Below are 115343 nucleotides of genomic sequence, written 5' to 3'. Positions count from 1 at the left end.
CGGCGACGGTCGACGCCTTGCCGACCTCCGTCTGGATCAGGATGTACGCCTGTACCACGGAACCTCCAGAGCGGCCACGAGGATCATGTGGGGAAAAGGAACGCCACGGTATCGCGTCACCGCTCTTCGCGGGGAGACCCGCGGGGCGCGGGCCCCGCGCGCCGGGGTACCGGAATGACACGAGTTGACGATCACGCCGACCGCGGTGACGGTCATTTCGACCGTAACGAGGACAGAGATGACGCGCGACCGGGCACGGACAGGGACAGGGACAGAAGGGGAGCCAAGGCGATGAAGGGCACTGTTGGTGAGCTGGGGGAGTTCGGGCTCATCAGGGAGCTCACCTCCCGTCTCACCACCACCCCGGCGGTCCGGGTCGGCCCCGGCGACGACGCCGCCGTGGTCGCCGCGCCCGACCGCCGGGTGGTGGCCAGCACCGACATCCTCGTGGAGGGGCGGCACTTCCGCCGGGACTGGTCCACCGCGTACGACGTGGGCCGCAAGGCGGCGGCGCAGAACCTGGCCGACATCGCCGCCATGGGCGCCGTACCGACCGCACTGCTGCTCGGCCTGGTCGTACCTGCCGAACTGCCGGTGACCTGGCCGACCGAGCTGATGGACGGGCTGCGCGACGAGTGCCAGGTCGCGGGCGCCTCCGTGGTCGGCGGCGACGTGGTGCGCGGCGACACCATCACCGTCTCCATCACCGCGCTCGGCGACCTGCGCAACCAGGAGCCCGTCACCCGCGGCGGCGCCCAGCCCGGCGACCTCGTCGCGGTGACCGGCTGGCTCGGCTGGTCCGCGGCCGGGTTCGCCGTACTGTCCCGGGGTTTCCGCTCGCCGCGCGCCTTCGTCGAGGCCCACCGCCGCCCGGAACCGCCGTACCACGCGGGGCCGGCCGCCGCGGGTCTCGGTGCCACCGCTATGTGCGACGTGAGCGACGGACTGATCGCCGACCTGGGCCACATCGCGGAGGCCAGCAAGGTCAGGATCGACATCCGCTCCGGCCAGATCGACATCCCGTCCCAGATGAACGACATCGGCCAGGCCGTCGGCGTCGACCCCATGCAGTGGGTGCTCACCGGGGGAGAGGACCACGCGATCGTGGCCACCTTCCCGCCGGACGTGAAGCTGCCCGCCCGCTGGAAGGTCATCGGCGAGGTCCTCAACCCCTCCGCGCTGCCCCAGGTGACCGTCGACGGGGCGCCCTGGACCAGCAAGGGCGGCTGGGACCACTTCGGAGAGGACGTGGAGTCATGACACCGCCCCTGGTTCTCACCGTGGCCGGCTCCGACTCCGGCGGCGGCGCCGGCATCCAGGCCGACCTGAAGACGATGCTCGCCCTCGGCACCCACGGCATGAGCGTGCTCACCGCGGTGACCGCGCAGAACTCACTGGGCGTGCAGGGCGCCTGGGAACTGCCCGTGGACGCCGTGCGGGCCCAGTACCGCAGCGTCGTGGACGACATCGGCGTCCAGGCGGTCAAGACCGGGATGCTGTCCTCGGCGGAACTGGTCGAGGCGGTCGCCGAGTTGATCGGCGGCACGGACGCCCCGGCGGTCGTCGACCCGGTCGGAGTCTCCAAGCACGGGGACGCGCTGCTGGCCGCCTCCGCGCTGGACTCCGTACGCACCAAACTGCTGCCGGTGGCGACCGTCGCCACGCCCAACCTCGACGAGGTCGCCCAACTCACCGGCGTACGGGTCGAGTCGGACACCGATCTGCGCCGGGCCGCGACGGCCGTACTGGAGTACGGGCCGCGCTGGGTGCTGATCAAGGGCGGCCACCTGGCCGGCGACGCCGTCGACCTGCTCACCGACGGCTCCGAGGAGCACTGGCTGCGCGCCCCGCGCCTCGACAACCGGCACACGCACGGCACGGGCTGCACCCTCGCGTCGGCCGTCGCCTGCGGTCTGGCGAAAGGGCGGTCGGTACCCGAGGCGGTCGCGGCGGCCAAGGAGTACGTCACCGGGGCGATCGCGGCCGGATTCGGGCTCGGCTCCGGCATCGGGCCGGTGGACCACGGCTGGGCGCTCGGGCGGGACCACGGCTGAGCCTTCGGGCGGGGTGGGCGCTCCCGCGGCGAGGCGGAGGATCACGGGGGCGCCGTCGGCCGTGTGCGGCCAGGGCTACCGGCCGGTCGAGTCTTCCGGCACGGCAAAAAGCCGGCCCACCCGAGGTGGACCGGCTCCATGCAGCGGACCAGGCAGTGGCCGCGCGCTCAGCTGACGCGTCAGCGCGAGACCTTCCCGGCCTTGATGCACGAGGTGCAAGCGTTCACGCGCTTCGGCGTCCCGCCGACCACGGTACGCACACGCTGGATGTTCGGGTTCCAGCGACGGGACGTACGGCGGTGCGAGTGCGAGATGTTGTTGCCGAAGCTCGGCCCCTTGCCACAGACGTCGCAGTTGGCAGCCACGGGTCACTCCAAAGACTTCAGATGCACTTACGGTTGACCCCGGCATGCCGGGATCAAGGTTCCGGGGCCGCGAGCGGTCCGGGGTCTGAGTGGCGGTGCCAGGGGGAAGAGCCCGATCGGGATCGGGCAACCGGAGCAGCATACAACGGCTGCTCCCGTACAACGAAACTACCATGGCAGCTCAGGGGCCCGCCCCCGGCCCTCTTCCGGTGGGCACCCTCCCAAGGTCTACGCTGCCTGCCACGTCCAGCAGCTCAGGGAGGCGCAGGTGGCGCAGGTGCCGCAGAGGTTCTTCGACGCTCTGGCGGTGCGTACCTGGTGCGGTCTGTCGCTGCGCGCGCTGGGACGGGCACGCGAGGAGATCGACGCGATCAACGTCTATCCGGTCGCGGACGGGGACACCGGCACCAACCTCTATCTGACCGTCGAGTCGGCCGTCGCCGCGGTGGAGGCGGTGTTCGCGGCGCACGCGGTGGACGCGGTGGACGCCGGGGAGCCGGACGCGGGCGGCGGGCCCTCGCTGGCCGATGCCGTGGGTGCCATGGCGCACGGCGCGCTGATCGGCGCGCGCGGCAACTCCGGGACGATCCTCGCGCAGCTGCTGCGCGGCATGGCCCAGGTGCTCACCGCCGGGGGTGAACCCGCTCACACCGACGGTCCGGGCCTGCGGCTGGCCCTGCGGCACGCGGCCGAATCCGCCCGGCAGGCCGTGGCCCACCCGGTCGAGGGCACCGTCCTGACCGTCGCCTCCGCCGCCGCCGACGCGGCGGACGACGCGGCCGAAGGTCCGGCCGACGAGGCGGCCGGAGGTGCGGAGGGCGACTGCGCGGCGGTGGCCCGGGCGGCCTACGAGGGTGCCCGCGCGGCGCTCGCCGCGACCCCGGGCCAGCTGCCCGTCCTGGAGCGCGCCGGCGTCGTCGACGCCGGCGGACGCGGCCTGGTGACGGTCCTCGCGGCCCTGGTGGAGACGTTCACGGGTCGTGCGCCGGGACCGGAACCGGTCGCCGTGCCGCACGCGCGCGCGGCGCACGGCGACGAGGCCGCGGGGGAGTGCGCGACGGAGGAGGGCGACGAGAGCGGTCCGGCCTTCGAGGTGATCTACCTCCTGGAGGCCGAGGACGCGGCCGTGGCGCGGCTGCGGCAGCGGCTCGACGCCCTGGGGGACTCGCTCGTGGTGGTCGGCGGCGACGGACTGTGGAACGTCCACGTACACGTCGACGACGCTGGCGCCGCCGTCGAGGCGGGCGTCGAGGCCGGGCGGCCGTACCGCATCCGCATCACCCACTTCGGGCACGGCGACGCGCACACCGCCGGAACCGGGCGCCCGCCGCGTGAGCGCACCCAGCGCGCCGTGGTGGCGGTCGTGCCGGGGGAGGGCCTGGCCGGGCTCTACACCGAGGCCGGCGCGACCACCGTGCTCGCGCGCCCCGGGGAACCGCCCGCGAGCGGGGAACTCGTCCAGGCCGTGCGGCGGGCACACGCGCGCGAGGTCGTGCTGCTGCCCAACGACGCCGAACTGCGCCACACCGCCGCCGCGGCGGCCGAGCAGGCCCGCACCGAAGGCATCCGCGTCGCCCTCATCCCGACCCGCTCCGCGGTCCAGGGCATCGCCGCGCTCGCCGTGCACGAGCCCGAGCGGCGCTTCGACGAGGACGTGGTCGCGATGACCTCGGCGGCGGGCGCCACCCGCCACGCCGAGGTCGCCGTCGCCGAACGCCAGTCGTGGACCACGGCCGGCATCTGCCAGGCCGGCGACGTGCTCGGCCTCGTCGACGGCGACGTGGCCGTGATCGGCGCGGACGTCACGGAGGTCGCCGCGACCGTCCTGGACCGCATGCTCGCGGCCGGCGGCGAGCTGGTCACCCTGGTCCTCGGCGACGAGGCCCCCGAGAGCGTCACCGCCCACCTTGAGGCCCGCGTCCGCGAGGCGTACCTCGCCGTCGACACGGTGGTCTACCGGGGCGGCAGGCAGGGCGCGCTGCTGCTGATCGGCGTGGAGTAGCGCGGCGGTACCGCCGGTCACCCGGGAGGCGTGCGGCCGATACCGCCGGTTTCCGGGGAGGTGCGGGGCATTGTCAGTGGCGTGGTGTGCAATGGATCCCGTGCCCGCACTGCGAGAACCCCTGAAGAAGGTGCTCGGCCCCGCCACCGCGAAGGTGATGGCCGAGCATCTCGGCCTGCACACCGTCGGCGACCTCCTCCACCACTACCCCCGCAGATACGAGGAGCGCGGCCAGCTCACCCACCTCGCCGACCTGCCGATGGACGAGCACGTCACGGTGGTGGCCCAGGTCGCCGACGCCCGCCTGCACACCTTCGCCTCGTCGAAGGCGCCGCGCGGCAAGGGGCAGCGCCTCGAAGTGACCATCACGGACGGCCACGGCCGCCTCCAGCTGGTCTTCTTCGGCAACGGCGTCCACAAGCCCCACAAGGAGCTCCTGCCGGGCACCCGCGCGATGTTCGCGGGCAAGGTCTCCGTCTTCAACCGCCGACTGCAACTGGCCCATCCGGCGTACGAGTTGCTGCGCGGCAGTGATGACGACGACCCGGCCGAGAGCGTCGAGTCCTGGGCGGGCGCCCTCATCCCCCTCTACCCGGCCACCGCCAAGCTGGAGTCCTGGAAGATCGGCAAGGCGATCCAGACGGTGCTGCCCAGCGCGCAGGAGGCCGTCGACCCCCTCCCCGGCTCCCTGCGCGAGGGACGTGGCCTGGTCTCCCTCCCCGAAGCCCTCCTGAAGATCCACCGCCCGCACACCAAGGCCGACATCGAGGACGCCCGCGCCCGCCTGAAGTGGGACGAGGCCTTCGTCCTCCAGGTCGCCCTCGCCCGCCGCCGTCACGCCGAGACCCAGCTCCCCGCCGTCCCGAGGAAGCCGAGCCCGGACGGCCTGCTCACGGCCTTCGACGACCGTCTCCCCTTCACCCTCACCGACGGCCAGCGGAAGGTCTCCCGGGAGATCTTCGACGACCTCGCCACCGACCACCCGATGCACCGGCTGCTCCAGGGCGAGGTCGGCTCCGGGAAGACGATGGTGGCCCTGCGCGCCATGCTCGCCGTCGTCGACGCGGGCGGGCAGGCCGTGATGCTGGCGCCCACCGAGGTGCTCGCCCAGCAGCACCACCGGTCGGTCGTCGAGATGATGGGGGAGCTGGCCGAGGGAGGGATGCTCGGCGGCGCCGAACACGCCACCAAGGTGGTGCTGCTGACCGGCTCGATGGGCGCCGCCGCCCGCCGTCACGCCCTGCTCGACCTGGCCACCGGCGAGGCCGGCATCGTCATCGGCACGCACGCGCTGATCGAGGACAAAGTGCAGTTCCACGACCTCGGCCTGGTCGTCGTCGACGAACAGCACCGCTTCGGCGTCGAGCAGCGCGACGCCCTGCGCGGCAAGGGCAAGCAGCCGCCGCATCTGCTCGTCATGACCGCCACGCCGATTCCGCGCACCGTCGCCATGACCGTCTTCGGCGACCTGGAGACCTCCGTCCTGGACCAGCTCCCGGCCGGCCGTTCCCCGATCGCCAGCCATGTCGTCCCGGCCGCCGACAAACCGCACTTCCTCGCCCGCGCCTGGGAACGGGTCCGCGAGGAGGTGTCGGGCGGTCACCAGGCGTACGTCGTCTGCCCGCGCATCGGCGACGAGGACGACGCCCCGAAGAAGGGGTCCCAGAAGCCCCCCGAGGGAGACGCGGAGAAGCGGCCCCCGCTGGCCGTCCTCGACGTCGCCGAGCAGCTGGCGAAGGGCCCGCTCCAGGGCCTCAAGGTCGAGGTCCTGCACGGCCGGATGCAGCCCGACGACAAGGACGCCGTCATGCGCCGCTTCGCCGCCGGGGAGACCGACGTCCTCGTCGCCACGACCGTCATCGAGGTCGGCGTCAACGTTCCCAACGCCACCGCGATGGTGATCATGGACGCCGACCGCTTCGGCGTCTCCCAGCTCCACCAGCTGCGCGGCCGCGTCGGCCGGGGCTCCGCCCCCGGCCTGTGCCTGCTGGTCACCGAGATGCCCGAAGCGAGCGCGGCCCGGCAGCGGCTGGGCGCCGTCGCCGGCACCCTCGACGGCTTCGAGCTCTCCCGCATCGACCTCGAACAGCGCCGCGAGGGCGACGTCCTCGGCCAGGCCCAGTCCGGCGCCCGCACCTCCCTGCGCGTCCTCGCCGTCATCGAGGACGAGGAGATCATCGCCGAGGCGCGGGAGGAGGCGGCGGCGGTGGTGGCCGCCGACCCGGAGCTGACGGGTCTGCCAGAACTGCGGACGGCACTGGACGCCCTCTTGGACGAGGAGAGGGAGCAGTACTTGGAAAAGGGCTGACATCGCCCCCCCCAGGGGCGCGGGGAACTGCGCGACCAGCCACACTGAACGTAAGATCGCCCACCATCAAGGACCCAAGATGACCCGCGTGATCGCCGGCAAAGCCGGCGGACGTCGCCTGGCAGTCCCGCAGGGAACCGGCACCCGCCCCACCTCCGACCGCGCGCGCGAGGGACTCTTCTCCACCTGGCAGTCCCTGCTCGGCGGCCCGCTGGACGGCGAGCGGGTCATCGACCTGTACGCCGGTTCCGGCGCCGTCGGCCTGGAGGCGCTGTCCCGGGGTGCCGGGCACGTCCTGCTCGTCGAGGCCGACGCCCGCGCCGCCCGTACGGTCCGGGAGAACGTCAAGGCGCTCGGCCTGCCCGGCGCCGAGGTCCGGGCGGGCAAAGCGGAACAGATCATCCGCACCCCGGCACCGGCCGAGCCGTACGACATCGTCTTCCTGGATCCGCCGTACGCCGTCTCGGACGACGATCTTCGGGAGATCCTGCTCACACTCCGCACGGAGGGGTGGCTCACCGGGGAAGCGCTCGTCACCGTGGAGCGCAGCACCAGGGGCGGCGAATTCCGCTGGCCCCAGGGCTTCGACGCGATCCGGTCCCGTCGCTACGGCGAGGGAACGTTTTGGTACGGTCGCGCCGCCTCTACGTGCGAAGACGCACGATGACCGGACCGGAGAGCGAGGGAACTCAAGTGCGCCGCGCCGTCTGTCCCGGGTCATTCGACCCGATCCACAACGGACATCTCGACATCATCGCCCGTGCCTCCAGCCTCTATGACGAGGTGTACGTCGCGGTGATGATCAACCGGTCCAAGAAGAGCCTGTTCGAGATCGAGGAGCGGATCGACCTCATCCGCCAGGTCACCGCCGAGTACGGGAACGTGCGCGTGGAGTCCTTCCACGGCCTCCTCGTCGACTTCTGCAAGCAGCGCGAGATCCCGGCCATCGTCAAGGGCCTGCGCGCCGTCAGCGACTTCGACTACGAACTCCAGATGGCCCAGATGAACAACGGCCTCTCGGGCGTGGAGACCCTCTTCATCCCCACCAACCCCACCTACAGCTTCATGTCGTCCTCCCTGGTCAAAGAGGTCGCCACCTGGGGCGGCGACATCTCCCACCTGGTGCCGCCGCTGGTCCTCGAAGCCCTCTCCGGACGCCTGAAGAAGGACTGACGCCCCCGTCGTACAGCTGCCGGAGACTGACTGGCCGTCACCCGGTGTCCCCCGGACACCCCAGGGTCGTACAGTCGTCCCGTCCGTCTCCAACACAGCTGTAGAGAGTGGCGAGCACACGGTGGACGTGCAGAAGAAGCTCGACGAGATCAGCGCGATGGTCTCCGGCGCCCGCGCCATGCCCATGTCGGCCTCGTGCGTGGTCAACCGCGCCGAACTGCTCTCGATGCTGGAAGAGCTGCGCGCCGAGCTGCCCGGATCCCTCGCCCAGGCCCAGGAGCTGATCGGCGACCGCGACCAGATGGTCGCGCAGGCCCGCCAGGAGGCCGACCGGATCATCGAGAGCGCGCAGGCCGAGCGCGGTTCCCTGATCTCCGACACCGAGGTCGCCCGCCGCTCCCAGGCCGAGGCCGACCGGATCCTCGCCGAGGCCCGCCAGGAGGCCGAGGAGGTCCGCGCCGAGGCCGACGACTACGTCGACTCCAAGCTCGCCAACTTCGAGGTCGTCCTCACCAAGACCCTGGGCTCCGTCGGCCGGGGCCGCGAGAAGCTCCTCGGCACCGGACCCGGCCTCGACGAGAACGGCTACGAGGACGAGGACGCCCCCGAGCGCAGCCACGACCCGGAGATCCTGCGCCGCGACGCCGACACATACGTCGACACGAAGCTCGGCGCCTTCGAAGCCGTGCTGGCCAAGACCCTGGACGCCGTCGGCCGGGGCCGCCAGAAGCTGCACGGCCGGATCGCCACCGACGACCTCGGCGCCCTCGCGGACGACATGAGCACCGTCCAGCACTCCAGCGACGCGGACTACCTCGCCGGCCTCTCCGACGCCCCCGCCGTGCGGCCCCACCAGCGGGAGTACGGCGAGCAGCAGCAGCCGGCGGCGGCACAGGTACCGGCGCAGGCCGTGCCGGAGATGCCGGCGCAGCAGCCGGCGTACGGCTACGCCCAGCAGCAGCCCGATCCCTACGCCGGCTACCAGCAGGCCTACGGCGACGGGCAGGACCCGTACGGCTACCAGCAGCAGACGGCGGACCCGTACGCCTACCAGTACGACCCCCAGCAGCAGGCCTACGACGGACAGCAGGGCTACGCCCAGCCCCAGCAGCCCCCGCAGCCGCAGCAGCCCCCGCAGGCTCAGCCGCAGGCCCTCGACGAGACCAGCCTCTTCGACACCAGCATGATCAGCGCGGAGCAGCTGAGGGCCTACGAACAGGGCCGCGGACTCTAGCCCCGGGCGTCGTCCCGGGCCGGATTGGGCCGAAAGCGAATGGTCCAGTATCCTGGCTCTTCGGTCGCGCGTACGTCCGCGATCGCCGCTGCCCGGGAACACCGAAGGGCGGCAACCCCCACACTCACGAAGACCGAAAGCAGGAATGGTTCTGAACGCGCGCCTCGACCACCGCAACCCCCTCGTGTTCGACACACACGAGCTGGGACGGCGGCCCGGTGCGCTCCAGCGCCTGACCCGCACGGTCGACGCTCCCAAGGACTTCGGTATCCAGGGAGTCATCGGAGTGCCGGAAGGCGCCCCGGTGGAACTCGATCTCCGGCTCGAGTCGGTCATGGAAGGGGTGCTCGTCACGGGTACCGCCCGTGCCAAGGCCGAGGGGGAGTGCGTAAGGTGTCTGGAGCCGCTCGAGCAGCAGCTTGTGGCGGACTTCCAGGAGATGTTCTCGTACCCTGACGCCGACGACCGGGGCCGCCCTGTGGCGGAGCCGGCCGACGACGCCGAGGAAGACGAGGACAGGCTCTTCGTCGAGGACGGACTGATCGGCCTCGAACCCGTGCTGCGCGACGCGGTGGTGCTCGCACTGCCGATGCAGCCGGTGTGCCAGGAAGACTGCCCGGGTCTGTGCTCCGAGTGCGGAGCACGCCTGGCGGACGACCCGGACCACCACCACGACGCCGTCGACATTCGTTGGGCGGCTTTGCAGGGACTCGCCGGTTCACTCGGAGACGGCGAGAAGGACGAGATGAGCGGCGCCGAACCTGGCGTCGACGAGAAGCAGGAGAAGTAGCCGTGGCTGTTCCGAAGCGGAAGATGTCGCGCAGCAACACGCGCCACCGCCGGTCGCAGTGGAAGGCTGCGGTCCCCACCCTGGTTGCGTGCGAGCGCTGCCACGAGCCCAAGCTGCAGCACATCGCGTGCCCGGCTTGCGGCACTTACAACAAGCGCCAGGTCCTCGAGGTCTGAGCGGCTGGTGAGAGGCACTGTGTCAGTCCCCAAGAAGGCGGAAGACGCCAAGGCGGACCCACCCGCCAAGAAGAAGGCGGACACCCAGGCCTCGTCCCACACGCTTCTGGAAGGGCGGCTCGGCTATCAGCTCGAGTCCGCCCTTCTGGTGCGTGCACTGACCCACCGTTCCTACGCGTACGAGAACGGCGGTCTGCCGACGAACGAGCGGCTGGAGTTCCTCGGTGACTCCGTCCTCGGCCTCGTCGTCACGGACACGCTGTACCGCACCCACCCCGACCTGCCCGAAGGCCAGCTGGCCAAGTTGCGGGCCGCGGTGGTCAACTCGCGTGCGCTGGCGGAGGTGGGCCGTGGGCTCGACCTCGGCTCCTTCATCCGGCTCGGCCGCGGTGAAGAGGGCACGGGCGGCCGGGACAAGGCATCCATCCTCGCCGACACCCTTGAAGCGGTGATCGGCGCGGTCTATCTCGACCAGGGCCTCGACGCGGCCTCCGAACTGGTACACCGCCTGTTCGACCCGCTGATCGAGAAGTCCTCGAACCTCGGCGCCGGCCTGGACTGGAAGACCAGCCTCCAGGAACTCACCGCGACCGAAGGGCTCGGCGTCCCCGAGTACCTGGTCACGGAGACCGGCCCGGACCACGAGAAGACCTTCACTGCTGCCGCCCGCGTCGGAGGCGTCTCGTACGGCACCGGCACCGGCCGCAGCAAGAAGGAGGCGGAGCAGCAGGCCGCGGAATCCGCGTGGCGGTCCATCCGGGCCGCGGCGGACGAGCGCGCCAAGGTGACCGCGGCCGAAGCGGCGGCCCAGCCCGCCGCCGAAGCAGCGGCCCAGCCGAGCGCCGACGCCCCGTCGGCCTCTGCCTGATCCGTCCGATCCATCTGATTCATCTGATTCATCGCACGTTCCGAACGCCCGCCCCACTCCAGGGGCGGGCGTTCGGCTCGACCACCGGACCGTCCGAGGGGATGCCATGCCCGAGTTGCCCGAGGTCGAGGTCGTACGGCGCGGCCTGGAGCGCTGGGTCGCCCACCGCACCGTCGCCGACGCCGAAGTGCTGCACCCGCGCGCGGTACGCCGGCACATCGCCGGCCCCGACGACTTCGCCCACCGCCTCAAGGGCCACCGCATCGGCACGCCCAGCCGCCGGGGCAAGTACCTGTGGCTGCCCCTGGAGGACACCGGCCAGGCGATCCTGGCCCACCTCGGCATGAGCGGCCAGCTGCTGGTCCAGCCGCACGAGGCACCGGCCGAGAAGCACCTGCGCATCCGCGTCCGCTTCACCGACGCCCTGTCCACCGAACTCCGCTTCGTCGATCAGCGGACCTTCGGCGGCCTGTCCCTGCACGACACCACCCCCGACGGGCTGCCCGACGTCATCGCGCACATCGCCCGCGACCCCCTGGACCCGCTCTTCGACGACGAGGCCTTCCACCTCGCGCTGCGCCGCAAGCGCACCACGATCAAACGGGCCCTGCTCGACCAGTCACTGATCAGCGGCGTCGGCAACATCTACGCGGACGAGGCCCTGTGGCGCTCCCGCCTGCACTACGAACGCCCCACCGCGACCTTCACCCGCCCCCGCACCGCCGAACTCCTCGGCCACGTCCGCGACGTGATGAACGCGGCCCTCGCCGTGGGCGGCACCAGCTTCGACAGCCTCTACGTCAATATCAACGGCGAGTCCGGCTACTTCGACCGGTCGCTCGACGCGTACGGCCGCGAGGGCCTGCCCTGCCGCCGCTGTGCCACACCGATGCGCCGCCGGCCGTGGATGAACCGCTCCAGCTACTTCTGCCCGAAGTGCCAGCGGGCGCCCCGCCCGGCCTAGAAGAGCACGCCTAGAGCTGCCGGGCGTCATACCGCTCACGCGACGCGAGCACCTCGTCCATCCGCCCCTCCAGGCACTGGATGAGCGCGATCAGCCGCCCGGCCACCGCGTGTCCCAGCGCGGTGAGTTCGTAGTCCACGCGGGGCGGGTTGGTGGGCTGGGCCTCGCGGTGCACCAGGCCGTCGCGCTCCAGCGCGTGCAGGGTCTGGGCCAGCATCTTCTCGCTGACGCCGTCGACGCGGCGCCGCAGCTCGTTGAACCGGAAGGAGCCCTCGTGCAGCGCGCCGAGCGTCAGCGCGCCCCAGCGCCCCGTGACGTGTTCCAGGGTGCCGCGCGAGGGACAGGCCCTGGAGAACACGTCGTACGGGAGGTCCTGCTCCTCCGTGCGCTCCTGCGTGGTCGACATGCGCCCAGCGTACGTGAGCGCAGCGCTGAGTCGCAGGTCGCGCTGAGCCCCGGACAGCGCACCGGCGCTCCCCGGAGGCTGCTCTAGTAGCCGAAGTTCTGGGTCCACCACGGACCGCCGGAGCCGAAGTGGACTCCGACCCCCAGGGTCTGGAAGTCGCAGTTCAGGATGTTGGCCTTGTGGCCCGGGCTGTCCATCCAGGCGTCCATCACGGCCTGGGCGTCGGCCTGTCCGCGGGCTATGTTCTCGCCGCCGAGGCTGCTTATCCCGGCCGCCTCGGCCCGGTCCCAGGGGGTCGCGCCGCTGGGGTCGGTGTGGTCGAAGAAGCCCTGCTCCGCCATGGCCTGGCTGAAGTCCTCGGCCAGCTCGCGCAGCGCGCTGTTCGCGGCCACCGGGCTGCAGCCCACCTTGGCCCGCTTGTCGTTGACGAGCTTGAGCACCTGGGCCTGGGCGACGGCCTCGTCCGACACGGCGGCTGGCGCGCTGGGCTGCTCGGGCTTCTTGTCGGCCGGACGCGACGGCGTGGGCTTCGGCTTCTTGCTGGGAGTCGTCTCCGGCTTCTTGGTCTTCGACGGTGTCCCGGCCGGGGCGGCGGGCTTCGACGCCGATGCCGAGGGCGAGGACGGCGCGGAGGAGGAGGACTCGGAGGAGGACGAATCGGACGGGGAGGACTCGGCGGACTGGGAGGACTGGGAGGACTCGGCCGCCTCGGAGGGCGACGAGGACCGGTCGGTGCCGCGGCTCGTGGAGGCGTCGCCGCCGCGGCCGGCCTCGGCGCTGCCGGAGGTGCCGCCCTGCTCGGACGGGGTGTTCGTCGGGGCGTCCTGGGACTGCACCCGGTCGCCCCCGCCGCTGCCGCCGCCCATCCGGTAGTTGTCGAGCCCGGGCACCGCGCCCGTGGCCACCGCCACGGTGCCGATGGCGACCGCGGCCGAGACACCGAGCAGACCCGTGCGGACCGGGGTGACGCCCTTCCTCTTGCGGCGGCGGTGCGTGCCCGCGCGCTGCGGACCGTCGTCGGGGGAGAAACCGTCGCTCGGGAAGGGGACCGTGCGGCCGGCCCGCGGGTGGCCCTCGCCCCCGTCGCCGTCCGGGTCGTCCGGCGCGAACAGGTAGGCGTCGCTCTTGGCACGGACCTCGGCGTACGCCTCGGGGTTCAGGTAGGGCGCGATCCCCATCGTGGGGCGGTCGCCCGGGGCCTGCGGGTCACGGCCCCGCTCCGTCGCGCCGTCCGGCTGATGGCCCCCCGCGGCGCGGCCCGTGGCGGCGCGGCCGGCGGCGGAGCGTCGGTGGCGTCCCATGTTCTGGCCTTCCTCGTCCTCGCGCTGGACGTGTCCTCGCGGTCGACGTGTCCTCACGATCAACACGGAACTCACACGATCGAGTGAGTTTCAGGTGAGTTTCATTGGGTGGGGACGGTACCGCATGGCGCCAGGGGGTGAAGTGTCCGGCGAGACATTGACTGGTTAGGTTGCAGTCATGAGCGAGGATGTACGACTGGTCGCGTGGGTGCGCGGACAGGTCCAAGGTGTGGGTTTCCGCTGGTTCACGCGGGCCAGGGCGCTGGAGCTCGGCGGGATGAGTGGCTTTGCTCTCAATTTGGCCGACGGGCGTGTCCAGGTCGTCGCGGAGGGCCCGCGCGAGCGCTGCGAAGGACTGCTCGACTGGCTGCACGGTGACGACACGCCCGGACGAGTGGACGGTGTCACCGAGATCTGGGACACACCCCGCGGGGGCTACGAGGGCTTCGCCATCCGCTGACGCCGGACCGCGCGGAGGTCCCCCGGAGCCCGGCAGGATCGTCCGGGGAGAGGTGTCCGCAGCGGAAACGGGCAGGTGGTTGCCAAGAACGACGGGTCGTGGCAGGCTCCGCACGCAGGATGATCGCCACGCCCCCAGGGGCCCGCAGGAGTCGCCGCGTCGCCGTTTCCAGGCCGTGTGCGCCCGGGTGCCCGCCGATACGGGGCGTGATCGTGTTGACCGTCAAACTTTTTGGTGAGACGCTGAAAGCCCCGCGCACCTTAGCTGTTTGGCATGGTTGAACGGCAGGAAAAACTCCAAAGTGCCAAGCACCGCGGGTGCGATCCCTACACGACCCACACCGCTTCGGTCGGTCACTCATTGTGGAGGACCATCCATCATGGCAAAGGCGCTTCTCGGTTACGTCGGCGGCTCCGACCCTCGACTCCTCGCCGAGATGCGACGGCTCCAGCAGCGCGTCCAGGACCTGGAATCCGAACTCGGACGGATCCAGGCGGAGAACGACGCGTTGGCGGCTGCCGCTTCTCACGACAGGATCATGGAGAGCATGGAGAGCGTTGACGCACACCAGGCGGAGCCTGCGCTCACCTGATCACTGCATCGCTCCAACACGGCACGGCAGTGGTTGGGCCCGTCCGTACAACCGCTCAGGTGTCAGAGTCTGCAAGGGACGCTTCGGCGTCCCTTCTTTCTTTCCTGCCCCCGTCTCCGCCGCCCGGCCCGCCCGGTCCTCCCCCGCGCATCCTTTCACCCTCTTCAACGTCTGATGTGCCCTGCACGTTCACCGGTGAAACCGCGGCGGTTCACCGGTTCATGGAGTGAGACACCCGTGAAAGGTAGAGTCCGACGGCGTGCACCTGAAGGCCCTGACCCTGCGCGGGTTCAAGTCGTTCGCCTCGGCGACCACGCTCCGGTTCGAGCCGGGCATCACCTGCGTCGTCGGGCCGAACGGTTCGGGCAAGTCCAACGTCGTCGACGCGCTCAGCTGGGTCATGGGCGAACAGGGCGCCAAGACGCTGCGCGGCGGCAAGATGGAGGACGTCATCTTCGCCGGCACCACCGGCCGCCCGCCGCTCGGCCGGGCCGAGGTGTCGCTGACGATCGACAACTCCGACGGGGCCCTGCCCATCGAGTACGCCGAGGTCACCATCACGCGGATCATGTTCCGCAACGGCGGCAGCGAGTACCAGATCAACGGCGACACCTGCCGCCTCCTCGACATCCAGGAACTGCTCTCCGACTCCGGCATCGGCCGCGAGATGCACGTCATCGTCGGCCAGGGCCAGCTCGACTCCGTCCTGCACGCAGACCCGATGGGGCGCCGCGCCTTCATCGAGGAGGCCGCCGGCGTCCTCAAGCACCGCAAGCGCAAGGAGAAGGCGCTCCGGAAACTGGACGCGATGCAGGCCAACCTCGCTCGCGTGCAGGACCTCACCGACGAACTGCGGCGCCAGCTGAAGCCGCTGGGCCGGCAGGCGGCGGTGGCGCGCCGGGCCGCCGTCATCCAGGCCGACCTCCGGGACGCGCGGCTGAGGCTCCTCGCCGACGACCTCGTACGGCTGCGTGAGGCGCTCCAGGACGAGATCGCCGACGAGGCCGCGCTCAAGGAACGCAAGGAAGCCGCCGAGCGGGAGCTGGGCCGGGCGCTGCGCCGCGAGGCGGACCTGGAGGACGAGGTGCGCAGGCTCGCCCCGCGTCTCCAGCGCGCCCAGCAGACCTGGTACGAGCTGTCCCAGCTCGCCGAACGGGTGCGCGGCACGATCTCGCTGGCCGACGCGCGCGTGAAGAGCGCCACCTCCACGCCCCCCGAGGAGCGGCGCGGCCGGGACCCGGAGGAGCTGGAGCGCGAGGCCGCCCGCGTCCGCGAACAGGAGGCGGAACTCGAAGCGGCCCTGGAGGCGGCCGAGCACGCCCTGGAGGACACGGTCGCCCACCGCGCCGACCTCGAACGCGAACTGGCCCTGGAGGAGCGCCGCCTCAAGGACGCCGCCCGCGCCATCGCCGACCGCCGTGAGGGACTGGCCCGGCTCAGCGGCCAGGTCGGCACCGCCCGCTCCCGCGCCGCCTCGGCCCAGGCCGAGATCGAGCGCCTCGCCGAAGCGCGGGACGAGTCGCAGGAGCGGGCCGCCGCCGCCCAGGAGGAGTACGAGGCGCTCCAGGCGGAGGTCGACGGGCTGGACGCGGGCGACCAGGAGCTGGGCGAGCGCCACGAGGCCGCCAAGCGGCAGCTGGCCGAGGCGGAGGCCGCCCTCGGTACCGCCCGCGAGGCGGCCACCGCGACGGAGCGCGCCCGAGCCGCCACACAGGCCCGCCACGAGGCCCTCGCGCTCGGAATGCGCCGCAAGGACGGCACCGGTGCGCTGCACGCCGCGAAGGACCGGCTCTCCGGCTTGCTCGGCCCGGCCGCCGGGCTCCTCACCGTGACCCCCGGCCACGAAGTCGCCCTGGCCGCCGCCTTCGGCGCCGCCGCCGACGCCCTCGCGGTGACGTCCCCCGCGGCCGCCGCCGACGCCATCCGCCTGCTGCGCAAGCAGGACGCCGGCCGGGCCGCCCTGCTGCTCGCCGGCGCCCCCGATGACGTAGCGGAGGAGCCGCGGAGCGAAGGGCCGCCGTACGCCGCCGACCTCGTCCGCGGTCCCGCCGACCTGATGCCCGCGGTGCGGCGGCTGCTGCGCGGGATCGTCGTCGTCGCCACCCTGGAGGACGCCGAGGACCTCGTCTACGCCCGGCCCGGGCTGACCGCCGTCACCGCCGAGGGCGACCTGCTGGGCGCGCACTTCGCGCAGGGCGGGTCCGCCGGGGCGCCCAGCCTGCTGGAGGTGCAGGCGTCCGTGGACCAGGCCGCCGCCGAGCTGGAGGAGCTGGGCGTGCGGTGCGAGGAGCTCGCCGAGGCGCAGGACGCGGCCGTCGAGCGGCGCCGGGAGTGTGCCGCGCTGGTGGAGGAGCTGGGGGAGCGGCGCCGGGCGGCCGACCGGGAGAAGTCGGCCGTCGCCCAGCAGCTGGGCCGGCTGGCGGGACAGGCGCGGGGCGCCGCCGGCGAGGCCGAGCGGTCCGCCGCGGCGGCGGCCCGGGCGCAGGAGGCGCTGGACAAGGCGCTGATGGACGTCGAGGAGCTGGCCGAGCGGCTGGCGGTCGCCGAAGAAATGCCGGTCGAGGAGGAGCCCGACACCTCCGTGCGCGACCGGCTCGCCGCCGACGGCGCCAACGCCCGCCAGACCGAGATGGAGGCCCGCCTCCAGGCCCGTACCCACGAGGAACGGGTCAAGGGGCTGGCCGGACGGGCCGACTCCCTGGACCGGGCCGCCCGCGCGGAACGCGAGGCACGCGCGCGTGCCGAACAGCGGCGGGCCCGGCTGCGGCACGAGGCGGCCGTCGCCGAGGCCGTGGCCGCAGGTGCCCGGCAGCTGCTCGCGCACGTCGAGGTCTCCCTGACCCGCGCCGACGAGGAGCGCACCGCCGCCGAGGCCGCCAAGGCCCGGCGCGAGCAGGAGCTGACCGCCGCGCGCACGGCCGGGCGCGACCTCAAGGCGGAGCTGGACAAGTTGACGGATTCAGTCCACCGGGGCGAGGTACTCGGCGCCGAGAAGCGGCTGCGCATCGAGCAGCTGGAGACCAAGGCGCTGGAGGAACTCGGTGTGGAACCGGCGGGGCTCGCGGCCGAGTACGGCCCCCATCAAGAGGTGCCGCCCTCGCCCCCCGCCGAGGGCGAGGAGCTCCCCGCCGACCCCGAGCACCCGCGCAACCGACCCCGGCCCTTCGTCCGCGCCGAGCAGGAGAAGCGTCTGAAGGCCGCCGAGCGGGCCTACCAGCAGCTCGGCAAGGTCAACCCGCTGGCCCTCGAGGAGTTCGCGGCGCTGGAGGAACGGCACCAGTTCCTCAGCGAGCAGCTGGAGGACTTGAGGAAGACCCGCGCCGACCTGCTCCAGGTCGTCAAGGAGGTCGACGAGCGCGTCGAACAGGTCTTCACCGAGGCATTCCGGGACACGGCCCGGGAGTTCGAGGGCGTCTTCAGCAGGCTGTTCCCGGGGGGTGAGGGGCGGCTGATCCTGACCGACCCCGACAACATGCTCACCACGGGGGTGGACGTCGAGGCCCGGCCGCCGGGCAAGAAGGTCAAGCGGCTGTCGCTGCTCTCGGGCGGAGAACGCTCGCTGACCGCCGTGGCGATGCTCGTGTCGATCTTCAAGGCGCGGCCCAGCCCGTTCTACGTCATGGACGAGGTCGAGGCGGCGCTCGACGACACGAACCTGCAGCGGCTGATCCGAATCATGCAGGAGCTGCAGGAGGCCTCGCAGCTGATCGTCATCACGCACCAGAAGCGCACGATGGAGGTCGCCGACGCGCTGTACGGCGTGTCCATGCAGGGCGACGGTGTGTCGAAGGTCATCAGCCAGCGGTTGCGCTAGTAACCCCTCGCATTACTTCAACTCTTGAATGAGTATCCCCACTCCGGGTCCTCAAACTCACACCTCTTGCCCTATTGACTTCGAAACTTGAAGGCATAGTCTCTGCAACGTTGCTTTTACCTTCAGGTTCCTTCAGTGGCACCTCGAAGGCGATCCACCCCGGCAGCGTTGCCGGTAGCCCGAGGAGTACACGTGGCCAGCACATCGCAGGCATCCAGTTCAGGAGCCAGGACGGCTCATCCCGAGCATCTCGGGCACGTCATCTTCATCGCGGCGGCGGCCGCGATGGGTGGTTTCCTGTTCGGCTACGACAGTTCCGTGATCAACGGCGCCGTCGAGGCCATCCGGGACCGCTACGACGTCGGCTCCGCGGTGCTGGCCCAGGTCATCGCCATCGCACTGATCGGCTGCGCCATCGGCGCCGCGACCGCCGGTCGCATCGCCGACCGCATCGGCCGTATCCGCTGCATGCAGATCGCGGCCGTCCTCTTCACCGTCAGCGCCATCGGCTCCGCACTGCCCTTCGCGCTGTGGGACCTCGCCATGTGGCGCGTCATCGGCGGCTTCGCCATCGGCATGGCCTCGGTGATCGGCCCGGCCTACATCGCCGAGGTCTCGCCGCCCGCCTACCGAGGCCGGCTCGGCTCCTTCCAGCAGGCCGCGATCGTCATCGGCATCGCCGTGTCGCAGCTGGTCAACTGGGGTCTGCTCAACGCCGCCGGCGGCGACCAGCGCGGTGAGCTGATGGGCCTGGAGGCCTGGCAGGTCATGCTCGGCGTCATGGTCATCCCGGCCGTCCTCTACGGGCTGCTCTCCTTCGCCATCCCCGAGTCCCCGCGCTTCCTGGTCTCCGTCGGCAAGCACGAGCGCGCCAAGCAGATCCTCGAAGAGGTCGAGGGCAAGGACGTGGACTTCGACGCCCGCGTCGCCGAGATCGAGCACGCGATGCACCGCGAGGAGAAGTCCTCCTTCAAGGACCTGCTCGGCGGCAGCTTCCTCTTCAAGAAGATCGTCTGGATCGGTATCGGCCTGTCGGTCTTCCAGCAGTTCGTCGGCATCAACGTCGCGTTCTACTACTCCGCGACGCTGTGGCAGTCGGTCGGCGTCGACCCGACGCAGTCGTTCTTCTACTCGTTCACGACGTCGATCATCAACATCGTCGGCACGGTGATCGCGATGATCTTCGTGGACCGCGTCGGCCGCAAGCCGCTCGCCCTCATCGGCTCGGTCGGCATGGTGATCGGCCTGGCGCTGGAGGCCTGGGCGTTCTCCTTCGACCTGGTCGACGGCAAGCTCCCGGAGACGCAGGGCTGGGTCGCCCTGATCGCCGCCCACGTGTTCGTGCTCTTCTTCGCCCTGTCCTGGGGCGTGGTCGTCTGGGTCTTCCTCGGCGAGATGTTCCCGAACCGGCTGCGCGCCGCCGCACTGGGTGTGGCCGCCGCCGCGCAGTGGATCGCCAACTGGGCCATCACCGCGAGCTTCCCGTCGCTGGCCGAGTGGAACCTCTCCGGCACCTACGTGATCTACACGATCTTCGCCGCGCTCTCCATCCCCTTCGTCCTGAAGTTCGTGAAGGAGACGAAGGGCAAGGCACTGGAGGAGATGGGCTGACCGCCCGCCCCCGAACCCGGGGAGAAGGGCCAAGTCCCCGCTGCCCCTCTCCTCGTACCGTCCGCCGCCCCCGGCCCGGGTCACCGCCCAGGCCGGGGGCGGCGGTGTCGTACGTCCGGGTCCGGTCCTCCCGGTCCCGGTCCCGGTCCCGGCCCCGGCCCGTCCGGGTCCGGTCCTTCCGGTCCCGGCCCGGGCGGTTCACCGGATGAGGACCCCGCCGCCTGTCTCCAGCGCCTCGGACCGTCCGGTTCCGGGCGAGGACTTCCACCAGCAGATCCGTGGGCGCGGACAGGCACCCCGGGTGGGGGCGGGTGCCGCACGCACGTCGCCCCCTCCCGCCGGCCTCGGTCAGGCTCGGCCCGGGAAGGGGCGACAGGTGGCGCAGGGTCAGACGGTCACGGATGCGGGCTGCTCGGCCCGCTCGGCCGACGCCGGCGCCGGGACGACCACCGGCGGCTTCGGCAGTACGACGTACAGCAGGCCGGAGATGACGACCGTGGCGACCCAGCCGAGGCCGTACTCGCCGATGAAGTTGTTCGCGGCGAGGGGGCCGGTGAACCAGTCGGACGTGGTGAACATCAGACCGGCGATCAGACCCACCGCCCAGGCGGCGACGGCGGCGGGGGAGAAGCCCCCGCGGTACCAGTAGGCACTGGTGCGGCCGGTGTCGGCGAGGGCGTCGCCGTCGTACTCCTTGCGGCGCAGCATGTCCGCGCCGAAGACGCCGACCCAGGCGGAGAAGGCGACCGCGAGCAGCGACAGGAAGGCGATGAAGGAGCCCATGAAGCTGGTCGCCACCAGCATCAGCACGCCGCCGAAGATCAGCGAGATCACCGCGTTGACCGAGACCGCCCAGTGCCGCGGCACCTTGAAGCCCAGGGTCTGCGCGGTGAAACCGGCCGAGTACATCGACATCGAGTTGATCAGCAGCATGCCGATCAGCGCGATCAGCAGGTACGGCACCGCGATCCAGGTCGGCAGGATCTCGCCGAGGAAGGAGACCGGGTCGGAGGCCGAGGCCAGGTCCGGCGTGGAGACGGCCATGACCATGCCCATCAGGACCATGGGCAGGACGACGATGCCGGCGCCGCCGATCGTCACGCCCACGATCCCCTTGGAGGACGCCGTGCGCGGCAGGTACCGGGTGAAGTCCGGGGCGGACGGGATCCAGCTGACGCCGCCGGCCGCGATCAGGCCGATGCCCGTGATCATCGCGGCCACCGAACCGGCGGACCGGTCGAACACCGCGGACCAGTCGGTGTCGACGACCAGGTAGCCGAGGACCAGTACCGAGAAGGCGGCGAAGAGGTAGGCCGCGTACTTGTTGCACTTCTGTACGGCGTTGATGCCCAGCCCGGAGATCGCGAAGGTCGCCACGACGAAGGCGAGCAGCGTGACCATGTCCAGCACGCTGTTGGCCCGGATGCCGAACACGATGTCCAGCACGGTGAGCAGGGCGTACGCGCCGGTCACCGCGTTGATCGTCTCCCAGCCCCAGCGGGCGATCCAGATCAGCGAACCCGGCAGCAGGTTGCCCCGCTGCCCGAATACCGCTCGGGACAGCGCCATTCCGGGCGCGCCACCGCGCTTGCCGGCGATGCCGATCAGCCCGACCAGGCCGTAGGAGAGGACCGGCGCGGCGGCCGCGACGACGAGGGCCTGCCAGAAGTTCAGCTGGTACGCCACGACGAGGCTCGCGCCCATCGTGAGCAGCAGCACGCTGATGTTGGCGCCGACCCAGGTCGGGAAAAGCTCGCGGGTCCGGGCGGTGCGCTCATGGTCGGGCACCTGCTCGATGCCACGTGTTTCCAGGGCGCCTTCGGTCTCGGCGGTCTTGCTCATGTGGGGGGTCCGTGCCTCGATCGTGGGAGAAGAGGGGGTTGACGGGACTCTACGCGCGTTGACGTGGCCTCTTCCATCGTACTTTGATCCGACTCCTGCCAGCCAGGGGCCTTTGTCCTTTAGAGGAAGCCACAAGGGGGTGCCCTCGGAGCCCATGGCTGATACTGGACGAGTTATGGAAATCGTCATCCTTGCTGTAGTCATCGCCGTGGTCGTGATCGGCGCGCTCGGCGGGCTGGTCATCGGCAGTCGCCGTAAGAAGCAGCTGCCTCCGCCGCCCCCCGCCGCCCCCGACATCACCGCCCCTCCGGCCGAGCCGCACGTCGGCGACGAGGCCGAGACGCCGCGCGACGAAACGCGCCGGACGATAGAGGAGGTCGACCTCCCGGACGGCGGCACCGCTCCCGCCACCGTCGAGGAGCCGCCCGTCGTCGAAGAGCTCGAGATCCCGCAGATCGAGGTTCCCGAGCCCACCGCCGGCCGTCTGGTCCGGCTCCGTGCCCGCCTCTCCCGCTCGCAGAACGCCCTCGGCAAGGGCCTGCTCACCCTGCTCTCCCGGGAGCACCTCGACGAGGACACCTGGGAGGAGATCGAGGACACGCTGCTCACCGCCGACGTCGGCGTGCAGCCCACCCAGGAGCTGGTCGAGCGGCTGCGCGAGCGGGTGAAGGTGCTCGGCACCCGCACGCCCGACGAGCTGCGCACCCTGCTGCGCGAGGAGCTGATCACCCTCGTCGGCCCCGAGATGGACCGCGAGGTCAAGACCGAGCCGCCGAACAGCAAGCCCGGCATCGTGATGGTCGTCGGGGTCAACGGCACCGGCAAGACCACCACCACCGGCAAGCTCGCCCGCGTCCTGGTCGCCGACGGCCGCAGTGTCGTCCTCGGTGCCGCCGACACCTTCCGTGCCGCCGCCGCCGACCAGCTCCAGACCTGGGGCGAGCGGGTCGGCGCCCACACCGTGCGCGGCCCGGAGGGCGGCGACCCGGCCTCCGTCGCCTTCGACGCGGTCAAGGAGGGCAAGGAGCTGGGCTCGGACGTCGTGCTCATCGACACCGCCGGCCGCCTGCACACCAAGACCGGCCTCATGGACGAGCTCGGCAAGGTCAAGCGCGTCGTGGAGAAGCACGCGCCGCTGGACGAGGTGCTGCTCGTGCTCGACGCCACGACCGGGCAGAACGGCCTGATCCAGGCCCGGGTCTTCGCCGAGGTCGTCGACATCACCGGCATCGTGCTCACCAAGCTGGACGGCACCGCCAAGGGCGGCATCGTGGTCGCCGTGCAGCGCGAGCTGGGCGTGCCGGTCAAGCTGATCGGGCTCGGCGAGGGCGCGGACGACCTGGCGCCGTTCGAGCCGGCGGCGTTCGTGGATGCCCTTATCGGCGAGTGACGCTGCCGCCTGCCGGACTCCGGCGCGCGTCCCAGGACACGTGCCCGCGCGCGAACAAGCGCCCGCCTCCCTTGACCGGGAAGCGGGCGCTTCGCTGTGTGCGGGAACGCGGGAGGCGCGCGCCGGACGGTGGTGGTGTGGGGTGCCGCGTCCGGTGCGCGCCAAGGGGTGGGGCGGCGGTGGCAGGCGTGGTGCGTGGGGGCGTTGGGTGGGGTGGCGCGCTGGCGTGCGGGGGCGCGCAGCGCCGGTGCGACGGCTGGCAGACGTCTTGCACGGGGCGTTGGGTGGCGGCGCGTTGGCAGGGCGCCTGGGTGGCGAGTGCGTGGGCTGGTGCGCCGGGCGCGTGGCGGGGCGCGCGGGGCGTCGGGTGGTGGGCGTGCAGGCCTGGCGCCGGGTCGCGGGCGCGTAGGCGTGGCGTGCGCCGCGTGATGTGCGAGGCAGGGCAGGTACACGGAGCGCGGCAGGGCAGGTACGCGGGGCGCCGCAGGTGTGCGTTGCGTGCGGCGTGAGGAACCGAGGTGTACCCGGGAAGCCCGCCCGTCTGCGCTCCCCGCCGGAGGCCTACGCCCGGGACCGATGGGCGACGTACGCCAGTGTCCCCAGCAGCAGCCGGGCCGCCGGTGGCTTGGTCGCCGAGTCGAGGGCCGGCGGACGCAGCCAGCGCACCGGGCCGAGGTCGCCGCGGTCGGAGGGCGGGGCGGTGACGTGGGAGCCGGGCCCCAGCCCGCGCAGGTCCAGGGCGGACGGGTCGTCCCAGCCCATGCGGTAGAGCAGCCGGGGCAGCTCGGCGGCGGCGCCCGGGGCGACGAAGAAGTGGACGCGGCCCTGCGGGGTCGCCGTGACCGGGCCGAGCGGGAGGCCCATGCGCTCCAGCCGGGCCAGTGCCCGCAGACCGGCGGGCTCGGCCACCTCGATCACGTCGAAGGTCCGACCGACCGGCAGCATGACCGCGGCGCCCGGGAACTCGGCCCAGGCCTCGCTCGCCTCGTCCAGTGTCGCCCCGGCGGGCACCTCCGGCGCGAAGCCGAGCGGATGCGCACCCGGCGCCGGGCAGTCACGCCTGCCGCACGAGCAGACGCCCGCGGCGGCCCGGGCCCCCGGCACCACGGCCCAGCCCCACAGCCCGGTGAACTCGGCCACCGCGGTGCACTCCGAGGCGCGACCGCGGCGGCGCGCGCCGGACCGGATGTCGCGCATGCCCCGAGTGCTGCCGATGCCGATCGTGAAGCCCATGCCCCCTCCAACGGGTCGACGCAGCGGCGGTTACGCAGCGGACGTGAAACGTGACTCTCTGCTTCCAACTCCCCAGTCCGGCGCGGTTCAGACAGCGTCCGGAAGCACGCCGGGTGGTGTGCTCGCCCGCGCACGCCCCGGTGTGCACCGTTGCACCGACTCCCGGTTGGCCTATGTCAAGTGAATCGCGTGCAGGCCACTGGGAGTTCATCCGAAGGGGTGGCGAATGGTGGCGATTCCGCAATCGCCATGGCTGGACGGGTGATCGTAGGATTACTTTGTGTGCATGGAGCCGTGGGGCACATGCACTTGTGGGTATGCCGGAGGCAACTCGGCTTTCCGTTCGAAGGGTGGCAACCACCGGACGGAGGGCCCCAACCACCGGCATTCTGATAGGGCTTGGCGCACTCGGCGACAGGTGGTCTCAGGGATGGGGGCGTTCCAGTGAGCGGCAACGGCGGAAGCGGTACGAGCGCGGGAAGCGCGTCGCCCGCTGACAAGCGCCCCAACGAGCTGCTCACCTCATGGTTCGCCCGCAGCGGCTGGTCCAAGGGAGAGCTGGCCCGCCAGGTCAACCGCCGAGCACGTCAGTTGGGCGCCAACCACATCTCCACGGACACCTCCCGCGTGCGCCGCTGGCTCGACGGCGAGAACCCGCGCGAGCCGATCCCGCGGATCCTGTCCGAGCTGTTCTCCGAGCGCTTCGGCGTCGTCGTCTCCGTCGAGGACCTGGGCCTGCGCTCCACCCGCCCGACGCCCTCAGCGACCGGCGTCGACCTGCCCTGGACGGGCCCGCAGACCGTGGCCCTGCTCAGCGAGTTCTCGCGCAGCGACCTGATGCTGGCGCGGCGCGGCTTCCTCGGGAGCTCGCTGGCCCTCTCCGCGGGCCCGTCCCTCATCGAGCCCATGCAGCGCTGGCTCGTCCCCTCGCCCTCGGCCTCCCCCTCCGGACGCGAGCCCGCGCCCGCCTCCCGCGCGCGTGGACGCCTGTCCAGGCCCGAGCTGGACCTGCTCGAGTCGACCGCCGTGATGTTCCGCCGCTGGGACGCCCAGTGCGGCGGCGGCCTGCGCCGCAAGGCGGTGGTCGGCCAGCTGCACGAGGTGACCGACCTGCTGCAGGAACCCCAGACGGAGGCCACCCGGTCCAAGCTGTTCAAGGTCGCCGCCGAACTCGCCGAGCTGGCCGGCTGGATGTCGTACGACGTCGGGCTACAGCCCACCGCGCAGAAGTACTTCGTCCTCGCCCTGCACGCCGCCAAGGAGGCCGGTGACCGGCCGCTCGGCTCGTACATCCTCTCCAGCATGAGCCGCCAGATGATCCACCTCGGCCGGCCCGACGACGCCCTGGAGCTGATCCACCTCGCGCAGTACGGCAGCCGGGACTGCGCCAGCCCCCGCACCCAGTCGATGCTGTATGCGATGGAGGCCCGCGCCTACGCCAACATGGGCCAGCCAGGCCGCTGCAAGCGGGCGGTGCGCATGGCCGAGGACACCTTCGCCGAGGCCGACGAGTGGGACGAGCCGGACCCCGACTGGATCCGCTTCTTCTCCGAGGCCGAGCTGTACGGGGAGAACAGCCACTCCTTCCGCGACCTCGCCTACGTCGCCGGCCGCAGCCCCGCCTACGCCTCGCTGGCCGAGCCGCTGATGCGCCGCGCGGTGGAGCTGTTCGCCGAGGACGACGAGCACCAGCGGTCGTACGCGCTGAACCTGATCGGCATGGCCACCGTGCACCTGCTGCGTCGCGAGCCCGAGGAGAGCACCGGCCTGGCCGTCGAGGCCATGGGAATCGCCAAGAAGGTCCGCTCCGAACGCGTCAACACCCGGATCCGCAAGACCGTCGACACGGCCGTACGCGATTTCGGCGACCTCGGCGAGATCATCGACCTCACCGAGCGGCTCGCCGTCGAGTTGCCGGAGACCGCCGAAGCGGTCTGAAACCCACCAGCCCCGGCCGCGGCCGGCCCTCCCGAACTGCCCGACTCGGCTCCCCCATGCCAGGTCACTCGGAGGCCGCCGCGGCCGGTTTGTGTCCCGGTCGGGACGTTGCGCCACGATAACGATCGCTCTGCCCCCCATCCGGCAGTTCACCGACGCGTAACACGCACAGCGCCTTCGTCACGGCGGCGAAACAACGAGGGGCGCCCACCGAAACGGTGCTGAGCCAATCTCGTGGCTCATAACCGGCCCACCCCTCATTCCGCTCAGGCTTCGCCCGCACGGGGCCGTACCAACGACGAGGAGACGCCGATGGCTCCAGCCATCACGCTCGCCGCAGAGACGGAGCTCTCTGCCGCCAACACGGGCTTCATGCTCATCTGCTCCGCCCTGGTGATGCTCATGACCCCGGCCCTGGCCTTCTTCTACGGAGGCATGGTCCGCGTCAAGAGCACCCTGAACATGCTGATGATGAGCTTCATCAGCCTCGGCATCGTCACCGTCCTGTGGGTGCTGTACGGCTTCTCCATGGCGTTCGGCACCGACACCGGCGGCATCGTCGGCTGGAACTCCGACTGGATCGGGCTCAGCAACATCGGCCTGACCGAGCTGTGGGACGGGTACACCATCCCGGTCTTCGTCTTCCTGGTCTTCCAGCTGATGTTCGCGGTGCTCACGCCCGCCCTGATCAGCGGTGCCCTCGCGGACCGGGTGAAGTTCACGGCCTGGGCGCTGTTCATCGCCCTGTGGGCCACGATCGTCTACTTCCCGGTCGCCCACTGGGTGTGGGGCGCCGGCGGCTGGGCCTTCGAGCTGGGGGTCATCGACTTCGCCGGTGGTACGGCCGTGCACATCAACGCCGGTGCCGCCGCGCTCGGCGTGATCCTGGTCATCGGCAAGCGAGTCGGCTTCAAGAAGGACCCGATGCGCCCGCACAGCCTGCCGCTGGTCATGCTCGGCGCGGGCCTGCTGTGGTTCGGCTGGTTCGGCTTCAACGCCGGCTCCTGGCTGGGCAACGACGACGGCGTCGGCGCGCTGATGTTCGTCAACACGCAGGTCGCCACCGGCGCGGCCGTCCTCGGCTGGCTCGCCTACGAGAAGATCCGGCACGGCGCGTTCACCACGCTGGGCGCGGCCTCCGGCGCCGTCTCCGGCCTGGTCGCCATCACCCCGGCGGGCGGCGCGGTCTCCCCGCTCGGCGCGATCGCCGTCGGCGTCATCGCCGGTGTGCTGTGCGCCATGGCGGTCGGCCTGAAGTACCGGTTCGGCTACGACGACTCGCTCGACGTCGTCGGAGTGCACCTCGTCGGCGGCATCCTCGGCTCCCTCCTCGTCGGCTTCTTCGCCACCGGCAAGGGCCAGTCCGACGTCGCGGGCCTGTTCTACGGCGGCGGCCTGGACCAGTTCTGGAAGCAGTGCGCCGGTGTCTTCGGGGTCCTCGCCTACTCCCTGGTCGTCTCTGCCATCCTCGCCTTCGTCCTGCACAAGACGATCGGCATGCGCGTGCCGGAGGACGACGAGGTGGCCGGCATCGACCAGGCCGAGCACGCCGAGACCGCATACGACTTCAGCGGCGCCGGCGGCGGTGCCGCCCGGACGACCGCCACGCCGGCCGCCTCCGTGGCCGCGTCGGCCCAGAGCAAGAAGGTGGACGCATGAAGCTCATCACCGCCGTCGTCAAGCCGCACCGGCTCGACGAGATCAAGGAGGCCCTCCAGGCCTTCGGGGTCCACGGCCTGACCGTCACCGAGGCGAGCGGCTACGGCCGCCAGCGCGGCCACACCGAGGTCTACCGCGGCGCCGAGTACACGGTCGACCTGGTGCCCAAGATCCGCATCGAGGTGCTGGTCGAGGACGACGACGCCGAGCAGCTCATCGAGGTCGTGGTCAAGGCGGCCCGCACCGGCAAGATCGGTGACGGCAAGGTCTGGTCGGTCCCGGTCGACACGGCCGTACGGGTGCGGACCGGCGAGCGCGGTCCCGACGCGCTCTGAACAGCTTCGAAGCAGCTCTGTCGCAGCTCTGAGGCACGAGAACGGAACGGAGTCGCCGGGTGACGAGTACGGACGTGACGAAAGAAGCAGAGGACTCGGGACCCAGCGGCTACGCGGCGGCCCGGCTGCGCCTCCTCACCGAGGAGGCGCGGCCCGGGCCGCCGCGCCGTGCCGCCCTCGCCGGACTGACGGACGAGTGGCTGTCGGGCCTCTTCGCCGCCGCGGGCCCGCTCCGGGGCGTCTCCCTGGTCGCCGTCGGCGGCTACGGCCGCGGCGAGCTGTCCCCGCGCAGCGACCTGGACCTGCTCCTGCTGCACGAGGGCGGCGACGACAAGGCGGTCGCCGCCCTCGCCGACCGCCTCTGGTACCCCGTCTGGGACCTCGGTCTCGCCCTCGACCACTCCGTGCGTACGCCCGCGGAGGCCCGCAGGACGGCGGGCGAGGATTTGAAAGTCCAACTCGGCCTCCTGGACGCCCGGCACCTCGCCGGCGACCTGGGACTGACCGCCGGGCTGCGCACCGCGGTCCTCGCCGACTGGCGCAACCAGGCCCCCAAGCGCCTCCCCGAACTCCAGGAACTCTGCGGCGAGCGGGCCGCACGCCAGGGCGAGCTCCAGTACCTGCTGGAACCCGACCTCAAGGAGGCGCGGGGCGGCCTGCGCGACGCCACCGCCCTGCGCGCCGTAGCCGCCTCCTGGCTGGCCGACGCCCCGCGCGAGGGCCTCGCCGAGGCCCGGCGCCGATTGCTCGACGTACGCGACGCGCTCCACCTGGCGACGGGCCGGGCGACCGACCGACTGGCGTTGCAGGAGCAGGACCAGGTGGCGGCCGAGCTGGGCCTGCTGGACGCCGACGCGCTGCTGCGGCAGGTGTACGAGGCCGCGCGTGTCATCTCGTACGCCGGCGACGTCACCTGGCGCGAGGTGGGGCGCGTACTGCGCTCGCGCTCCGTACGGCCGAGGCTGCGCGCCATGCTGGGCGGCGGGAAACAGGTCACCGAGCGCTCCCCGCTCGCCGAGGGCGTCGTCGAGCAGGACGGCGAGGTGGTGCTCGCCCGCACCGCGCGCCCCGACCGCGACCCCGTGCTCCCGCTGCGTGCCGCGGCCGCCGCGGCGCAGGCCGGGCTCCCGCTCTCCCTGCACGCCGTACGGCGCCTCGCGGCCACCGTGCGCCCGCTGCCCGCGCCCTGGCCCGCCGAGGCACGCGAGCAGCTGGTGACCCTGCTGGGCTCGGGCCGGCCCACCGTGGAGGTCTGGGAGGCGCTGGAGGCCGAGGGGCTGATCACCCGGCTCCTGCCCGACTGGGAGCGGGTCCGCTGCCGCCCGCAGCGCAACGCCGTCCACCTGTGGACCGTCGACCGGCACCTGATCGAGACCGCGGTGCGCGCCTCCGGGTTCACCCGCCGCGTCCACCGGCCCGACCTGCTCCTGGTCGCCGCACTGCTGCACGACATCGGCAAGGGCTGGCCCGGGGACCACTCCGTGGCCGGTGAGACCATCGCCCGGGACGTGGCCGCGCGGATCGGCTTCGACCGCGCGGACACGGCCGTCCTCGCCACCCTCGTACGCCACCACCTGCTGCTCATCGAGACGGCCACCCGGCGCGACCTCGACGACCCGGCCACCGTGCGCGCGGTCGCCGAGGCGGTCGGCACGGAGCACACCCTGGAGCTGCTGCACGCCCTGACCGAGGCGGACGCGCTGGCCACCGGCCCGGCGGCCTGGTCGTCCTGGCGCGGCTCCCTCGTCGCCGACCTGGTGAAGCGCGTCTCGGCGGTGCTGGCGGGGGACCCGCTGGAGGAGCCCGAGGCGGCCGCGCCCACCGCGGAGCAGGAACGGCTCGCCGTCGAGGCGTTCCGCACGGGCGGACCGGTACTGGCACTGCGCGCCCAGACCGAACCGCCGGCCGACCCGGAGCGCGCCGCCGACCCGGAGCGCGCCGCGGCCGCGGGGCGTGCCGCCGACCCGGAGCCCCTCGGCGTCGAGCTGCTGATCGCCGTACCGGACCAGGCGGGCGTGCTCCCCGCGGTCGCCGGGGTGCTGGCCATGCACCGGCTGACCGTCCGCACCGCCGAGCTGCGGTCCCATCCGTTGCCGGACGGCGTCGAGGGCTCCGTCCTGCTGCTGGACTGGCGCGTCGCCGCCGAGTACGGCTCCCTGCCCCAGGCCACCCGCCTGCGCGCCGACCTGGTCCGGGCCCTGGACGGCACCCTGGACATCGCCGGCCGGCTCGCCGAACGGGACGCCGCCTACCCCCGGCGCCGCGGCGTGGAGCCGCCTCCGCCCCGCGTGACGGTCGCCCCGGCCGCGTCCCGGCTGGCCACGGTGATCGAGGTCCGCGCCCAGGACGCGCCGGGCCTGCTGTTCCGGCTCGGGCGGGCGCTGGAGGGGGCGGGGGTGCGGGTGCGGAGCGCGCACGCCTCGACCCTGGGTTCCAATGCCGTGGACGCCTTCTACGTCACCGGCCCGGAGGGCGCGCGGCTGCCGGGGGAGGAGGCGGGGGACGTGGCCCGGGCGCTGGAGGAGGCGTTGCGGGCGTGACCTTATGGTCGGTTCCCGCGTTTACCGGATGTCCTCCCCGCTGCAGCGGGGATGTCCCAAGGATGTCGTCCGGCGAGACAGCCTCGCTGATGTGCTCCCCGCCGCTGCGGGGATCTGTCCCTGTCCGCTCTCTGTAGCGGGCAGGGACGATTTGCTTGCCGGGCCGGATACCCTGGAGGGCGACCCACACCAACGCCGACGCGAGGACCTACGCCGCCGTGTTCGATACTCTCTCCGACCGCCTGTCAGCCACCTTTAAATCCCTCCGGGGCAAAGGAAGGCTGACCGAGGCGGACATCGACGCCACGGCCCGCGAGATCCGCATCGCGCTCCTCGAAGCCGACGTCGCCCTGCCAGTCGTGCGCGCCTTCATCAAGAAGGTCAAGGAGCGCTCCCTGGGTGCCGAGGTCTCCAAGGCGCTGAATCCGGCCCAGCAGGTCCTCAAAATTGTCAACGAGGAGTTGGTCGGCATCCTCGGCGGGGAGACCCGCCGCCTGCGCTTCGCCAAGCAGCCCCCGACCGTGATCATGCTGGCCGGTCTCCAGGGTGCCGGTAAGACCACCCTCGCGGGCAAGCTGGGCCGGTGGCTGAAGGAGCAGGGCCACTCGCCCCTCCTGGTCGCCTGTGACCTCCAGCGCCCCAACGCCGTCAACCAGCTGAGCGTCGTCGCCGAGCGCGCCGGCGTCGCGGTCTACGCGCCCGAGCCGGGCAACGGCGTCGGTGACCCGGTCAAGGTCGCCAAGGACTCCATCGAGTTCGCCAAGTCCAAGGTCCACGACCTGGTCATCGTCGACACCGCCGGCCGCCTGGGCATCGACCAGGAGCTGATGCAGCAGGCCGCGGACATCCGCGACGCGGTCCGCCCCGATGAGATCCTTTTCGTCGTCGACGCGATGATCGGTCAGGACGCGGTCAACACCGCCGAGTCCTTCCGCGACGGCGTCGGCTTCGACGGCGTGGTGCTGTCCAAGCTGGACGGCGACGCCCGTGGTGGTGCGGCCCTGTCGATCGCCTCGGTGACCGGCAAGCCGATCATGTTCGCGTCGAACGGCGAGAAGCTCGACGACTTCGACGCCTTCCACCCTGACCGGATGGCCTCCCGCATCCTCGACATGGGTGACCTGCTCACCCTGATCGAGCAGGCGGAGAAGACGTTCAGCCAGGAAGAGGCCGAGAAAATGGCCTCCAAGCTGGCGTCCAAGAAGGGCCAGGACTTCACCCTGGACGACTTCCTGGCCCAGATGGAGCAGGTCAGGAAAATGGGCTCGATTTCGAAGCTGCTCGGCATGCTTCCCGGAATGGGCCAGATGAAGGACCAGATCAACAACCTCGACGAGCGCGACGTCGACCGCACGGCCGCCATCATCAAGTCGATGACCCCGGCCGAGCGCACGGAGCCGACGATCATCAACGGCTCGCGCCGCGCCCGTATCGCCAAGGGCTCCGGCGTCGACGTCAGTGCGGTCAAGTCACTTGTGGAGCGCTTCTTCGAGGCCCGCAAGATGATGTCCCGTATGGCGCAAGGCGGCGGCATGCCGGGTATGCCCGGCATGCCGGGCATGGGCGGCGGCCCCGGCCGGCAGAAGAAGCAGCAGAAGAAGGCCAAGGGCAAGCAGCGCTCCGGCAACCCGATGAAGCGCAAGCAGCAGGAGCAGGAGGAGGCCGCGCGCCGCGCCGCGGCCGCGCAGAACGGCGGCGCCTTCGGACTGCCCCAGCAGGGCGGCCAGGACTTCGAGCTGCCGGACGAGTTCAAGAAGTTCATGGGCTGACGGTTCTCGGCTCGTAGGGCTGTACGGCGCTGGGGCGCCCCTCACCGGAGGGGCGCCCCAGCGCCGTACACGCACGTGCCCGCGCGGCTTTCCTGTCGTAACGTCCGGATATGACCAACCCGTCCCCGCCGCGCAAGGCCCCCGAGCCTCCCTGGCGCACCGAGGGCACGCCCGACGAGCCCCCCAAGCCGCCATCCGGCGGCAGGAGGATGCGCGGGGGCTGGTGGAACCTGGCCCTGGCCGCGCTGATCGTCTTCCTCATCGCCAACCTCGTGCTCTCCTTCTTCAACGAGGGCGACGAGCCGACCATCTCCTACACGGAGTTCAGCAAGCAGGTCGAGGCGGGCAACGTCAGCAAGATCTACGCCAAGGGCGACGCGATCCAGGGCCAGCTGAAGAAGGCCCGGGACAACCCCGAGGGCGACGGGACGTACACCAAGTTCACGACCGAGCGGCCGACCTTCGCGGACGACCAGCTCTGGAACGACCTGACCGAGCAGAACGTCACCGTCACGGCCGAGCCGGTCGTCCAGCAGCGCAGCCTCCTGGTCAACGTGCTGATCTCGCTGGCTCCGATGCTGCTCCTGGTGGTGCTGTGGGTCTTCATCGCGCGGCGTATGAGGGGCGCCCTGGGCGGCGGCGCGGGTGGCATGCTGGGCCGCAAGGCGCCGCCCAAGCCGGTCGAGCTGGAGGCCGGTGAGCCGCGCACCACGTTCGCCGACGTGGCCGGGATCGACGAGGTGGAGGGCGAACTCAGCGACGTCGTCGACTTCCTGAAGAACCCCGACGCCTATCGCCGCATGGGCGCCAAGATGCCCCGCGGCGTCCTCCTGTCCGGCCCGCCCGGCACCGGGAAGACGCTCCTCGCGCGCGCGGTCGCCGGCGAGGCGGGCGTGCCGTTCTTCTCGGCGTCCGCGTCCGAGTTCATCGAGATGATCGTGGGCGTCGGCGCCTCCCGGGTGCGGGAGCTGTTCGCCGAGGCCCGGAAGGTGGCGCCGTCGATCATCTTCATCGACGAGATCGACACCATCGGCCGGGCCCGCGGCGGCGGCTCCGGCATGGGCGGCCACGACGAGCGCGAGCAGACCCTGAACCAGATCCTCACGGAGATGGACGGCTTCTCGGGCGCCGAGGGCGTGATCGTCATCGCCGCCACCAACCGCGCCGACATCCTGGACCCGGCCCTGACCCGTCCCGGCCGCTTCGACCGGGTGGTCAACGTCTCGCCGCCGGACCGGGGCGGCCGGAAGGCGATCCTGGAGATCCACACCCGCGAGATCCCGCTCGCCCCGGACGTCGACCTCGCCCAGGTCGCCCGTACGACCCCGGGCATGACCGGCGCCGAACTCGCCAACCTCGCCAACGAGGCCGCGCTGCTCGCGGTCAAGCGCAAGCAGGACCGGGTGACGCAGGCGAACCTGTCCGAGGCCATGGAGAAGGTCCAGCTGGGGGCCGAACGCCCGCTGGTGATGCCCGAGGAGGAGCGCCGGCGCACCGCCTACCACGAGAGCGGGCACGCCCTGCTGGGCATGCTGCAACCGGGCGCCGACCCCGTCCGCAAGATCACCATCGTGCCGCGCGGGCGGGCGCTCGGGGTGACGCTGTCGACGCCGGACGCGGACAAGTACGCGTACACGGAGGAGTACCTGCGCGGTCGGATCATCGGCGCGCTCGGCGGCATGGCGGCCGAGCAGGTGGTGTACGACGTGATCACCACCGGCTCGGAGAGCGACCTGGAACAGGTCACCCGGATCGCGCGCGGCATGGTCGGCCGCTGGGGCATGAGCGAACAGGTCGGCAGGCTGTCCGCCCTCCCCGGCGACGCGCAGCAGGCCTACGGGCTCGCCGCCGCCCCGGGGACCCTCGACGCCATCGACGGCGAGATGCGGCGGGTCGTCGACGAGTGCTACGCGGAAGCCGTCCGCAAGCTGACCGACCATCGCGGGCAGCTCGACGCGCTGGCCGAGGCGCTGCTGGTGAACGAGACTCTGGAGGAGGCGGACGCGTACCGGATCGCCGGGATCACGCGGTCGGCGAAGGACGGCCCGGAGGCGTGAGGAGCGTGCACCGCCCCTCCGGCGACTGCTGCTTCCGCTACTGCTGCTTCTGCTTCTGCTTCTGCTACTTCTGCGGGAACTTCCAGACGTAGGGCTCGCCGTCCTCCTCTGACCAGTGGACCTCGACGCTGGTGGAGTTCGCGGGGATCACGTACGTCTCGCAGAAGACGTGGCTCTCACCCTGCTTCCAGCTCTCGACGTCGTAGGGGTCCTCGCAACCCGGGGCGTCGTCGGAGGCGCCGATGAGGACGCCGCCGCGCTGCCCGTCGGCGAAGATCGTGGTGCCGTCGTGCACGTCGGAGCCCTCGGTGAGGGCCGGCCCGCTCTTGTGCGTGTACTTGACGTGCGCGACGGCCAGCACCTTGCCCTTGGCGTCCGCGGCGTCCGCCACCGCCTTCGCGGCCTCCGCCTCGGTGCCGACCTCGACCTTCTGCGCCACGACCTCGTAGGTGACCTCGCCGGAGTCCTCCGCGACCTTCCCCGTCGCGCTCTCGCCCGTCGCCAGTTCGCCGCCCGAGGCCGCCTGGGAGGGAGAGGCCGGGGCCTCCGGGCTCGCCGGGCTCTTCGCGTCGGCGTCGGCGTCGTCTCCGCCCCCGCACGCGGTGAGGGCCAGGGCGAGGACGGCGACGGGTGCGGCGACGCGCAGCGCGGTCTTGTGGTGCGGCACTACAGGCTCCTGTATGCAGATGTGTCAGTTCCCCCGAACGGTGGATCAGATTAGGGGCCCATGATCCACCAGGTGAAACCGCAGAAGTCCTGATCCGGCTTCTTCACAGAGTTCACACCTGCATCGGAAGAAGTCACTCAGGCTCCGCACACATCCGGTCGGAACCGGTCGTCAGGGAGTCCGGGCGATCAGATACCGGAACACGTTCGGCATCCACACGGTCCCGTCCGGACGCTGGTACGGATGCAGGGCCTCCGACAGCTCCTTGTCGACCTGTTCCTGGTCGGTCGCGGCGATCGCCGCGTCGAACAGCCCGGTCGACAGCAGCCCGCGCGCCGCGCTGCCCGCGTCGGCGTAACCGAAGGGGCACGCCACCCGCCCGGAGCCGTCCGGCCTGAGCCCGGCCCGCTGGGCGACCTCCTCCAGGTCGTCGCGCAGGGCGGGGCGCCAGCTGCCCGCGCCGCGCAACGGGTCCGCGAGTTTGGTGGCCACCCGCAGCACCGACGTCGTGGCGCACCGCTCCGGCGGGCCCCAACCGGCCAGCACCACGGCCGCCCCGCGCCCGGCGAGCGGCGTCGCCTGGGCGAGCAGCTCGCCCAGCCCCTCCGAGTCGCCCGCGAGGCACCCGATGGGCTCGACGGCGGCCACCAGGGTGAACGCCGGCGCCGACGGGTCCTCCGCGTCCCGGGGCGTGCCCTCGACGATCCGTGGCGCGTCCGCCCGTGCCGCGTCCGCACGCGCGCGCCTGCCCCGCGACCCGGGCGCGTCGAGCGTCTCGGGAAGCAGGCGCCGTCGCGCCAGGGCCAGTCGTTCCGGTGAGCGGGAGTCGACCCCGGTCACCGCGGCGCCGCGCGAGGCGGCCATCAGCAGGGCCAGCCCGGAGCCGCAGCCCAGCCCCAGCATCCTTGTGCCGCCGCCCACGTCCAGTCGCTCGAAGACGGCCTCGTAGAGCGGTACGAGCATCCGCTCCTGTATCTCGGACCAGTCACGCGCGCGTGCACGCAGGTCCACGCGAGGCATTGTCCCCGCGTGAGATGAGTGCTGCCGCACGAGCGTAGGTGTCATAGGAAAGCGCCCCAATCGACGAGTGTTGCCGCTGTGCCCGGTTCCATGGCCCCCGTGCAGTGCGCTCGCACTTCCCCCGTATGCCAGGAAACTCCGGGCTCGCCGTGGCGTCCAGTGGTAGCGGCGGCCGGTTTGCCCGAGCCGCGCCCCAGTGGCGAGATTTCACTTCCCGGCAACGTGCGCCTGGCCGTGCGGTACTCCCGGTAGCCCCTTCCCGACCGCTGCGACGGATGGCCTGATCGTGACCCTCGGCGATGACAGCGGGTGGCGGCGACGCCGACGAGGCGGTTCCGGCCAAGGCCGGCGGGCCCCGCGACCGCCCCGCGGGGACGGGGACGGGCGGATTGCGGGGCGGTGCCGCACGCCGACGGCACACCCGGTAACGTCGCACCCGTCGATGAGCGCATCGATGGGCCAATCGGGTGGCGACCTTCCGGCGCGACAGCGGCCGAAACGCCCCTTGCGCACCCGCGAGCCCCACGCACCCCGGCGCGTGGACGGGGCCTACGCGCCGGCGCGTACGTCTGACTACGCACCAGCTTGGTATGAGCTGTGAGGCTTATCCGCAGATCAGCGCACCCGCCCTCGTCGGGACGCATCAGCGGCAACTGACGGGTACGTGCAAATTATTTGGGATGCCCCGGAATAGGAACACAGCGGCACCCCGGCTCGTTGTCATTACGTGAGCACGACACCACCTGTTCTCGCCGCAGAGCTGGCGCAGGCGTGGGCCGACATTCAGCGGCACCACACCGAGCTGCCCGATCTTGCCGCGCCCGAGTCCCTGATCGGAGAGTCGTCGTCCGCGTGCGGGCACGAACTCTCCTTCGAACGACTGCTCCATGAGGCAGTCCACGGCATCGCCGCCGCGCGAGGAGTACGCGACACCTCCCGCGCGGGGCGCTACCACAACCGGCGGTTCCTCGCGATCGCGGAGGAGCTGGGCCTCGACCATCCCGAGGAGCCGCATCCCAGCAGCGGCTTCTCGCTGGTCACGCTCACCCCCGAGGCGAAGCGCCGCTACCGCCCGACGATCGAACGCCTCCAGCGCGCGCTGAAGGCGCACACCGCCGCGACGGCGACCGACACGGCCCGCAGCTTCCGCGGTCCCGCCGCCCGCCACGGCTCCTCCGGTGGAGGAGTGCGCGTGAAGGCCGTCTGCGACTGCGGTCGCAACGTCCGGGTCGTCCCGTCGGTCCTGGCGCAGGCCCCGATCATGTGCGGCGGCTGCGGCAAGCCGTTCCGGATCCCGGAGGTGGTCGGCGCGGCGGCGAGCTGACGTTCCGGCTGCTCGTGGCAGCCGGAACCGGGCGCTCCGCCCTCGGTCCGAAGGGCCCGCCCGCGTGTGGCACAATGGCTAGCTGTACTCGACAGTCGCACAGGACCCCTCTCTCCTCCGGCTGACGCGTCCATCGGGCACTCGGGTACCGCAACCCCACGCGGCTCTCTCGCCGTGCCCAATCACGTCAAAACCAGGAGAACCCACTCCAGTGGCAGTCAAGATCAAGCTGAAGCGTCTGGGCAAGATCCGTTCGCCTCACTACCGCATCGTCGTCGCCGACTCCCGTACCCGCCGTGACGGCCGGGCCATCGAGGAGATTGGCAAGTACCACCCGACGTACAACCCGTCGGTGATGGAGGTCGACGCCGAGCGTGTCGCGTACTGGCTGCGTGTCGGCGCCCAGCCGACCGAGCCCGTGCTCGCCATCCTGAAGAAGACCGGCGACTGGCAGAAGTTCAAGGGCGAGCCCGCCCCGGCGCCGCTGCTGCAGCCGGCCGAGAAGTCGGCCCGTCCGTCCTTCGAGGCGATCGGTGGCGACGACGAGGGCAAGGGCGAGGCCATCACCCAGAAGAAGAAGGCCGACAAGAAGGACGAGGCTGCCGCCGAGTCCACGTCGACCGAGGCCTGAGCATGCTCGAGGAGGCTCTCGAGCACCTCGTGAAGGGCATCGTCGACAATCCCGACGATGTGCAGGTCGCCTCGCGCAACCTGCGTCGCGGGCGTGTGCTCGAGGTCCGGGTCCACCCCGACGACCTCGGCAAGGTGATCGGCCGCAACGGCCGCACCGCACGCGCCCTGCGGACGGTCGTGGGCGCCATCGGCGGCCGCGGTGTCCGCGTCGACCTCGTCGACGTGGACCACGTCCGCTGACGCCAAACGCAGCACCGGCTCGGGCCGGGGAGGGCCACTGGGCCGTCCCCGGCCCGTAGTCGTACGAGCCGTGACCGGCTCGTCGCAGTTCCGACAGGAGATCAAGCACAGTGCAGCTGGTAGTCGCGCGTATCGGCCGAGCCCACGGAATCAAGGGCGAGGTCACCGTCGAGGTCCGCACCGACGAGCCGGAGCTGCGGCTCGGCCCCGGTGCCGTACTGGCCACCGACCCCGCCTCCACCGGACCCCTCACCATCGAGACCGGCCGGGTCCACAGCGGCCGCCTCCTGCTGCGCTTCGCCGGCGTCCACGACCGCACCGGAGCCGAGGCGCTGCGCAACACCCTCCTGATCGCCGACGTCGACCCGGACGAGCGGCCCGAGGGCGATGACGAGTACTACGACCACCAGCTGATCGACCTCGACGTGGTGACCAAGGACGGCGACGAGGTCGGCCGGATCACCGAGATCTCCCACCTGCCCACGCAGGACCTGTTCGTGGTGGAGCGCCCCGACGGCAGCGAGGTCTACGTGCCGTTCGTCTCCGAGATCGTCACCGAGATCGACCTGGACGAGCAGCGGGCGGTCATCGACCCGCCGCCCGGCCTGATCGACGACCGCGCGGCCCGCGACGAAGTCGCTGATGGACACAGCGCTTCCGCGCGGGACGCCGCCGCCGGGGAAGAGGCGTAATGCGGCTCGACGTCGTCACGATCTTCCCCGAGTACCTGGAACCGCTGAACGTCTCCCTGGTCGGCAAGGCACGCGCGCGAGGACAGCTCGACGTCCACGTGCACGACCTGCGCTCGTGGACCTACGACCGGCACAACACCGTCGACGACACCCCGTACGGCGGCGGGCCCGGCATGGTGATGAAGACCGAGCCGTGGGGCGACGCCCTGGACTCCGTCCTGGCCGACGGCTACGAGACGGGCTCCGGCGAGCCCGCCCTGATCGTGCCCACGCCCAGCGGCCGGCCCTTCACCCAGGAACTCGCCGTCCACCTCTCCGAGCGGCCTTGGCTGATCTTCACGCCCGCCCGCTACGAGGGCATCGACCGCCGCGTCATCGACGAGTACGCGACCCGGATGCCCGTGTACGAGGTGTCCATCGGCGACTACGTCCTCGCCGGCGGCGAGGCGGCCGTGCTCGTCGTCACCGAGGCCGTGGCGCGGCTGCTGCCCGGCGTCCTCGGCAACGCCGAGTCCCACCGCGACGACTCCTTCGCCCCCGGCGCCATGGCAAGCCTGCTGGAGGGCCCCGTCCACACCAAGCCGCCGCAGTGGCGTGGCCGCGGCATCCCGGACGTGCTGCTCAGCGGCCACCACGGGAAGATCGCCCGCTGGCGCCGCGACGAGGCCCTGCGGCGCACGACGGCCAACCGGCCCGACCTGATCGAGCGGTGCGATCCCAAGGCCTTCGACAAGAAGGACCGCGAGATGCTCTCCATCCTGGGCTGGGAACCCGACCCGGACGGGGGGCCGTACGGCCGATTTTGGCGCAGGACGCCGGGCATGGAAGAATAGGGCGCTGTTGTGCGTCCGTCCGGAGCGCGCCCCTGCCACAGGGGGAGACGACGCCCGTCCCGACCCGCACGACCCTGATTCCGAAACACCTAGTTTCCGTTGATGACCTGTGGCATCAGCGAGGAAAGCAGACGAAATGTCTCACCTGCTCGACTCCGTCGACTCCGCGTCGCTGCGCAGCGACGTCCCGGCCTTCCGCCCCGGCGACACCGTCAACGTCCACGTCCGCGTCATCGAGGGCAACCGCTCCCGTGTGCAGCAGTTCAAGGGCGTAGTCATCCGCCGCCAGGGTGCCGGCGTGCGCGAGACCTTCACGGTCCGCAAGGTCTCCTTCTCCGTCGGCGTCGAGCGCACCTTCCCGGTGCACACCCCGATCGTGGAGAAGATCGAGCTCGTCACCCGCGGTGACGTCCGTCGCGCCAAGCTGTACTACCTGCGCGAGCTGCGCGGCAAGGCCGCGAAGATCAAGGAGAAGCGCGACAACTGAGCGCCCTCCGAGGTCCACACCGGGGCCGGATAACATCTGGCCCCGATGGACACCGAAGCACAGCCCACGGAGCGCGACCGCTCCTCCCGCCCTTCCGACTCCGAGCAGCCCTCGGAGTCGGAGCGCCCGGAGGAACGGTCGCGTTCCGCGTTCGCGGGGCGGATCACGGACTGGGTGCCGGGCGGCCGGATCACCGTGACCCTCCTGACTCTGCTGCTGTTCCTGCTGCTCCTCAGCACCTTCGTGCTCCAGCCGTTCCAGATCCCCAGCGGATCCATGGAGCGCGGATTGAGGATCGGTGACCGGGTTCTCGTAAATAAGTTGGCGTACCGTTTCGGGGACCGGCCGCAGCGGGGCGACATCGTCGTCTTCGACGGCACCGGGCTCTTCGGGCACGGCGACTACATCAAACGCGTTGTCGGTGTGGGCGGGGACCACGTGGTGTGCTGCGACAGGGAGGGGAAGGTCCAGGTGAACGGCCAGTCGGTCGACGAGTCGGCGTTCCTGTACCCCGGCGACCGCCCGTCCACGGTGCGCTTCGACGTCGTCGTCCCCGACGGCACCCTGTTCGTCCTCGGCGACCACCGGGCCGACTCCAGCGACTCCCGCGACCACCTGGGCTCGCCGGGCGGCGGAATGGTCCCGGTGGACGAGGTGATCGGCCGCGCCGACTGGATCGTCTGGCCCTTCGACCACGCCACCCACCTCGACCGCCCGGACGCCTACGCGCGCGTGCCGGACGCGGAGGCGGACGAACCGGCCGGTGGGCCACGTCGGTCGGAGGGTGCCGATGGGTAGCCGGGGCAAACCGCGCGGGGCGCCCAGCAGCCCCACGGAGAACCTGCTGCCCACCGGCTCGCGGCGCACTTCCCCGCCGTCCGGCGGCCGGTCCCGTGCCGAGCGGCGCAAGCTGCAGCGCAAGGTCAAACGCCGCCGCAGGCGCGGCGCGGTCAAGGAGATACCTCTTCTCGTCGGCGTCGCCGTCCTGATAGCGCTGGTGCTGAAGACCTTCCTCGTCCAGGCGTTCGTGATCCCGTCGGGCTCCATGGAGCAGACGATCCAGATCGGTGACCGGGTCCTGGTGGACAAGCTCACCCCGTGGTTCGGCTCCGAGCCGCAGCGCGGGGACGTCGTCGTCTTCCGCGACCCCGGCGGCTGGCTCCAGGGCGAGCAGACCACCAAGAAGGACGACCCCGTCGTCATCAAGCAGGTCAAGGAAGGCCTCGCCTTCATCGGCCTGCTGCCGTCCGACGACGAGAAGGACCTCATCAAGCGGGTCGTCGGCGTGGGCGGGGACCGGGTCAAGTGCTGTGACACCCGGGGACGGGTCACGGTCAACGGCGTTCCACTCAACGAGACCTACCTCTATCCCGGAGACTCCCCGTCCAAGGCGCCGTTCGACGTCACGGTCCCCGAGGGGCGGCTGTGGGTGATGGGCGACCACCGGTCCAACTCCGCCGACTCCCGCGCCCACCAGGAGACCGACTTCGGCACCGTCTCCGAGGACGAGGTGGTGGGGCGGGCCATGGTGATCGCCTGGCCGTTCGGCCACTGGACCACCCTGGACGAACCGAAAACGTATGCGTCCGTGTCCGACTCGGCCTCCGGTTCGACCGCCGCCCCCCGGCTGTCGCATAGGGTTGCCCCCGACGATCCGAACGCGATGATTCAGCTCCCGACCCCTGCGGAACTCCCGCTCGTTATGGGAGTGGTGGGCCTGCGCCGTTTACGGGGCAGGCGGTGGCAGAGAGTAAGGAGTTGGCGTGGGGGATGTGGCGGTTGGCGCACGGTCCGGACACGACGGCGAGGAGAACCGCGGACACCCCGTGGAGGCAGCCGGCCCGGTCGCGGACGGCGCCCCGGCCTCCGGGCACGACTCCGGGACCGAGGACGGCAGGGTGACGGACGAACACGGCGGGACCCAGGACGAGGGAGTGGGCGGGACGCCCCCGGCGACACCCCCCGCGGCCAAGAAGCAGCGTTCCTTCTGGAAGGAACTGCCGATCCTGATCGGCATCGCGCTGGTGCTCGCGCTGCTGATCAAGACGTTCCTGGTCCAGGCGTTCTCGATCCCGTCCGCCTCGATGCAGAACACGCTCACGATCAATGACCGTGTCCTCGTCGACAAGCTCACCCCCTGGTTCGGCTCGGAGCCCGAGCGCGGCGAGATCGTCGTCTTCCACGACCCGGACGACTGGCTCGCGGGCGAGCCGACGCCCGACCCGAACGCGCTGCAGACGGTCCTCAGCTGGATCGGCCTGATGCCGTCCGCGGACGAGAAGGACCTGATCAAGCGCGTCATCGGGGTCGGCGGCGACACGGTCGAGTGCAACGAGACCGGTCCCCTCAAGGTCAACGGCAAGGCGCTGAACGAGCCGTACGTCTACCCCGGCAACACGCCGTGCAGCGTCGACGACCAGGGCGGCCAGTTCAAGGTCAAGGTTCCCGAGGGTTCCATCTGGGTCATGGGTGACCACCGGCAGAACTCCCGGGACTCCCGCTACAACCAGTCGGACAGTCATGGCGGCATGGTCCCGGTCAAGGAGGTCGTCGGCCGCGCCATCGTGATCGCCTGGCCGATGAACCGCTGGGACACCCTGCCGGTCCCGGACACCTTCGACCAGGACGGTCTGCAGGCCCAGTCGTCGGCCGCCGCCGCGCTGTCGGTCGCGCCCCAGGGCCTGGCCCTCGCCGGAGTCGTCCCGGTCGTCTGGTGGCGCCGCAGGCGCATGGCCCCCGCCGAGACCCGCTGAGCCGCCCGGCCCCGCGCCGTACGTCCGTCAGGTAGTTCCTCCAGCCCCTCCCGGGCCCCGGGAGGGGCTGCCCCGTTCGGGTACCGCCGGGTAAGGTGCGGATCCATGGGTGGCGAGAGCAGGACACGTACGGTCCCGCGGGGTGGCGGCACGAACAAGGGCCCGGTGGGCAGCCGGACCGGGCAGCGGCTGTCCGGGCTCGCCGTGGCGCTGGGCTTGGTGCTGTTCCTCGGCGGCTTCGTCTGGGGAGCGGTGGTCTACCGCCCCTACACCGTGCCGACCAGCTCGATGACGCCGACGATCGACGCCGGTGACCGGGTACTCGCGCAGCGCATCGACGGCACCGACGTCCGCCGCGGCGATGTCGTCGTCTTCAAGGACACGACCTGGGCCAACGCCCCGATGGTCAAGCGCGTGGTCGCGGTCGGCGGGGACACCGTCGCCTGCTGCCAGGAAGGCAAGCTCAAGGTCAACGGCAAGGTCGTCGACGAGCCGTACCTGCCCGATGGCACGCCGGCCGAGATCAGCAACTTCCCGACCGTGACCGTCCCCGAGGGCCGCCTGTTCCTGCTCGGCGACGAGCGGGACAACTCCGTGGACTCCACCGCCCACCTCACCGACGCCGCCGGCGGCACCGTGTCGCGCGGTGCCGTGGACGCCCGCGTCGACGCCGTGGTCTGGCCCATGAACGGCATGCTGGAGCGGCCGACCGGCTTCGAGGCACTGGGCGGCCTCTCCTCGCCGGGCCCGCTGCGTACGGTCGTCGCGCTGGTGATCGCCGGGGCCGTGCTGATCCTCGTCGGCGCCGCCTACGGCCCCTTCGCCAAGCGCGCCGCGGCCTCCCGCGCCCGGACCGGAACGGGACCCACCGGTGTCCGCTGAGGCGACCCGGGCCGGGCAGGACTCCTACGAGGGCGGACTGCGCAGGGTGGCCCGGGTGGTACTGCTCGACCCCGAGGACCGCATCCTGCTGCTGCACGGGCATGAACCGGACGATCCGGCCGACGACTGGTGGTTCACCCCGGGCGGCGGCGTGGAGGGCGACGAGACCCGTGAGGAGGCCGCCCGGCGGGAGCTCGTCGAGGAGACCGGCATCACCGACATCAAGCTCGGCCCGGTGCTGTGGCGGCGCAGGTGCTCCTTCCCCTTCGCCGGCCGCCGCTGGGACCAGGACGAGTGGTACTACCTGGCCCGGACGACCCAGACCGCGACCGAGGCCGTGGGGCTGACCGAACTGGAGCGGCGCAGCGTCGCCGGAGCGCGCTGGTGGACGTGTCGGGAACTGACCCGGGCACATGAGACGGTGTATCCGACCAGACTCGCCGAGCTGCTGCGCAAGCTGCTCGACGAAGGTCCCCCCGCCGGACCGGTGACCCTGGACACCGAAATCGTCTAGGGGCTCACGGGACGGGCGCACAATGGTGGGACCGCACGGCTGAAGGGGAACATGCCATGAGCGCCGAGGACCTCGAGAAGTACGAGACCGAGATGGAGCTCAAGCTCTACCGGGAGTACCGCGACGTCGTCGGTCTGTTCAAATACGTGATCGAGACCGAGCGACGCTTCTACCTCACCAACGACTACGAGATGCAGGTGCACTCGGTCCAGGGTGAGGTGTTCTTCGAGGTGTCCATGGCCGATGCCTGGGTGTGGGACATGTACCGACCGGCCCGGTTCGTGAAGCAGGTGCGAGTGTTGACGTTCAAGGACGTGAACATCGAGGAGCTCAACAAGAGCGATCTGGAGCTTCCCAGCGGCTGAGTCTCGGCGAGAGATCGGTAGGTGTCACTCGTGTGGGTGACAAGGTTGTCCACAGCCGCCTGACCGTCCACCAAGATCCAAAAGCTCGCTGAGTCCGCCTCATCGTTGGCACCGGAGGTGGTGCCGACATGAACGCACGAGGTGCGCTGGGCAAGTACGGCGAGACGCTCGCCGCCCGCAGGCTGACCGGGGCCGGCATGACGGTCCTGGAGCGCAACTGGCGCTGCGGCAGGACCGGCGAGATCGACATCGTGGCCCTGGACGGTGACGTCCTGGTGGTCTGCGAGGTCAAGACGCGCAGGGGCGGCTCCTTCGAGCACCCGATGGCCGCGGTGACCCCCGAGAAGGCGGAGCGGCTGCGGCGGCTCGCCGAGCGCTGGATCCAGACCCACGGAGGGGCCCCGCCCGGCGGAGTCCGCATCGACCTGGTCGGTGTCCTCCTCCCGCGGCGCGGCGCCCCCGCGGTCGAGCACGCGCGGGGGGTGGCGTGATGGGGTTCGCGCGTACGTGCTCCGTGGCGCTCGTCGGCGTCGAGGGCGTGGTGGTCGAGGTCCAGGCCGATCTCGAACCGGGTGTCGCGGCGTTCACACTGGTCGGACTGCCGGACAAGAGCCTGACCGAGAGCCGGGACCGGGTACGGGCCGCTGTGGTCAACTCGGGTGCCGAGTGGCCGCAGAAGAAACTGACGGTGGGCCTCAGCCCCGCGTCGGTGCCGAAGAGCGGCAGTGGATTCGACCTCGCCGTCGCAGCCGCGGTCCTCGGCGCTGCCGAGCGCATCGATCCCCGCGTGCTCGCCGACATCCTGATGATCGGGGAGCTGGGCCTGGACGGACGGGTGCGGCCCGTGCGGGGCATCCTGCCGGCGGTCCTGGCCGCGGCGGAGGCCGGCTACGAACAGGTGGTCGTCCCGGAGTGCGCCGCCGCCGAGGCGTCCCTCGTGCCCGGAGTGTCGGTGCTCGGCGTACGCAGCCTGCGCCAGCTGATCGCCGTCCTCGCCGACGAGCCCGTGCCGGAGGAGGAACCGGACCAGCAGGGTCGGCCCGACCCGCTCCTCGCAGGCCTGCGCATGCCCGGCACGGGAGCCGCCACCGGAATGCACGGCATGGGGACGGCGCAGTACGACCACGGCCACGACCTCTCGGACGTCGTGGGCCAGGAGGCGGCGCGCACGGCGGTGGAGGTCGCCGCCGCCGGCGGTCATCACCTGTTCCTGGAGGGGCCGCCCGGCGCCGGGAAGACGATGCTCGCCGAGCGCCTGCCCGCCGTCCTGCCCCGGCTCTGCCGGGAGGAATCGCTGGAGGTCACCGCGGTGCACTCGGTGGCGGGCCTGCTGCCGCCCGGCAAACCCCTGATCGACGTGGCCCCCTACTGCGCGCCGCACCACTCCGCCACGATGCAGGCCCTCGTTGGGGGCGGCCCCGGCATCGGACGGCCCGGAGCCGTCTCGCTGGCACATCGCGGCGTCCTGTTCCTGGACGAGACACCGGAGTTCAGCAGCCACGCGCTCGACGCCCTGCGCCAGCCGCTGGAGGCCGGGCACGTCGTCATCGCGCGCAGCGCGGGCGTGGTGCGGTTCCCGGCACGGTTCCTGATGGTGCTCGCGGCCAATCCCTGCCCGTGCGGACGGTTCTCGCAGAAGGAGGACCTGTGCGAGTGCTCGCCCTCGGCGATCCGCCGATACCAGGCCAGGCTGTCCGGTCCACTGCTCGACCGGGTCGACCTCCGGGTCGAGGTGGAGCGGATCACGCGCAGCCAACTGGCGGGGGTCGGCCCCCGAGGCGATACGACCGCGACGGTCGCCGACCGGGTGCGGGCCGCCCGGGACCGGGCGGCCGAGCGTCTCGCGGGCACTCCGTGGCGGTCCAACAGCGAGGTGCCCGGACGGGAGCTGCGCAGCCGCTGGTACGCGGCGCCCGGGGCGCTGGACGACGCGGAACGCAGCCTGGAACGGGGCGTGCTCACCGCCCGCGGCCTCGACCGGGTCCTGCGCGTCGCCTGGACCGTCGCGGATCTCGTCGGCCACGACCGACCCGACGCGAGGGACGTCGCCCTGGCGCTGCAACTGCGCACGGGTGTGCCGAGGGGCGTCCCGATGGCCCTTGGAGCGCTGACGTGACCGGGGACTGCGCCGTCACCGGTCATGGAGGGGGCGGCGCCGTCGCCGGTCGTGGCGGGGACGGCTCCGTCGCCAAGGGCGGTGAGCCGGCTGCGGACGATGTCGTGATCGGGGAAGACGCCGATGCGGCGGGTGGCGACGAGCTGCTCGGCCGGGTCTTTCTCACCCGGGTCATCGAGCCCGGCGACGAGACCGGTGGACGGTGGGTGCGGGAGCGCGGCGTCGCGGACGTGGTGCGGCGGCTGCGTGCGGGCGGGCGTGCCCTGCCGGGGGTGAGCGAGAAGCGGTGGGCCGGCCTGTGTGCCAGGGCGGGCCGGGCCGAGCCGCGCCGGGACCTCGCCGTCGCCAGTGCGGCGGGGGTGCGGTTCGTGGCACCCGGGGCGGCCGAGTGGCCGCGGCAGCTCGACGACCTCGGGGACGCCAGGCCCCTCGGATTGTGGGTGCGCGGCAGGCCAAGTCTGCGCATGTGGGCGCTGAGGTCGGTGGCCGTCGTCGGAGCCCGTGCCTGCACCGAGTACGGCGCCCACATGGCGGCCACCCTCGCCGCCGGGCTCGCCGAACGCGGCTGGGTCGTGGTGTCCGGCGGCGCCTACGGGGTCGACGGCGCCGCCCACCGGGGCGCCCTCGGCGCGGGCGGCGCCACCGCCGCCGTCCTCGCCTGCGGCGTCGACCGCCCCTATCCGCCGGGGCACACGGGGCTGATCACCAGGATCGCGGAACAGGGACTGGTCGTCGGGGAGCTGCCACCGGGCGATCATCCGACGCCCAGCAGGTTCATCCTGCGCAACCGCGTGATCGCCGCGCTCACCCGGGGCACGGTGGTCGTCGAGGCCGCCTACCGCAGCGGCTCGCTGGTCACCGCCCGGGCGGCCCAGCGCCTCGGCCGGCACACGATGGGCGTTCCGGGACCGGCCACCAGTGCGCTGTCGGCGGGGGTGCACGAGTTGCTGCGCGGCGACGCGGTGCTCGTGAGCGACGCCGCCGAGGTCGTGGAACTGGTCGGCGACATGGGAGAGCTGCCCCCGGACCGGCGCGGGCCAGTGCTCCCCACCGACCTGCTGGAACCCCGCACCCGCCAGGTGCTGGCCGGGCTCCCCGCACGTGGAGCGGCGGGAGCGGACGAGGTGGCGCGACGCGCACAGACCACGCAGGACGACGCGATCGCGAGACTGTACGAGCTTCGAGCGCTTGGTTACGTCGAACGACACGGCGACGGCTGGAAGTTGACACGCCAGGCGATGATCTCGGTCCGCGGTGGTCGGAGCCCGTGTTGACCCAGCGTGTTCGGCCGTCCGGGGGAACCCCGACGCCCTTGGGAATTCTGGCAGTTGGGGTATTCGAGTGATCACGCAGAGCGATCATCGTCCCCCCTGGAGAGCGTTCAGCGGAACGTATCTGCGTACGGGCCCGCCCCGCTCTTCGCACACCGCGACTGTCCAGTCACGCTACGCTCACGAGGACCCCCACGCAGACAGCAGACCGGCGGCCTCACCCAGGCACACCAACATCACGGCAGAACGGCACAAGGCGACGAATGCCCCAGCACACCTCCGGGTCCGACCGGGCGGCGATCCCCCCAGCCGCCCGCGACGGTGGCAGCGTGCGACCGCCCGCCCCCTCGACGCTCGACGAGCTGTGGCGGTCGTACAAGGCGACGGGGGACGAGCGGCTGCGGGAACAGCTGATCCTGCACTACTCGCCCCTCGTGAAATACGTGGCGGGCCGGGTGAGCGTGGGACTGCCGCCCAACGTCGAACAGGCCGACTTCGTCTCCTCGGGGGTGTTCGGACTGATCGACGCGATCGAGAAGTTCGACGTCGATCGGGAGATCAAGTTCGAGACCTACGCGATCACCCGGATCCGGGGCGCGATGATCGACGAGCTGCGGGCGCTGGACTGGATCCCGCGGTCGGTCCGACAGAAGGCGCGGAACGTGGAGCGCGCGTACGCGACGCTGGAGGCACGGCTGCGCCGCACCCCGTCGGAGAGCGAGGTGGCCGTCGAGATGGGGATCGCGGTGGAGGACCTCCACGCGGTCTTCAGCCAGTTGTCGCTGGCCAACGTGGTGGCGCTGGAGGAACTGCTGCACGCCGGGGGCGAGGGCGGGGACCGGCTGAGCCTCATGGACACGCTGGAGGACACCGCCGCCGACAACCCGGTGGAGGTCGCCGAGGACCGGGAACTGCGACGGTTCCTGGCGCGGGCGATCAACACGCTCCCGGAGCGGGAGAAGACCGTCGTCACCCTGTACTACTACGAAGGGCTCACGCTCGCCGAGATCGGGAACGTGCTGGGTGTGACGGAGAGCCGGGTCAGTCAGATCCACACCAAGTCGGTGTTGCAACTGCGCGCCAAGCTGGCAGGCTTTGGTCGCTGACCTGGCCTTATGGCATGCGATCGACTCCTTCGGTGACCCCGTCGGCTGTCGTGCGGTCGGGTGAGTGACTCCCGTACCGGGTGGCGCGTCCGTAAAGTGGTGACGTGCCAAGGATTCGAGCGGCCTCCGTGGCCGAGCACCGGTCGATGCAGCGTGCCGCCCTGCTGGACGCGGCACGCTCCCTGCTGTCCGACGGCGGAACGGAGGCGCTGACCTTCCCCGCCCTCGCCGAACGGACGGGCCTGGCCCGGTCGTCCGTCTACGAGTACTTCCGGTCGCGGGCGGCGGTCGTCGAGGAGCTGTGCGCCGTCGACTTCCCGGTCTGGGCCGCGGAGGTCGAGGCGGCGATGGAACGCGAGACGGCCCCCGAGGCCAAGGTCGAGGCGTATGTGCGCACACAGCTCGACCTCGTCGGGGACCGACGGCACCGCGCCGTCGTGGCCATCTCCGCGAGCGAGCTCGACGCCGGCGCGCGGGAGAAGATCCGGGCGGCGCACGGCGGGCTGATCGCGATGATCGTCGAGGCGCTCGGCGAGATGGGGCACGAGCAGCCACGGCTGGCGGCGACGCTGCTGCAGGGGGTCGTGGACGCGGCCGTGCGGCGTATCGAGCTGGGAGCGGCGGAGGAGCCGGCGGCGATCACGGAGGCGGCGGTCTCCATGGCGCTGCGGGGCGTGCGGGGCTGATCGCCGGAGGCGGTCGAGAACCTCGGCGTCCCTGGGGGCATGGCCCCTCGGTCACGGACGGGCGCGCGGGCCCGGCGTCACGGGGCGCCCTCGTGCCCACCCCTGTCATCCAGCCATCCCTGTCACCCAGCCATCCCTGTCACCCAGTCAGCCCTGTCACCCCAACCACCGCAGCCACATCTGCCGCGCTTGCGGCGCGACCTTCCGCGGCCTCCGGAAGCGGGATTCCCAGGACCGGCAGCAGCCTCGACGGGCCCCCGTCGAGCAGCCACGGTGGGAGCAGGGACAGCGGGTCGAGGTAGACGTCGCCCCGCAGCAGGCCCCAGTGCAGGCAGGCCGCGCAGTGGGAGCCCGTCGGCCACACCGTGCCGAGTACCTCGCCCGCCGCGACCTCGTCCCCCTTCTTCACCGAGACCTCGACCGGCTCGTACGTCGTCCGCAGAGGTGGATCACCCGTCCCCGTGAGTTCCAGCGAGACGACGCCCCTGCCCGCCACCTGCCCGGCGAACGACACCCGTCCCGCCGCCACCGCCCGCACCGGCGTCCCGGCCACCGCGGCGAGGTCCACGCCGCGGTGGCCGGGGCCGTACGGCGTCGCCGGAGGCTCCCAGCCCCGTAGAACCGCGGGCCGGGTGCCGACCGGCCAGAGGCGGGCCATGGCCGGCACCACCGGATCCGGGACCCGCCCGGCGTCCGTGGCCGCCACCGCCACCGTCGCCGTCGTCGTGGTCGCGGCCGTCGTCGGCACCGCCACCGTCGTCGGCGCCGGCGCACCCCTGGCCAGGACCGTCAGCAGCAGCACCACCCACGTACACGCACCCACACATCGCCTCGCTCGCATGCCGGAACCGTCCCGCACCAGGGCCGATCACCGTCCGACCCTGTGGACCGCTCCCCACTTGTGGACAGCCGCGTCACCCGGTACCCCGCGGGTCCCGTACACTTCTGATGGCGATCCGGGTCACCGGGTCGACTTCGCACGCCCCGACACGACGCCGCCCAAGGCTCGTGTCAGCGCCCCTCGGTCCCCAGTGGCACGGCGCATCGCGGGCGTCAGGCGCGGGAGCCGTCCGGCTTCCGCGGCACAACCGAGAAACTCGAGGAGATACGGCCATGGCCGTCGTCACGATGCGGGAGCTGCTGGAAAGCGGCGTCCACTTCGGTCACCAGACCCGTCGTTGGAACCCGAAGATGAAGCGATTCATCTTCACGGAGCGCAACGGCATCTACATCATCGACCTGCTCCAGTCGCTGTCGTACATCGACCGCGCCTACGAGTTCGTCAAGGAGACCGTCGCCCACGGCGGCACGGTCATGTTCGTCGGCACGAAGAAGCAGGCGCAGGAGGCCATCGCCGAGCAGGCCACCCGCGTCGGCATGCCCTACGTCAACCAGCGCTGGCTGGGCGGCATGCTCACCAACTTCTCGACCGTCTACAAGCGCCTGCAGCGCCTGAAGGAGCTCGAGCAGATCGACTTCGAGGACGTGGCCGCCTCCGGCCTCACCAAGAAGGAACTGCTCGTCCTCTCCCGTGAGAAGGCCAAGCTGGAGAAGACCCTCGGCGGTATCCGCGAGATGTCCAAGGTGCCCAGCGCCGTCTGGATCGTGGACACCAAGAAGGAGCACATCGCGGTCGGCGAGGCCCGGAAGCTCAACATCCCGGTCGTCGCCATCCTCGACACCAACTGCGACCCCGACGAGGTCGACTACAAGATCCCGGGCAACGACGACGCGATCCGCTCCGTCACCCTGCTCACCCGCGTGATCGCCGACGCCGTCGCCGAGGGCCTCATCGCCCGCTCCGGCGCCGCTGCCGGCGACAAGGGTGACAAGGCCGCCGGCGAGCCGCTCGCCGCGTGGGAGCGCGACCTGCTCGAGGGCGAGAAGGCCGAGAAGAAGGCCGACGCCGAGACCGCCGAGACGCCCGCCGAGGCTCCGGCTGCCGAGGCCGCCCCCGCCGCCGAGGCCCCCGCTGCCGAGGCTGCGGCCACCGAGGCCCCGGCCGAGGAGGCGCCCGCCGCCGAGGCTCCGGCCGCCGAGGGCGAGCAGGCCTGACCGTCCCGTCGGCGTCGACGGCGGGAGCGGTGACATGAGATCCGCTCCCGCCGTTCACCCGTAGGTCGGTGGAGGGACACGGACCTGCAGCTCCATGTAGGTCCGTGCACCCGCAAGATCTTCGATCTTCCAGACTTCCAGAAAGATTCACAGACTCATGGCGAACTACACCGCCGCCGACGTCAAGAAGCTTCGTGAGCTCACCGGCGCCGGCATGATGGACTGCAAGAAGGCGCTGGACGAGGCCGACGGCAGCGTCGAGAAGGCCGTCGAGGCGCTCCGCATCAAGGGTCAGAAGGGCGTCGCCAAGCGCGAGGGCCGCTCTGCCGAGAACGGCGCCGTCGTCTCGATCATCGCCGACGACAACACCTCGGGTGTCCTCGTCGAGCTGAAGTGCGAGACGGACTTCGTCGCCAAGGGCGACAAGTTCCAGAACGTCGCCAAGGCCATCGCCGAGCACGTCGCCAAGGCCGCCCCGGCCGACCTCGAGGCGCTCCTCGCCTCCGAGATCGAGTCCGGCAAGACCGTGCAGGCGTTCGTGGACGAGGCCAACGCCAACCTCGGCGAGAAGATCGTCCTGGACCGCTTCGCGCAGTTCTCCGGCGGCTTCGTGACCGCGTACATGCACCGCACGATGCCCGACCTGCCCCCGCAGATCGGTGTCCTCGTCGAGCTGGACAAGCCGAACGCCGAGATCGCCAAGGGCGTCGCCCAGCACATCGCCGCCTTCGCGCCGAAGTACCTCTCCAAGGAGGACGTCCCGGCCGAGGTCGTCGAGTCCGAGCGCCGCGTCGCCGAGGAGACCACCCGCGCCGAGGGCAAGCCCGAGGCCGCCCTGCCGAAGATCGTCGAGGGTCGCCTCAACGGCTTCTTCAAGGACGCCACGCTGCTGGGCCAGCCCTACGCGCTCGACAACAAGAAGTCCGTCCAGAAGGTGCTGGACGAGGCCGGTGTCACCCTGAAGCGCTTCTCGCGCATCAAGGTCGGCATCTGAGTCCGTACCGCGACGGACGCGCGACCCCGGTAGGGTCGACAGCAGTCGTCGGCGCCGTTCGCGTACGCCGTTGCGTACGCGCGCGTGGCGGCGGACGACAGCAGATCTGACGAGGAGGCCATTGCCGCGTATGGGATGCGAAACACGCCCCCACCGGCAGTGGCCTTCTTCGTGTGTGTGACCCACGTAAAAGAGGCGAGATCTCCATGACCACCAAGGCCGACAAGAGCGACGACGGCAAAGTTTGCGGCCGCTTCATGCTGAAGCTGTCCGGAGAGGCCTTCTCCGGCGGTGGGGGCCTGGGCGTCGACCCCGACGTGGTGCACGCCATCGCCCGTGAGATCGCGGCCGTCGTCCGGGACGGCGCGCAGATCGCGATCGTCATCGGCGGCGGCAACTTCTTCCGTGGCGCCGAGCTGCAGGTGCGCGGCATGGACCGCGCCCGCTCCGACTACATGGGCATGCTCGGCACCGTGATGAACTGCCTGGCCCTCCAGGACTTCCTGGAGAAGGAGGGCGTCGACTGCCGCGTGCAGACCGCCATCACCATGGGCCAGGTCGCCGAGCCGTACATCCCGCTGCGCGCCGTGCGCCACCTGGAGAAGGGCCGCGTGGTCATCTTCGGCGCCGGTATGGGCATGCCCTACTTCTCCACCGACACCACCGCCGCCCAGCGCGCCCTCGAGATCGACGCCGAGGCGCTGCTCATGGGCAAGAACGGCGTGGACGGGGTCTACGACTCCGACCCGAAGACAAACCCGGACGCCGTGAAGTTCGACGCGCTCGGGTACGGCGAGGTCATCACCCGTGACCTGAAGGTCGCCGACGCGACAGCCGTCACGCTCTGCCGCGACAACAGCCTCCCGATCGTGGTCTTCGAGCTTCTGAAGGAGGGCAATATCGCCCGCGCCGTCAAGGGTGAGAAGATCGGCACGCTTGTGGGTGACCAAGGCACCCGGGACTGACCGGAGAAGCACCCCCTGTCCGCGGACGCCACCTGTCCGGGGGACGGACGGGACGGGGCCGGGCCGGGGGATGGACAATGTCCCGCCGGTCGGGAACCGTGCAGGAAGAACGCGACGCAGCCGGCCGCCGGCCCGACAGGGAACCGCAGCCGGGCCTACTCAAGACACGCAGGAGCAAGTGGTGATCGAAGAGACCCTCCTCGAGGCCGAGGAGAAGATGGAGAAGGCCGTCGTGGTCGCCAAGGAGGACTTCGCCGCGATCCGCACCGGCCGTGCGCACCCGGCGATGTTCAACAAGATCGTGGCCGACTACTACGGCGCGCTGACGCCGATCAACCAGCTGGCCTCGTTCTCCGTGCCCGAGCCGCGCATGGCCGTGGTGACCCCCTTCGACAAGAGCGCCCTGCGCAACATCGAACAGGCGATCCGCGACTCCGACCTGGGCGTCAACCCCAGCAACGACGGCAACATCATCCGGGTGGTGTTCCCCGAGCTCACCGAGGAGCGCCGCCGCGACTACATCAAGGTCGCCAAGAGCAAGGCCGAGGACGCCAAGGTCTCCATCCGCTCCGTGCGCCGCAAGGCCAAGGACGCCATCGACAAGATGGTCAAGGACGGCGACGTCGGCGAGGACGAGGGCCGCCGCGCGGAGAAGGAGCTCGACGACACCACCGCCAAGTACGTCGCCCAGGTGGACGAGCTCCTGAAGCACAAGGAAGCGGAGCTGCTCGAGGTCTGATGAACGACTCTTCCTGGGGAGCGCCGCCACAAGCCGGGTACTGGGGGGCGTCCGACCAGGGGCCTGTCCAGGGGGCTGCCCCGGCGGGTCCCGCGTACGATGCGCATTACGCGCAGCAGACTCGCCCCATGCCCATCGTGCCCGACGTACCCGAACACGGCGGAGACCAGGATGACGGCCAGGGGGCCGCTCGGCTGAGCGGCCCCCTGTTCCGAGACGAGCCGTTCCGCGACGAGACGTATCGCGGAGAGAATCCGTCGGCGCAGCCGTATGCGGCGGTGCCGCAGAATCCGGAGCCCATGCCCGACGCCCCCCAGCCGGCGCAGCCGCAGCCGCAGAAGAAGACCGCGGGGCGCGACCTGGGTGCGGCGATAGGGGTCGGCGTCGGGCTCGGCGCGGTGATCGTCGCGTCGCTGTTCGTCGTCAAGGCCGTCTTCGTCGGTGTGGTCGCGGTCGCCGTCGTGGTGGGCCTGTGGGAGCTGACCAAGCGGCTGGAGGAGCGCAAGGGCATCAAGGCGCCCCTCGTGCCGCTCGCGATCGGCGGCGCGGCGATGGTGGTCGCCGGGTATGTGCGGGGTGCCGAGGGCGCGTGGGTCGCCATGGCGCTCACGGCGCTGGCGGTCCTCGTATGGCGGATGACCGAGCCGCCGGAGGGCTACCTCAAGGACGTCACGGCGGGGCTCTTCGCCGCGTTCTACGTGCCGTTCCTGGCCACGTTCGTCGCGATGATGCTCATGGCGGACGACGGCTCGCGGCGCGTCCTGACCTTCCTCCTGCTGACGGTCGTCAGCGACACCGGCGCCTACGCCGTCGGCTGGCGCTTCGGCAAGACCAAGCTCGCCCCGCGCATCAGTCCCGGCAAGACCCGTGAGGGCCTGCTCGGAGCGGTGGCGTTCGCGATGGTGGCCGGCGCGCTGTGCATGCAGTTCATGATCGACGACGGCACCTGGTGGCAGGGCCTGCTGCTCGGCCTCGCGGTCGCCGTCAGCGCCACGTTGGGCGACCTCGGCGAGTCCATGATCAAGCGGGACCTCGGCATCAAGGACATGGGTACGCTGCTCCCGGGCCACGGCGGCATCATGGACCGCCTGGACTCGCTGCTGCCGACGGCGCCGGTGGTGTGGCTGCTGTTGGTGATCTTCGTCGGTTCCGGCTGACGGCCCGGTCGTTGTCCTGACGGGTAAGGCCCGCCGTCCCCTGGGCGGCGGGCCTCTCGCTATCCGTTCCGGTCACCGCGCCTACGGCCATCGCGGTCACCCGGCAGCGGTCAGGCGGCGCCGCAGCTCCTCCTCCGAGACGTCCTCGATGTGGGTCAGGAACACCCACATGTGGCCCGAAGGGTCCTTGAGGATGACGGTGCGGTCACCGTGGAACATGTCCTTCGGCGGCTGCAGGATCTCCGCGCCGGCGGCCTCCGCCCGCTCCGCCAGACTGTCCACGTCCGGCACGAAGACGTGCAACGTGACGGACGTGCCCCCGCCCAGCGAGGCCGGCGCGGCGAAGGAGGCGGCCTCCGCCTCGTCCACGCTGGAGTCGCCCAGCATCAGCGTCGACCGCCCGATGGTGATCTCGGCGTGCATGATCCCACCGCCCGGAGCATCGATCCGGAAGTTCTCATGGGCGCCGAACGCCCGCTGGTAGAAGTCGATCGCCGCGGCGGCGTCGTCGACCATGATGTGCGGGATCACCGCATAGCGGTAGCGGTCGGGGATCTCGAAGTGGGCTGTGTGCTCGCTCATGGCGAACCTCCTCGAAAAGGCACGTTGATCGGTTCCTACGGATCGTTTCTGCGGATCGTTCCCGCGGTCTTGAACGGAGCCTAAAAGCTCAAGTTTGGTCCAGGTCAAGCGGCGATGCGGCGCCGCGGGATCTGCCGGCGCTCGGTCACGCCGGGCCTGGTCTCCCGCAGGCAGGCCACCCAAGTCGATCTGCGACACTGGTTGAGTCATGCCTAAGCCCGGAGAACTCACATTCGTCGCCCCCCGCGCAGCCAAGAAGCCGCCGCGGCACCTCGCCGACCTCACGCCCGCCGAGCGCAAGGAGGCCGTCGCCGCGATCGGCGAGAAGCCGTTCCGTGCGAAGCAGCTCTCGCAGCACTACTTCGCGCGGTACGCGCACGACCCCGAGCAGTGGACCGACATCCCCGCCGGCTCGCGCCAGGGGCTCCGGGAGGCGCTGCTGCCCGAGCTGATGTCGGTGGTGCGGCACCTGTCGACCGACCAGGGCACCACCCGCAAGACGCTGTGGAAGCTGTTCGACGGGACGCTCGTCGAGTCCGTCCTCATGCGCTACCCGGACCGGGTGACCATGTGCATCAGCTCCCAGGCGGGCTGCGGTATGAACTGCCCGTTCTGTGCCACGGGGCAGGCGGGTCTGGACCGGAATCTGTCCACCGCCGAGATCGTGCACCAGATCGTGGACGGGATGCGCGCCCTGCGGGACGGTGAGGTCCCCGGAGGACCGGCCCGGCTGAGCAACATCGTGTTCATGGGCATGGGCGAGCCCCTCGCCAACTACAACCGCGTCGTCGGCTCCATCCGCCGCCTCACCGACCCCGAGCCCGACGGACTGGGGCTCTCCCAGCGCGGCATCACCGTCTCCACGGTCGGCCTCGTGCCGGCGATCCACCGTTTCGCCGACGAGGGCTTCAAGTGCCGCCTCGCCATCTCGCTGCACGCCCCCGACGACGAGCTGCGCGACACCCTCGTCCCGGTCAACACGCGCTGGAAGGTGCGTGAGGTGCTGGACGCCGGGTTCGAGTACGCGGAGCGGTCGGGCCGGCGGCTGTCGATCGAGTACGCGCTGATCCGGGACATCAACGACCAGGCCTGGCGCGGCGACCGGCTCGGGCGGATGCTCAAGGGCAGGCCCGTGCACGTCAACCTCATCCCGCTCAACCCCACGCCCGGCTCGAAGTGGACCGCTTCACGGCCCGAGGACGAGAAGGCGTTCGTCGAGGCGATCGCGGCGCACGGTGTGCCGGTGACGATCCGGGACACCCGTGGTCAGGAGATCGACGGGGCGTGTGGTCAGCTCGCCGCGAGCGAGCGGTAACCTGACCGGCGTCGTACACCGTCGTACGACAACTTCATACGGAAGTACGTCCGGAACCACATCTTCATATTCCGACAGGGGAGCGCCACAGCGCTGAGAGTGCGGCACCGGCCGCAGACCCTCCGAACCTGGCCCAGGTCATTCTGGGTAGGGAGATCGGTCACCACTCGAGCTGTTGCGCCCTGCCCGGGACCCTCGCCAGGGTTCCGGGCGGGGCCGCGTCTTCTCCTGGTCACCCAGGAGGAATTCAGTGAGCATCACCAAGAGGGCCACCGTCCTTGCCGTCGGGCTCGGCATGGTCGGCGGCCTGGCCGCCTGCGGATCGTCGTCCGACGGCGGCAGCCAGGGCTCCGGCGACTCCAAGACCGTGACCCTCGTCAGCCACAACTCGTGGGCCGCCTCGAAGGACGTCATCGCCGCCTTCGAGAAGAGCTCCGGCTACAAGGTCCGGGTGCTGGAGGACGGCGACGCCGGGCAGGCCGTCAACAAGGCCATCCTCACCAAGGACAACCCCCAGGGCGACGTCTTCTTCGGCGTCGACAACACGCTGCTGTCCCGCGCGCTCGACAACGGGCTGTTCCAGCCGTACGAGGCGAAGGGCTCCGACCGTATCCGCCCCGAGTACCGGGCCGACCAGGATAAGCACCGGGTCACGCCCGTCACCACCGGCGACATCTGTGTCAACTACGACAAGGCGTACTTCAGCAAGCACAAGCTGACCCCGCCGGACTCCTTCGACGACCTGATCAAGCCCGAGTACAAGGACCTGCTCGTCACCGAGAACGCGGGCACCTCCTCGCCCGGTCTCGGCTTCCTGCTCGGCACCGCCGCCGAGTACGGGGACGACGGCTGGCAGGACTACTGGAAGAAGCTGAAGGCGAACGGCGTCAAGGTCGTCGACGGCTGGGAGCAGGCGTACAACGAGGAGTTCTCCGGTTCGTCCGGCGGCAAGAAGGCCAAGGGCGACCGCCCGCTCGTCGTCTCCTACGCCTCGTCCCCGCCCGCCGAGGTGATCTACGCCGACCCGCAGCCCGACACCGCGCCGACGGGCGTCGCCACCGGCACCTGCTTCCGTCAGGTCGAGTACGCGGGCCTGCTGGGCAACGCCGAGAACACCGAGGGCGGCAAGGCACTCCTCGACTTCCTCATCGGCAAGGAGTTCCAGGAGGACATGCCGCTGAACATGTTCGTCTATCCGGTGCGGGAGGGCGCGCGGATCCCCGAGGCGTTCCGGAAGTTCGGGCCGCAGGCCGAGGACCCGCAGACCATGGACCCGGCGAAGATCGCCGGCAATCGCGACCAGTGGGTCAAGTCGTGGACCTCACTCGTACTGAAGTAGGCAAGGCCAGGACTTCGCGCGGGAGCGCGGCGCGGCTGGCCCTGATGGCCGTGCCCGTCGCGTTCTTCGCGGTGTTCTTCGCCTACCCGGTCGCCGCGATCGTCGCGCGCGGACTGGAGATCGACGGATCCTGGCGGTTCGGGCGGATCGGGGACGTGCTCGCCCAGTCCGACGTACAGCAGGTGCTGTGGTTCACCACCTGGCAGGCGCTGGCCTCCACCGCGCTCACCCTGCTCGTCGCACTGCCCGGCGCGTACGTCTTCGCCCGGTTCGACTTCCCCGGCAAGCAGGTTCTGCGGGCCGTGGTGACCGTGCCGTTCGTGCTGCCGACGGTCGTCGTCGGTACGGCGTTCCTGGCGCTGGTCGGACGCGGCGGGCTGCTCGACGAGCTGTGGGGCGTACGGCTGGACACCACCGTGTGGGCGATCCTGCTCGCGCACGTCTTCTTCAACTACGCCGTCGTCGTACGCACCGTCGGCGGCCTCTGGTCGCAGCTCGACCCGCGGCAGGAGGAGGCCGCGCGGATGCTCGGCGCCTCGCGGCTGAAGGCCTGGCGGCAGGTGACGCTGCCCGCGCTCGCGCCCGCCGTGGCCGCCGCCGCGCTGATGGTGTTCCTGTTCACCTTCACCTCCTTCGGCGTCGTCCAGATCCTCGGCGGACCCGCCTTCTCCACCCTGGAGGTGGAGATCTACCGGCAGACCTCGCAGATCTTCGACCTGTCCACGGCCGCCGTGCTGACGCTGATCCAGTTCGGCGCGGTGGCCGCCATCCTCGCCGTGCACGCCTGGACGGTACGGCGGCGGGAGACGGCCCTGCGGCTGGTGGACGCGGCCACGACCGCGCGCCGGCCGCGCGGGACCGGGCAGTGGGCGCTGCTGGCCGGGGTCCTGGTCACCGTCGCCGTGCTGCTGGTGCTGCCGCTCGCCGTGCTGGTCGAGCGGTCGCTCGGTGCGCCCGGGTTCGGCTACTACCGGGCGCTGACCCAGGAGGACGGCGGCACCTTCCTCGTCCCGCCGATCGAGGCCATCGGCAACAGCCTCCAGTACGCCGTCGCCGCCACCGCCATCGCCGTGGTGATCGGCGCGCTGGCCGCCACCGCGCTCACCCGCCGCGACGCGGGCCGCTTCGTACGCGGTTTCGACGCGCTGCTGATGCTGCCGCTCGGGGTGTCCGCCGTGACGGTCGGCTTCGGGTTCCTGATCGCGCTGGACGAACCCCCGCTGGATCTCAGAGCCTCCTGGATCCTCGTGCCGCTCGCGCAGGCGCTGGTCGGCGTCCCCTTCGTCGTACGGACCATGCTGCCGGTGCTGCGGGCGGTGGACGTACGGCTGCGGGAGGTGGCGGCGGTGCTCGGGGCGTCGCCGTGGCGGGTGTGGCGGGAGGTGGACCTGCCGATGGTGCGGCGGGCACTGCTGGTCGCGGCCGGGTTCGCCTTCGCGGTGTCGCTCGGAGAGTTCGGGGCGACCGTGTTCATCGCGCGGCCGGACAACCCGACGCTGCCGGTGGCCGTGGCGCGGCTGCTGGGGAGGCCCGGGGACATGAACTACGGCCAGGCGATGGCCCTGTCGACGATTCTGATGCTGGTGTGCGCCGTGGCCCTGGTGGTGCTGGAGCGGCTGCGGACCGACCGGAGCGGGGAGTTCTAGGGATGCGCGGAGTTCTACGGATGCGGGAGTTCTACGGATGCTGCTGAGCCTCGAAGGCGCGACCGTCCGTTTCGGCGGGCGGGCCGTGCTCGACGCCGTCGACCTGGGGGTCGCCGAGCACGAGGTGGTGTGCGTGCTCGGGCCCAGCGGCAGCGGCAAGTCGACGCTGCTGCGGGCGGTCGCCGGGCTCCAGCCGCTGGACGCCGGGCGGGTGACGCTGGACGGGCGGGACCAGTCCGGGGTGCCCGCGCACAAGCGCGAGGTCGGGCTGATGTTCCAGGACCACCAGCTCTTCCCGCAGCGGGACGTGGCCGGAAACATCGCCTTCGGACCGCGGATGCGCGGCGCCTCCCGCGCCGGACAGCGGGAGCGGGTGGGGGAGTTGCTGGAGCTGGTCGGGCTGCCGGGCGCCGAGCACCGGTCCGTCGCCGCGCTCTCCGGCGGTGAGCAGCAGCGGGTGGCGCTGGCCCGCGCCCTCGCGCCCCGGCCCCGCCTGCTGATGCTGGACGAGCCGCTCGGCCAGCTCGACCGCTCGCTGCGGGAGCGCCTCGTCGTCGAACTACGGGAGCTGTTCGGCCGGTTGGGTACGACCGTGCTCGCCGTGACGCACGACCAGGGGGAGGCATTCGCGCTCGCCGACCGGGTCGTGGTGATGCGGGACGGGCGGATCGCCCAGTCGGGGACGCCGCTGGAGGTGTGGCAGCGGCCCGCCGACGCCTTCGTGGCCCGCTTCCTCGGTTTCGACAACGTGGTCGACGCGACCGTCACCGGGCAGGCCGCCGACACCCCGTGGGGCAAGGTGCCGGTCCCCGAGGACGCCCCGCAGGGCGCCCGTACCCTGCTCGTCCGGCCCGCCGGCGTGCGCATGGTGGCCGCCGACGAGGGCCTGCGCTGCACGGTCACCGCACGCACCTTCCGGGGCACCCACGTCGCCGTCCACCTCCAGCCCGAGGACGCGCCGCGCCTGGAGGCGGCGTGCGCGCTGCGGGCGGCTCCGGGGGTCGGGGACACGGTGGGGGTGGAGTTCGACGGGGCGGAAATCGTCGTGTTGCGATGATCGTCCGGCTCGTAGGGTGAAGGCATGACACGCCTCGCGCATGACCGTTACTGCGATGAGATCGCCCATCAGGTGGGCCGGTTCGGTGCCGTGCTGTCCTCCGGCGCCGACCTGTCCGCCACCGTGCCGACCTGCCCGGACTGGACGCTGGAGGACCTGGTGCGGCACGTCGGCCGCGCCCTGCGCTGGACGGAGCTGACCGTCCGCACCCGCGCCGAGGAGGAGGTCCCGTTGGACCGTGCGCCGGGAGCCGAGGGTCCGCCGGTGACGGGGGACACGGCCGCGCTGGAGGCGTGGCTGGCGGAGACCGGTGAGTTGGTCGTGCGCGCGCTGCGGGAAGCCGGACCGGACGGGCGGGCGTGGTCGTGGTCCGGGGACCACACCGCGGGCTACTGGGCCCGCCGGATGACGCACGAGCTGGTCGTCCACGGGGCGGACGCGGCCCTCGCGGCGGGCCGTCCGTTCGAGCCGGTCGCCGCCGAGGTGGCGGCCGACTCGATCGACGAGTGGCTGGAGATCGCGCAGTTCGTGCAGCGGGTTCTTCCCGACGGGTCGGCCAAGGGACTGCGGGCGCCCGGCCGGAGCATCCACCTGCACGCCACCGACACCGCCGCGGACCTCGACGCCGAATGGCTGATCGAGCTGCCCGAGGAGGGCGTCACCTGGCGCCGCGGCCACGAGAAGGCGAGCGTGGCCCTGCGGGGGCCGCTCACGGACGTGCTGCTGGCCTTCTACCGCAGGCTCCCGCTGGACACCCCCGGACTCCAGGTGATCGGCGACCGCGAGCTGCTGGAACTCTGGCTGGAGAACGCGGCGTTCGGCTGAGGCGACGCCAGGCGACGCCAGGCGAGACGACGTGACGGTGGCCCGTCCCCGGCCGGGGACGGGCCACCGCTGCGTACGGAGGCGCGAGGCGTCAGCGGTCGCTGTTCGCCCCGCGACGGCGCAGGCCGAAGAAGACCGCGCCGCCACCGATGGCGACCAGGGCCGCCGCGACGCCGGCGATCATGCCGGTGTTGGAGCCCGCGCCGGTCTCGGCGAGGTTGGACTCACCGGCCGCCGGGGACGGGGCGTTGTCGCTCGGCACGGCCGCCGGAGCGGTGCTCTCGCTCTGCGACGGAGCCGGGGCCGACGTGGACGGTGCCGGGGTCGGCGTCTCCGTTTCCTCGGCCGGGGTGGAGGAGCTTTCCGACGGGGTCGGAGTCGGGGTCGGGGTGTCCTCCGTCTTGCAGGGGGTCGACGGGGTCACGAGGTTCGGCTTGATGTCCTCGTCGACGTAACTGTCGGCCTTGACATGGATGCGGTACTCGGCGTTCGGCTGCCAGTCCGCGGCGAAGGTGATGGTGCTGCCCTCGCGCGAGCCCTTGACCACCTGCTCGCCGATCTTCTCGGCGTCGGCACCGTTGTTCTGCAGGTAGACGGTGACGGTGGCGGGGATGCCGGCCGGGTCCACGTCGGTGACGGTGATGACACCCTTGTCGCCTTCGCACTTGGCGGCGGCGGAGAACTCGCTGATGTCGCAGGCGAGCGCGTTGCCGGCGGCGCCGATCGCCAGGGCCACCGAGGCGGAGGCGACGCCGAGGGCACGAACGCCACGGCGGGATGCCGTGCTTCTGAGTATGGACAGGACTGCCACGTTTGTCCTTTACGGGAGCGCAGATGCGGGGGGTGGAGAGGGTGCTGACGCGTGATGAGCGGCATCAGCACACCCACGAGCCTCACTGGTCTATAAGCGGTGCATAAGCAGTGTCAACGCATATGCCGGTCAAGGGCGTTGGCTTTGCCGTCTTATTAACCGCCGAGACGTTTCAGCGCTTCCGGAGCCTCCTCGATCCGGTCGACGAGCGCGATCCGGGACTCCATCGTCCGCCCCTCGGCGAGCGACGTGAGGAGCGGCCACGCGGGGAGCTTCTCCGTCCAGTGCGCCCGGTCCACCAGCACCATCGGCGTGGGCTCGCCCCGCGACTCGTAGTAGTTCGGCGTCGCGTTGTCGAAGATCTCCTGTACGGTCCCGGCGGCGCCCGGCAGGAAGACCACGCCCGCGTTGGAGCGGGCCAGCAGGCCGTCCTCGCGGGTGGCGTTGGCGAAGTACTTGGCGATGTGCGTGGCGAAGGCGTTGGGCGGCTCGTGGCCGTAGAACCAGGTGGGGATGCCGACCGAGGCGCCGCCTCCGGGCCAGCGTTCACGGACCTCGAACGCGGACCGCGCCCAGTCGGTGATCGACGGGGTGAACGACGCGACCTTGGCGAGGAGCAGCAGCGCGTCGTCCAGCATCCCGTCGTCGAACGGGGCCGCGTAGGCGCCGAGGTTCGCCGCCTCCATCGCGCCCGGACCGCCGCCGGTGGCCACGGTGAAACCGGCGCGGGCCAGTTCGCGGCCCAGGCGCGCGGCGCCCGCGTACGACCTGGTGCCGCGCGCCATGGCGTGACCGCCCATGACGCCCACCACCCGGGCGCCGGTGAGGAGTTCGTCGATCGCGTCGGAGACGGCGTCGTCGTGGATCGCCCGCAGCATGGAGGCGAAGACGTCGCCGTCCGCCTTGGTCTGCTGGAACCAGTCGTGGGCGAGGGCGTCCGGTGTCGCCTCGTAGCCCTCGTCGAGACGGGCGAACAGCTCGTCGGGGGAGTAGACGCGTCCGCGGTACGGATCGAAGGGCAGGCCCGGTATGGGCGGGAAGACCAGGGCGCCGGCGGCGCGCACCCGGGTGGCCGCTTCGGGTGCCATCGGGCAGCCGAGGAAGACGGCGCCCGTGGAGTCCGCGGACATCAGGGCGTCCGTACGGGCCGTCAGATCGACGGCCTGGACGCGGTAGTGGGCGAGTGTGCCGTGCGCCGAGACGACGGAGTCGAACTCGGCGAGGCTCTCGATCTCCCGGTCGTGGCAGGCGTGGTGGGACTGGGGCTGGGCCTGTGACCGGGCCTTGGGCCGGGCGGGTGTCGGATCCACCCGCCCATGCTAGGCATGCGCCCGGCTCAGCCCTCGACCGCCGCCGGGTCCATCCACACGACCTCGAAGGTGTGGCCGTCGATGTCGTCGAAGGCCCGGCCGTACATGAAGCCGTGGTCCTGGGTCTCGCCGGAGACCGAACCGCCGGCCGCGACCGCCTTCTCCACCAGCTCGTCGACCTTCTCGCGGCTCTCGGCGCTCAGCGCGATCAGCACCTCGCTGGACTTCGTCGAGTCCACGATGTCCTTCTTCGTGAACTGGCGGTACTTCTCCGGCGTGTGCACCATCACGACGATGGTCTCGCTCAGCGGGATCGACGCGGTGGTGTCGTCGCTGAACTGGGCGTTGATCTCGTAGCCGAGCCCGGTGAAGAACTTCTTCGAGGCGTCGAGGTTGTTGGTGGCCAGGTTCACGAAGATCATCTGCTGGTACATGAGGGCCTCTCCCGTCGGTGTCCTGCTGTTGTCGTGCCGTTCGAAGGGTTAGACGCGAGGGGCGGGCGGAACTCATCGCTGGTTCGCGAATTTCTTCGAGAATCTTTTTTGGTCAGCCGGCCAAGGGCAGTGACGCCAGCTGCGCGACGATCAGGGTCAACGGGCCGAACAGGGCGAGCAGCGCGCCGGCGCGCACGGCGGCGGCGGCGCGCAGGGTGGCCGGGGGCGCGCCCAGCCGCAGCAGGGCGTCCGTCGTGTCGGCGCGGGCGTGCTTGGCCTCGACGGCCGCGGTGAGGAGGGTGGCCACCGTGCAGCCGGCGACCAGGAGGGCGCCGAGGACGCTCAGCGGGCCGAAGTCCGGTCCGTCCGTGCCGTACAGGACGGTCCCCGCGTAGGCCGCGGAGGCCACGGCGCAGACGACGCCGAGGGGGCGGCCGACGCGGTGCGACTCCTCCATCAGGACTCGGCCGGCCAAGAGGCGCAGGGCGCCGGGGCGGGCGGTCTGGAGCAGGCGGCCGCACAGGTGGGTGAGGCCGGGGCCGGCCATGGCGAGGCCCAGGACGGTGAGGGCCCAGCCGAAGAGGACGCCGGCGGAGGGGGTGGCGTCGGGGGTGGGGGCGGCCGTGTTGCCGGCGTAGGTCTCCACGGCGAGGCCTGCGGTGAGGACGGCGATGCCCCAGGGGAGGGTGGTGGTGTTCTGGGGGCGGGGTGTGGGCGTGGGCGGGGGTGTGGTTGTGGTTGTGGCCTCGGGCGGGGGCGGGGGCGGGGGCGGGGGCGGGGGCGGGGTCGGGCGGTCGGGTACGGCGTCCGGCGTCGGCTGCGGGGCGTCCGTCGGGGGTGCCGGGTGGGTGGCACTGGCCTGCGTCAGCAGGGCGCCGCCTGCGCCCACCCGTGCCGCCCCAGCGGCACGACTGCCCGCAGGGGGTGCGGCGAGGCCGCCCGCGGGGGGTGTGGCGGGGTTGCCGGCGGGGGGTGTGGCGGGGTTGCCGGCGGGGGGTGTGGCGGGGTTGCCGGTGGTGGTTGTGGCGGGGCTGCCAGCGGGGGGTGCGGTGGGGTTGCCGGCGGTGGGTGCGGCGGGGGGTGCGGCGAGGCCGCGCGCGAGGGATGCGGCGGGGCCGCCCGCGGGGTTTGCGCCGGAGCTGCCCGCAGGTGGTGCGGTGGGGCTGCCCGCTGGTGGTGCGGTGGGGCTGCCCGTGGGTGAGGCCGGGGCCAGGCGGGCGCCGAAGCGGCCGTATGTGCCGAAGGTCTCGCGGGCCGCCCCCCAGCCGTACGCGCCGAAGCGGCCGTAGCGACGGGAGCCGGTGGGCGGGGTGGGCCGGGGCTCGCGGGGGCGCAGTGTGAGCGCCACTGCGGCCGAGGCGGTGGCCGGTACCAGGCTCAGCAGCGTCAGCGCCGCCGGGAAGGGGAGGGCTTGGCCGACTGCCAGGGCGTCGGAAACGGCGCCCTCGAAGGGCCGGCCGGTCAGGTCGCCGCGCAGGTGGAGGAAGACGAGCAGGGCCACCACCGAGCCGAACGCGCCGGTCAGGGCCGTGGTCGTCGCCGATACGGCCATCAGGCGGCCGGGACCCAGGCCGATCGCCGACAGCCCGGGGCGGGGCCGGGTGCCGGGGTCGGTGCGGGCCACGGCGACCGCGAGGTACACCGTGGCGGCGAGGGGCGCCGTGCACCAGGCCAGGCGGAGGGCGGAGGCGCCGGGTGTGCCCGGGTGGGTCATCGCGTGGCCGAGGGCGCACAGCAGCAGGAAGCCCGTGCCCGCCGAGGCCACCGCGACCAGCAGTCGGCGCAGTTGGACGGCGAGGTGGGCGGCGCGGGTCAGGCGGAGAGCGAGCACGCCGCCAGGCCTTCCGTTCCGGAGGTTCCAGTGGTCCCTGTGACGTCGGTTGTTCGCGTGGCTCCCGTGGCTCCCGTGGCTGCCGTGGCCCCGGTGGCCACCGCTGTCTCGGAGACCGGGGGCAGGTGCACGGTCCGAACCTGGCGTCCGTCCAGCAGTGTCACCGTGCGGTCCGCCAGGGCGGCGGTCCGCGCGTCGTGCGTGGCGAGGAGGACGGTGATGCCGTGCGAGCGGGCCGCCGTGGTGAGGGTCCGCAGGACGTGGGCGCGGTCGGCGCTGTGCAGGGGGGCCGTCGGCTCGTCGGCGAAGAGGACCGCGGGGGTGACGGCGAGCGCGCGGGCGATGCAGACGCGCTGCCGCTCGGCCTGCTGGAGTTCGTGCGGGCGCCGGCGGGCCTTGTCGCCCACGTCGAGACGCTCCAGCCACTCCAGGGCGGCGGTCTTGGCCCGGCGACGGCCGGCGCCGCGCAGCATGAGGGGGAGGGCGGCGTTCTCCCAGGCGTTGAGTTCCGGCACGAGCACGGGGGCGGGGTCGATCCAGCCGAAGCGGTCGCGGCGCAGTCGTTCGCGGCCGAGCGGGCCCATGGTGTGCATCGGCACGCTGTTGAACCACACCTCGCCGTCCTGCGGCCGGACCAGCCCGGACAGACACCTGAGCAGCGTGGTCTTGCCACTGCCGCGCGGGCCGCTCACGGCGAGGATCTCGCCCTCGCGGACGCCGAGCGACACGCCTTGAAGCGCGGGGGAGCCGTCGTGGTGCTGGAAGCGCAGGGCGCGGGCCCAGAGCACGTCGTTGTCCGGCGGGGCCTCCATGGGCGTACACCTCGGTTCTGATCCGTATTTCCCCGGTCACGTCCCTCTTCCGGGGGAACGAAGGCGGGGCCGATCGGTCACTGGGCACGGTAAGGAGTCGCCGCGGGGGAAGCCGGACAGCACGCGGCCCCGGGCCGCCGTTCTCACTCGAACGGGCGGCGCCGGGGCCGGTGATGATCTTCCAGACGGATGATCGGAAATCTGTCCGGATCAGAGCTTCGCCCACGCCTCCGTCAGCGTGGCGCGCAGGATCTGCTCGATCTCGTCGAAGGTCTCCTGGTTGGAGATCAGCGGCGGGGCGAGCTGGATGACCGGGTCACCGCGGTCGTCGGCACGGCAGTACAGGCCGTTGTCGAAGAGCGCCTTCGACAGGAAGCCGTACAGGATCCGCTCGGTCTCCTCGTCGTTGAAGGACTCCTTGGTGGCCTTGTCCTTGACCAGCTCGATGCCGTAGAAGAAGCCGTTGCCGCGGACGTCGCCGACGATCGGCAGGTCGAGGAGCTTCTCCAGGGTCGCCCGGAAGTTGCCCTCGTTGTCCAGCACGTGCTTGTTGAGGCCCTCGCGCTCGAACAGGTCGAGGTTGGCGATGCCGACCGCGGCGGAGACCGGGTGGCCGCCGAAGGTGTAGCCGTGCAGGAAGGTGTTGTCGCCCTTGTAGAACGGCTCGGCCAGGCGGTCCGAGATGATGCAGGCGCCGATCGGGGAGTAGCCCGAGGTCATGCCCTTGGCGCAGGTGATCATGTCCGGGACGTAGCCGAACTTGTCGCAGGCGAAGGTCGTGCCGAGGCGGCCGAAGGCGCAGATGACCTCGTCCGAGACGAGCAGCACGTCGTACTGGTCGCAGATCTCGCGCACCCGCTGGAAGTAGCCGGGCGGGGGCGGGAAGCAGCCGCCGGCGTTCTGCACGGGCTCCAGGAAGACGGCCGCGACGGTCTCCGGGCCCTCGAACAGGATCTGCTGCTCGATCTGGTCGGCGGCCCAGCGGCCGAAGGCCTCGGGGTCGTCGCCAAAGAGCGGGGCGCGGTAGATGTTGGTGTTCGGCACCTTGTGCGCGCCCGGGACGAGCGGCTCGAAGGGGGCCTTCAGGGCCGGCAGGCCGGTGATGGACAGGGCGCCCTGCGGGGTGCCGTGGTAGGCGACCGCGCGGGAGATGACCTTGTACTTGGTCGGCTTGCCGGTCAGCTTGAAGTACTGCTTGGCGAGCTTCCAGGCGGTCTCGACCGCCTCACCGCCGCCGGTGGTGAAGAAGACCTTGTTGAGGTCGCCGGGGGCCTCGTTGGCCAGGCGCTCGGCCAGCTCGACGGCCTTCGGGTGGGCGTAGGACCACACTGGGAAGAAGGCGAGCTCCTGCGCCTGCTTCGAGGCGGTCTCGGCAAGCTCCGTGCGGCCGTGTCCGGCCTGGACCACGAACAGGCCGGCGAGACCGTCGAGGTAGCGCTTGCCCTTGTCGTCGTAGATGTGGGTGCCCTCACCGCGGACGATGGTGGGGACGGGGGCGTTCTCGTACGACGACATGCGGGTGAAGTGCATCCACAGGTGGTCGTAGGCGGTCCTGCTGAGGTCCTTGGGGCTGTCGGTGCTCACGATTATCGGGTTCCCCACATATAGGTCTGCTTCTTGAGCTTCATGTAGACGAAGCTCTCGGTGGAGCGCACTCCGGGTACGGCCCGGATGCGTTTGTTGATGACGTCCAGAAGGTGGTCGTCGTCCTCGCAGACGACCTCCACCATCAGGTCGAAGGAGCCCGCGGTCATCACCACGTACTCGCATTCGGACATGGCCGTCACCGCGTCGGCGACGGACTCCACGTCGCCCTCGACACGGACGCCGACCATCGCCTGCCGGCGGAATCCCACGGTGAGCGGGTCCGTGACGGCGACGATCTGCATCACGCCCTGGTCGAGCAGCTTCTGGACGCGCTGGCGCACGGCCGCTTCCGACAGGCCCACGGCCTTGCCGATGGCGGCGTACGGCCGGCGGCCGTCCTCCTGGAGCTGCTCGATGATGGCGAGGGAGACGGCGTCCAACTGGGGACCGCCGTTCCTGGACTCGCGGGAGTCCTTCTGGTCTGCGCTTCGACTGGCCACGGCTTCACTGTGCACGACGTATCGACAGTTTTGCAAGGCCGGATCGATGAAATTCGTTGTCTACGAGGTCAGACCCTACGGATTTCGCAACCTTGGGGCGGCCGGGGGTGTTGAAAACGTCGGGTCTCCGTCTAGGGTGGGTGTCTCAGTGTTCGGACGGCCGACAGTCAGCAGATGTGGGGTCCGGACACCGGGAGACCTGAAGTAGACACCGAACTTGGAGGGCCGGCAGTGAGCACCGAGCTGCGTCGTCTGCGCAACTACATCGACGGTGAGTTCCGGGACGCCGCCGACGGACGGACCACCGAGGTGGTCAACCCCGCCACGGGCGAGGCCTACGCGACCGCCCCCCTGTCCGGGCAGGCGGACGTGGACGCCGCCATGGCGGCCGCCGCCGCGGCCTTCCCGGCCTGGCGGGACCTGGTCCCGGCCGAGCGGCAGAAGGCCCTGCTGAAGATCGCGGACGCGTTCGAGGAGCGGGCCGAGGAACTGATCGCGGCCGAGGTGGAGAACACGGGCAAGCCCATCGGGCTGACCCGCTCCGAGGAGATCCCGCCGATGGTCGACCAGATCCGCTTCTTCGCGGGCGCGGCGCGGATGCTGGAGGGACGCAGTGCCGGTGAGTACATGGAGGGCCTGACCTCCATGATCCGCCGCGAGCCGATCGGCGTCTGCGCGCAGGTCGCGCCGTGGAACTACCCGATGATGATGGCCGTGTGGAAGTTCGCCCCGGCGCTCGCCGCGGGCAACACGGTCGTCCTGAAGCCCTCGGACACCACCCCGGCGTCCACGGCCCTGATGGCCGACATCATCGGCTCGATCGTGCCCAAGGGCGTCTTCAACGTCGTCTGCGGCGACCGCGACACCGGCCGTCTGATGGTCGAGCACGAGACCCCGGCGATGGCCTCCATCACCGGCTCGGTGCGGGCCGGCATGTCGGTCGCCGAGTCGGCGTCGAAGGACGTCAAGCGCGTCCACCTGGAGCTGGGCGGCAAGGCGCCGGTCGTCGTCTTCGAGGACACCGACATCCCCAAGGCCGTCGAGGGCATCTCGGAGGCGGGCTACTTCAACGCCGGCCAGGACTGCACCGCGGCCACTCGCGTGCTGGTCCACGAGTCGGTCCACGACGAGTTCGTGAGCGCGCTCGCGAAGGCCGCGTCCGAGATCAAGACCGGCCAGCCGGACGACGAGGACGTCATGTACGGCCCGCTCAACAACCCGAACCAGCTCAAGCAGGTCGTCGGGTTCATCGAGCGTCTCCCCGCGCACGCCAAGGTCGAGGCGGGCGGCCACCAGGTCGGCGAGAAGGGCTACTTCTACGCCCCGACCGTCGTCTCGGGCCTCAAGCAGGACGACGAGATCGTGCAGAACGAGGTCTTCGGCCCCGTCATCACCGTCCAGTCCTTCCGCGACGAGGACCAGGCCGTCGAGTGGGCCAACGGCGTCGAGTACGCGCTGGCCTCCTCGGTGTGGACCAAGGACCACGGCCGCGCCATGCGGATGTCCAAGAAGCTGGACTTCGGCTGCGTGTGGATCAACACCCACATCCCGCTGGTCGCCGAGATGCCGCACGGCGGCTTCAAGAAGTCCGGCTACGGCAAGGACCTGTCGGGGTACGGCTTCGAGGACTACACCCGGATCAAGCACGTGATGACGTCGCTGGACGCGTGACGGCCTGGACGTGTGACGGCCTGGACGTGTGACGCGCCTGGACGTGTGACGCACCCGGTGTGCGCGCGGCCCCGGACGGGATTCCCGTCCGGGGCCGCGCCGCGTGCGCACCGCGAACTCGCCCCGGTCGACAGGGTGTCGGGCCTGGGCGGAGGCGCTCGACGCAGCGTCGATTGTCCCTGGCAGGGCGGGCGCGGGATCCTGCGGCCATGCCCTTGCTCTCGAAGACGCCCACGCTCTCCCGCCGGACCCTGCTGCGCGGCCTGGGCGGCTCCGCCGCACTCGGCGCGCTGGCCGGCTGCGGTGTGCCCGCCGCGTACGTCGCGCCGGGCGACCGCGCGGCGACCGACCGGTCCGCCACCGAGCAACGGCTGACCTGGGCGAACTGGCCGCTGTACATCGACACCGACGACGAGCACCCGAGCCGGCGGCCCACGCTCGAGGCGTTCGAGAAGCGGTCGGGCATCTCCGTCGAGTACATCGAGGAGATCAACGACAACGACGAGTTCTTCGGCAAGATCAGCCCGTCCCTGATGAACCATCAGCCCACCGACCGCGACCTGATCGTCATCAGCGACTGGATGTGCGGGCGGTTCGTCCGGCTCGGCTGGGTGCAGGAGATGGACCGCTCCCGCCAGCCGAACGTCGCCGAGTACCTCGACCCGCTGCTGCGTTCGCCCGCCTTCGACCCGGGCCGTAAGTTCACCGTGCCCTGGCAGTCGGGCATCACCGGCATCGCCTACAACCGCCGCAGGCTCGGCCGGGAGATCCGGCACGTGTCCGACCTGTGGGCGGGGGACCTCAAGGGCCGGGTGACCCTGCTGTCCGGCATGGACGAGGCGTTCGCGCTGCTGATGCAGGGCAACGGCGTGGACATCACCGACTGGACGGCGGACGACTTCCACGCGGTCTGCGACCAGGTGGAGAAGCAGGTGGGCAAGGGCCAGATCCGCCGCTTCACCGGCAACGACTACATCAAGGACCTCTCCAGCGGTGACGTCCTGGCCTGCCAGGCCTACTCCGGTGACGTGATCCAGCTCCAGGCGGACGACCCGGACATCGAGTTCGTCGTCCCGGAGGAGGGCGCCGAGCTGTGGTCGGAGTCCCTGATGATCCCCAACCTGGCCCGCCACAAGGCCAACGCCGAGCGGCTGATCGACTACTACTACCAGCCCGAGGTCGCCGCGGACCTGGCCGCCTGGGTCAACTACGTCTGCCCCGTCCCCGCCGCCCGGGACGTACTCGCCTCCTCCGGCGACGAGGAGACCGCCGCCCTGGCCGAGGACCCGCTGATCTTCCCGGACACGGCGATGCGCGAACGGCTCGCCATCGCGCGGGACATCGCGGCGGGGGAGCGGTCGGAGTTCGCGAAGCGGTGGAACGGGATCGTGGGGGTGTAGCAGACTGACCGGTGTGATGAATTCACCGGGCGATGAAAAGGTGGGGGGGGGGAGTTCGCCGTCGCCGTGGGGGTGATGGCCGCGGTCGTGACCTCCGCGTCCGCCGCGGGCCGGCTGACCGGCGGCCGGTCGGCCGCGTACCAGACGGCGCTGAACGCCTTCGGTCTGCACGGCCTGGTCCACCTCGCCCAGGCGGGGCTGGTGCGCGGCTACACGCCCGGGTCGGCGGCATCGCCCCTCGTCGTCGTCCCGTTCACCCTGTGGGCCCGCCACCGGCTGCGCCGCGCCGGTGTCCTGCGCGCCACGCGCCCGCGCGACCTCGCCGTGGGGTTCGGCCTCGCGGGAGTGGCGGTGGCGGCTTCGCACGTGGTGGCGCGGCGGCTGACGGGGGCCACTGTGCCGGCACGTTCCGGTACCGGGCTCCGGTTCCGGCGGAAGGGGCGTTGACCAACCTTGGGTGCGGTCGTTGATCAACCCTGGGTGTGGAGGTCGTCTACGGGCGAGGGGACTTGTGCGGGATCGACCGCCCTCACGTGGGGCGGCGGGCCGGTGACGGCGCCGCCGCGGTCACGCAGGGCGCACAGTACGTCGACGCGGTTGGTCGTGATCGAGTCGACGCCCAGGGCGATCAGCCGGCGCATGGAGCGCCGGGTGTCGGGGGTCCACACGGACAGCAGGCAGCCGTCGCCGTGGACGCGCTCGGCCAGCGGCCGGTCCACCAGCCCGAAGCGGTAGTTGAGCCAGCGGGGGCGGACCGCCGCCAGCAGGGCGGGCCGGGGCGGCGCCAGCGTCGTCCAGGTCAGTGCGATTTCGGCCGCCGGATCGGCCGCCCGTACGGCGAGCATCGCGGCGGGGCCCGCGCAGTAGTACACGCGGTCCTGTGCCCCGCACTCGCGGACGACGTCCACGATGCGCCGGGCCGCCCGCTCGCCCGGTCCGCCCGGCAGGTCGAGCATCAGCCGGCTGCCGTCGGTCGCCGCCAGCGCCTCCGCCAGCGTCGGCACCCGGCCCGCCGTGAGGCCGCGCACCTCGTCCGCCGACAGCGAGTGCAGCGGGCGGTCCTGTTCCCACAGGCGCTTGAGCGTCTCGTCGTGCAGCAGCACCGGCACGCCGTCCCGGGTGAGCCGGACGTCGATCTCGACCGCGTCCGCGCCGCGGCGCAGCGCGGAACGCAGCGAGTCGAGGGTGTTCTCGCGGAACAGGTAGGGGTCGCCGCGGTGGGCCACGGCGGTCACCCGGCGCGGGGTGCTCACGAGGATGCGAGCCACGTCGAGGTGTACGTGTCGATCTCGTCCCGGAGGGCCGCCTTGCCCTGCGCGTCCTGGAACGACGACTCCACCGCGTTCTTCGCCAGGTCGGCGAGCCCGCGCTCGTCGAGGTCGAGGAGCCGGGCTGCGACGGCGTACTCGTTGTTGAGGTCGGTGCCGAACATCGGCGGGTCGTCGGAGTTGATGGTCACCAGGACACCGGCGCGCGTGAACTCCTTGATCGGGTGCTCGTCCAGGGTGCGTACCGCGCGGGTGGCGATGTTCGAGGTCGGGCACACCTCCAGGGGGATGCGCCGCTCGGCGAGGTGCGCCAGCAGCTTCGGGTCCTGGGCGGAGCTGGTGCCGTGTCCGATGCGCTCGGCGCGCAGGTCGGTCAGGGCGTCCCACACCGTCTGCGGGCCGGTGGTCTCGCCGGCGTGCGGCACCGAGTGCAGGCCGGCGGCGATGGCCCGGTCGAAGTAGGGCTTGAACCGCGGCCGCGAGACCCCGATCTCGGGCCCGCCGAGCCCGAAGGAGACCAGGCCCTCCGGGCGCACCCGGTCATCGGTGGCGAGCCGCGTCGTCTCCTCGGCGGCCTCCGTACCGGCCTCGCCCGGAATGTCGAAGCACCAGCGCAGTACGGTCCCGAACTCGGCCTCGGCCGCCTTGCGGGCGTCCTCGATCGCGGCCATGAAGGCGCCCTCGTCGATGCCGCGCCGGGTGGAGGAGAACGGGGTGATGGTCAGCTCGGCGTACCGCACCTGCTGCCGGGCCATGTCACGGGCCACCTCGTACGTCAGCAGCCGGACGTCCTCCGGGGTGCGGATCAGGTCGACGACGGACAGGTACACGTCGATGAAGTGGGCGAAGTCCGTGAACTGGAAGTAGTCGACCAGGGCCTCGGGGTCGGTGGGGACCTTGGAGTCGGGGTGGCGCGCGGCCAGTTCCGAGACGATGCGCGGGGAGGCGGAGCCGACGTGGTGGACGTGCAGTTCGGCCTTGGGCAGTCCGGCGATGAAGGCGTGCAGGTCTCGCGGGACGTCGGGGTCGACGAGGTGCTCGGTCAAGGGTTCCTCCCCACAGCGGCGCCCCGGGCCGGTTCGGGCCGGCCGGGCGCGGGTGATCGGCTGATCGGTGACTCGGGATCATCGTAGGCCGGGCCCGTGCCGGGTGGCGACGGGCCGTAGCATGACGGGACGTTCGACAGAGGGGGGCCCGCCCATGCCCGACGAAGCGCAGCCGCCGAGAGCCGACGCGCACACGCCGGAAGCCCAGGGGAACGATCACGCGCCTCGGCCGGCGTCACCTGGTACCGGCACCGGTGACGCGTGGGCGGCGCCGACCGACGGGCCCTCCGACGGCATCGCGGACGCGGCCCCCGGGGTCGGCCTCGACAAACCGGGGGCGCCGGGCACGCCGAGCGGGTCTGGTACGCCGGAGGCCTCGGGCGCCCAGCCGTCCCCGTCTCCGTCGCCGTCGCGTCCTGGGCCGGGCTTCGAGGACCGGCCTACGGCGATACCCGGGCCGGGCCCAGACCCGTGGGCGCCGCCGGTGGACGATGCCGTGCCGACGCCCGACGGCGGTCCCGGGGCCAACCTCGCGGCGGGCGGGCCCGCTCCCTGGTCGGCCCCGTCCGTCCACGACCAGCAGACGGTCACGTCCATGCCGGCCATGGACACCACGCCATGGGCAGCCCCGGCCGCCACGACGCCGGCGAAGGGCCCCGCCAACCCCTTCGCACCGCCGGGACCGACTGCCGCCGCTACGGGTGCGCCGAATCCCTTCGCGCCGCCGGGCCCGGCAGCCGCCACCGGTGCGCCCAACCCGTTCGCGCCACCGGCCGCGACGCCGCCGTACGTCCAGGACCGGGCGGCGGTCCCGCCGCCGCCCATCGCGCCCGACGGCCCCGGTCAGGTCCCGTACGGCTACCCCGGCCCGGGCGGGTACGGGCACCCGGGCGGATACCCCGGTGCGCAGCCGCAGGGCTACTTCGGCTGGCCCGGCATGACGCCGATGCCGAGCAACGGCATGGGCACGGCCGGCCTGGTCCTCGGCATCATCGCGGCCGTCGGCTTCTGCCTTTGGCCGCTCGCGATCGTCCTGGGCGTCCTCGGCGTCATCTTCGGCGGGCTCGGCCGTGCCAAGGCGGGTCGGGGCGAGGCCACCAACGGAGGCCAGGCCCTGGCCGGCATCATCTGCGCGATCGTCGGCATCGCCCTCGGCATCGGCTTCGGGCTGCTGGTCATCTTCGCGCCGTGAGCCCGGAGGGCTGAGTCGCGGGCCGGAGCCCGGAGCCGGAGTGCTGAGTCCTGTGCCGGAGGCCGGAGCCTGGAGTGCTGAGTCCTGTGCCGGAGGCCGGAGCCGTGAGCTCGGAGCCCTGAGCCGTGGGGCTGGGCCCGGGGTGCTGAGTCCTGAGCCGTGGGGCTGGGCCCGGGCTGCTGAGTCCTGAGCTGTGCGGCCGTAGTCCTGAGCCCGTGGCCCGGAGCCTTGGCCCCGGAGTCCCGAGCCCAGACACCGCGCCGCGCGCCGGGGCCGGGCCTGCGCCCGCCTGCCGGTCTGGCCTCCCGGCCCTCCCCTTGCCGTCCCCCGTGGCGGTCCGGCTGATCTGCCGCCCCCGGCCTGACCCGCTGTCCGCCCCGGGTCTCGCCGCCTGCCGCCCTCCGCCTCGGCTTGCCGCCCGCCCCGGGTCTCGCCGCCCTGTCGCCCTCCGCCTCGGCTTGCCGCCCGCCACGGGTCTCGCCGCCCTGCCGCCCTCCGCCTCGGCTTGCCGTCCACCCCGGGTCCCGCCGCCCTGTCAGCCCCCGGCCCCCCCCGCACCGCCAACCGATCCGCACGGCCGGCTGACCCGACTGACCCGACGGGCCCTACGCCCCCGACTGACCCGACGGGCCCTACGCCCCGACGGGCCCGACGCCCCCCCATCAGTCCCAGGCGGCCGCCCGACTCACCCACCAGCCCGCAGCCGCCCCCGTGCCGTCATCAGCGCGAAGCCCAGCAGGTTCGGGCCCCGCCACCGCTCCGGGTCCGTCGTCGCCTCGTCGTCCGCGGTCAGGCCGATGCCCCACACCCGGTCCACGGGGCTCGCCTCCACCAGCACCCTCTCGCCCGTGTTCAGCAAGAACGCGCGCAGTGTCGGGTCCGAGGCGAACTTGTGGACGCTGCCCTCGACGACGATCCGGAACCGCTCGCGCTCCCACACCGTCTCGTCGAAGCCGCGCACCAGCCGCCCCGCCTTCTTCGCCTCGGCGGGATGATCAGCCGCGAGCACCCGCCGCTCGGCCTCCGCGTCGCCGAAGAGCCGGGCCTTGCCCGCCATCATCCAGTGCTCCGCGGTCGCGTACTCCACCCCGGCCACGGTGAACGGCGACGGCCACCACTGGCTCAGACAGCTCGGTCCGATCCGGCCGTCCGGGAGCGGCCGGTGCCCCCAGAAGCAGAGGTACTTGATCCGCGCGCCCGCCCGGACCTGCCCGATCAGCGATTCCCTGCTGTCGATGATCTCCACCGCCCCGGAATCCCGCGCCCCCGTGATCTTCTCCATGCACGCGAGTCTGGCACGCGCCACTGACACTCCGTCCGACCTTTTCCGTGGCGACTCGACACCTGGTCGACAGATTCCGTCGCGTAACCAAATGGCAACAACGGAATCACTTGTTGGAGGCCTAGTGCTCTGTCAGGATCGGCACTCACATCGAGCCTGAGCCACGCCGGCCCCCGTCACGGGGAGACCGAGGAGAGCCGACATGCACAACCCGGGCAACGCCACCCCGGACCGATTCCCGGCCCAGGACCGCTTCGCGGACGGGGCCCAGTACATCGCGGGCCGTCTGACGAAGGGCACCTCCGGACGTACGCACACGGTCGTCGACCCGGCGACCGGTGAGGACGTCCTCACCTATGAACTCGCCGGTGCCGACGACGTCGACGCGGCCGTCGCCGCCGCCCGGGAGGCGTTCCCCGGCTGGGCCGGCGCCACCCCCGGCGAGCGCTCCGACGCCCTGCACCGGTTCGCCGCCGTGCTCGCCGACCGTGCCGAGGACTTCGCTCGCGCCGAGTCCCTGCAGTGCGGGAAGCCGCTGAAGCTGACCCGCGAGTTCGACGTGCCGGGCACGGTCGACAACGCGGCCTTCTTCGCCGGTGCCGCCCGGCACCTCCAGGGCCAGTCGGCGGGGGAGTACTCCGGCGACCACACCTCGTACGTGCGCCGCGAGCCGATCGGCGTCGTCGGGTCCATCGCGCCCTGGAACTATCCCCTCCAGATGGCCGCCTGGAAGATCCTCCCGGCGATCGCCGCGGGCAACACCATCGTGCTGAAGCCCGCCGAGATCACCCCGCTGACCTCCCTGATGTTCGCCCAGGCCGCGACCGAGGCCGGCATCCCGGACGGCGTCATCAACATCGTCACCGGCACGGGGAGGGAGGCGGGCGAGCACCTCGTCGGCCACCCGGACGTCGCCATGACCTCCTTCACCGGCTCGACCGCCGTCGGCAAGCGCGTCGCCGAGGTCGCCACGGCCACCGTCAAGCGCCTGCACCTGGAGCTGGGCGGCAAGGCGCCCTTCCTCGTCTTCGACGACGCCGACCTCGACGCCGCCGTCAACGGCGCGGTCGCGGGGGCGCTCATCAACACCGGCCAGGACTGCACGGCCGCCACGCGCGCGTACGTGCAGCGGCCCCTGTACGAGGCGTTCGTCGAGAAGACCGCCGCCCTCATGGACACCGTCCGGGTCGGCGACCCCTTCGCCCCGGGCACCGACCTCGGGCCGCTGGTCAGCCACGTCCAGCGGGACCGCGTCGCCGGCTTCGTCGACCGGGCACGCTCCTACGCGCGCGTGGTGACCGGCGGTGAGGCACCGCAGGGCGACCTGAAGGACGGCGCCTACTACCGGCCCACCCTCATCGCCGACACCGCGCAGGACAGCGAGGTCGTCCAGTCCGAGATCTTCGGGCCGGTCCTGGTCGTCCTGCCCTTCGACACCGACGACGAGGGCATCCGGCTGGCCAACGACACGCCGTACGGGCTCGCCGCCTCCGCGTGGAGCCGGGACGTGTACCGGGCGAACCGCGCCACCCGCGAGATCAAGGCGGGCTGCGTGTGGATCAACGACCACATCCCGATCATCAGCGAGATGCCGCACGGCGGATACAAGGCGTCCGGCTTCGGCAAGGACATGTCCGCCTACTCCTTCGAGGAGTACACCCAGGTCAAGCACGTCATGTTCGACAACACCGCGGTGGCGGCCAAGGACTGGCACCGCACCGTCTTCGGGGACCGATAGCCACAACGAAAGGCCGCCGACCACGGCCGACCCACCCGAAAGGGCAACCACGCGCATGAGGCAGTACGAGCCCGACCGCCTGTCCCCGGCCCAAGTGGCCGCCATGCGGCGCAGTTTCACCAGCGGCAGGGCCGCCCTCACCCGCCGCTCACTACTGCGCGCCTCCGCGGGTGGCGCGCTCGCGGTCGGCGGTCTCGGGACGCTGAGCGCCTGCGGCATCCCGGCGGCCGGCAAGACCGAGGGCGGTGTCTCCGCCGAGGACCGGTCGAAGGAGGAGAAGGAGGTCTCCTTCTCCAACTGGACCGAGTACATGGACGTCGACGACAGCGGCAACCGGCACCCGACACTGGACGCGTTCACCAAGCGGACCGGCGTCAAGGTCAAGTACACCGAGGACATCAACGACAACAGCGAGTTCTTCGGCAAGATCCAGCCGCAGCTCGCCGCGGGCCAGGAGACCGGACGCGACATCGTCGTCCTCACCGACTGGCTGGCCGCCCGGCTGATCCGCCTCGGCTGGGTCCAGAAACTGGACCCGGCCAACCTGCCGCACGCCTTCGCCAATCTGTCGCCCCAGTTCCGCGACGTCGACTGGGACCCGGGTCGCGCCTACTCCTACCCCTGGCAGGGCATCTCGACCGTCATCGCCTACAACAAGAAGGCGCTGGACGGCATCGAGGTCAGGACGGTCTCCGACCTGCTCGACAACCCGAAGCTCAAGGGACGCGTCGGCTTCCTCACCGAGATGCGCGACACCGTCGGCATGGTGCTGCTGGACATGGGCAAGGACCCGGGCCGATTCTCCGACGACGACTACGACGCGGCGATCGCCCGCCTCCAGAAGGGCGTCGACCGCGGCCAGATACGCCGCTTCACCGGCAACGACTACACCGCCGACATCACCAAGGGCGACTTCGCGGCCTGTCTGGCCTGGGCCGGGGACGTCGTCCAGCTCAAGGCGGACAACCCGGACGTCGACTTCGTCATCCCGGACAGCGGGTACATCACGTCGAGCGACAACATGTTGATCCCCAACAAGGCCCGGCACAAGACGAACGCCGAACGGCTCATGGACTACTACTACGAGCCGGGCCCGGCCGCGCAGCTCGCCGCCTACATCAACTACGTCTGTCCCGTCGAGGGCGTGAAGGCGGAACTTGCGAAGATCGACGAGGACGCGGCGAACAACCCGCTGATCATTCCCGACCAGGCCATGCAGGCCCAGTCCCGTGCCTTCCGCTCACTGAGCCCGAAGGAAGAGACGGCCTACGAAGAAAAGTTCGCGAAGCTCACTGGGGCGTGACGACGATGAATACGACGAAGGCTCAGCCAGACGCGACGGAGCACAGCGGCGACGTCCGCCTCTCCGGGATCAGTAAGACCTACGGCTCCTTCACCGCCGTGCACCCGCTCGACCTGACCGTGCCCCAGGGTTCCTTCTTCGCCCTGCTCGGCGCCTCCGGCTGCGGCAAGACCACCACCCTGCGCATGATCGCCGGACTGGAGGAGCCCAGTGGGGGCACCGTCCACCTCGGCGACCAGGACGTGACCGCCCTCCCGCCGTACAAACGGCCCGTGAACACGGTCTTCCAGTCCTACGCCCTCTTCCCGCACCTCGACATCTTCGAGAACGTCGCCTTCGGCCTGCGCCGGCGCGGCATCAAGAGCGTGAAGAAGCAGGTCGGGGAGATGCTCGACCTCGTCCAGCTCGGCGAGCAGGCACGCAAGAAGCCGCACCAGCTCTCCGGCGGCCAGCAGCAGCGCGTCGCGGTCGCCCGCGCCCTGATCAACCACCCCAAGGTGCTGCTCCTCGACGAACCGCTCGGCGCCCTCGACCTCAAGCTGCGCCGCCAGATGCAGCTGGAGCTCAAGCGCATCCAGACCGAGGTCGGCATCACCTTCGTACACGTCACGCACGACCAGGAGGAGGCCATGACCATGGCCGACCAGGTCGCCGTGATGAACGCCGGCCGGGTCGAGCAACTGGGCGCCCCCGCCGACCTGTACGAGAACCCGCAGACCACCTTCGTCGCCAACTTCCTCGGCACCTCCAATCTCATCGAGGCCGAGGTCGACGCCCGCAGCGGCGGCAGTGGCGACGTAGCGGTGAAGGCGGCCGGCGACAAGCTGGTCCTGCCCGGCGCCCGCTGTTCCGCGCCGGCCCGGGCGGGCGGCAAGGTGCTGGTCGGCGTACGCCCGGAGAAGATCAGCCTCACCCACGCGGACGACGCCGGCTCCATCCCCGAGGGCCGCAACCGCATCACCGGCAAGATCAGCAGCACCAGCTTCATCGGTGTCTCCACGCAGTACGTGGTCGACTGCGCGGCCTGTCCCGAGTTCGAGGTGTACGCGCAGAACATCGACCGCGACGCCCGCCTCGCGCCCGGCGCCGACGTCGTCCTGCACTGGAACCCGGCGCACACCTTCGGTCTGGGCGCCGACCAGGACATCGACGCGGGCGTCGCCGAGGGCGAGGCCGCCTGATGTCCACCCTGACCGAGGCGCCACCGCCGCTGTCCCCGACCGCACCGGAGAAGAAGCCGCCGCGCAAGCGGGGCCGCTGGACGCCGTACTGGCTGCTGCTGCCCGGCATCCTGTGGCTGGTCGTCTTCTTCGCGGCGCCGATGATCTACCAGGCCTCCACGTCCGTGCAGACGGGCTCCCTGGAGGAGGGCTACAAGGTCACCTGGCACTTCGCCACCTACTGGGACGCGCTGTCCGAGTACTGGCCGCAGTTCCTGCGCTCGGTCGCCTACGCCGCCTCCGCCACCGTCCTGTGCCTGGTGCTCGGCTATCCGCTCGCCTACCTGATCGCCTTCCGCGCGGGCCGCTGGCGCAACCTGATCATGATCCTGGTGATCGCGCCCTTCTTCACCAGCTTCCTGATCCGCACCCTGGCCTGGAAGACGATCCTCGCGGACGGCGGGCCGGTCGTCGGCGCACTGAACACGCTGCACGTCCTGGACGTCACCAGCTGGCTCGGCTGGACGGCCGGCGACCGCGTGCTGGCCACACCCCTCGCGGTGGTCTGCGGTCTGACGTACAACTTCCTGCCCTTCATGATCCTGCCGCTGTACACGTCGCTGGAGCGCATCGACGGACGGCTGCACGAGGCGGCGGGGGACCTGTACGCGAGGCCCTCCACGGTCTTCCGGAAGGTCACCTTTCCGCTGTCGATGCCGGGCGTCGTCTCCGGGACGCTGCTCACCTTCATCCCGGCGACCGGCGACTACGTCAACGCCTCCCTGCTGGGATCCGCCGACACCGGCATGATCGGCAATGTGATCCAGTCCCAGTTCCTGCGGGTGCTGGACTATCCGACGGCGGCGGCGCTCTCCTTCATTCTGATGGCCGCGATTCTCGCCATGGTCACCATCTACATTCGCAAGTCCGGGACGGAGGATCTGGTTTAAATGGCCTTCGTCAACTGGTTCAAGCGCAAGCTGGTCGTGATCGCCGGACTGCTGACGCTCGCTTATCTCCTGCTGCCCAACGTCATCGTCACGGTGTTCTCGTTCAACAAACCGAACGGGCGCTTCAACTACGAATGGCAGCAGTTCTCCACGGACGCCTGGCAGGACCCGTGCGGCGTCGCCGGGCTGTGCGGCTCCCTGTCGCTGAGCCTCCAGATCGCCTTCTGGGCGACGCTCGGCGCCACCGCTCTCGGCACGGCGATCGCCTTCGCGCTGGTCCGCTACCGCTTCCGGGCACGCGGCGCGATCAACTCGCTGATCTTCCTGCCGATGGCGATGCCCGAGGTCGTGATGGCCGCCTCGCTGCTCACCCTCTTCCTCAACATGGGCGCTCGGCTGGGCTTCTGGACGATCCTGATCGCCCACATCATGTTCTGCCTCAGCTTCGTCGTGACGGCCGTCAAGGCGCGCGTGATGTCGATGGACCCGAGGCTGGAGCAGGCGGCGCAGGACCTGTACGCCGGTCCCTTCCAGACCTTCGTCCGGGTCACGCTCCCCATCGCCGCCCCCGGCATCGCCGCCGGCGCGCTGCTCGCCTTCGCGCTCTCCTTCGACGATTTCATCATCACGAATTTCAACGCGGGTTCCACCGTCACGTTCCCCATGTTCGTCTGGGGATCGGCCCAGCGCGGAACGCCCGTTCAGATCAACGTCGTCGGTACGGCCATGTTCGTCATCGCCGTACTGTTCGTTCTGGCCTCCATGGTCATCGGCATCCGCCGAAATCGCCGCAAGGCGTAAAACGCACCAGTGCATCAGTGCATCAGTAGGGAGTTGAAATCATGGCCCCGAGCGCCATGAGCCGCAGCAACGACTGGACGAAATCCCTTTCCGACGCCCAGCCGGTCGCGTACTGGCTGGACGACCCCGGCCGCCCCCGCCCGCAGCCCGCCCTGACCGGCGCCGACACCTGCGACCTGCTGGTCGTCGGCGGCGGCTACAGCGGACTGTGGACCGCCCTGATCGCCAAGGAGCGCGACCCGGCGCGGGACGTGGTGCTGCTGGAGGGCCGCGAGGTGGGCTGGGCCGCCTCCGGCCGCAACGGCGGGTTCTGCGCCGCCTCCCTCACCCACGGCCTGTCCAACGGCCTCACCCGCTGGCCGGACGAGATCCACCGGCTGGAGGAGCTGGGCGCCCGCAACCTCGACGAGATCGAGGCGGCGGTCGCCCGCCACGGTCTGGACTGCGAGTTCGAGCGGACCGGCGAGATCGACGTGGCGACCGAGGAGTACCAGGCCAGGGAGCTGAAGGACTGGTACGAGGAGATCAGCGGCAAGGGTCTGGCGGACGGCGTCGAGTACCTGGACGCCGAGGCCGTACGGGAACAGGTCGACTCCCCGACCTTCCGCGCGGGTCTGTTCGACCGCCGCGGCGTGGCCATGGTCAACCCCGCCAAGCTCGCCTGGGGCCTCAAGCGCGCCTGCCTCGACCTCGGCGTCCGCGTCTACGAGAACACCCCGGCGCTCACCCTGAAGCCGTACGGCGCCGGCATGGCCGTACGCACCCCGTACGGCGGCGTCCGCGCCCGCACGGTCGCGCTCGGCACCAACATCTTCCCGAACCTGGTCAAGCGGGTGCGCTCGTACACCGTCCCGGTCTACGACTACGCCCTGATGACCGAGCCGCTCACCGACGCGCAGCTCGCGTCGATCGGCTGGCAGAACCGGCAGGGCCTCGGGGACAGCGCCAACCAGTTCCACTACTTCCGGCTGTCCTCCGACAACCGGATCCTGTGGGGCGGCTACGACGCGATCTACCCGTACGGCGGCCGGGTGCGCGCCGAGTACGACGACCGCCCGGAGACCTACGCCAAGCTCGCCGGGCACTTCTTCACCTGCTTCCCGCAGCTGGAGGGCGTCCGCTTCACGCACGCCTGGGGCGGCGCGATCGACACCTGCTCCCGCTTCTCGGCGTTCTTCGGCACCGCGCACCAGGGCAAGGTGGCGTACGCGGCCGGGTACACCGGCCTCGGTGTGGGCGCCACCCGGTTCGGCGCCGAGGTGATGCTCGACCTGCTGTCGGGCGAGCGCACCGAGCGCACCGAACTGGAGATGGTCCGCAGGAAGCCGCTGCCGTTCCCGCCCGAGCCCTTCGCCTGGACCGGCATCGCGCTCACCAAGTGGTCGCTGGCCCGCGCGGACGCGCACGGCGGCCGGCGCAACCTGTGGCTGCGGACCATGGACAAGCTGGGGCTCGGCTTCGACAGCTGAGCCGCGTACCGTGCGCGGGCGTGTGACCCGGTTCACCCCAACGAGGCGCCGCGACCCGCGTAATGCCTGCCGGGAGACCTCCCTCTCCCTCGTGACGCACCCCGCGTCCACGAGTGAGAGGGAGGTCTTCACATGCCTGGTGCGAAGACGGCGGTCGCGTGGCTGGCATCCGTCGCACCGGATCCCGAGTCCTGCCGGCGGGAGTGGGAGCGCAACCCCCTGGGAGTCGCGCTGCTGCCCGCCGGCAAGGCCTGGGACGTGCTCATCCTGCCGGGCAGGCTCGGCTGTCCGACCCTCGACGTGCTCTCCCGCGTCCTGGACCAACCCGGCCCGGTGCTCGCCGACTTCGGTGACGCGCGCACGGGCTTCCTCGTGCCGGCCGGCACGGCGTCCCGCTGGCTGGGCACCGGGGTCCGCACGGCGGGGCTCGGTACCTGGATCGTGGTGCCGTACCCGGCGGCTCCGGCGTACCCGGCGCGCCGGTCGTCCGGCGGAGTCCGCTGGCTGATCCCGCCGGACGGGACCGGCACCCTCACCGATCCGTCGCTCCTCGAACTGGCCATGCACGAGGCGGCGGCGACTCTGGCGGTGGAGGACGGCGGCGGGTGAGGTGCGCGAGGGGTTGACAACGGAATTGGTCTGGACCAAGTTGGGCGCGCTCCACCCTCCTCATCTCCCCCATGTCCGGAGGCACTTGTGGAACGCTCCAGACCGCTCGCCCGTCGCCCCCTCGTCACACTGCTCACCGCCGCCGCGCTCGCCGCGTCCGGCATGACCGCGCTCTCGTCGGCCGCCCGTGCGGCCGACGCGGACCTCGCCCGCAACGGCGGCTTCGAGTCCGCCCTGGACGGCTGGACCTGCACGGCGGGCACGACCGTGACCTCGCCCGTCCGCAGCGGAACCGCGGCCCTGAAGGCCACCCCGGCCGGCGCCGACAACGCCCGCTGCGCGCAGACGGTGTCCGTGAAACCGGACTCCCAGTACACCCTGTCCGGCCACGTCCGCGGCACCTACGTCTACCTCGGCGCGAGTGGCACCGGCACCACCGACGTCTCCACCTGGGCCCAGTCCGCCCCCGACTGGCGGCAGCTCACCACCACCTTCCGCACCGGCCCGTCCACCACCAGGGTCACGATCTACACCCACGGCTGGTACGGCACCGGCGCCTACCACGCCGACGACATCTCGCTGACCGGCCCGGGCGGGGAGACGGGACAGCCCCCGTCGGCCCCCGGCGGTCTGACGACCGGCTCCGTCACCTCCTCCAGCGTCGCCCTGTCCTGGTCACCCGTCCCGGGCGCCACGAGCTACGCCGTCTACCGCGACGGCGCCAAGGTCCGCACGGTCACCGGCACCTCCACCACCGTCACCGGCCTGACCCCCTCGACGGCGTACGCCTTCCAGGTCGCCGCGGTCAACGACGCGGGCGAGTCCGCGCGGTCGGCCACGGTCACGGCGACCACCACGGAGGGCTCGGACGGCGGCGGGGGCTCCGACCTCCCGGCCCACGCCCTGGTCGGCTACCTCCACGCCAGTTTCGCCAACGGCTCCGGCTATACGCGGATGGCCGACGTACCCGACAGCTGGGACGTCATCGACCTGGCCTTCGGCGAGCCCACCTCGGTCACCTCCGGCGACATCCGCTTCGAGCGCTGCCCGGTCGCCGAGTGCCCGAACGTGGAGAGCGACGCCGAGTTCAAGGCGGCGATCAAGGCCAAGCAGGCGGCCGGCAAGAAGGTGCTGATCTCCATCGGAGGTCAGAACGGCCAGGTGCAGCTCACCACGACCGCCGCCCGCGACAAGTTCGTCTCGTCCGTCTCCGCGATCATCGACGAGTACGGCCTCGACGGCCTCGACATCGACTTCGAGGGCCACTCGCTGTCCCTGAACGCCGACGACACGGACTTCAAGAACCCGAAGACCCCGGTCATCGTCAACCTCATCTCGGCCCTGAAGACCCTGAAGGCCAAGTACGGCGACGACTTCGTGCTGACGATGGCCCCGGAGACCTTCTTCGTCCAACTCGGCTACCAGTACTACGGCACCGGCAAGTGGGGCGGCCAGGACCCGAGGGCGGGGGCGTACCTGCCCGTGATCCACGCCCTGCGCGACGACCTGACCCTGCTGCACGTCCAGGACTACAACTCGGGCCCGATCATGGGCCTGGACAACCAGTACCACTCCATGGGCGGCGCCGACTTCCACATCGCCATGACGGACATGCTGCTCACCGGCTTCCCCGTCGCGGGCGACGCGGCCAACGTCTTCCCGCCCCTGCGCCCGGACCAGGTCGCGATCGGCATGCCGGCCTCCACCAACGCGGGCAACGGCCACGTCCCCCCGGCCGAGGTGAACAAGGCCCTGAACTGTCTGACCAAGAAGACCGACTGCGGCTCCTACGCGACCCACGGCACCTGGCCGGCCCTGCGCGGCCTGATGACGTGGTCGATCAACTGGGACCGTTACTCGAACTGGGAGTTCCAGAAGAACTTCGACGCGTACTTCGGGTGACCGGCGGCGCGGTGCGGCCGGCCACCAGCGCGACCGCGGCCAGCAGCACCGCGCCCAGGCACCAGCTGGCCACCACGTCCAGCGGCCAGTGGTAGCCCCGGCGCACCAGCCCGTAGGAGGCACCGAGGACGAGGACCGCGCAGAGCGCGACGAGCACACGGCGGACGGCCGGCGAGCGCAGCAGCCCGAGGAGCAGCAGCGTGGCCGCGCCGTACGCGACGACCGCGGTGGCGGTGTGACCGGAGGGGTAGTAACCGACGGCCGGCGGCACCGCCGGGGTGCCGGGGCGGTCGGTCCACGCCTTCAGCGGGGCGACCAGCGCCGGTACCAGGACCATCGCCAGCGCCCCGGCGAGAGGCGGCAGCCACCAGCGGTCCCTACCTCCGGCGCGGCCCTGCCACGCGACGTACGCCAGCGCGACGGCGAGGACGGGCACGGCCACCTGCACGTTGCCGAGGTCGGCCAGCAGCTCGGAGAGCCGGTCCGGGTGCACGAGCGCCCTGCTCAGCCGCTCGTCCACCCCGATCAGCGGGCCGTCGGCGAGGACCTGCCAGGTGATCAGGGCGAAGAGGAGGACGGGCAGCGCGAGGAGGGCGGGCAGCGCACGAGGTGGGGAAACCGGCATGACGCCCAGCTTCGCAGGCCCGCCGTCGCGTAGTCTCGCCGCCCGTGACGACCATACGAACGGCACGGGACAGCGAGTGGGGAGAGACCTTCACGCGGCTGAAGGCGATGACCACACAGGGCCGGTACGAGGAGGTCGAGGCCGAGGCATGGGCCCTGGCCGCGCTTCCGCGACGACCTTGGCGCAGGCGTCCGCCGCACTGGGAGGCGAGGGTCCTGGCCACGGGGGCGGCCGTCATGCACGGCCGGGTGACCGAGGCGCTGGACGAACTGGACACGCTGATCGCGGAACTGGAGCCGGTCGGCCTCAACTCGCAGATGCTGCGACTGATCGCGCGCAGCAACCGCGTGGTCGCCCTGTCCGGCCTGGGGCGGTACGCGGAGGCGGAGACCGAGGCGAACGGCATCCTGCGCGAGCTGAACCAGATCGCCCACCGCGCCCCGGTGGCGGCGCTGGAGGTCAACATCCTGGGGCACCTGGCCGCCGTCCTGTGCGGGCTGGCCCGCCACGAGGAGGCGGAGGCCGTGGCCCGCGGCAACCTGCCCCGGGCGAAGGGACCCGCCGTAGGCGTCCTGTACACCACGCTGGCGCGCAGCCTGAACGGCCAGGGCCGCTACGAGGAGGCGCTGACCGAGGCCGGCCGGAGTGTGCCGCCGCCGCCCCGCTACGCCTGCGGGTACCTGGACCTGGTCACCGCCGAGGCCCTGTACGGCCTGGGGCGCCGCGCCGAGGCGGAGACGGCCGTACGGCGGGCGCTGACCGACTGCGAGCGGCGTCTGCACCCGGCCCACCCGCGCATCCGTGAGGCGGGCGACCTGCTGGGCCGCATCACGGGCGAGGCGTGAGGGAGCGCCGCGGGCGAACGCACCGAAGGGCCGGCACAAGGGGGGGGGAGTGTGCCGGCCCTTCGGTGAACCACCGTCCCGGGTGCCGAGGCGGTCGTCCTGACCGGAACGCCGCGCGCCCCGGGGGGTTTGGGGCGGGCGACCGTCCGATCGGTGAGGAGACCCGGAACCCTTGGGTTCCGGTTGTGTGCGCGAGGCACGACCAGGTCGAAGCTGGGGAGGCCTCGGCCTGAGATTCCGCCCACAGTCCCCTGTGGGCGGGTGTATCTCTCATCTGCGTAGAACCTACGACAGGGGGTGGGCTCACGACAGGGGCATCGGCGTCCTGCCATCCACCCCGCACACGTTCTTCACACGCTCTGCGGTTCGCCGCGCCAGGCGTGCGAAACGCGGCTCAGATGCGCGTTCGGGCGCTCGCGCACGTGCTCGCCCGGGCGCCCCTTCGCGCGCTCGTTCAGAGGCGGGCGAAGCCCTGCTCGATGATGTCGAGGCCCTCGTTCAGCAGGTCCTCGCCGATCACCAGCGGCGGCAGGAAGCGCAGCACGTTGCCGTAGGTGCCACAGGTCAGGACCAGCAGGCCCTCGGCGTGGCAGGCCTTGGCGAGCGCGGCGGTCGCCTCCGGGTTCGGCTCCTTGGTGTCGCGGTCCTTCACCAGCTCGACGGCGATCATCGCGCCGCGGCCCCGGACGTCGCCGATGATGTCGAACTTCTCGGCCATGGCGGTGAGGCGGGACTTCATGACCGCCTCGATGTTCTTGGCCTTGGCGTTGAGGTCCAGCTCCCGCATCGTCTCGATGGCGCCGAGCGCGCCCGCGCAGGCCACCGGGTTGCCGCCGTAGGTGCCGCCGAGGCCGCCGGAGTGCGCGGCGTCCATGATCTCGGCGCGGCCGGTGACGGCGGCGAGCGGCAGACCGCCCGCGATGCCCTTGGCCGTGGTGATCAGGTCCGGGACGATGCCCTCGTCCTCGCAGGCGAACCACTGGCCGGTGCGGCAGAAGCCGGACTGGATCTCGTCGGCGACGAAGACGATGCCGTTGTCCTGGGCGAACTGGCTGATGGCGGGCAGGAAGCCCTTGGCCGGCTCGATGAAGCCGCCCTCGCCGAGCACCGGCTCGATGATGATCGCGGCCACGTTCTCCGCGCCGACCTGCTTGGTGATCTGGTCGATGGCCTGGGCGGCGGCCTCCGGACCGGCGTTCTCGGCGCCGGTCGGCCAGCGGTAGCCGTAGGCGACCGGGACGCGGTACACCTCGGGCGCGAACGGACCGAAGCCGTGCTTGTACGGCATGTTCTTCGCGGTCAGCGCCATCGTCAGGTTGGTCCGGCCGTGGTAGCCGTGGTCGAAGACGACGACCGCCTGCCGCTTGGTGTACGCACGGGCGATCTTGACGGCGTTCTCGACGGCCTCGGCGCCGCTGTTGAACAGGGCCGACTTCTTGGCGTGGTCGCCCGGCGTCAGCTCGGCCAGCGCCTCGGCGACGGCGACGTAGCCCTCGTACGGCGTCACCATGAAACAGGTGTGGGTGAAGTCGGCGAGCTGCGCGGAGGCCTTGCGTACGACGGCCTCGGCGGAGGCGCCGACGGAGGTCACGGCGATGCCGGAACCGAAGTCGATCAGGCGGTTGCCGTCGACGTCCTCGATGATGCCGCCGCCCGCGCGCGCGGTGAAGACGGGCAGGACGGAGCCCACACCCTGCGCGACCACGGCCGTGCGGCGGGCCTGCAGCTCCTGCGACTTCGGGCCGGGGATGGCGGTGACGACGCGGCGCTCCTGCGGAAGTGCGGTCATGGGGGCTCCTGGGTCTTGCGCGATCTGTGGGATCTTACGGACGCTTGCCTTCTTTTCTCGCAGGCTAGGACCGGGAGAGGGGGGCTGGCATGCTCCATGTGGGCGTTGTCGGCGGTGTCGGTTGTCCGCGATGGACATGTGGTGGACGTGGCGACATAGGGACACGTCGCTGCGGGCCCGGCCGCGTAAGCGGTGAACTCCCCCTGGGAGGGCGTTAGATTGGCTCGCTGATGGTGGACGGAGCGGCTGGTCAGGGGGCAAGGGCGATGGACAGCGACGGGAACCGGGACGCGCGGGGTACGCATGCGAATCCTGTGCCGCGTCCGGCGGGGCCTCCCGAGGTGCCGTCGGTGCCGCCGCGACCGGTGCGGGCGCCGGGGACGCCGGGCGTGCCGCCGCTGCCCGACGGCTCCGCGTTCCTGTCCTGGCTGCGCACCCCGCGCCCGGAGGCGCTGCCCGGCGTGTGGCGGTTCGGGCACCGGCCGCGGCCGGAGGAGGAGCCCGAGCGGGTGCCGGGGCGGCAGCTGCTGAGCGGGGCGGTGATCGCGTTCCTCGTCGGCTGGCTGATCTGGTCGCTGCTGTGGAACGGGTACCTGGGCGGCTGGTGGCTGCTGCCCCTGTACGCGATGATCCCGGACTCCTGGGCCGAACCGCACAGCTTCGGCTCGGTCGTGGTCGTCTACGCCTACTACGTCCTGATCGCCGGCATGATCATGGTCGGCGTCGGCAGGCTCGGCCGCTGGAGCGAGATCTGGCGGCGCTACGGCCCACCCGCCTGGCGCCGCGCCGCCCCGGGCGGCGGCCCCCCGCCCGCCCCCGAGGAAGACCCCGCCGCCTGGCCCGCGCTGCGCGCCGCCGGGGCCCACGACGCCGCCGAACGGCTCGCCGCCGAGGCGCGCCAGGGGCTCATGCGGGACGTCGACCACGCCCGCATCACCCGCGCCTGGCAGGGCGTCCGCAACGGCCGGCACAGCCTCGCCACCTTCACCGGCGCGGTGCTCAGCCACGGCGCCGGCGCCTGCCCGCACCCCTCCGGCGCCCGCGATCTGCCCGCCCGGCAGGCCCGGCACGACCTGGTCACCGGACAGGTGCGGATCGGCACGGCCGCCGACGACGCCCGCAACCCCTACGCCTACCGCGGCACCGGTCTCGCCCTCGGCCCCGACCTGCTCGGCACCTCCCTGCTCGCCGTCGGCCCTGCGGGCTCCGGCAAGACCGGCAGTGTCGTACGGCCGCTCACCGAGTCGCTGTGCCTGCACGCGCTGGCCGGACGGGCCGCGGTCGTCGTGGTCGGCGCCGCGGGCGCGGACCTCGGCCCGGCCGACGCCTACGACGTCGTCGTACGGATCGGAAACCCGGACTCCGTGTACGACCTCGACCTGTACGGCGGCACGACCGACCCGGACGAGGCCGCGGTCGTGCTCGCCGAAGCCCTGGCCGGAGACCTCGCCGAACCCCACCCGGGCAGCGACACCCGCCGCTCCACCACCGTCCTCGCCCAGCTCCTCGGCCCCTTCCGCGCGGTGCACGGACGCTTCCCCGGCGTACCGGAGCTGCGGCAACTGCTCGACGGAGCGCCCGGACCGCTGGCCGAACTGCGCGAGGGGCTGCGGGCGGCCGGGCAGGAGTCGCTGCTGCGCGAGCTGGACGCGCGCGAGCGGCAGATGGGCCACCCCGGGGACGTGGGCGGCGTACTGGCCGACCGGGTGGCGCTGCTGGACCGGCCCGCCTTCGCCTCCTTCTTCGACACCTCGGGGCAGTCCCGGCCGTTCTCGCTCAAGGCCCTCGACCACCCGGTGCGGGTCCGCGTCGACCTGCCCCAACGCGGCCACGCCGACGCCTCGCGGATGCTGGCCCGGCTGATCCTCGCCCAGTTCACGGCGAGCGTGTCGGTGCGGGAGGACCGGTCGCTGTTCGCCTGCCTGGTACTGGACGACGCGAGCGGCGTGGTCACGCCGGAGGCGGTACGGGGCGTGCAGCGGCTGCGCTCCGCGGGCGCCGGGGTCGTACTGACCCTGCGCACCCTGGACGACGTACCGCGCCCGTTGCGCGGGCCGCTGCTCGGGTCCATCGGCTGCCGGATGGCGCTGTCCGGGCTCACTCCCTGGGACGGGCAGGACTTCGCCGAGGTGTGGGGCAAGGAGTGGACCGAGGCCCGGGACGTCACCGACCGGCAAATCATCGCCGAGACCCCCGCGGGCAAGGCCGTCCACATGGTGCGCCGGGTGATCACCGGGAAGGCGCCCACCGCGCGGGCGGTGACCGTGCGGCAGGTCGAACGCGAGCGCTGGTCGGCTTCCGAGCTGGCGCACGCCGTGCCCGCCGGGCACGCGGTGCTGTCGCTGACCACGGTCAAGGGCGAGCACGCGCCGCCGCTCCTGGTGGACCTGCGCGGGTGACCTGTCCGGGGCGGGCGCCCGGGGACCGTACAGTGAGGCAGAATCGACACAGGTCGTTCATACGCGGCGGCCAAAAGATCACAGGTGCCTCACCGTACGCCCGCCACCCCACCCACGCATACCGAAGGCCCAAGCCCCCATGCCCCCCACGCTCGCCTCCCTCGTCCACCACTCCGCGCTCAAACTGACCGTGCGCGCGGGCGAGGACCGCCTCGACGTGCCGGTGCGCTGGGCACATGTCAGCGAGCTCGCCGACCCCGTGCCGTACATGGAGGGCGGGGAGCTGCTGCTGTTCACGGCGCTCAAGTTGGACGCCGCCGACCCCGAGGCGATGCACCGGTACGTGAAGCGGCTCGCGGGCGCCGGGGTGGTGGGGCTCGGGTTCGCCGTCGGCGTCAACTACGACGACATCCCCGAGGCGCTGGTCGAAGCGGCCCGGCAGGAGGGACTGCCGCTGCTGGAGGTGCCGCGCCGCACCCCCTTCCTCGCCATCAGCAAGGCGGTGTCCGCCGCGATCGCCGCCGACCAGTACCGCGCGGTCACCGCGGGGTTCGCCGCCCAGCGCGAGCTGACCAAGCGGGCCCTGACCGACGGCCCGGAGGGGCTGCTGGCCGCGCTGGCCGGGCAGGTCGACGGCTGGGCGGCGCTGTACGACGCCTCGGGCGCCGTCGTCGCCGCCGCACCGGAGTGGGCGGGCCGCAGGGCCGCGCGGCTCACGGCGGACGTGGAGCGGCTGCGCGAGCGCCCCGCGCCGGCCTCCTCCGTCGTCGGCGGAGCCGAGCACCCGGACCACCCTGAGAACGCCGACCGCGTCGAACTCCACTCCCTCGGCACCTCCCGCAGGCCCCGCTCCGCGCTCGCCGTCGGCACCGCCGCCGCCCTCGGCACCGCCGAGCGGTACGCCGTCCACTCGGCCATCGCCCTGCTGACGCTCACCACGGAACGCTCGCGCTCCCTGCACGAGGCCGGGCTGCGCATCGACGCCGCCGTACTGCGCATGCTGCTGGCCGGCGAACCGGACCACGCGCGCACGGTCGCCGGTGGCCTGTACGGCGGCCTGCTGGACGCGCCCTTCCGGATGATCGTCGCCGAGTCGGCGTCGGCGTCCGCCGCGCGGGCGCACAACGGGCCGCACGCGCGCGTGCCCGCCGCCAAGGCCAGGCCCTCCGCCGCCGCGCTGGCCGCCGCCGACACCGACGGCGACCCGCTCGGCGCGCTCGCCGAGGTGGTCGAGTCCGCGGCGGCCCGGTCCGGTGAGGCGGTCCTGGTCGTCCCCGAGGGCGAGCGGCTGGTGGCGCTGGCCACGGACGGGGGCGCGGCGGTCGCCGCCTGCGTCGAGTACGCCTCGGCGCTGGAGTCCGGCCGCCCGGCACCGGAGCCGACGGCGGGCGGCGACGAGGAGGGCCTGGTCATCGGCCTCTCGGCGCCCTCCGGGCCCATCGCCGCGTCCGCCGCCTACAAGCAGGCCGAGCAGGCCCTGTCGGTGGCCCGCCGGCGCGGACGCGTCTGCGTGGAGCACGAGCACCTGGCGGCCGGGTCGGTCCTTCCCCTCCTCGCCGACGACGCGGTGCGCGCCTTCGCCGACGGCCTGCTGCGGGCGCTGCGCGACCACGACGCCACCGGCCGGGGCGACCTGGTGGCCTCCCTGCGCGCCTGGCTCTCCCGCCACGGCCAGTGGGACGCGGCGGCGGCCGAACTCGGCGTCCACCGCCACACGCTCCGCTACCGCATGCGGCGGGTGGAGGAGATCCTGGGCCGCTCCCTGGACGACCCGGACGTACGGATGGAGCTGTGGCTGGCCCTGAAGGCGACGTCGACCGAGTAGCCGGCCAGCCCTTCCGGCGTTCGAGAACGAGGCCGTCAAGGCCGAAAGCGGGGGTCTGGGGGCGCAGCCCCCAGGGACGGGAACGGGAAGGGGCGGCGGGATGAAGGGGCGGCGGGGGCGGAAACCCTCCACCAGCCCTCGACCCCGGCCCGGCCCTCCCCGCCCCGCCCGGGCCACCCGCCCCAGCCACGCCCCCCGGCCCCCGCACATGGCCACAACGTCGAATCCCCCACCCCCACCACTACGACTCGGACAAACGCCCCTCCCCGCACTCCGCCCTACCGTGGACCCGCAACCCCCGTACGCACCACCACCCCCAACGCGGAAGGGCCGGGACTCCACAATGACTTCCACCCACGCCTTCTGGCTCGCCGGCCGCCAGGCCACCGGCGAGGCCACCTTCGACGTCACGTCCCCCTGGGACGGCAGCCAGGTCGGCACGGTGAGCCTGCCGACCGACGCCCAGGTCGAGGAGGCCGTGGCCGCCGCGTACGCCGTACGGGACGAGTTCGCCGCCACCCCCGCCCACACCCGCGCCGCCGCCCTGGACCACGTCAGCCGGCGCCTGGTGGAGCGCACCGAGGAGATCGCCCGCCTGATCTCCGCCGAGAACGGCAAGCCGATCAAGTGGGCCCGCGGCGAGGTCGGCCGCGCGGTGTCCGTCTTCCGCTTCGCGGCCGAGGAGGCCCGCCGCTTCAACGGCGGCGAGGCCCAGCGCCTCGACACCGACGCCGGCGGCCAGGGCCGCCTCGCCCTCACCCGCCGCTTCCCCAAGGGCGTCGTCCTCGGCATCGCGCCCTTCAACTTCCCCCTCAACCTGTGCGCCCACAAGATCGCCCCCGCGATCGCGGCCGGCGCGCCGATCATCCTGAAGCCGGCGCCCGCCACCCCCCTCTCCGGCCTGATCCTCGGCGACCTGCTCGCCGAGACCGAGCTGCCCGCCGGCTCCTGGAGCATCCTCCCGGTGCCCAACGACAAGATGCCCGCCCTTGTCCAGGACGAGCGGCTGCCGGTCATCTCCTTCACCGGCTCCGAGACGGTCGGCTACGCGATCATGGACTCGGTCCCGCGCAAGCACTGCACCCTGGAGCTGGGCGGCAACGGCGCGGCCGTCGTCCTCGGCGACTGGGTGAGCGACGAGGACCTGGACTGGGCCGCGACCCGCATCGCGACCTTCTCCAACTACCAGGGCGGCCAGTCCTGCATCTCCGTGCAGCGCGTGATCGCCGACGCCGCCGTGTACGACCGCCTGCTGCCGCGCGTCGTCGCCGCCGTCGAGGCCCAGGTCACCGGCGACCCGAACGACGACGCCACGGACGTCGGCCCGCTGGTCAGCGAGGCCGCCGCCGAGCGCGTCGAGGCGTGGGTCCAGGAGGCCGTCGAGGCCGGCGCCACCCTCCACACCGGCGGCAAGCGCGACGGCGCCTCCTACGCTCCGACCGTCCTCACCGACCTCCCCGCCGACACCACCCTCGCCTGCGAGGAGGTCTTCGGCCCCGTCCTCAGCGTGCAGAAGGTGAACGGCGAGGCGGAGGCGTTCGCCGCCGTCAACGACTCCAAGTACGGCCTCCAGGCAGGAGTGTTCACCCACGACCTGCAGACCGCCTTCCGCGCGCACCGCGCCCTCGAGGTCGGCGGCGTCGTCGTCGGCGACGTCCCCTCCTACCGCGCCGACCAGATGCCGTACGGCGGCGCCAAGCAGTCCGGCGTCGGCCGCGAGGGCGTCAGGTACGCGATGGACGACTACACCTACGAGCGGGTGCTGGTCCTGACGGGGCTCGCGCTCTGACCGGAGCCACACCGTAGAAGGCCGACGGCCCGAACCCACTGTGCGGGGGTTCGGGCCGTCGGCGCGTACCGGCGCGCCGACCGCCGTCGCCACCGGCATGCCCCTCCCCGGGCCGGGGCCGGTCCGGGGCGCCGAGCGCAGAAACGGGCAACGGCCCGGTTGGTCGGCTAGCCCCCCACCAGAGCGGCCACCAGCCGATTCATGGCCGGCCGCGGGTCGGGGGAGCCCGGCCAGCCGGTCATGAGCAGGTGGTGCGCGGTACCGACGACGGCGAGTGCCACGGTGTGCGGGTCGACGGAGTCCGGCAGCCGTCCGAGGTCTCGCTCGGCGTCCAGGTAACCGGCTATCGCCTCCTGGATCGCGGCGAAGCCGGGGCCGCCGTCCTTCATGGCCTCGCGGACGCGCGAGGCCGCCGCCGGACGTGTCATGACCAGGCCCGACAGAGCGGGGCCGCCACCGTCGAAGAGCGAGCGGGCGACCGCGTCGAGGTTTCCGGCCACCGTGCCCTGTCCGGCGAGCCCCGCCATGGCCCGCGCCTTCTCCGTCGTCCGGGCGAAGCGGTCGAGGCAGAGTTCCGCCACGAACTCGTCGAGCCCCGCGAAATGCGCGTGCAGCAGCCCCTTGGCGCAGCCCGCCTCAGCGGTGACCGACCGACTGGTGAGCGCGCCGGGCCCGTCCCGCTCCACGATCCGTTCGGCGGCCGCGAACAGTCGCTCGCGCACGTCCGGCGTCGCCACTCCACGGGGTGCCATGGCCCTCATTTCCTTCCGGCGTTCGGCGCCATGAGCGGCGCGATCCTCGGATCGTAAGGGGATTGCCAGTATGGGCGCACGCCCATACTGTTTGGGCAAGCGCCCATTCTGTGTGGGCGAACGCCCATTCTTCTTTTCGTAAGGCATCCGTAAGGCATCCGGGAGGCACTCGTGTCGGAGATCGTCAACACCGAGCAGGCACAGGCGTGGAACGGCCCCGAAGGTGCCCACTGGGCGCGCAACCAGGACCGGTGGAACGCCGTGAACGAGGGCTTCGACGAGCCGCTGCTCGACGCCGCCGGACTCACCGGGGACCACCGGACCCTCGACATCGGCTGCGGCTCCGGGCAGACCACGCGCCTCGCCGCCCTCCGGGCACCACGAGGCGGCGCCACGGGCCTCGACCTGTCCGGCCCCATGCTGGCCGAGGCGCGGGCCCGGGCGGCGCGGGAGGGCGTCGCGAACGTCACCTTCACGCAGGGCGACGCGCAGGCACACCCCTTCGAGCCGGGCTCGTTCGACGCGGCGATCAGCCGCTACGGGGTGATGTTCTTCGCCGACCCCGAAGCGGCCTTCCGCAACATCGGGCGCGCGCTGCGACCCGGCGGCCGCCTGGCGTTCGTCTGCCCGGCCCAGCCCTCGCTCAACGGCTGGGTGACGGCCATGGCGGCCCTGCGCGACATCCTCCCGCTCGGCGACTTCGACACCCCGGGGCTGCCCGGCATGTTCTCCCTGGCGTCCCCGGACCGGATCCGCGCCGTCCTCGCCGCGGCCGGATTCTCCGGCGTGGCCGTCGACCGGGTCGGGGCGTACGGGGCATGGGGGCACGGAGCCGACGACGCGGCGGAGTTCCTGCTGAACACCGGGCCCGGCCGGCATTTCCTGAGCCAGGTCGGCACACCCGAGCAGGCCCGCGCCCGCCACGCGCTCACCGACCATCTGCGCGGCCACGAGGCGGCCGACGGCACGGTCCGACTGCGCAGCACGTCCTGGCTGGTCACGGCGGACCACCCGACAGCCACCGCCTAGGAGCCGGGGTTGGTCCCCGCCGGCCGGGACAGCAGGTCCCACAGCGTCGCGAAGGACTGCTCCCAGGTCCATTCCGTACGCACCCAGTGCCGTCCCTTCCCGCCCATCTCACGGGCGAGCCCGGGGTTGCGCAGGAGCCTGATCAGACGGTCCGCCGTCGCCGCCACCGAGCGGCCGTCGACGACATGCCCCGTCTCGCCGTCGCGCACGGCGTCCGGTGCGCCGCCCGAGTCGCCCACCACGACCGGGAGCCCGGACGCGGCGGCCTCCAGGTAGACGATGCCCAGGCCCTCGACCTCCAGGCCGCGCCTGCGGGTACGGCAGGGCATCGCGAACACGTCGGCTGCGGCGTAGAACGGTGGCAGCGCGTCGTGGCGGTGGCCACCGGCGAGGACGACCGAGTCCAGTACCCCCTCCGCCAAAGCCAGTTGACGGAGCGCGGGCGCGTACGGGCCGTCGCCGACCAGGAGCAGTACGGCGTCGGGGACCGCCCTGCGCACCCACGGCAGCGCCCTGATCAGGGTGTCCTGCCCCTTGCGCGGGACCAGCCTGGCAGCGCAAAGGATCACCGGGCGGCGGCCCAGGCCGTACCTGGCTCTGATCGGGCCGCCGTCCAGGGCCGGGCGGAAGACCGTGGTGTCCACGCCGGGGACCAGGCGAGCGGTCCGGGCCCCGGGCGCGAGAGCCGCCTCGATGGGGCCCCTGGTGCTCGCGCCCAGCCAGGTCAGCGTGTCCACCTCCGCGCCGACGCGGCGCAGCAGGCCCCGGGCGCCGGGGGTGCGGGCCCACCACACCTCGTGGCCGTGGGTGGTGGCGACGGCGGTACGGACACCCGCCGTACGCCGGAGCCGGCCCGCCATCAGCCCGAGGGGCGCAGCCGCGCCGAACCACACCCGGTCGCAGCCGTATCGGCGGGCCACGGACGCGGCCTGTGCGGTGGCGCCGGGCGTGGGCAGGAGGGTGCGGGCCCGGTGGCGGATCACCGGGTACGGGAAGGGACCGCCGGGTTCCGCCGAGGCCGCCGGTGCCTCCGGTGAGGCGGGTGCTGTCGGTGCCGAGGTGAACACGACCACCTCGTCGGGCGGGAAGCGGTCGGCCAGTTCCCGGACGAAGGTCTCGATGCCGCCCTGCCTGGGCGGGAAGTCGTTGGTGACGATCAGGGTGCGGGCAGGGGGCTTGCTCGTCATGCGACGACCGCCTTCCGCGCGGAGGGGAGGACAGCGGTGCCACGGGCCGCCGACCGGTGGGCCAGCGCGCCCAGCACCAGCGCATAGACCAGGTAGCCGAAGCGCGTCGCCGGCATCAGGGCCGTCGCCAGGCCCAGGCCGAGCGCGAGTCGCCCGGCCGCCGCCCGTACCGTCGACGGAGGGCGCACCGCCAGTGAGAGGGCGATCAGCAGCGCGCCCACCGAGAGGAGCGCGACGGCGATCACCGCGCCGCCGGGGACGTGCACCGCCAGCAGATGTCCGGGCAGCGGACTCGCGGCGGGGGAGGCGGTGGCGGTCAGGCCGAGCGGGAAGGCGACGACATTCCGGTAGAAGCCGGCGGGGTCGGCGAGGGCGAAGGGCAGTACCGCCGCCGTCGCGGTGGACAGGCCCACGGCCGCGCACCGCAGCGCGGGCCGGCCGCCCCTGAGTACGGCGATCAGGGCGAGGGCCACGGGAAGCGCGGGCCAGGCGGTCCACTTGAGGGCGGCGGCGGCTCCGAGCGCCAGGCCTGCCCGGCCCGGACGCCCCTGCCCGGCGAGTGAGACGCCGAGACACATCAGCCCGGCCACCGGCAGGTCGATCCCGCCCACCGCGAGGGGCAGCGCGATCAGTGGGCAGGCAAGAAGCCAGGAGCGGTTCACTCCGGCGGCCGCGAGGGAGGCGACGAACGCGCCGCCCAGCCACCAGCGGGCGTCCCCGGGCAGCACGCCGAAGAGCGCCATCCCCGGCAGGTAGGGATTGAAGTCGGCCACGGCCACGGGGTCGGTGACATACGGACTGCCGGTCGTGAGCAGCAGATGCCCCGACCGTTCGACGACGGCGACCTCCAACTGCCCCAGCCCCGCCGCCACCAGGCCGACGAGCGGCAGCACGACGGCCCCCAGCACGGCGGCCGACCGGGCCGCGCGGAGCGGGACGGAGCCGGACGTCAGGACCGCCGCGACCGCGTACCCCGCGCCCGCCACCCACCCCCACACCCGGTGCGGCCCCAGGCCGGACGCCATCGCGAACCCCGGCGCGACGACCGCGCACCCGGTCCACGCATACCGTTCGACGCGCCTGGCGGAGTATTTCGCGGCCTGCTCCTCAAGGGTCTTCCTCATGTCCGTCGACGCTAGGAATCCGCGGACCGGACGGCGTCAACCGAGGCTCCGCACCTGGGACTCAACCCGTGGTACGACATCCGCCCGCGGACTCGACCCGCGCGGTGACGCGCGCCTGCGCCCCGGCCGGGATCATGGGCGCATGAGTACGTCGCTTCAGCGGCGGTTCCGCGCCTGGATCGCCGCACCCGCCTACCCCTGGGCCACCGGCGGTGTCCTGACCGCCGGAGCGGTCACGGAGCTGATCGTCATTCCCGGATCCGTGACCACCACGGTCGGGGTGCTCGTGTCCGCGGCCTCGCTGATGTGGCGGCGGTCCTTCCCGCCGGTCGCGGTGCTCACGGTCGCGGCGGGGCTCCTCGGGTTCGCCGGGGACGTCAACCTGTACCTCTCGATCATGGCGAGCGGGCTGGTCGGTTGCTACTCGCTCGGCCGGCACCGGGTACTGCACCCCGCCGTGACCGTCGCGGGCGGCGCGCTCGGCGCCCTGTGCGTGAACCTGGTGCACATCAACACCTGGTCGCGGATGGAACTGCCGGTGCCCGCGCTCTGGGAGAAGGGCTCGCTCAGCCTGTTCGCCGAGTCGTTCCTGCTGACCGTGGTCGTCTTCGGGGCCGTGATGATGGGCGACGCGGTCCGCTCCCGGGAGGAGACCCGAACCGAACGGCACCTGGCACAGGCTCAGTTGATCGCGATGGAGCGGCAGCAGGCCGCCGAGGCCGAGCGGGCCGCCATCGCCCGCGAGCTGCACGACATCGTCTCGCACTCGGTGTCGATGATCGCCGTCCAGGCCGAGAGCGCCACCTACACCACACCCGGACTCACTCCCGAAGGTCGCGAGGGCTTCCAGCAGATCGCCACCACGGCCCGCTCCTCGATGGCGGAACTGCGCCGTCTCCTCGGCGTCCTGCGCACCTCCGAGGGCGATACGGCCCTCACCGCCCCGCAGCCGACCCTCGACCACCTCGCCGAACTGGTGGAGCAGCACCGGGCGGTGGGTGGCGTGGCCGAACTTAAGGTGACCGGGGAGCGGGTGGCGCTGCCCGCCGCGTGGGAGCTGTCCGCCTACCGGATCACCCAGGAGGCGCTGACCAACGCACGCAAGCACGCGCCCGGCGCCCGTACGGTGGTGGAGGTCGACTACGGCGCCGACCGGCTGCTCACGCTGCGCATCCGCGACGACGGACCCGCGCCGGACGCCCGTCCGGACCCCGGAGCGGGCCCCAGCACGGGTCCCGGCACGGGTCCCGGCGCGGGCCACGGTCTGACCGGGATGCGGGAGCGGGCCGCGCTGGTCGGCGGCCGGCTCAGCGCGGGCGCGGCACCGGACGGCGGGTTCCTGGTGGAGGCGGAACTCCCCTGGGGGACCGGGTGACACCCATGGAGCGGGAGAAGGAGACACACGTGATCAGGGCACTGGTCGCCGACGACCAGGCGGTCGTACGCACCGGCTTCGTGAACCTGCTGGGCACCCAGGAGGACATCGAGGTCGTCGGCGAGGCCGAGGACGGTGTACAGGCCGTGCGGATCGCCGGTGAGACCCGGCCCGACCTCGCACTCCTCGACATCCGGATGCCGCACATGAACGGAATCGAGGCGGCCCGCGAGATCCTGGCCGCGTCCGGCGGCGCGACGAAGGTCCTGATGCTGACGACCTTCGGGCTCGACGAGTACGTGTACGACGCGCTCGCGGCCGGGGCGGGCGGCTTCCTGCTCAAGGACGCCACCTTTCCCGAACTGCTGCACGCGGTCCGGGTGGTGGCGGACGGCAACGCCCTGCTCTCGCCCGAGATCACCAAGCGGCTGATCGCCGAGTTCGTCCACGCGCGCGCGTCACGGCTGCCCGTCCACTCGGCGGACGACCTCACGGCTCGGGAGACGGAGGTGCTGACCCTGATCGCGCGTGGCCTGTCCAACGCGGAGATCGCGGGCCGCCTCACCATCACCGATCACACGGTGAAGACCCACATCAACCGGCTGTTCGCCAAGCTGGAACTGCGCGACCGGGCCCAAGCCGTGATCGCCGCCTACGAGCTGGGCCTGGTCCGGGCGGGGGGCGAGTCGGGGGCCCGGCGCCGGTAGACACGCGCCGGTGCCGGGCCCCGTCCTCGTGCCGGCTTCCTCCGGACCCTCAACCGGAGAAGCCGACGTGCGCGAGCCGCAGAGAGCCGCGCAGTCCGATGCGGAGATCGTGAACGCCCTCGGCCGTCAGCGCGGCGCCGAGTTCCACGTAGTCGTACGGTCCCGGTGTGGGCGCGTCCGGTGACAGCACCGCCAGGACCGGGCCGCCGCCGAGGGCGATCTCCACGGTGCCCTCGCTCCCCGCCACCGCCACCGTCACCCCGGTGACTCCGGGGCCGAAGTCGCAGTCTCGGTAGAGCAGTTGGCCCGCGCCGCCCGCCACCGGCGTCACCGCGTCGCCCGTGGCCCTGGTCCGGTCGACGATCTCCGTGCCGCTCTGCTCGTCGAAGTCGGCGGCCGTCAGGCCTCGTTCGCGGACCGGGCGCGGCGCGGCGGGCTCGCCGTCGAGTGTCACGGTGGCCGACAGACGGACGTCCTCGCTGGAGGCACCCACCAGCAGGGCGTACGGGCCCGGCTCCAGCCGCCACCGATCGTGCGCCACGTCCCAGAACGCGAAGGCGGACAGCGGGAGTTCGAAGGCCAGCTGCGCCGTGGCCCCCGGGGGCAGGGTGACGCGGCGGTGGGCCAGGAGTTCGCGGCGCGGGCGCGGGACCGACGGGGCCTCGGCGCGGACGTAGAGCTGGACCACCTCGTCGGCGGTGACGGCTCCCGTGTTGGTGACCGTGAAGGACACGGACACCTCCCCGTCCGCCACCCGCGCCGCCAGGTCCGCGTACGAGAAGGACGCGTACGACAGACCGTGCCCGAAGGGGAACAGCGGCGTCCCCTCGAAGTACAGGTAGGTCTGGCGGCCGCCGATCACGTCGTAGTCGAGCAGGTCCGGCAGGTCGGCGTCGTCCGCGTACCAGGTCTGCGGGAGCCGCCCGGCGGGGGAGACGTCCCCGGCCAGGACCCGGGCCAGCGCGGTGCCGGCCGCCTGTCCGCCGTGCGCGGTCCACAGCACCGCCGGGAGCACCTCCGCGTCGACGGCGTACGGGTAGGCGGACACCAGCGTCAGCACGGTGCTCGGGTTGGCGGCGCGAGCCGCGCGCAGCAGGCGTTCCTGGTGGTCGGGCAGCCGCAGGGTCGTACGGTCCTCGGTCTCCCGGCCGTTGATGTGCGGGTCGTTGCCCGCCACCACCACGACCACGTCGGCCTCCGCCGCCACCCGCGTCACCGCGTCCTCGCCGCGCTCGGTGACGACCAGCTCGAAGACCTCCGGGGCCTCGTGCTCCGAGGTGGCCTCCACGGAAGGGTCCGAGGCGGCCTCCACGGAGGGGTCCGAGGCGGCAACCTTCACGCCGTCGGCGGCGACATGGACGTGACGACCCGTTCCCATGTGCCGGAGGAGGTGCCCGTTCCCGTGGGGTTCGAGGCGGAACGTCTCCTGCACGACCCAGCCGCCGGGCTGGTCGGCGGAGGCGCGGAGGTAGCCATCCTCGGCGACCGAGAGGTAGCGGCCGTCGGGTGCGCGCAGGGTGAGGACGCCCTCGCCCCAGTCGACGAGCGCGAGTTCGGTGCCGGTGGCGTCGGTGGTGAGGGGCGGCAGGTCGGTGCGGCCGGCCAGCAGGGCCGGGTCGAGGGCGCCCTCGGTGCCGCGCGCGTCGCCGGGGGAGTCGTCCGACGGGAGCACGTGCAGGAACGTACCGGCGGCGGTCTTCAGCCGGACCCGGTCCACGCCCTCCGCGAAGCTCACGCGCTCGGCGCCGAACCGCTCGTACAGGCCCTCCAGCGGGGTGGAACGGTGGATGAGCGTGCCGCTGTACCAGTCGAGCTTGCACTCGTCGGCGAGCAGCCCGACGACCGCGATCCGGGCGCCGGGGGCCAGCGGCAGCACGCCGTCGTTCTTGAGCAGGACGACCGCCTGCTCGGCCGTCTCCAGTGCCAGAGCCCGGTGCTCCGGCGTGTCGAAGCCGGCGGCCGCGGTCTCCGCGGTGACGGCGTACGGGTCGTGCTCCGGGTCGAACTCGCCGAGCCGGAAACGGACCGACAGCTGCCGGCGCACGGCCGCGTCGATGTCGGCCTCGGTGAGCAGGCCCTGGTCGAGAGCGCCCCGTACGCGGGCGACGATCTTCGAGGAGTCCGTGCCGTGGTCGGTGAAGCTGTCCACCCCGGCCCGCAGCGCGGCGGCGGTCGCCTCCTCGTGGGTGTCGAAGTAGTGCTCGGAGTCGACCAGGTTGGAGGGGGCGCCCGCGTCCGAGCAGACCAGGAGATCGTCCTCCGTCCAGGCGCGCAGCTGCCGGTTCAGGTACGGGGAGACGTGGTTGGGGCGGCCGTTGACCAGGTTGTACGCCGGCATCACCCCGGCCACCGCGCCCGCCTGGACCGTCTCGCGGAAGGCACGCAGGTCGTACTCGTTCAGGACGCGGGGGCGGACGGACGCCGAGGACGTGTCCCGGTCGGTCTCGTTGTTGTGCGCGAGCCAGTGCTTGAGGACGGGCGCCGTGCGCCAGTACGTCGGATGTTCGCCGCGCAGGCCGCGGGTGTAGGCGGTGGCGATGGCCGAGGTGAGCCTCGGGTCCTCGGAGTAGCCCTCCTCGTTCCGGCCCCACAGGGGGTGGCGCAGCAGGTTCACGGTCGGGGACCAGACGTTGAGGCCGACGCGGTCGTCGCGGGCGCGCATCGCCCGTGCCTCCCTGGACACCGCCTCGCCGACCCGGCGCACCAGGTCCTCGTTCCAGGTGGCGCCGATCCCCACGGCCTGCGGGAACACGGTCGCCGGGCCCATCCAGGCCACGCCGTGCAGCGCCTCCTGGCCGGTGCGGAAGGCGGCGATGCCGAGGCGTTCCACGGCGGGCCCGAACTGGTGCAGGAACCCGGTCTTCTCGTCGAGCGTGAGCCGCGACATCAGGTCGTCGACGCGCTTCGCGAACGGCAGACGCGGATCACGGAAAGGCGGCGTGGGCGGCGTGGGTGCGGTCACGTGGAGTTCCCCTTGCGATGGAGCGGCCAGGCGCTTTCGAAGCGCTTCGATGCTCAGTCGACCCGGGGGTGGGTGTCAAGCCACTTCCGCGCATCACCTCCGACTTCTCACCGCAACCCAAGCGTCACATGAGTTGGTTCAGCCGACCTCGCCCTCCCGATACCTCGGAGGAATTCTGGAAGCGACTCTTGTGCACCCCCAGGCGTTCACTTAACCTCGCAGCAACATCGAAGCGCTTCGACTGCGAGGCTCCCACCCGGAAGTGCACCTGGCGCACCTTGAGGTGCGACCGAACCCGGGCATTCCTCCGACGACCGCTTCAGCTCAGCCAGTTCCACTCGAGACACCGCAGCCGACGGCCACCGCCGGGTGTCCTGGTGCGCCACGAAGGGTTGACGCAATGACGCCGAACGCCGCCTCCGGCCCCAGCCGGAGAAAGTTCCTCGCCTCCACGGCGGTCGCCACCGCAGCGGTGGCGGGAGGGATGCCGCTGCTCTCCGCCTGCGGCGGGGGCGGGAAGAACGACCGCAAGGAGGGGACCACGTCGGGGAAGGACGCGCAGAAGATCCTTCCGGCCTTCGTGGCGTCGAACGTCGTGACGCCGGACATCCCCGCCAAGAACGGATCGGCGGCGGGCTTCACCAAGGCGATCCCCACGGCCGAGCTCAAGACGTCGGTGCCGAAGAAGCTGGGCAGCGGCGGCAAGCTCTCGGTCATGGCGCCCTTCTGGGGCACCCCGCCCAAGGGCGACAACCCGTACTACACGGCCATGAACGCGGCCACCGGCGTCGAGGTCGCCTGGCAGAACCAGGACGGCGTCACCTACGACCAGAAACTCGGCGCGGTCCTCGCCTCCAGCGACATCCCCGACGTCGTGGTCGTCCCCGGCTGGAACCTCAACGGCCGCATCCCCAGCGCCGTCAACGCCAAGTTCGCGGACCTCGGCCCCTACCTGTCCGGCGACAAGGTCAAGGACTACCCGAACCTGGCCGCGGTCCCGACCGAGGCCTGGCAGCGCGGCATCTTCGGCGGCGTGCTCCGGGCGGTCCCGATGCCGGCCTCGTACGTCACCGACATCGCGCCGCTCTACCGCAGGGACCTCTTCGCGAAGAAGGGCTACTCCGTCCCGAAGAGCCCCGAGGAGTTCCTGTCCTGGGCCAAGGAGGCCACCGACGCCAAGTCCAAGCTCTGGGCCTGCGACGACATGAAGTGGACGGCGTTCAACATCTTCGGTGTCCTCTCCGGCAGCGACAAGGCGCTGTGGTGGAACCTGGAGGGCGACAAGCTGGTCAACCGCATCGAGACCGACGAGTACCTCGAAGCCCTGGAGTGGACGCGGAAGCTGTACGCCGCCGAGGTGGTCCACCCCGACGCGGTGCAGGGCAAGGCGGGCGGCACCCCCGGCAACCGGCTCACCGCCGGGGAGATCCTGGTCTACAACCAGAACATCTCCGACTGGTGGGGCAAGACGGCCGAACAGCGCACCCAGAACCCGGACTTCGACATCGCCGCGTTCGACATCTTCGGCGCCGACGGCGGCGACCCCACGCTGTGGGCGGTCCAGCCGGCCAACATCTTCACCTTCGTCAGCAAGAAGGCGAGCAAGCAGCAGATCAAGGACTTCCTCGCCCTCTGCAACTACTGCGCCGCGCCGTACGGCACCAAGGAGTTCATGCTCACCGCCTACGGCGTCGAGGGCACCGACTACGACCTGAAGAGCGGCCTGCCGGTCAAGACCCAGCAGGGCGTCAACGAGGTCAACGGCGCCTTCGACTACACCGGCAACCCCGCCCCGTACATCGCCTACCCCGACCTCCCCGAGGTCACCCGGGGCATGGTCGAGTGGCAGCAGCGCATGGGCGCCTTCACCAAGAAGTCCTCCTTCTTCGGGCTGACCGTCACCGAGCCCACCCGCTGGGCCAACCTCGCCGACGACTTCGAGCAGCTGGAGGACGACGTCGTGCGCGGCCGCAAGAAGATCAGCGACGTGCAGCAGGCGGTGTCGGACTGGAAGGAGAAGGGCGGCGACGGCCTGCGGGACTGGTACAAGAAGCTGCTCGACGACAACGGCTCCAACGGCGACAACGGCACCACGAACTGACCCCAGGCACAGGCCCGACGGCAAGGAGAAGGCCGTGTCGCACAGCACGGTGCCTCGGAGCAGAACCGAGGCGAAGACCCCCGAGAAGACCCCCGCGACGGACCCGGAGCGGCCCGCCGGGGCCAAGGGCGGCAAGCGCGCGGGGAAGCTGAGCCTCCGGCTCAGATTCAGACGCGACCGCACCCTGATCCTGATGACGCTGCCGGCGCTGCTGCTGGTCCTGGTCTTCAACTACATACCGATCCTCGGCAACGTGGTCGCCTTCCAGGACTACGACCCGTATCTCAGCGAGAACGGCTTCGTCGCCATCTTCGAGAGCCCGTGGATCGGCTTCGAGCAGTTCGAGCGGATCTTCGCGGACTCGGCCTTCTGGCACGCGGTGCGGAACACCTTCGTGCTGTTCTTCCTCCAGCTGGTGCTCTACTTCCCGATCCCGATCATGCTCGCGCTGCTCATCAACAGCGTGGTCAGGCCCCGGGTCCGGGCGATCGCGCAGGCGATCATGTATCTGCCGCACTTCTTCTCGTGGGTCCTCGTCGTCACCGTCTTCATGCAGATCTTCGGTGGCGCGGGCATCATCGCGCAGACCCTCCGCGAGCACGGCTACGAGGGCTTCGACCTGATGACCAACCCCGAGGTCTTCAAGTACCTGGTCACGGCCGAGACCATCTGGAAGGACGCCGGCTGGGGCATCATCGTGTTCCTCGCCGCGCTCTCCGCCGTCTCCAACGACCTGTACGAGGCCGCCGCCATGGACGGCGCGGGACGCTGGCGGCGCATGTGGCACATCACGCTGCCCGCCCTGCGCCCGGTGATCGCCCTGCTGCTGGTGCTGCGCGTCGGCGACGCCCTCACCGTCGGCTTCGAGCAACTGCTGCTCCAACGACAAGCCGTGGGTGTCGAGGCCTCGGAAGTCCTCGACACCTACGTGTGGTGGAACGGCATCCGCAACCAGGACTTCAGCTACGCCGCCGCCGCGGGCCTCATCAAGGGCGTCGTCGGTCTGGCGCTGGTGCTGACGGCGAACAAGGTGGCCCACCTCATGGGCGAGCAGGGGGTGTACAAGAAGTGAGCGCCGTCCTCGACACACAGGCCGACGACCCGACGGCCGACGACACACCGGCCACGAGGAAGCCCAGCCCCTGGGCCGCCCCGCCGCGCCCGGTGTGGGAGGAGGAACCCTCCAAGGCCGGACAGGCCGGCAAGGGCCTCGTCCTGACCCTGGCCTGCCTGGGCATCGTCTTCCCGCTGTGGATCGTCGTGGTCACCAGCCTCCAGTCGAAGAAGACCATCGACGAGGCCGGCGGCCTGGTGGTGATCCCCAAGGGCATCACCTTCGTCGCCTACCAGGAACTCCTGAGCGGCGGACAGGTCCAGCGCGCCGCCCTGGTCAGCATCGGCGTCACCGTGGTCGGCACGCTGTTCAGCATGGCGGTGTCCGTGCTGAGCGCGTACGGCCTGTCGCGCAGCGGATCACTCGGGCACCGCTGGCTCCTGATGGCCCTGCTCACGACGATGTTCTTCGGGGCCGGTCTGATCCCGACCTATCTGCTGGTGCAGGCGCTGGGACTGACGGACACCTACCTGGCGCTGATCCTGCCCAGCGCGGTGAGCGTGTTCAACATCCTGGTGCTGCGGGCGTTCTTCATGAACATCTCGCAGGAGCTGATCGACAGCGCCCGCATCGACGGCGCCGGTGACTGGCGCATCCTGTGGAAGATCGTGATGCCGCTCTCCCGCGCGGTCCTCGCGGTGATCGCCCTCTTCTACGCCGTGGGCTACTGGAGCGCCTGGTTCAACGCGTCGATCTACCTGACCGACCAGGACATGATGCCGCTCCAGAACGTCATGATCCAGCTGGTGCAGAAGCAGGAACGACCGGTCGGGCTGTCGGCGCAGGTCAACACCGGGGAACTGTCCGCGCTCGCGATCCAGATGGCGGTGATGGTCATGGCACTGCTGCCGGTGGCCGTGCTGTCGCCGTTCGTCCAGCGTCACTTCAAGAAGGGGATGCTCACGGGGGCGGTCAAGGGCTGACCCGCAAGCGGTCACGCGGCTCGCGCGATGTCCTCGGCCGCGCTGCCGCGGTGCCGTCATCGCTTGTCGCGCCCACGCGGCCAAGCCGCGTGCCGACACAGCCCCGCGCCCCCGAGTTGCTGTCCCTCCGACTCTCGCAGAACGAGGTATGTCATGCACGCGTCCCCCCTGAGCCGGCGTGCCGTACTCGCCGGAACCGCGGCCGCCGCCGCGCTCACCGCCGTTCCGTTCACCCCCGGGCACGCCCGGGCCGCCGAGCACCCCGACGGAGCCCGTCCCTACCGCTGGCGCAACGTCGTCATCGGCGGCACCGGGTTCATCACCGGCGTCCTGTTCCACCCCCGCGTCCGCGGGCTCGCCTACGCCCGTACCGACATCGGCGGCGCCTACCGCTGGGACGACCGGGCCGCCCGCTGGGTGCCGCTCCTGGACCACCTCGGCTGGGACGACTGGAACCTCCTGGGCGTCGAGGCGATGGCCGTCGACCCCGCCCACCCGGACCGGCTCTACCTGGCCTGCGGCACCTACGCGCAGGACTGGGCGGGCAACGGCGCGATCCTGCGCTCCGAGGACCGCGGCGCCACCTGGCAGCGCACCGACCTCACCGTGAAGCTCGGCGCCAACGAGGACGGCCGGGGCGCCGGCGAGCGGCTCCTGGTCGACCCGCGCGACAGCGACACCCTGTGGCTGGGCACCCGGCACGACGGCCTCTGGAAGTCGACCGACCGGGGCGCCACCTGGGCCCCCGCCACCGGCTTCCCGGCCACCCCGAGCGCCACCGGCCAGGGCGTCACCCTCCTCGTCGCCGCCCGCCGCACCGTCTACGCCGGCTGGGGCGACGCCGGCGGCACCGCACCGAACCTCTTCCGCACGCCCGACGGCACCACCTGGCAGCCCGTCCCCGGGCAGCCCTCCGGCACCGCGGCCAAGGTCCCGATCCGCGCCGCGTACGACCGGCACACCCGCGAGCTGTACGTGACGTACGCCGACGCGCCGGGCCCGAACGGCCAGTCCACCGGCAGCGTGCACAAGCTGCGCACTACGAGCGACCGTTGGGCCGAGGTCACGCCCGTCGAGCCCGGCGGCACCCCCCCCGACGGTTCCGCCGACAGCTTCGGCTACGGCGGAGTCGCCGTCGACGCCCGCCGCCCCGGCACCGTCGTCGTCTCCACCAACAACCGCTGGGCGGCGGTCGACACCCTGTACCGGACCACCGACGGCGGCCGCACGTGGACGTCCCTGAAGGACTCGGCCGTCCTCGACGTCTCCGAGACCCCCTACCTGAAGTGGGGCGAGGAGCGGCCCAAGTTCGGCTGGTGGATCCAGGCCGTCGCCCTCGACCCCTTCGACTCGCAGCACCTCGTGTACGGCACCGGCGCCACCCTCTACGGCACCCGCGATCTGCGCCACTGGGCCCCGCGGATCCGCGGCCTGGAGGAGGCGTCCGTGACCCAGCTGATCTCGCCCCCGCGCGGGCGGGCACACCTGCTCAGCGGGTCGCGGGACATCGGCGTGATGTACCACGAACGGCTCACGGCGTCTCCGGCGCGCGGCATGGCGACGAACCCCGTGTCCGGGTCGGCGACGGGACTCGCGCAGGCGGCGCGCAGACCGGCGTACGTGGTCCGGGCGGGCTGGGGAGACCACGGCAACGGCGCGTACTCGCACGACGGCGGCATCACCTGGGCACCCTTCGCCTCCCAGCCCGGCATCGCCAAGGACGCGCCGGGACCGATCGCCACCAACGCCGACGGCAGCGTGCTGCTGTGGTCCTTCGTGCACTGGGACGGCACCAGGTACGCGGCCCACCGCTCGGCGGACAACGGCACGACCTGGTCCGAGGTCCCCTCCTTCCCGAAGGGCGCCACGCCGGTCGCGGACCCGGTGGACCCGATGCTCCTCTACGCGTACGACACCGACGCGGGGACGCTGCTCGCCAGCACCGACGGCGGCCGCGCCTTCACCGCCCGCGCCACCGGACTGCCCGCCGGAGACGCCCAGTTCAAGCTGGTCGCGGCGCCCGGCCGCAGCGGCGACCTGTGGTTGAGCACGAAATGGAACGGCCTGCACCGCTCCACCGACGGCGGCGCCACCTTCACCAAGGTCGACAGCTGCTGGGCCTCCCACACCCTGGGCTTCGGCAAGGCCGCCGACGGCGCCGGCTATCCGGCGATCTACCAGGTCGGCTCCACCGAGGCCATCACCGCCGTCTACCGCTCCGACGACGAGGCGAGGAGCTGGACGCGGATCAACGACGACCACCACCAGTGGGGGTGGACCGGCGAGACCATCACCGGCGACCCCCGCGTGTACGGCCGCGTCTACCTCGCCACCAACGGACGCGGTATCCAGTACGGGGAGCCCCGCTGATGCCGAACCTGTCGGACGCCACCCGCCGCCGCATCCTCTACGGCGGCGACTACAACCCCGAGCAGTGGCCCGAGGAGACCTGGCACGAGGACGCCCGCCTGATGAGGGCCGCCGGCGTCAACTCCGTCACCCTCGGCGTCTTCTCCTGGGCGAGGCTGGAACCACGCCCCGGCGTCCACGACTTCGGCTGGCTGGACCGCCTGATGGACCTGATGCACGCAGGCGGCATCGGCGTCGTCCTCGCCACCCCCACCGCCTCGCCCCCGCCCTGGCTGGGGCACCTGCACCCGGACACCCTGCCCCGCGACGAGGACGGCCGCACCGAGTGGTGGGGCGGCCGGCAGCACTTCTCGCACTCCAGCGCCACCTACCGCCGCCACGCCGCCGCCATCACCGAGGCCCTGGCCGCCCGCTACGCCGGCCACCCCGCCCTCACCATGTGGCACATCAACAACGAGTACTGCACCTACGACCACGGCGACGAGGCCGCCATCCGCTTCCGCAGCTGGCTCCAGGACCGCTACGGCACCCTGGACGCCCTCAACACCGCCTGGGGCACCGCCTTCTGGAGCCAGGGCTACGGCGACTGGGCGGAGATCCTGCCCGCCCGCCGCACTCATTATCTGAAGAACCCGACCCAGGTCCTCGACTTCCGGCGCTTCACCTCCGACATGCTCCTGGAGTGCTACGTCGCCGAACGCGACATCGTCCGCCGCCACACCCCGCACCTGCCGGTGACCACCAACTTCATGCCGCTCTGGTCCGGTCAGGACGCCTGGCGCTGGGCCGAGGAGGAGGACGTCGTCTCCGTCGACCTCTACCCCGACCCGCGCGACCCCTTCGGCGCCCAGGAAGGCGCCCTGGTCCAGGACATGACCCGTTCCCAGGCACGTGGCCCGTGGATGCTCATGGAACAGGCGGCCGGACCCGTCAACTGGCGCGGCGTGAACCACCCCAAGCCGCGCGGCCTCAACCGCCTGTGGTCCCTCCAGGCCGTCGCCCGCGGCGCCGACGCCGTCTGCTACTTCCAGTGGCGCCAGTCGAGGCAGGGCGCCGAGAAGTTCCACTCCGGGATGGTCTCCCACGCGGGGGCGGAAGGCCGTACGTACCAGGAGGTCAAGCAGCTCGGCGCCGACCTCGCGAAGCTCGGCCCGCACGCGGCGGACAGCACGGTCACCGCCGGCGTCGCCGTCCTGCACGACTGGCACTCCTGGTGGGCCGGCGCCCAGGACGGCCGCCTCTCCACCCGCTTCGACTACCCCGACGTCCTGCGCGCCTGGCACCGCGCCCTGTGGGAGGCCCACCTCACCACCGACTTCGCCCACCCGGAACACGACCTGACCCCGTACAAGGCGGTCGTCGTACCCCAGCTCTACGCGCTCACCGACGCGGCGATCGACAACCTCCTCGCCTACGCGCGCGGCGGCGGCACCCTCGTCTGCGGCTTCCTCACCGGCGTCGCCGACGAGGACGACCGGGTCAGGCCCGGCGGCATGGACGCCCGGCTGCGCGAGCTGTTCGGCATCCGCACCCTGCACGAGTGGTGGCCCCTGGAGGCGGACGAGACGGCCGTCTGCGACGGCTTCCGGGGCACCCTGTGGTCGGAGGAGATCGAGCCCGACGGCACCGCCACCGAGACCGTCCGCTACAAGGGCGGCGAGCTGTACGGACTCCCGGCCGTCCTGCGCAAGGGCCGCGCCTGGTACCTCTCGACCCTCCCGGAGCCGGACGCGCTGCGCGAGCTGCTCGCCCGCATCGCCGCCGACGCGGGCGCCCGGCCGGTGCTCGACGGACTCCCGGCCGGCGTCGAGGCCGTACGCCGCGGTGACCTGCTGTTCCTCCTCCACCACGGCCGCGATCCGGTCACCGTCGACGTCCCGGGCACCCACCGCGACCTGCTGACCGACGCGACCGTCACCGACCGCGTCACCCTCGGCCGCTACGGCGTGGCGGTCCTCGCGGAGCCGGCCTCATGACCGGTACGCCGGCGCACGGCACCTGGGAGCCCGAGCCCGCCGCCCGCTGGGAGGACGCCTTCCTGAGCGGCAACGGCCACCACGGCGCCCTCGTGTTCGGCGATCCGAATGCCGACCGGGTCATCGTCACCCACCACACGCTCGTCCGCCCGAACGGCGACGACGAAGACCGCCGCCCGCCCCGGCTCGCCGCCGAACTCCCCGCCCTCCAGGACCGCCTGCTGGCCGGGG

At 71.8% G+C, this 115343-nt stretch carries 97 protein-coding genes, 3 pseudogenes and 1 riboswitch (2 of these 101 cut by a window edge); of the genes and pseudogenes, 74 read left to right on the top strand and 26 right to left on the bottom strand.

From position 1 onward, the window contains the following. On the bottom strand, positions 1-58 hold the 5' portion of the coding sequence (locus RI578_RS11600) for an Lrp/AsnC family transcriptional regulator (protein WP_053137604.1). 176 nt of this gene lie to the left of the window's left edge; only the first 58 of its 234 coding nucleotides appear in the window; it begins with the start codon at positions 56-58; its stop codon lies beyond the left edge, outside the window. A 233-nt stretch (positions 59-291) separates the two neighbouring features. Here RI578_RS11600 and RI578_RS11595 point away from each other — a divergent pair, with 233 nt between their 5' ends. Both RI578_RS11595 and thiD read left to right on the top strand, forming a co-directional pair. Continuing rightward, positions 292-1260 (top strand): thiamine-phosphate kinase, encoded by a 969-nt coding sequence (locus tag RI578_RS11595; RefSeq protein WP_121749368.1) that lies wholly within the window; start codon positions 292-294, stop codon positions 1258-1260. Continuing rightward, complete coding sequence (gene thiD, locus RI578_RS11590) at positions 1257-2054, top strand: bifunctional hydroxymethylpyrimidine kinase/phosphomethylpyrimidine kinase (protein ID WP_310871016.1); 798 nt, start codon at positions 1257-1259, stop codon at positions 2052-2054. The genes RI578_RS11595 and thiD overlap by 4 nt, the downstream gene beginning before the upstream one ends. A 179-nt stretch (positions 2055-2233) precedes the next feature. Here the strand turns inward: thiD and rpmB are convergent, their stop codons facing one another. After that, positions 2234-2419 carry a 50S ribosomal protein L28 gene (rpmB, locus tag RI578_RS11585; RefSeq protein ID WP_013000438.1) on the bottom strand — a complete coding sequence of 62 codons (186 nt, stop codon included), beginning with the start codon at positions 2417-2419 and terminating at the stop codon, positions 2234-2236. A 268-nt stretch (positions 2420-2687) separates the two neighbouring features. On the opposite strand from rpmB, the gene RI578_RS11580 reads away from it, so the two are divergent. The 9 genes from RI578_RS11580 (at position 2688) to mutM (ending at position 11934) form a co-directional block, all read left to right on the top strand. Next, positions 2688-4421, top strand: coding sequence for a DAK2 domain-containing protein (locus RI578_RS11580; protein ID WP_310871015.1), 1734 nt, complete (start codon positions 2688-2690; stop codon positions 4419-4421). Positions 4422-4512: 91 nt separating this feature from the next. After that, the gene (recG, locus tag RI578_RS11575) at positions 4513-6729 is read left to right on the top strand and encodes an ATP-dependent DNA helicase RecG (RefSeq protein WP_310871014.1); all 2217 of its coding nucleotides are present in this window, start codon (positions 4513-4515) and stop codon (positions 6727-6729) included. Positions 6730-6784: 55 nt separating this feature from the next. Next, entirely contained in the window at positions 6785-7396 is a 612-nt protein-coding gene (gene rsmD, locus RI578_RS11570) for a 16S rRNA (guanine(966)-N(2))-methyltransferase RsmD (protein ID WP_310875741.1), read from the top strand. Positions 7397-7422: 26 nt separating this feature from the next. Beyond that, positions 7423-7902 carry a pantetheine-phosphate adenylyltransferase gene (gene coaD, locus RI578_RS11565; RefSeq protein WP_121749373.1) on the top strand — a complete coding sequence of 160 codons (480 nt, stop codon included), beginning with the start codon at positions 7423-7425 and terminating at the stop codon, positions 7900-7902. A 121-nt stretch (positions 7903-8023) separates the two neighbouring features. Then, on the top strand, positions 8024-9136 hold the full coding sequence (locus RI578_RS11560; protein WP_310871013.1) for a cell division initiation protein: 1113 nt from the start codon (positions 8024-8026) through the stop codon (positions 9134-9136). Between the two features lie 145 nt (positions 9137-9281). Then, positions 9282-9926, top strand: a complete 645-nt coding sequence (locus RI578_RS11555; protein WP_121749375.1) for a DUF177 domain-containing protein — start codon at positions 9282-9284, stop codon at positions 9924-9926. Positions 9927-9928: 2 nt separating this feature from the next. Beyond that, positions 9929-10102, top strand: coding sequence for a 50S ribosomal protein L32 (rpmF, locus tag RI578_RS11550; RefSeq protein WP_006139588.1), 174 nt, complete (start codon positions 9929-9931; stop codon positions 10100-10102). Between the two features lie 7 nt (positions 10103-10109). Next, positions 10110-10970, top strand: coding sequence for a ribonuclease III (gene rnc / locus RI578_RS11545; protein ID WP_310871012.1), 861 nt, complete (start codon positions 10110-10112; stop codon positions 10968-10970). 106 nt (positions 10971-11076) lie between these two features. Continuing rightward, positions 11077-11934, top strand: a complete 858-nt coding sequence (gene mutM / locus RI578_RS11540) for a bifunctional DNA-formamidopyrimidine glycosylase/DNA-(apurinic or apyrimidinic site) lyase (RefSeq protein ID WP_310871011.1) — start codon at positions 11077-11079, stop codon at positions 11932-11934. 10 nt (positions 11935-11944) lie between these two features. On the opposite strand, the gene RI578_RS11535 is transcribed toward mutM, so the two are convergent. Together RI578_RS11535 and RI578_RS11530 are read right to left on the bottom strand one after the other, a co-directional pair. Continuing rightward, a complete protein-coding gene (locus RI578_RS11535; protein WP_310871010.1) occupies positions 11945-12340 on the bottom strand; it encodes a helix-turn-helix domain-containing protein in 396 nt (131 codons plus the stop codon). Positions 12341-12423: 83 nt separating this feature from the next. Further along, positions 12424-13641, bottom strand: a complete 1218-nt coding sequence (locus RI578_RS11530) for a CAP domain-containing protein (protein ID WP_310871009.1) — start codon at positions 13639-13641, stop codon at positions 12424-12426. Positions 13642-13819: 178 nt separating this feature from the next. On the opposite strand from RI578_RS11530, the gene RI578_RS11525 reads away from it, so the two are divergent. The 4 genes from RI578_RS11525 to RI578_RS11510 all read left to right on the top strand — a co-directional run bounded on the left by RI578_RS11525 (position 13820) and on the right by RI578_RS11510 (position 20118). Continuing rightward, the gene (locus tag RI578_RS11525) at positions 13820-14101 is read left to right on the top strand and encodes an acylphosphatase (protein WP_064730025.1); all 282 of its coding nucleotides are present in this window, start codon (positions 13820-13822) and stop codon (positions 14099-14101) included. 379 nt (positions 14102-14480) lie between these two features. Then, positions 14481-14693, top strand: coding sequence for a hypothetical protein (locus RI578_RS11520; RefSeq protein ID WP_003973418.1), 213 nt, complete (start codon positions 14481-14483; stop codon positions 14691-14693). Between the two features lie 259 nt (positions 14694-14952). Further along, on the top strand, positions 14953-18507 hold the full coding sequence (gene smc, locus RI578_RS11515) for a chromosome segregation protein SMC (protein ID WP_310871008.1): 3555 nt from the start codon (positions 14953-14955) through the stop codon (positions 18505-18507). Positions 18508-18699: 192 nt separating this feature from the next. Then, entirely contained in the window at positions 18700-20118 is a 1419-nt protein-coding gene (locus RI578_RS11510) for a sugar porter family MFS transporter (protein ID WP_310871007.1), read from the top strand. Positions 20119-20505: 387 nt separating this feature from the next. On the opposite strand, the gene RI578_RS11505 is transcribed toward RI578_RS11510, so the two are convergent. After that, on the bottom strand, positions 20506-21960 hold the full coding sequence (locus RI578_RS11505; protein WP_310871006.1) for a cytosine permease: 1455 nt from the start codon (positions 21958-21960) through the stop codon (positions 20506-20508). 175 nt (positions 21961-22135) lie between these two features. Here RI578_RS11505 and ftsY point away from each other — a divergent pair, with 175 nt between their 5' ends. Next, the gene (gene ftsY, locus RI578_RS11500) at positions 22136-23350 is read left to right on the top strand and encodes a signal recognition particle-docking protein FtsY (protein ID WP_310871005.1); all 1215 of its coding nucleotides are present in this window, start codon (positions 22136-22138) and stop codon (positions 23348-23350) included. A 561-nt stretch (positions 23351-23911) separates the two neighbouring features. Here the strand turns inward: ftsY and RI578_RS11495 are convergent. Next, positions 23912-24583 (bottom strand): bifunctional DNA primase/polymerase, encoded by a 672-nt coding sequence (locus RI578_RS11495; RefSeq protein WP_310871004.1) that lies wholly within the window; start codon positions 24581-24583, stop codon positions 23912-23914. 444 nt (positions 24584-25027) lie between these two features. Here RI578_RS11495 and RI578_RS11490 point away from each other — a divergent pair, with 444 nt between their 5' ends. From RI578_RS11490 to ftsH, 6 genes are all read left to right on the top strand, one after another. Further along, positions 25028-26521 carry a hypothetical protein gene (locus RI578_RS11490; protein ID WP_310871003.1) on the top strand — a complete coding sequence of 498 codons (1494 nt, stop codon included), beginning with the start codon at positions 25028-25030 and terminating at the stop codon, positions 26519-26521. Between the two features lie 312 nt (positions 26522-26833). After that, on the top strand, positions 26834-28180 hold the full coding sequence (locus RI578_RS11485) for an ammonium transporter (protein WP_310871002.1): 1347 nt from the start codon (positions 26834-26836) through the stop codon (positions 28178-28180). Beyond that, positions 28177-28515 (top strand): P-II family nitrogen regulator, encoded by a 339-nt coding sequence (locus RI578_RS11480; RefSeq protein WP_019328769.1) that lies wholly within the window; start codon positions 28177-28179, stop codon positions 28513-28515. The genes RI578_RS11485 and RI578_RS11480 overlap by 4 nt, the downstream gene beginning before the upstream one ends. A gap of 59 nt (positions 28516-28574) precedes the next feature. Beyond that, positions 28575-31055, top strand: coding sequence for a [protein-PII] uridylyltransferase (locus tag RI578_RS11475; RefSeq protein ID WP_310871001.1), 2481 nt, complete (start codon positions 28575-28577; stop codon positions 31053-31055). Positions 31056-31273: 218 nt separating this feature from the next. Continuing rightward, the gene (ffh, locus tag RI578_RS11470) at positions 31274-32824 is read left to right on the top strand and encodes a signal recognition particle protein (protein WP_310871000.1); all 1551 of its coding nucleotides are present in this window, start codon (positions 31274-31276) and stop codon (positions 32822-32824) included. A gap of 110 nt (positions 32825-32934) precedes the next feature. Further along, positions 32935-34881 (top strand): ATP-dependent zinc metalloprotease FtsH, encoded by a 1947-nt coding sequence (gene ftsH / locus RI578_RS11465; protein WP_310870999.1) that lies wholly within the window; start codon positions 32935-32937, stop codon positions 34879-34881. Positions 34882-34945: 64 nt separating this feature from the next. On the opposite strand, the gene RI578_RS11460 is transcribed toward ftsH, so the two are convergent. Further along, entirely contained in the window at positions 34946-35548 is a 603-nt protein-coding gene (locus tag RI578_RS11460; RefSeq protein WP_310870998.1) for a hypothetical protein, read from the bottom strand. Between the two features lie 171 nt (positions 35549-35719). Then, positions 35720-36613, bottom strand: coding sequence for an SAM-dependent methyltransferase (locus tag RI578_RS11455; RefSeq protein ID WP_310870997.1), 894 nt, complete (start codon positions 36611-36613; stop codon positions 35720-35722). A 682-nt stretch (positions 36614-37295) separates the two neighbouring features. Here RI578_RS11455 and RI578_RS11450 point away from each other — a divergent pair. The 17 genes and pseudogenes from RI578_RS11450 to RI578_RS11370 all read left to right on the top strand — a co-directional run bounded on the left by RI578_RS11450 (position 37296) and on the right by RI578_RS11370 (position 50470). Then, positions 37296-37892, top strand: coding sequence for a hypothetical protein (locus tag RI578_RS11450; protein ID WP_310870996.1), 597 nt, complete (start codon positions 37296-37298; stop codon positions 37890-37892). A gap of 211 nt (positions 37893-38103) precedes the next feature. Then, on the top strand, positions 38104-38523 hold the full coding sequence (rpsP, locus tag RI578_RS11445; protein ID WP_121749394.1) for a 30S ribosomal protein S16: 420 nt from the start codon (positions 38104-38106) through the stop codon (positions 38521-38523). Positions 38524-38525: 2 nt separating this feature from the next. Continuing rightward, positions 38526-38765, top strand: a complete 240-nt coding sequence (locus RI578_RS11440) for an RNA-binding protein (RefSeq protein ID WP_003973401.1) — start codon at positions 38526-38528, stop codon at positions 38763-38765. Positions 38766-38875: 110 nt separating this feature from the next. After that, complete coding sequence (gene rimM, locus RI578_RS11435) at positions 38876-39457, top strand: ribosome maturation factor RimM (protein ID WP_310870995.1); 582 nt, start codon at positions 38876-38878, stop codon at positions 39455-39457. Continuing rightward, a complete protein-coding gene (trmD, locus tag RI578_RS11430; protein WP_310870994.1) occupies positions 39457-40290 on the top strand; it encodes a tRNA (guanosine(37)-N1)-methyltransferase TrmD in 834 nt (277 codons plus the stop codon). The genes rimM and trmD overlap by 1 nt, the downstream gene beginning before the upstream one ends. 136 nt (positions 40291-40426) lie before the next feature. Further along, positions 40427-40777, top strand: coding sequence for a 50S ribosomal protein L19 (rplS, locus tag RI578_RS11425; RefSeq protein ID WP_030041016.1), 351 nt, complete (start codon positions 40427-40429; stop codon positions 40775-40777). Between the two features lie 45 nt (positions 40778-40822). Next, entirely contained in the window at positions 40823-41575 is a 753-nt protein-coding gene (lepB, locus tag RI578_RS11420) for a signal peptidase I (protein WP_310870993.1), read from the top strand. Beyond that, a pseudogene (gene lepB, locus RI578_RS11415) lies at positions 41568-42650 on the top strand (signal peptidase I); the annotation flags it as partial. The gene lepB (RI578_RS11420) and the pseudogene lepB (RI578_RS11415), both read left to right, overlap by 8 nt. Then, entirely contained in the window at positions 42541-43530 is a 990-nt protein-coding gene (lepB, locus tag RI578_RS11410) for a signal peptidase I (protein ID WP_310870992.1), read from the top strand. The pseudogene lepB (RI578_RS11415) and the gene lepB (RI578_RS11410), both read left to right, overlap by 110 nt. Before the next feature lie 105 nt (positions 43531-43635). After that, positions 43636-44412: a signal peptidase I gene (gene lepB / locus RI578_RS11405; RefSeq protein ID WP_310870991.1), complete on the top strand. Its 777-nt coding sequence runs from the start codon at positions 43636-43638 to the stop codon at positions 44410-44412. Continuing rightward, positions 44402-44926, top strand: coding sequence for an NUDIX hydrolase (locus RI578_RS11400; protein ID WP_310870990.1), 525 nt, complete (start codon positions 44402-44404; stop codon positions 44924-44926). Before lepB (RI578_RS11405) ends, RI578_RS11400 begins: the two co-directional genes overlap by 11 nt. A gap of 56 nt (positions 44927-44982) precedes the next feature. Beyond that, positions 44983-45291: a DUF2469 domain-containing protein gene (locus RI578_RS11395; protein ID WP_003993268.1), complete on the top strand. Its 309-nt coding sequence runs from the start codon at positions 44983-44985 to the stop codon at positions 45289-45291. Between the two features lie 128 nt (positions 45292-45419). Next, positions 45420-45782, top strand: a complete 363-nt coding sequence (locus RI578_RS11390; protein ID WP_310870989.1) for a YraN family protein — start codon at positions 45420-45422, stop codon at positions 45780-45782. After that, entirely contained in the window at positions 45782-47407 is a 1626-nt protein-coding gene (locus RI578_RS11385) for an ATP-binding protein (RefSeq protein ID WP_310870988.1), read from the top strand. The genes RI578_RS11390 and RI578_RS11385 overlap by 1 nt, the downstream gene beginning before the upstream one ends. Positions 47408-47511: 104 nt before the next feature. Beyond that, positions 47512-48681: a DNA-processing protein DprA gene (gene dprA, locus RI578_RS11380; protein WP_310875740.1), complete on the top strand. Its 1170-nt coding sequence runs from the start codon at positions 47512-47514 to the stop codon at positions 48679-48681. A gap of 260 nt (positions 48682-48941) precedes the next feature. Then, positions 48942-49784 (top strand): RNA polymerase sigma factor WhiG, encoded by an 843-nt coding sequence (gene whiG, locus RI578_RS11375; RefSeq protein ID WP_055421734.1) that lies wholly within the window; start codon positions 48942-48944, stop codon positions 49782-49784. A 128-nt stretch (positions 49785-49912) separates the two neighbouring features. Continuing rightward, positions 49913-50470, top strand: coding sequence for a helix-turn-helix domain-containing protein (locus RI578_RS11370; protein ID WP_310875739.1), 558 nt, complete (start codon positions 49913-49915; stop codon positions 50468-50470). A gap of 139 nt (positions 50471-50609) precedes the next feature. Here RI578_RS11370 and RI578_RS11365 read toward each other — a convergent pair whose 3' ends face one another. Further along, on the bottom strand, positions 50610-51311 hold the full coding sequence (locus tag RI578_RS11365) for a M23 family metallopeptidase (RefSeq protein ID WP_310870987.1): 702 nt from the start codon (positions 51309-51311) through the stop codon (positions 50610-50612). Between the two features lie 272 nt (positions 51312-51583). On the opposite strand from RI578_RS11365, the gene rpsB reads away from it, so the two are divergent. The 5 genes from rpsB (at position 51584) to RI578_RS11340 (ending at position 56380) form a co-directional block, all read left to right on the top strand. Then, a complete protein-coding gene (gene rpsB, locus RI578_RS11360) occupies positions 51584-52525 on the top strand; it encodes a 30S ribosomal protein S2 (protein ID WP_310870986.1) in 942 nt (313 codons plus the stop codon). Positions 52526-52682: 157 nt separating this feature from the next. Next, entirely contained in the window at positions 52683-53519 is an 837-nt protein-coding gene (gene tsf / locus RI578_RS11355; RefSeq protein ID WP_121749409.1) for a translation elongation factor Ts, read from the top strand. 206 nt (positions 53520-53725) lie between these two features. Continuing rightward, entirely contained in the window at positions 53726-54484 is a 759-nt protein-coding gene (gene pyrH / locus RI578_RS11350; protein ID WP_310870985.1) for a UMP kinase, read from the top strand. A 181-nt stretch (positions 54485-54665) separates the two neighbouring features. Next, positions 54666-55223, top strand: a complete 558-nt coding sequence (gene frr, locus RI578_RS11345; RefSeq protein ID WP_210960347.1) for a ribosome recycling factor — start codon at positions 54666-54668, stop codon at positions 55221-55223. Beyond that, a complete protein-coding gene (locus RI578_RS11340) occupies positions 55223-56380 on the top strand; it encodes a phosphatidate cytidylyltransferase (protein WP_310870984.1) in 1158 nt (385 codons plus the stop codon). Before frr ends, RI578_RS11340 begins: the two co-directional genes overlap by 1 nt. A 96-nt stretch (positions 56381-56476) precedes the next feature. Here the strand turns inward: RI578_RS11340 and RI578_RS11335 are convergent, their stop codons facing one another. Then, positions 56477-56962, bottom strand: a complete 486-nt coding sequence (locus tag RI578_RS11335) for a VOC family protein (protein WP_310870983.1) — start codon at positions 56960-56962, stop codon at positions 56477-56479. A 208-nt stretch (positions 56963-57170) separates the two neighbouring features. On the opposite strand from RI578_RS11335, the gene rlmN reads away from it, so the two are divergent. The 5 genes from rlmN to RI578_RS11310 all read left to right on the top strand — a co-directional run bounded on the left by rlmN (position 57171) and on the right by RI578_RS11310 (position 63144). Further along, positions 57171-58277 carry a 23S rRNA (adenine(2503)-C(2))-methyltransferase RlmN gene (rlmN, locus tag RI578_RS11330; protein ID WP_310870982.1) on the top strand — a complete coding sequence of 369 codons (1107 nt, stop codon included), beginning with the start codon at positions 57171-57173 and terminating at the stop codon, positions 58275-58277. A 66-nt stretch (positions 58278-58343) separates the two neighbouring features. Continuing rightward, a riboswitch (TPP riboswitch) is annotated at positions 58344-58449 on the top strand. A 78-nt stretch (positions 58450-58527) separates the two neighbouring features. After that, positions 58528-59616: a thiamine ABC transporter substrate-binding protein gene (locus tag RI578_RS11325; RefSeq protein WP_310870981.1), complete on the top strand. Its 1089-nt coding sequence runs from the start codon at positions 58528-58530 to the stop codon at positions 59614-59616. 44 nt (positions 59617-59660) lie between these two features. After that, positions 59661-61262 (top strand): iron ABC transporter permease, encoded by a 1602-nt coding sequence (locus tag RI578_RS11320; protein ID WP_310870980.1) that lies wholly within the window; start codon positions 59661-59663, stop codon positions 61260-61262. A 37-nt stretch (positions 61263-61299) separates the two neighbouring features. Beyond that, entirely contained in the window at positions 61300-62319 is a 1020-nt protein-coding gene (locus RI578_RS11315; RefSeq protein ID WP_310870979.1) for an ABC transporter ATP-binding protein, read from the top strand. Between the two features lie 24 nt (positions 62320-62343). After that, positions 62344-63144 carry a maleylpyruvate isomerase family mycothiol-dependent enzyme gene (locus RI578_RS11310; RefSeq protein WP_310870978.1) on the top strand — a complete coding sequence of 267 codons (801 nt, stop codon included), beginning with the start codon at positions 62344-62346 and terminating at the stop codon, positions 63142-63144. A 91-nt stretch (positions 63145-63235) separates the two neighbouring features. Here the strand turns inward: RI578_RS11310 and RI578_RS11305 are convergent, their stop codons facing one another. The 7 genes from RI578_RS11305 to RI578_RS11275 all read right to left on the bottom strand — a co-directional run bounded on the left by RI578_RS11305 (position 63236) and on the right by RI578_RS11275 (position 70444). Continuing rightward, positions 63236-63955 (bottom strand): LAETG motif-containing sortase-dependent surface protein, encoded by a 720-nt coding sequence (locus RI578_RS11305; RefSeq protein WP_310870977.1) that lies wholly within the window; start codon positions 63953-63955, stop codon positions 63236-63238. A 155-nt stretch (positions 63956-64110) separates the two neighbouring features. Beyond that, the gene (locus tag RI578_RS11300; RefSeq protein WP_310870976.1) at positions 64111-65265 is read right to left on the bottom strand and encodes an LOG family protein; all 1155 of its coding nucleotides are present in this window, start codon (positions 65263-65265) and stop codon (positions 64111-64113) included. A 26-nt stretch (positions 65266-65291) separates the two neighbouring features. After that, the gene (locus tag RI578_RS11295; protein ID WP_310870975.1) at positions 65292-65699 is read right to left on the bottom strand and encodes a VOC family protein; all 408 of its coding nucleotides are present in this window, start codon (positions 65697-65699) and stop codon (positions 65292-65294) included. A 112-nt stretch (positions 65700-65811) separates the two neighbouring features. Continuing rightward, on the bottom strand, positions 65812-67530 hold the full coding sequence (locus RI578_RS11290) for a hypothetical protein (RefSeq protein ID WP_399059899.1): 1719 nt from the start codon (positions 67528-67530) through the stop codon (positions 65812-65814). Then, positions 67512-68342 (bottom strand): ATP-binding cassette domain-containing protein, encoded by an 831-nt coding sequence (locus tag RI578_RS11285; protein ID WP_310870974.1) that lies wholly within the window; start codon positions 68340-68342, stop codon positions 67512-67514. The genes RI578_RS11290 and RI578_RS11285 overlap by 19 nt, the downstream gene beginning before the upstream one ends. Before the next feature lie 210 nt (positions 68343-68552). Further along, complete coding sequence (locus RI578_RS11280) at positions 68553-69926, bottom strand: aspartate aminotransferase family protein (RefSeq protein WP_310870973.1); 1374 nt, start codon at positions 69924-69926, stop codon at positions 68553-68555. A 2-nt stretch (positions 69927-69928) separates the two neighbouring features. Beyond that, a complete protein-coding gene (locus tag RI578_RS11275) occupies positions 69929-70444 on the bottom strand; it encodes an Lrp/AsnC family transcriptional regulator (RefSeq protein ID WP_210960361.1) in 516 nt (171 codons plus the stop codon). A gap of 216 nt (positions 70445-70660) precedes the next feature. Here RI578_RS11275 and RI578_RS11270 point away from each other — a divergent pair, with 216 nt between their 5' ends. The 3 genes and pseudogenes from RI578_RS11270 to RI578_RS11260 form a co-directional block, all read left to right on the top strand. Continuing rightward, positions 70661-72100 carry a gamma-aminobutyraldehyde dehydrogenase gene (locus tag RI578_RS11270; RefSeq protein WP_310870972.1) on the top strand — a complete coding sequence of 480 codons (1440 nt, stop codon included), beginning with the start codon at positions 70661-70663 and terminating at the stop codon, positions 72098-72100. A 209-nt stretch (positions 72101-72309) separates the two neighbouring features. Next, positions 72310-73500, top strand: coding sequence for an extracellular solute-binding protein (locus RI578_RS11265; RefSeq protein ID WP_310870971.1), 1191 nt, complete (start codon positions 72310-72312; stop codon positions 73498-73500). 45 nt (positions 73501-73545) lie between these two features. Beyond that, positions 73546-73947, top strand: a pseudogene (locus RI578_RS11260) (HXXEE domain-containing protein); the annotation flags it as partial. A 23-nt stretch (positions 73948-73970) separates the two neighbouring features. Here RI578_RS11260 and RI578_RS11255 read toward each other — a convergent pair. Next, entirely contained in the window at positions 73971-74753 is a 783-nt protein-coding gene (locus RI578_RS11255; RefSeq protein ID WP_310875737.1) for a glycerophosphodiester phosphodiesterase, read from the bottom strand. Beyond that, positions 74750-75954, bottom strand: a pseudogene (locus RI578_RS11250) (adenosine deaminase). Before RI578_RS11250 ends, RI578_RS11255 begins: the two are co-directional and overlap by 4 nt. A gap of 356 nt (positions 75955-76310) precedes the next feature. Between RI578_RS11250 and RI578_RS11245 the strand changes: the two are divergent. Further along, complete coding sequence (locus RI578_RS11245) at positions 76311-77006, top strand: DUF4190 domain-containing protein (protein WP_310870970.1); 696 nt, start codon at positions 76311-76313, stop codon at positions 77004-77006. Positions 77007-77691: 685 nt separating this feature from the next. Here RI578_RS11245 and RI578_RS11240 read toward each other — a convergent pair. Beyond that, positions 77692-78288, bottom strand: coding sequence for an NADAR family protein (locus RI578_RS11240; protein WP_310870969.1), 597 nt, complete (start codon positions 78286-78288; stop codon positions 77692-77694). 202 nt (positions 78289-78490) lie between these two features. On the opposite strand from RI578_RS11240, the gene RI578_RS11235 reads away from it, so the two are divergent. The 8 genes from RI578_RS11235 to RI578_RS11200 all read left to right on the top strand — a co-directional run bounded on the left by RI578_RS11235 (position 78491) and on the right by RI578_RS11200 (position 88220). Continuing rightward, the gene (locus RI578_RS11235) at positions 78491-80026 is read left to right on the top strand and encodes a gamma-aminobutyraldehyde dehydrogenase (RefSeq protein WP_310870968.1); all 1536 of its coding nucleotides are present in this window, start codon (positions 78491-78493) and stop codon (positions 80024-80026) included. A 55-nt stretch (positions 80027-80081) separates the two neighbouring features. Beyond that, a complete protein-coding gene (locus RI578_RS11230; protein WP_310870967.1) occupies positions 80082-81329 on the top strand; it encodes a spermidine/putrescine ABC transporter substrate-binding protein in 1248 nt (415 codons plus the stop codon). A gap of 5 nt (positions 81330-81334) precedes the next feature. Further along, positions 81335-82510 carry an ABC transporter ATP-binding protein gene (locus tag RI578_RS11225; RefSeq protein ID WP_310875736.1) on the top strand — a complete coding sequence of 392 codons (1176 nt, stop codon included), beginning with the start codon at positions 81335-81337 and terminating at the stop codon, positions 82508-82510. Continuing rightward, the gene (locus RI578_RS11220; RefSeq protein ID WP_310870966.1) at positions 82510-83439 is read left to right on the top strand and encodes an ABC transporter permease; all 930 of its coding nucleotides are present in this window, start codon (positions 82510-82512) and stop codon (positions 83437-83439) included. The genes RI578_RS11225 and RI578_RS11220 overlap by 1 nt, the downstream gene beginning before the upstream one ends. Then, positions 83440-84240 carry an ABC transporter permease gene (locus RI578_RS11215; protein WP_310870965.1) on the top strand — a complete coding sequence of 267 codons (801 nt, stop codon included), beginning with the start codon at positions 83440-83442 and terminating at the stop codon, positions 84238-84240. It abuts the gene before it with no gap. A 41-nt stretch (positions 84241-84281) separates the two neighbouring features. Beyond that, positions 84282-85709, top strand: coding sequence for an FAD-dependent oxidoreductase (locus tag RI578_RS11210; RefSeq protein ID WP_310870964.1), 1428 nt, complete (start codon positions 84282-84284; stop codon positions 85707-85709). A 132-nt stretch (positions 85710-85841) separates the two neighbouring features. Beyond that, entirely contained in the window at positions 85842-86318 is a 477-nt protein-coding gene (locus RI578_RS11205) for a hypothetical protein (protein ID WP_310870963.1), read from the top strand. A gap of 87 nt (positions 86319-86405) precedes the next feature. After that, positions 86406-88220, top strand: a complete 1815-nt coding sequence (locus tag RI578_RS11200; protein WP_310870962.1) for a glycoside hydrolase family 18 protein — start codon at positions 86406-86408, stop codon at positions 88218-88220. On the opposite strand, the gene RI578_RS11195 is transcribed toward RI578_RS11200, so the two are convergent. Further along, the gene (locus RI578_RS11195) at positions 88159-88845 is read right to left on the bottom strand and encodes a phosphatase PAP2 family protein (RefSeq protein WP_310870961.1); all 687 of its coding nucleotides are present in this window, start codon (positions 88843-88845) and stop codon (positions 88159-88161) included. The genes RI578_RS11200 and RI578_RS11195 overlap by 62 nt on opposite strands. A 44-nt stretch (positions 88846-88889) precedes the next feature. Between RI578_RS11195 and RI578_RS11190 the strand changes: the two genes are divergently transcribed. Then, positions 88890-89690: a tetratricopeptide repeat protein gene (locus tag RI578_RS11190; protein ID WP_310870960.1), complete on the top strand. Its 801-nt coding sequence runs from the start codon at positions 88890-88892 to the stop codon at positions 89688-89690. Positions 89691-90144: 454 nt separating this feature from the next. On the opposite strand, the gene gabT is transcribed toward RI578_RS11190, so the two are convergent. After that, on the bottom strand, positions 90145-91479 hold the full coding sequence (gabT, locus tag RI578_RS11185) for a 4-aminobutyrate--2-oxoglutarate transaminase (protein WP_310870959.1): 1335 nt from the start codon (positions 91477-91479) through the stop codon (positions 90145-90147). 266 nt (positions 91480-91745) lie between these two features. Here gabT and RI578_RS11180 point away from each other — a divergent pair, with 266 nt between their 5' ends. From RI578_RS11180 to RI578_RS11170, 3 genes are all read left to right on the top strand, one after another. Continuing rightward, complete coding sequence (locus tag RI578_RS11180; RefSeq protein ID WP_310870958.1) at positions 91746-93878, top strand: ATP-binding protein; 2133 nt, start codon at positions 91746-91748, stop codon at positions 93876-93878. A gap of 139 nt (positions 93879-94017) precedes the next feature. Then, on the top strand, positions 94018-95703 hold the full coding sequence (locus RI578_RS11175) for a PucR family transcriptional regulator (RefSeq protein WP_310870957.1): 1686 nt from the start codon (positions 94018-94020) through the stop codon (positions 95701-95703). 343 nt (positions 95704-96046) lie between these two features. Further along, positions 96047-97492, top strand: a complete 1446-nt coding sequence (locus RI578_RS11170; protein WP_310870956.1) for an aldehyde dehydrogenase family protein — start codon at positions 96047-96049, stop codon at positions 97490-97492. A gap of 167 nt (positions 97493-97659) precedes the next feature. Here the strand turns inward: RI578_RS11170 and RI578_RS11165 are convergent, their stop codons facing one another. Further along, positions 97660-98244, bottom strand: coding sequence for a TetR/AcrR family transcriptional regulator (locus tag RI578_RS11165; protein ID WP_310870955.1), 585 nt, complete (start codon positions 98242-98244; stop codon positions 97660-97662). Between the two features lie 171 nt (positions 98245-98415). Here RI578_RS11165 and RI578_RS11160 point away from each other — a divergent pair, with 171 nt between their 5' ends. Next, complete coding sequence (locus tag RI578_RS11160; protein ID WP_310870954.1) at positions 98416-99273, top strand: methyltransferase domain-containing protein; 858 nt, start codon at positions 98416-98418, stop codon at positions 99271-99273. On the opposite strand, the gene RI578_RS11155 is transcribed toward RI578_RS11160, so the two are convergent. Together RI578_RS11155 and RI578_RS11150 are read right to left on the bottom strand one after the other, a co-directional pair. Then, the gene (locus tag RI578_RS11155; protein WP_310870953.1) at positions 99270-100460 is read right to left on the bottom strand and encodes a glycosyltransferase family 4 protein; all 1191 of its coding nucleotides are present in this window, start codon (positions 100458-100460) and stop codon (positions 99270-99272) included. The two genes, RI578_RS11160 and RI578_RS11155, sit on opposite strands and share 4 nt — an antisense overlap. Then, positions 100457-101584, bottom strand: a complete 1128-nt coding sequence (locus RI578_RS11150; RefSeq protein ID WP_310870952.1) for a glycosyltransferase 87 family protein — start codon at positions 101582-101584, stop codon at positions 100457-100459. The genes RI578_RS11155 and RI578_RS11150 overlap by 4 nt, the downstream gene beginning before the upstream one ends. 142 nt (positions 101585-101726) lie before the next feature. Between RI578_RS11150 and RI578_RS11145 the strand changes: the two genes are divergently transcribed. Beyond that, positions 101727-102959: a histidine kinase gene (locus tag RI578_RS11145; protein WP_310870951.1), complete on the top strand. Its 1233-nt coding sequence runs from the start codon at positions 101727-101729 to the stop codon at positions 102957-102959. Between the two features lie 5 nt (positions 102960-102964). After that, positions 102965-103666, top strand: a complete 702-nt coding sequence (locus RI578_RS11140) for a response regulator transcription factor (RefSeq protein WP_310870950.1) — start codon at positions 102965-102967, stop codon at positions 103664-103666. A gap of 49 nt (positions 103667-103715) precedes the next feature. Here the strand turns inward: RI578_RS11140 and RI578_RS11135 are convergent, their stop codons facing one another. Further along, complete coding sequence (locus RI578_RS11135; protein ID WP_310870949.1) at positions 103716-106628, bottom strand: glycoside hydrolase family 3 C-terminal domain-containing protein; 2913 nt, start codon at positions 106626-106628, stop codon at positions 103716-103718. 400 nt (positions 106629-107028) lie between these two features. Here RI578_RS11135 and RI578_RS11130 point away from each other — a divergent pair, with 400 nt between their 5' ends. The 6 genes from RI578_RS11130 to RI578_RS11105 all read left to right on the top strand — a co-directional run. Beyond that, complete coding sequence (locus tag RI578_RS11130; protein ID WP_310870948.1) at positions 107029-108729, top strand: extracellular solute-binding protein; 1701 nt, start codon at positions 107029-107031, stop codon at positions 108727-108729. Positions 108730-108763: 34 nt separating this feature from the next. After that, the gene (locus RI578_RS11125; protein WP_310870947.1) at positions 108764-109801 is read left to right on the top strand and encodes an ABC transporter permease subunit; all 1038 of its coding nucleotides are present in this window, start codon (positions 108764-108766) and stop codon (positions 109799-109801) included. Continuing rightward, positions 109798-110766, top strand: a complete 969-nt coding sequence (locus RI578_RS11120; RefSeq protein ID WP_310870946.1) for a carbohydrate ABC transporter permease — start codon at positions 109798-109800, stop codon at positions 110764-110766. The genes RI578_RS11125 and RI578_RS11120 overlap by 4 nt, the downstream gene beginning before the upstream one ends. A 153-nt stretch (positions 110767-110919) precedes the next feature. Continuing rightward, on the top strand, positions 110920-113136 hold the full coding sequence (locus RI578_RS11115; RefSeq protein ID WP_310870945.1) for a 1,4-beta-glucanase: 2217 nt from the start codon (positions 110920-110922) through the stop codon (positions 113134-113136). Beyond that, a complete protein-coding gene (locus RI578_RS11110) occupies positions 113136-115112 on the top strand; it encodes a beta-galactosidase (RefSeq protein WP_310870944.1) in 1977 nt (658 codons plus the stop codon). The genes RI578_RS11115 and RI578_RS11110 overlap by 1 nt, the downstream gene beginning before the upstream one ends. Next, positions 115109-115343, top strand: the beginning of a protein-coding gene (locus RI578_RS11105) for a glycosyl hydrolase family 95 catalytic domain-containing protein (RefSeq protein ID WP_310870943.1). Its footprint extends 1970 nt past the window's final position; the window shows 235 of its 2205 coding nt (coding positions 1-235); its start codon is at positions 115109-115111; its stop codon lies beyond the right edge, outside the window. Before RI578_RS11110 ends, RI578_RS11105 begins: the two co-directional genes overlap by 4 nt.

The sequence above is a fragment of the Streptomyces sp. BB1-1-1 genome, assembly GCF_031597775.1.
Classification (GTDB): domain Bacteria; phylum Actinomycetota; class Actinomycetes; order Streptomycetales; family Streptomycetaceae; genus Streptomyces; species Streptomyces thinghirensis.
The sequence above is the reverse complement of the archived record's forward strand: the minus strand, read 5'-3'. Positions and strand labels throughout refer to the sequence as shown.

Coding starts and splice junctions, on each gene's coding strand:
- RI578_RS11170 (WP_310870956.1), top strand. CDS start 96,047: ATGACTTCCACCCACGCCTTCTGGCTCGCCGGCCGCCAGGCCACCGGC.
- RI578_RS11390 (WP_310870989.1), top strand. CDS start 45,420: ATGAACGCACGAGGTGCGCTGGGCAAGTACGGCGAGACGCTCGCCGCC.
- RI578_RS11180 (WP_310870958.1), top strand. CDS start 91,746: ATGGACAGCGACGGGAACCGGGACGCGCGGGGTACGCATGCGAATCCT.
- RI578_RS11315 (WP_310870979.1), top strand. CDS start 61,300: ATGCTGCTGAGCCTCGAAGGCGCGACCGTCCGTTTCGGCGGGCGGGCC.
- recG (WP_310871014.1), top strand. CDS start 4,513: ATGGATCCCGTGCCCGCACTGCGAGAACCCCTGAAGAAGGTGCTCGGC.
- RI578_RS11340 (WP_310870984.1), top strand. CDS start 55,223: ATGAACGACTCTTCCTGGGGAGCGCCGCCACAAGCCGGGTACTGGGGG.
- RI578_RS11230 (WP_310870967.1), top strand. CDS start 80,082: ATGAGGCAGTACGAGCCCGACCGCCTGTCCCCGGCCCAAGTGGCCGCC.
- whiG (WP_055421734.1), top strand. CDS start 48,942: ATGCCCCAGCACACCTCCGGGTCCGACCGGGCGGCGATCCCCCCAGCC.
- lepB (WP_310870993.1), top strand. CDS start 40,823: ATGGACACCGAAGCACAGCCCACGGAGCGCGACCGCTCCTCCCGCCCT.
- RI578_RS11110 (WP_310870944.1), top strand. CDS start 113,136: ATGCCGAACCTGTCGGACGCCACCCGCCGCCGCATCCTCTACGGCGGC.
- RI578_RS11335 (WP_310870983.1), bottom strand. CDS start 56,962: ATGAGCGAGCACACAGCCCACTTCGAGATCCCCGACCGCTACCGCTAT.
- RI578_RS11225 (WP_310875736.1), top strand. CDS start 81,335: ATGAATACGACGAAGGCTCAGCCAGACGCGACGGAGCACAGCGGCGAC.
- RI578_RS11505 (WP_310871006.1), bottom strand. CDS start 21,960: ATGAGCAAGACCGCCGAGACCGAAGGCGCCCTGGAAACACGTGGCATC.
- mutM (WP_310871011.1), top strand. CDS start 11,077: ATGCCCGAGTTGCCCGAGGTCGAGGTCGTACGGCGCGGCCTGGAGCGC.
- RI578_RS11535 (WP_310871010.1), bottom strand. CDS start 12,340: ATGTCGACCACGCAGGAGCGCACGGAGGAGCAGGACCTCCCGTACGAC.
- RI578_RS11395 (WP_003993268.1), top strand. CDS start 44,983: ATGAGCGCCGAGGACCTCGAGAAGTACGAGACCGAGATGGAGCTCAAG.
- RI578_RS11265 (WP_310870971.1), top strand. CDS start 72,310: ATGCCCTTGCTCTCGAAGACGCCCACGCTCTCCCGCCGGACCCTGCTG.
- RI578_RS11595 (WP_121749368.1), top strand. CDS start 292: ATGAAGGGCACTGTTGGTGAGCTGGGGGAGTTCGGGCTCATCAGGGAG.
- RI578_RS11365 (WP_310870987.1), bottom strand. CDS start 51,311: ATGCGAGCGAGGCGATGTGTGGGTGCGTGTACGTGGGTGGTGCTGCTG.
- RI578_RS11115 (WP_310870945.1), top strand. CDS start 110,920: ATGCACGCGTCCCCCCTGAGCCGGCGTGCCGTACTCGCCGGAACCGCG.
- RI578_RS11480 (WP_019328769.1), top strand. CDS start 28,177: ATGAAGCTCATCACCGCCGTCGTCAAGCCGCACCGGCTCGACGAGATC.
- tsf (WP_121749409.1), top strand. CDS start 52,683: ATGGCGAACTACACCGCCGCCGACGTCAAGAAGCTTCGTGAGCTCACC.
- RI578_RS11310 (WP_310870978.1), top strand. CDS start 62,344: ATGACACGCCTCGCGCATGACCGTTACTGCGATGAGATCGCCCATCAG.
- RI578_RS11495 (WP_310871004.1), bottom strand. CDS start 24,583: ATGGGCTTCACGATCGGCATCGGCAGCACTCGGGGCATGCGCGACATC.
- rpsB (WP_310870986.1), top strand. CDS start 51,584: ATGGCCGTCGTCACGATGCGGGAGCTGCTGGAAAGCGGCGTCCACTTC.
- RI578_RS11130 (WP_310870948.1), top strand. CDS start 107,029: ATGACGCCGAACGCCGCCTCCGGCCCCAGCCGGAGAAAGTTCCTCGCC.
- RI578_RS11520 (WP_003973418.1), top strand. CDS start 14,481: ATGGCAAAGGCGCTTCTCGGTTACGTCGGCGGCTCCGACCCTCGACTC.
- RI578_RS11205 (WP_310870963.1), top strand. CDS start 85,842: ATGCCTGGTGCGAAGACGGCGGTCGCGTGGCTGGCATCCGTCGCACCG.
- rlmN (WP_310870982.1), top strand. CDS start 57,171: ATGCCTAAGCCCGGAGAACTCACATTCGTCGCCCCCCGCGCAGCCAAG.
- RI578_RS11145 (WP_310870951.1), top strand. CDS start 101,727: ATGAGTACGTCGCTTCAGCGGCGGTTCCGCGCCTGGATCGCCGCACCC.
- RI578_RS11555 (WP_121749375.1), top strand. CDS start 9,282: ATGGTTCTGAACGCGCGCCTCGACCACCGCAACCCCCTCGTGTTCGAC.
- gabT (WP_310870959.1), bottom strand. CDS start 91,479: ATGACCGCACTTCCGCAGGAGCGCCGCGTCGTCACCGCCATCCCCGGC.
- RI578_RS11485 (WP_310871002.1), top strand. CDS start 26,834: ATGGCTCCAGCCATCACGCTCGCCGCAGAGACGGAGCTCTCTGCCGCC.
- RI578_RS11455 (WP_310870997.1), bottom strand. CDS start 36,613: ATGACACCTACGCTCGTGCGGCAGCACTCATCTCACGCGGGGACAATG.
- ftsY (WP_310871005.1), top strand. CDS start 22,136: ATGGAAATCGTCATCCTTGCTGTAGTCATCGCCGTGGTCGTGATCGGC.
- RI578_RS11210 (WP_310870964.1), top strand. CDS start 84,282: ATGGCCCCGAGCGCCATGAGCCGCAGCAACGACTGGACGAAATCCCTT.
- RI578_RS11165 (WP_310870955.1), bottom strand. CDS start 98,244: ATGGCACCCCGTGGAGTGGCGACGCCGGACGTGCGCGAGCGACTGTTC.
- RI578_RS11525 (WP_064730025.1), top strand. CDS start 13,820: ATGAGCGAGGATGTACGACTGGTCGCGTGGGTGCGCGGACAGGTCCAA.
- RI578_RS11220 (WP_310870966.1), top strand. CDS start 82,510: ATGTCCACCCTGACCGAGGCGCCACCGCCGCTGTCCCCGACCGCACCG.
- RI578_RS11295 (WP_310870975.1), bottom strand. CDS start 65,699: ATGTACCAGCAGATGATCTTCGTGAACCTGGCCACCAACAACCTCGAC.
- thiD (WP_310871016.1), top strand. CDS start 1,257: ATGACACCGCCCCTGGTTCTCACCGTGGCCGGCTCCGACTCCGGCGGC.
- RI578_RS11155 (WP_310870953.1), bottom strand. CDS start 100,460: ATGACGAGCAAGCCCCCTGCCCGCACCCTGATCGTCACCAACGACTTC.
- trmD (WP_310870994.1), top strand. CDS start 39,457: ATGCGGCTCGACGTCGTCACGATCTTCCCCGAGTACCTGGAACCGCTG.
- RI578_RS11150 (WP_310870952.1), bottom strand. CDS start 101,584: ATGAGGAAGACCCTTGAGGAGCAGGCCGCGAAATACTCCGCCAGGCGC.
- RI578_RS11385 (WP_310870988.1), top strand. CDS start 45,782: ATGGGGTTCGCGCGTACGTGCTCCGTGGCGCTCGTCGGCGTCGAGGGC.
- RI578_RS11320 (WP_310870980.1), top strand. CDS start 59,661: ATGGCCGTGCCCGTCGCGTTCTTCGCGGTGTTCTTCGCCTACCCGGTC.
- RI578_RS11140 (WP_310870950.1), top strand. CDS start 102,965: ATGGAGCGGGAGAAGGAGACACACGTGATCAGGGCACTGGTCGCCGAC.
- RI578_RS11285 (WP_310870974.1), bottom strand. CDS start 68,342: ATGGAGGCCCCGCCGGACAACGACGTGCTCTGGGCCCGCGCCCTGCGC.
- RI578_RS11215 (WP_310870965.1), top strand. CDS start 83,440: ATGGCCTTCGTCAACTGGTTCAAGCGCAAGCTGGTCGTGATCGCCGGA.
- RI578_RS11175 (WP_310870957.1), top strand. CDS start 94,018: ATGCCCCCCACGCTCGCCTCCCTCGTCCACCACTCCGCGCTCAAACTG.
- rplS (WP_030041016.1), top strand. CDS start 40,427: ATGTCTCACCTGCTCGACTCCGTCGACTCCGCGTCGCTGCGCAGCGAC.
- RI578_RS11440 (WP_003973401.1), top strand. CDS start 38,526: ATGCTCGAGGAGGCTCTCGAGCACCTCGTGAAGGGCATCGTCGACAAT.
- RI578_RS11195 (WP_310870961.1), bottom strand. CDS start 88,845: ATGCCGGTTTCCCCACCTCGTGCGCTGCCCGCCCTCCTCGCGCTGCCC.
- ftsH (WP_310870999.1), top strand. CDS start 32,935: ATGACCAACCCGTCCCCGCCGCGCAAGGCCCCCGAGCCTCCCTGGCGC.
- RI578_RS11235 (WP_310870968.1), top strand. CDS start 78,491: ATGCACAACCCGGGCAACGCCACCCCGGACCGATTCCCGGCCCAGGAC.
- RI578_RS11240 (WP_310870969.1), bottom strand. CDS start 78,288: ATGGAGAAGATCACGGGGGCGCGGGATTCCGGGGCGGTGGAGATCATC.
- RI578_RS11530 (WP_310871009.1), bottom strand. CDS start 13,641: ATGGGACGCCACCGACGCTCCGCCGCCGGCCGCGCCGCCACGGGCCGC.
- pyrH (WP_310870985.1), top strand. CDS start 53,726: ATGACCACCAAGGCCGACAAGAGCGACGACGGCAAAGTTTGCGGCCGC.
- lepB (WP_310870991.1), top strand. CDS start 43,636: ATGGGTGGCGAGAGCAGGACACGTACGGTCCCGCGGGGTGGCGGCACG.